The organism is Janthinobacterium sp. HH104, assembly GCF_001758715.1.
In the GTDB taxonomy this organism is placed as follows: Bacteria; Pseudomonadota; Gammaproteobacteria; order Burkholderiales; family Burkholderiaceae_D; genus Janthinobacterium; species Janthinobacterium aestuarii.
Genome location: NZ_LRIB01000013.1, coordinates 287,139 through 399,701 on the forward strand (window position 1 = coordinate 287,139; position 112,563 = coordinate 399,701).

109 protein-coding genes and 1 tRNA gene (1 of these 110 cut by a window edge) are annotated in these 112,563 nt (G+C 63.7%); 57 read left to right on the forward strand and 53 right to left on the reverse strand.

All coding sequences use genetic code 11. The features are described from left to right. Positions 1–28 precede the first annotated feature (28 nt). Both JAB6_RS02145 and JAB6_RS02150 read left to right on the forward strand, forming a co-directional pair. Positions 29–2,980: a ribonucleoside-diphosphate reductase subunit alpha gene (locus JAB6_RS02145; protein ID WP_034746597.1), complete on the forward strand. Its 2,952-nt coding sequence runs from the start codon at positions 29–31 to the stop codon at positions 2,978–2,980. Between the two features lie 118 nt (positions 2,981–3,098). Then, the gene (locus JAB6_RS02150) at positions 3,099–4,250 is read left to right on the forward strand and encodes a ribonucleotide-diphosphate reductase subunit beta (protein ID WP_034746600.1); all 1,152 of its coding nucleotides are present in this window, start codon (positions 3,099–3,101) and stop codon (positions 4,248–4,250) included. Positions 4,251–4,398: 148 nt separating this feature from the next. On the opposite strand, the gene JAB6_RS02155 is transcribed toward JAB6_RS02150, so the two are convergent. Continuing rightward, positions 4,399–4,728, reverse strand: coding sequence for a nuclear transport factor 2 family protein (locus tag JAB6_RS02155; protein WP_070301195.1), 330 nt, complete (start codon positions 4,726–4,728; stop codon positions 4,399–4,401). A gap of 121 nt (positions 4,729–4,849) precedes the next feature. Here JAB6_RS02155 and JAB6_RS02160 point away from each other — a divergent pair, with 121 nt between their 5' ends. After that, positions 4,850–5,770 carry a LysR family transcriptional regulator gene (locus JAB6_RS02160; protein ID WP_070301196.1) on the forward strand — a complete coding sequence of 307 codons (921 nt, stop codon included), beginning with the start codon at positions 4,850–4,852 and terminating at the stop codon, positions 5,768–5,770. A 762-nt stretch (positions 5,771–6,532) separates the two neighbouring features. Here JAB6_RS02160 and JAB6_RS29215 read toward each other — a convergent pair. Both JAB6_RS29215 and JAB6_RS29220 read right to left on the reverse strand, forming a co-directional pair. Beyond that, positions 6,533–7,060, reverse strand: a complete 528-nt coding sequence (locus JAB6_RS29215; protein ID WP_175444475.1) for a hypothetical protein — start codon at positions 7,058–7,060, stop codon at positions 6,533–6,535. A 32-nt stretch (positions 7,061–7,092) separates the two neighbouring features. Further along, positions 7,093–7,437 carry a hypothetical protein gene (locus JAB6_RS29220; protein ID WP_051990791.1) on the reverse strand — a complete coding sequence of 115 codons (345 nt, stop codon included), beginning with the start codon at positions 7,435–7,437 and terminating at the stop codon, positions 7,093–7,095. Between the two features lie 253 nt (positions 7,438–7,690). On the opposite strand from JAB6_RS29220, the gene JAB6_RS02175 reads away from it, so the two are divergent. Next, positions 7,691–8,224, forward strand: a complete 534-nt coding sequence (locus JAB6_RS02175; protein WP_034746613.1) for a YggT family protein — start codon at positions 7,691–7,693, stop codon at positions 8,222–8,224. Positions 8,225–8,330: 106 nt separating this feature from the next. On the opposite strand, the gene JAB6_RS02180 is transcribed toward JAB6_RS02175, so the two are convergent. The 8 genes from JAB6_RS02180 to JAB6_RS02215 form a co-directional block, all read right to left on the reverse strand. Beyond that, positions 8,331–9,269 (reverse strand): carbohydrate kinase family protein, encoded by a 939-nt coding sequence (locus tag JAB6_RS02180; protein ID WP_070301198.1) that lies wholly within the window; start codon positions 9,267–9,269, stop codon positions 8,331–8,333. An 11-nt stretch (positions 9,270–9,280) separates the two neighbouring features. After that, positions 9,281–10,513, reverse strand: a complete 1,233-nt coding sequence (locus tag JAB6_RS02185) for a DUF3426 domain-containing protein (RefSeq protein ID WP_070301199.1) — start codon at positions 10,511–10,513, stop codon at positions 9,281–9,283. A gap of 8 nt (positions 10,514–10,521) precedes the next feature. Next, positions 10,522–11,466, reverse strand: coding sequence for a 50S ribosomal protein L11 methyltransferase (prmA, locus tag JAB6_RS02190; RefSeq protein WP_034746620.1), 945 nt, complete (start codon positions 11,464–11,466; stop codon positions 10,522–10,524). Beyond that, positions 11,463–12,878 (reverse strand): acetyl-CoA carboxylase biotin carboxylase subunit, encoded by a 1,416-nt coding sequence (gene accC / locus JAB6_RS02195; protein WP_034746622.1) that lies wholly within the window; start codon positions 12,876–12,878, stop codon positions 11,463–11,465. The genes prmA and accC overlap by 4 nt, the downstream gene beginning before the upstream one ends. 101 nt (positions 12,879–12,979) lie before the next feature. Then, a complete protein-coding gene (accB, locus tag JAB6_RS02200) occupies positions 12,980–13,444 on the reverse strand; it encodes an acetyl-CoA carboxylase biotin carboxyl carrier protein (protein ID WP_046684231.1) in 465 nt (154 codons plus the stop codon). Between the two features lie 91 nt (positions 13,445–13,535). After that, entirely contained in the window at positions 13,536–13,973 is a 438-nt protein-coding gene (gene aroQ / locus JAB6_RS02205; RefSeq protein ID WP_034746628.1) for a type II 3-dehydroquinate dehydratase, read from the reverse strand. An 82-nt stretch (positions 13,974–14,055) separates the two neighbouring features. After that, a complete protein-coding gene (locus JAB6_RS02210; protein ID WP_034746631.1) occupies positions 14,056–14,610 on the reverse strand; it encodes a TlpA disulfide reductase family protein in 555 nt (184 codons plus the stop codon). A gap of 19 nt (positions 14,611–14,629) precedes the next feature. Continuing rightward, positions 14,630–15,268: a hypothetical protein gene (locus JAB6_RS02215; RefSeq protein WP_070301200.1), complete on the reverse strand. Its 639-nt coding sequence runs from the start codon at positions 15,266–15,268 to the stop codon at positions 14,630–14,632. Between the two features lie 115 nt (positions 15,269–15,383). On the opposite strand from JAB6_RS02215, the gene mpl reads away from it, so the two are divergent. The 9 genes from mpl to JAB6_RS02260 all read left to right on the forward strand — a co-directional run bounded on the left by mpl (position 15,384) and on the right by JAB6_RS02260 (position 24,777). After that, positions 15,384–16,760 carry a UDP-N-acetylmuramate:L-alanyl-gamma-D-glutamyl-meso-diaminopimelate ligase gene (mpl, locus tag JAB6_RS02220; RefSeq protein WP_083292480.1) on the forward strand — a complete coding sequence of 459 codons (1,377 nt, stop codon included), beginning with the start codon at positions 15,384–15,386 and terminating at the stop codon, positions 16,758–16,760. Continuing rightward, positions 16,757–17,341, forward strand: a complete 585-nt coding sequence (locus JAB6_RS02225) for a YqiA/YcfP family alpha/beta fold hydrolase (RefSeq protein ID WP_034746640.1) — start codon at positions 16,757–16,759, stop codon at positions 17,339–17,341. Before mpl ends, JAB6_RS02225 begins: the two co-directional genes overlap by 4 nt. Next, on the forward strand, positions 17,338–17,952 hold the full coding sequence (locus tag JAB6_RS02230) for a chorismate lyase (protein WP_070301202.1): 615 nt from the start codon (positions 17,338–17,340) through the stop codon (positions 17,950–17,952). Before JAB6_RS02225 ends, JAB6_RS02230 begins: the two co-directional genes overlap by 4 nt. Positions 17,953–17,954: 2 nt before the next feature. Further along, positions 17,955–20,042 (forward strand): ribonuclease catalytic domain-containing protein, encoded by a 2,088-nt coding sequence (locus JAB6_RS02235; RefSeq protein ID WP_070301203.1) that lies wholly within the window; start codon positions 17,955–17,957, stop codon positions 20,040–20,042. A 138-nt stretch (positions 20,043–20,180) separates the two neighbouring features. After that, positions 20,181–21,038, forward strand: a complete 858-nt coding sequence (locus JAB6_RS02240) for an energy transducer TonB (protein ID WP_034746649.1) — start codon at positions 20,181–20,183, stop codon at positions 21,036–21,038. Between the two features lie 11 nt (positions 21,039–21,049). Beyond that, positions 21,050–21,877 carry a shikimate dehydrogenase gene (aroE, locus tag JAB6_RS02245; protein WP_070301204.1) on the forward strand — a complete coding sequence of 276 codons (828 nt, stop codon included), beginning with the start codon at positions 21,050–21,052 and terminating at the stop codon, positions 21,875–21,877. Further along, on the forward strand, positions 21,874–22,599 hold the full coding sequence (gene mtgA / locus JAB6_RS02250; protein ID WP_070301205.1) for a monofunctional biosynthetic peptidoglycan transglycosylase: 726 nt from the start codon (positions 21,874–21,876) through the stop codon (positions 22,597–22,599). Before aroE ends, mtgA begins: the two co-directional genes overlap by 4 nt. Positions 22,600–22,821: 222 nt before the next feature. Then, complete coding sequence (gene corA, locus JAB6_RS02255; RefSeq protein ID WP_034746658.1) at positions 22,822–23,787, forward strand: magnesium/cobalt transporter CorA; 966 nt, start codon at positions 22,822–22,824, stop codon at positions 23,785–23,787. A gap of 273 nt (positions 23,788–24,060) precedes the next feature. Next, positions 24,061–24,777: an HAD family phosphatase gene (locus JAB6_RS02260; RefSeq protein WP_070301206.1), complete on the forward strand. Its 717-nt coding sequence runs from the start codon at positions 24,061–24,063 to the stop codon at positions 24,775–24,777. Between the two features lie 6 nt (positions 24,778–24,783). Here the strand turns inward: JAB6_RS02260 and hemL are convergent, their stop codons facing one another. Next, a complete protein-coding gene (hemL, locus tag JAB6_RS02265; RefSeq protein WP_070301207.1) occupies positions 24,784–26,073 on the reverse strand; it encodes a glutamate-1-semialdehyde 2,1-aminomutase in 1,290 nt (429 codons plus the stop codon). Between the two features lie 45 nt (positions 26,074–26,118). Then, on the reverse strand, positions 26,119–26,976 hold the full coding sequence (locus JAB6_RS02270) for a hydroxymethylpyrimidine/phosphomethylpyrimidine kinase (protein WP_034746671.1): 858 nt from the start codon (positions 26,974–26,976) through the stop codon (positions 26,119–26,121). A gap of 96 nt (positions 26,977–27,072) precedes the next feature. Between JAB6_RS02270 and JAB6_RS02275 the strand changes: the two genes are divergently transcribed. From JAB6_RS02275 to JAB6_RS02300, 6 genes are all read left to right on the forward strand, one after another. Next, positions 27,073–27,225, forward strand: a complete 153-nt coding sequence (locus tag JAB6_RS02275; protein ID WP_010401308.1) for a rubredoxin — start codon at positions 27,073–27,075, stop codon at positions 27,223–27,225. A gap of 84 nt (positions 27,226–27,309) precedes the next feature. Next, on the forward strand, positions 27,310–27,732 hold the full coding sequence (locus JAB6_RS02280; RefSeq protein WP_070301208.1) for a response regulator: 423 nt from the start codon (positions 27,310–27,312) through the stop codon (positions 27,730–27,732). Between the two features lie 34 nt (positions 27,733–27,766). After that, positions 27,767–28,132 (forward strand): response regulator transcription factor, encoded by a 366-nt coding sequence (locus tag JAB6_RS02285; protein WP_034746677.1) that lies wholly within the window; start codon positions 27,767–27,769, stop codon positions 28,130–28,132. Between the two features lie 62 nt (positions 28,133–28,194). Further along, complete coding sequence (locus JAB6_RS02290) at positions 28,195–28,776, forward strand: chemotaxis protein CheW (RefSeq protein ID WP_070301472.1); 582 nt, start codon at positions 28,195–28,197, stop codon at positions 28,774–28,776. Then, the gene (locus tag JAB6_RS02295; RefSeq protein ID WP_070301209.1) at positions 28,776–31,013 is read left to right on the forward strand and encodes a methyl-accepting chemotaxis protein; all 2,238 of its coding nucleotides are present in this window, start codon (positions 28,776–28,778) and stop codon (positions 31,011–31,013) included. The genes JAB6_RS02290 and JAB6_RS02295 overlap by 1 nt, the downstream gene beginning before the upstream one ends. 41 nt (positions 31,014–31,054) lie before the next feature. Continuing rightward, the gene (locus JAB6_RS02300; RefSeq protein ID WP_070301210.1) at positions 31,055–36,328 is read left to right on the forward strand and encodes an Hpt domain-containing protein; all 5,274 of its coding nucleotides are present in this window, start codon (positions 31,055–31,057) and stop codon (positions 36,326–36,328) included. Between the two features lie 139 nt (positions 36,329–36,467). Here JAB6_RS02300 and JAB6_RS02305 read toward each other — a convergent pair whose 3' ends face one another. After that, a complete protein-coding gene (locus JAB6_RS02305; protein WP_070301211.1) occupies positions 36,468–37,931 on the reverse strand; it encodes a deoxyribodipyrimidine photo-lyase in 1,464 nt (487 codons plus the stop codon). A 386-nt stretch (positions 37,932–38,317) separates the two neighbouring features. Here JAB6_RS02305 and JAB6_RS02310 point away from each other — a divergent pair, with 386 nt between their 5' ends. From JAB6_RS02310 to JAB6_RS02335, 6 genes are all read left to right on the forward strand, one after another. Next, entirely contained in the window at positions 38,318–38,920 is a 603-nt protein-coding gene (locus tag JAB6_RS02310) for a YqgE/AlgH family protein (RefSeq protein WP_034746689.1), read from the forward strand. Beyond that, entirely contained in the window at positions 38,917–39,315 is a 399-nt protein-coding gene (gene ruvX, locus JAB6_RS02315; RefSeq protein WP_223278885.1) for a Holliday junction resolvase RuvX, read from the forward strand. Before JAB6_RS02310 ends, ruvX begins: the two co-directional genes overlap by 4 nt. A gap of 39 nt (positions 39,316–39,354) precedes the next feature. Beyond that, positions 39,355–39,879, forward strand: a complete 525-nt coding sequence (pyrR, locus tag JAB6_RS02320) for a bifunctional pyr operon transcriptional regulator/uracil phosphoribosyltransferase PyrR (protein ID WP_034746692.1) — start codon at positions 39,355–39,357, stop codon at positions 39,877–39,879. Beyond that, positions 39,872–40,837 carry an aspartate carbamoyltransferase catalytic subunit gene (locus JAB6_RS02325; protein WP_034746695.1) on the forward strand — a complete coding sequence of 322 codons (966 nt, stop codon included), beginning with the start codon at positions 39,872–39,874 and terminating at the stop codon, positions 40,835–40,837. The genes pyrR and JAB6_RS02325 overlap by 8 nt, the downstream gene beginning before the upstream one ends. A 24-nt stretch (positions 40,838–40,861) precedes the next feature. After that, a complete protein-coding gene (locus tag JAB6_RS02330; RefSeq protein ID WP_070301212.1) occupies positions 40,862–42,163 on the forward strand; it encodes a dihydroorotase in 1,302 nt (433 codons plus the stop codon). A 139-nt stretch (positions 42,164–42,302) separates the two neighbouring features. Next, entirely contained in the window at positions 42,303–43,049 is a 747-nt protein-coding gene (locus tag JAB6_RS02335) for a 1-acyl-sn-glycerol-3-phosphate acyltransferase (protein WP_070301213.1), read from the forward strand. Here JAB6_RS02335 and JAB6_RS02340 read toward each other — a convergent pair. The 8 genes from JAB6_RS02340 to JAB6_RS29850 form a co-directional block, all read right to left on the reverse strand. Beyond that, positions 43,046–43,810: an ABC transporter permease gene (locus JAB6_RS02340; protein ID WP_070301214.1), complete on the reverse strand. Its 765-nt coding sequence runs from the start codon at positions 43,808–43,810 to the stop codon at positions 43,046–43,048. The genes JAB6_RS02335 and JAB6_RS02340 overlap by 4 nt on opposite strands. 2 nt (positions 43,811–43,812) lie before the next feature. Continuing rightward, positions 43,813–45,057 carry an ABC transporter substrate-binding protein gene (locus JAB6_RS02345; RefSeq protein ID WP_034746706.1) on the reverse strand — a complete coding sequence of 415 codons (1,245 nt, stop codon included), beginning with the start codon at positions 45,055–45,057 and terminating at the stop codon, positions 43,813–43,815. A 17-nt stretch (positions 45,058–45,074) separates the two neighbouring features. After that, entirely contained in the window at positions 45,075–45,869 is a 795-nt protein-coding gene (locus JAB6_RS02350) for an ABC transporter ATP-binding protein (protein WP_070301215.1), read from the reverse strand. Beyond that, complete coding sequence (locus JAB6_RS02355; RefSeq protein ID WP_070301216.1) at positions 45,866–46,951, reverse strand: acyl-CoA dehydrogenase family protein; 1,086 nt, start codon at positions 46,949–46,951, stop codon at positions 45,866–45,868. Before JAB6_RS02355 ends, JAB6_RS02350 begins: the two co-directional genes overlap by 4 nt. Before the next feature lies 1 nt (position 46,952). Further along, a complete protein-coding gene (locus tag JAB6_RS02360; protein WP_070301217.1) occupies positions 46,953–47,507 on the reverse strand; it encodes a carboxymuconolactone decarboxylase family protein in 555 nt (184 codons plus the stop codon). A 118-nt stretch (positions 47,508–47,625) separates the two neighbouring features. Continuing rightward, positions 47,626–48,546 (reverse strand): AraC family transcriptional regulator, encoded by a 921-nt coding sequence (locus JAB6_RS02365; protein WP_034746717.1) that lies wholly within the window; start codon positions 48,544–48,546, stop codon positions 47,626–47,628. 93 nt (positions 48,547–48,639) lie between these two features. After that, entirely contained in the window at positions 48,640–49,479 is an 840-nt protein-coding gene (locus tag JAB6_RS02370; protein ID WP_070301218.1) for a symmetrical bis(5'-nucleosyl)-tetraphosphatase, read from the reverse strand. Positions 49,480–49,603: 124 nt separating this feature from the next. Next, positions 49,604–49,738 (reverse strand): hypothetical protein, encoded by a 135-nt coding sequence (locus JAB6_RS29850; protein WP_257620212.1) that lies wholly within the window; start codon positions 49,736–49,738, stop codon positions 49,604–49,606. 181 nt (positions 49,739–49,919) lie between these two features. On the opposite strand from JAB6_RS29850, the gene JAB6_RS02375 reads away from it, so the two are divergent. From JAB6_RS02375 to waaA, 4 genes are all read left to right on the forward strand, one after another. Continuing rightward, positions 49,920–50,228, forward strand: a complete 309-nt coding sequence (locus tag JAB6_RS02375) for an H-NS family nucleoid-associated regulatory protein (protein ID WP_070301219.1) — start codon at positions 49,920–49,922, stop codon at positions 50,226–50,228. A 103-nt stretch (positions 50,229–50,331) separates the two neighbouring features. Continuing rightward, positions 50,332–51,726, forward strand: a complete 1,395-nt coding sequence (locus tag JAB6_RS02380; protein ID WP_034746728.1) for a phosphomannomutase/phosphoglucomutase — start codon at positions 50,332–50,334, stop codon at positions 51,724–51,726. A gap of 4 nt (positions 51,727–51,730) precedes the next feature. Further along, positions 51,731–52,753, forward strand: coding sequence for a lipopolysaccharide heptosyltransferase I (gene waaC, locus JAB6_RS02385; protein ID WP_070301220.1), 1,023 nt, complete (start codon positions 51,731–51,733; stop codon positions 52,751–52,753). Between the two features lie 18 nt (positions 52,754–52,771). Next, a complete protein-coding gene (gene waaA, locus JAB6_RS02390) occupies positions 52,772–54,046 on the forward strand; it encodes a lipid IV(A) 3-deoxy-D-manno-octulosonic acid transferase (RefSeq protein ID WP_070301221.1) in 1,275 nt (424 codons plus the stop codon). 102 nt (positions 54,047–54,148) lie between these two features. Here the strand turns inward: waaA and JAB6_RS02395 are convergent, their stop codons facing one another. The 11 genes from JAB6_RS02395 to miaB all read right to left on the reverse strand — a co-directional run bounded on the left by JAB6_RS02395 (position 54,149) and on the right by miaB (position 65,703). After that, the gene (locus JAB6_RS02395; protein WP_070301222.1) at positions 54,149–55,072 is read right to left on the reverse strand and encodes a M48 family metallopeptidase; all 924 of its coding nucleotides are present in this window, start codon (positions 55,070–55,072) and stop codon (positions 54,149–54,151) included. Positions 55,073–55,116: 44 nt separating this feature from the next. Then, on the reverse strand, positions 55,117–55,857 hold the full coding sequence (locus tag JAB6_RS02400; protein ID WP_034746739.1) for a 1-acyl-sn-glycerol-3-phosphate acyltransferase: 741 nt from the start codon (positions 55,855–55,857) through the stop codon (positions 55,117–55,119). A 16-nt stretch (positions 55,858–55,873) separates the two neighbouring features. After that, positions 55,874–56,461: a D-glycero-beta-D-manno-heptose 1,7-bisphosphate 7-phosphatase gene (gene gmhB / locus JAB6_RS02405; protein ID WP_070301223.1), complete on the reverse strand. Its 588-nt coding sequence runs from the start codon at positions 56,459–56,461 to the stop codon at positions 55,874–55,876. Further along, entirely contained in the window at positions 56,461–58,563 is a 2,103-nt protein-coding gene (gene glyS / locus JAB6_RS02410; RefSeq protein ID WP_070301224.1) for a glycine--tRNA ligase subunit beta, read from the reverse strand. Before glyS ends, gmhB begins: the two co-directional genes overlap by 1 nt. A gap of 39 nt (positions 58,564–58,602) precedes the next feature. After that, positions 58,603–59,520 (reverse strand): glycine--tRNA ligase subunit alpha, encoded by a 918-nt coding sequence (gene glyQ / locus JAB6_RS02415; RefSeq protein ID WP_034746745.1) that lies wholly within the window; start codon positions 59,518–59,520, stop codon positions 58,603–58,605. 147 nt (positions 59,521–59,667) lie between these two features. Continuing rightward, entirely contained in the window at positions 59,668–61,248 is a 1,581-nt protein-coding gene (gene lnt, locus JAB6_RS02420) for an apolipoprotein N-acyltransferase (protein WP_070301225.1), read from the reverse strand. Between the two features lie 16 nt (positions 61,249–61,264). Beyond that, positions 61,265–62,143: an HlyC/CorC family transporter gene (locus JAB6_RS02425; protein ID WP_034746750.1), complete on the reverse strand. Its 879-nt coding sequence runs from the start codon at positions 62,141–62,143 to the stop codon at positions 61,265–61,267. A gap of 117 nt (positions 62,144–62,260) precedes the next feature. Beyond that, positions 62,261–62,683, reverse strand: a complete 423-nt coding sequence (locus JAB6_RS02430) for a DUF4259 domain-containing protein (protein ID WP_070301226.1) — start codon at positions 62,681–62,683, stop codon at positions 62,261–62,263. A 137-nt stretch (positions 62,684–62,820) separates the two neighbouring features. Beyond that, a complete protein-coding gene (gene ybeY / locus JAB6_RS02435; protein WP_070301227.1) occupies positions 62,821–63,291 on the reverse strand; it encodes an rRNA maturation RNase YbeY in 471 nt (156 codons plus the stop codon). After that, complete coding sequence (locus tag JAB6_RS02440; protein WP_034746759.1) at positions 63,275–64,339, reverse strand: PhoH family protein; 1,065 nt, start codon at positions 64,337–64,339, stop codon at positions 63,275–63,277. The genes ybeY and JAB6_RS02440 overlap by 17 nt, the downstream gene beginning before the upstream one ends. Beyond that, positions 64,336–65,703, reverse strand: a complete 1,368-nt coding sequence (miaB, locus tag JAB6_RS02445; protein WP_070301228.1) for a tRNA (N6-isopentenyl adenosine(37)-C2)-methylthiotransferase MiaB — start codon at positions 65,701–65,703, stop codon at positions 64,336–64,338. The genes JAB6_RS02440 and miaB overlap by 4 nt, the downstream gene beginning before the upstream one ends. Positions 65,704–66,365: 662 nt before the next feature. On the opposite strand from miaB, the gene JAB6_RS02450 reads away from it, so the two are divergent. Further along, on the forward strand, positions 66,366–66,692 hold the full coding sequence (locus JAB6_RS02450) for a hypothetical protein (RefSeq protein WP_034746769.1): 327 nt from the start codon (positions 66,366–66,368) through the stop codon (positions 66,690–66,692). A gap of 152 nt (positions 66,693–66,844) precedes the next feature. Here JAB6_RS02450 and JAB6_RS02455 read toward each other — a convergent pair whose 3' ends face one another. Both JAB6_RS02455 and JAB6_RS02460 read right to left on the reverse strand, forming a co-directional pair. Then, a complete protein-coding gene (locus JAB6_RS02455) occupies positions 66,845–67,690 on the reverse strand; it encodes an HDOD domain-containing protein (RefSeq protein ID WP_070301229.1) in 846 nt (281 codons plus the stop codon). Further along, complete coding sequence (locus JAB6_RS02460) at positions 67,687–68,025, reverse strand: hypothetical protein (RefSeq protein ID WP_070301230.1); 339 nt, start codon at positions 68,023–68,025, stop codon at positions 67,687–67,689. The genes JAB6_RS02455 and JAB6_RS02460 overlap by 4 nt, the downstream gene beginning before the upstream one ends. 207 nt (positions 68,026–68,232) lie before the next feature. Between JAB6_RS02460 and JAB6_RS02465 the strand changes: the two genes are divergently transcribed. From JAB6_RS02465 to JAB6_RS02480, 4 genes are read left to right on the forward strand one after another with little or no spacing between them, the layout of a single operon-like run. Further along, positions 68,233–69,798 carry a sensor histidine kinase gene (locus JAB6_RS02465; RefSeq protein WP_070301231.1) on the forward strand — a complete coding sequence of 522 codons (1,566 nt, stop codon included), beginning with the start codon at positions 68,233–68,235 and terminating at the stop codon, positions 69,796–69,798. Positions 69,799–69,811: 13 nt separating this feature from the next. Continuing rightward, positions 69,812–70,399 (forward strand): DUF1697 domain-containing protein, encoded by a 588-nt coding sequence (locus JAB6_RS02470; protein WP_070301232.1) that lies wholly within the window; start codon positions 69,812–69,814, stop codon positions 70,397–70,399. Continuing rightward, positions 70,399–70,800 (forward strand): DUF3224 domain-containing protein, encoded by a 402-nt coding sequence (locus tag JAB6_RS02475; RefSeq protein ID WP_070301233.1) that lies wholly within the window; start codon positions 70,399–70,401, stop codon positions 70,798–70,800. The genes JAB6_RS02470 and JAB6_RS02475 overlap by 1 nt, the downstream gene beginning before the upstream one ends. Further along, complete coding sequence (locus tag JAB6_RS02480; RefSeq protein WP_034746783.1) at positions 70,797–70,976, forward strand: hypothetical protein; 180 nt, start codon at positions 70,797–70,799, stop codon at positions 70,974–70,976. The genes JAB6_RS02475 and JAB6_RS02480 overlap by 4 nt, the downstream gene beginning before the upstream one ends. 70 nt (positions 70,977–71,046) lie before the next feature. Here JAB6_RS02480 and JAB6_RS02485 read toward each other — a convergent pair whose 3' ends face one another. After that, on the reverse strand, positions 71,047–71,454 hold the full coding sequence (locus JAB6_RS02485) for a PEP-CTERM sorting domain-containing protein (protein WP_139143253.1): 408 nt from the start codon (positions 71,452–71,454) through the stop codon (positions 71,047–71,049). Between the two features lie 334 nt (positions 71,455–71,788). Here JAB6_RS02485 and JAB6_RS02490 point away from each other — a divergent pair, with 334 nt between their 5' ends. From JAB6_RS02490 to JAB6_RS02505, 4 genes are read left to right on the forward strand one after another with little or no spacing between them, the layout of a single operon-like run. Then, positions 71,789–72,142: a helix-turn-helix transcriptional regulator gene (locus JAB6_RS02490; RefSeq protein WP_034746789.1), complete on the forward strand. Its 354-nt coding sequence runs from the start codon at positions 71,789–71,791 to the stop codon at positions 72,140–72,142. 8 nt (positions 72,143–72,150) lie between these two features. Continuing rightward, on the forward strand, positions 72,151–72,576 hold the full coding sequence (locus tag JAB6_RS02495) for a YeeE/YedE family protein (protein WP_070301235.1): 426 nt from the start codon (positions 72,151–72,153) through the stop codon (positions 72,574–72,576). Then, positions 72,573–73,004, forward strand: coding sequence for a DUF6691 family protein (locus JAB6_RS02500; RefSeq protein WP_070301236.1), 432 nt, complete (start codon positions 72,573–72,575; stop codon positions 73,002–73,004). Before JAB6_RS02495 ends, JAB6_RS02500 begins: the two co-directional genes overlap by 4 nt. Before the next feature lie 42 nt (positions 73,005–73,046). Continuing rightward, positions 73,047–73,904, forward strand: coding sequence for a ChaN family lipoprotein (locus JAB6_RS02505; protein WP_083292483.1), 858 nt, complete (start codon positions 73,047–73,049; stop codon positions 73,902–73,904). Positions 73,905–73,920: 16 nt separating this feature from the next. On the opposite strand, the gene JAB6_RS02510 is transcribed toward JAB6_RS02505, so the two are convergent. After that, positions 73,921–74,748, reverse strand: a complete 828-nt coding sequence (locus tag JAB6_RS02510; protein ID WP_083292484.1) for an IclR family transcriptional regulator C-terminal domain-containing protein — start codon at positions 74,746–74,748, stop codon at positions 73,921–73,923. A 165-nt stretch (positions 74,749–74,913) separates the two neighbouring features. On the opposite strand from JAB6_RS02510, the gene JAB6_RS02515 reads away from it, so the two are divergent. The 7 genes from JAB6_RS02515 to JAB6_RS02545 all read left to right on the forward strand — a co-directional run bounded on the left by JAB6_RS02515 (position 74,914) and on the right by JAB6_RS02545 (position 81,908). Beyond that, a complete protein-coding gene (locus JAB6_RS02515) occupies positions 74,914–75,612 on the forward strand; it encodes a 3-oxoacid CoA-transferase subunit A (protein ID WP_070301237.1) in 699 nt (232 codons plus the stop codon). 10 nt (positions 75,613–75,622) lie between these two features. Then, the gene (locus JAB6_RS02520) at positions 75,623–76,264 is read left to right on the forward strand and encodes a 3-oxoacid CoA-transferase subunit B (RefSeq protein ID WP_070301238.1); all 642 of its coding nucleotides are present in this window, start codon (positions 75,623–75,625) and stop codon (positions 76,262–76,264) included. Between the two features lie 41 nt (positions 76,265–76,305). Further along, positions 76,306–77,508 carry a 3-oxoadipyl-CoA thiolase gene (pcaF, locus tag JAB6_RS02525; RefSeq protein ID WP_070301239.1) on the forward strand — a complete coding sequence of 401 codons (1,203 nt, stop codon included), beginning with the start codon at positions 76,306–76,308 and terminating at the stop codon, positions 77,506–77,508. A gap of 153 nt (positions 77,509–77,661) precedes the next feature. Next, the gene (locus tag JAB6_RS02530) at positions 77,662–78,957 is read left to right on the forward strand and encodes an MFS family transporter (RefSeq protein WP_070301475.1); all 1,296 of its coding nucleotides are present in this window, start codon (positions 77,662–77,664) and stop codon (positions 78,955–78,957) included. Between the two features lie 76 nt (positions 78,958–79,033). Continuing rightward, positions 79,034–79,729 (forward strand): fumarylacetoacetate hydrolase family protein, encoded by a 696-nt coding sequence (locus JAB6_RS02535; RefSeq protein WP_070301240.1) that lies wholly within the window; start codon positions 79,034–79,036, stop codon positions 79,727–79,729. 18 nt (positions 79,730–79,747) lie between these two features. Continuing rightward, positions 79,748–80,071, forward strand: a complete 324-nt coding sequence (locus tag JAB6_RS02540) for a thioredoxin family protein (RefSeq protein WP_139143254.1) — start codon at positions 79,748–79,750, stop codon at positions 80,069–80,071. Positions 80,072–80,621: 550 nt separating this feature from the next. Continuing rightward, positions 80,622–81,908 (forward strand): MFS transporter, encoded by a 1,287-nt coding sequence (locus JAB6_RS02545; protein WP_070301241.1) that lies wholly within the window; start codon positions 80,622–80,624, stop codon positions 81,906–81,908. Between the two features lie 60 nt (positions 81,909–81,968). On the opposite strand, the gene JAB6_RS02550 is transcribed toward JAB6_RS02545, so the two are convergent. The 8 genes from JAB6_RS02550 to JAB6_RS02585 form a co-directional block, all read right to left on the reverse strand. Next, positions 81,969–83,537 carry a histidine-type phosphatase gene (locus tag JAB6_RS02550; protein ID WP_254671417.1) on the reverse strand — a complete coding sequence of 523 codons (1,569 nt, stop codon included), beginning with the start codon at positions 83,535–83,537 and terminating at the stop codon, positions 81,969–81,971. A 119-nt stretch (positions 83,538–83,656) separates the two neighbouring features. Further along, complete coding sequence (locus JAB6_RS02555; protein ID WP_070301242.1) at positions 83,657–86,137, reverse strand: TonB-dependent receptor; 2,481 nt, start codon at positions 86,135–86,137, stop codon at positions 83,657–83,659. Positions 86,138–86,216: 79 nt separating this feature from the next. Next, positions 86,217–87,203, reverse strand: coding sequence for a FecR domain-containing protein (locus JAB6_RS02560; protein WP_070301243.1), 987 nt, complete (start codon positions 87,201–87,203; stop codon positions 86,217–86,219). Beyond that, positions 87,200–87,727, reverse strand: a complete 528-nt coding sequence (locus tag JAB6_RS02565; RefSeq protein WP_070301244.1) for a sigma-70 family RNA polymerase sigma factor — start codon at positions 87,725–87,727, stop codon at positions 87,200–87,202. Before JAB6_RS02565 ends, JAB6_RS02560 begins: the two co-directional genes overlap by 4 nt. Positions 87,728–87,909: 182 nt before the next feature. Beyond that, positions 87,910–87,986, reverse strand: a tRNA-Met gene (locus JAB6_RS02570). Between the two features lie 91 nt (positions 87,987–88,077). Further along, entirely contained in the window at positions 88,078–89,025 is a 948-nt protein-coding gene (gene miaA, locus JAB6_RS02575) for a tRNA (adenosine(37)-N6)-dimethylallyltransferase MiaA (protein WP_070301245.1), read from the reverse strand. Positions 89,026–89,104: 79 nt separating this feature from the next. Next, complete coding sequence (gene mutL, locus JAB6_RS02580) at positions 89,105–91,018, reverse strand: DNA mismatch repair endonuclease MutL (protein WP_070301246.1); 1,914 nt, start codon at positions 91,016–91,018, stop codon at positions 89,105–89,107. A gap of 69 nt (positions 91,019–91,087) precedes the next feature. After that, a complete protein-coding gene (locus JAB6_RS02585) occupies positions 91,088–92,026 on the reverse strand; it encodes a peptidylprolyl isomerase (RefSeq protein ID WP_070301247.1) in 939 nt (312 codons plus the stop codon). 248 nt (positions 92,027–92,274) lie between these two features. Between JAB6_RS02585 and JAB6_RS02590 the strand changes: the two genes are divergently transcribed. After that, a complete protein-coding gene (locus JAB6_RS02590) occupies positions 92,275–92,925 on the forward strand; it encodes a VTT domain-containing protein (protein ID WP_034746831.1) in 651 nt (216 codons plus the stop codon). Between the two features lie 157 nt (positions 92,926–93,082). After that, positions 93,083–94,114 (forward strand): carbonic anhydrase, encoded by a 1,032-nt coding sequence (locus JAB6_RS02595; protein WP_034746833.1) that lies wholly within the window; start codon positions 93,083–93,085, stop codon positions 94,112–94,114. On the opposite strand, the gene JAB6_RS02600 is transcribed toward JAB6_RS02595, so the two are convergent. The 3 genes from JAB6_RS02600 to tsaE are packed head-to-tail and all read right to left on the reverse strand — an operon-like array spanning position 94,111 to position 96,811. Next, entirely contained in the window at positions 94,111–94,947 is an 837-nt protein-coding gene (locus JAB6_RS02600) for a D-hexose-6-phosphate mutarotase (RefSeq protein ID WP_070301248.1), read from the reverse strand. The genes JAB6_RS02595 and JAB6_RS02600 overlap by 4 nt on opposite strands. Before the next feature lie 14 nt (positions 94,948–94,961). Next, on the reverse strand, positions 94,962–96,359 hold the full coding sequence (locus JAB6_RS02605) for an N-acetylmuramoyl-L-alanine amidase (protein WP_070301249.1): 1,398 nt from the start codon (positions 96,357–96,359) through the stop codon (positions 94,962–94,964). After that, on the reverse strand, positions 96,323–96,811 hold the full coding sequence (gene tsaE / locus JAB6_RS02610; RefSeq protein WP_070301250.1) for a tRNA (adenosine(37)-N6)-threonylcarbamoyltransferase complex ATPase subunit type 1 TsaE: 489 nt from the start codon (positions 96,809–96,811) through the stop codon (positions 96,323–96,325). Before tsaE ends, JAB6_RS02605 begins: the two co-directional genes overlap by 37 nt. A gap of 78 nt (positions 96,812–96,889) precedes the next feature. On the opposite strand from tsaE, the gene queG reads away from it, so the two are divergent. Then, positions 96,890–97,981: a tRNA epoxyqueuosine(34) reductase QueG gene (queG, locus tag JAB6_RS02615; protein WP_070301251.1), complete on the forward strand. Its 1,092-nt coding sequence runs from the start codon at positions 96,890–96,892 to the stop codon at positions 97,979–97,981. Positions 97,982–97,988: 7 nt separating this feature from the next. On the opposite strand, the gene JAB6_RS02620 is transcribed toward queG, so the two are convergent. Further along, the gene (locus JAB6_RS02620; RefSeq protein ID WP_070301252.1) at positions 97,989–98,366 is read right to left on the reverse strand and encodes a DUF3052 family protein; all 378 of its coding nucleotides are present in this window, start codon (positions 98,364–98,366) and stop codon (positions 97,989–97,991) included. Between the two features lie 113 nt (positions 98,367–98,479). Here JAB6_RS02620 and JAB6_RS02625 point away from each other — a divergent pair, with 113 nt between their 5' ends. The 3 genes from JAB6_RS02625 (at position 98,480) to JAB6_RS02635 (ending at position 100,647) form a co-directional block, all read left to right on the forward strand. Then, positions 98,480–99,133 (forward strand): PadR family transcriptional regulator, encoded by a 654-nt coding sequence (locus JAB6_RS02625; RefSeq protein ID WP_083292485.1) that lies wholly within the window; start codon positions 98,480–98,482, stop codon positions 99,131–99,133. A 22-nt stretch (positions 99,134–99,155) separates the two neighbouring features. After that, positions 99,156–99,983: a siderophore-interacting protein gene (locus JAB6_RS02630; RefSeq protein WP_070301254.1), complete on the forward strand. Its 828-nt coding sequence runs from the start codon at positions 99,156–99,158 to the stop codon at positions 99,981–99,983. A gap of 157 nt (positions 99,984–100,140) precedes the next feature. After that, positions 100,141–100,647, forward strand: coding sequence for a carboxypeptidase-like regulatory domain-containing protein (locus JAB6_RS02635; protein ID WP_072455108.1), 507 nt, complete (start codon positions 100,141–100,143; stop codon positions 100,645–100,647). A 169-nt stretch (positions 100,648–100,816) separates the two neighbouring features. On the opposite strand, the gene JAB6_RS02640 is transcribed toward JAB6_RS02635, so the two are convergent. Then, the gene (locus JAB6_RS02640; protein ID WP_070301256.1) at positions 100,817–101,401 is read right to left on the reverse strand and encodes a response regulator transcription factor; all 585 of its coding nucleotides are present in this window, start codon (positions 101,399–101,401) and stop codon (positions 100,817–100,819) included. A 39-nt stretch (positions 101,402–101,440) separates the two neighbouring features. Beyond that, a complete protein-coding gene (locus tag JAB6_RS02645) occupies positions 101,441–103,453 on the reverse strand; it encodes a PAS domain S-box protein (RefSeq protein WP_070301257.1) in 2,013 nt (670 codons plus the stop codon). A gap of 130 nt (positions 103,454–103,583) precedes the next feature. Here JAB6_RS02645 and JAB6_RS02650 point away from each other — a divergent pair, with 130 nt between their 5' ends. The 6 genes from JAB6_RS02650 (at position 103,584) to JAB6_RS02675 (ending at position 108,678) form a co-directional block, all read left to right on the forward strand. Next, positions 103,584–104,582 (forward strand): TRAP transporter substrate-binding protein, encoded by a 999-nt coding sequence (locus JAB6_RS02650; protein WP_034746862.1) that lies wholly within the window; start codon positions 103,584–103,586, stop codon positions 104,580–104,582. A 116-nt stretch (positions 104,583–104,698) separates the two neighbouring features. Then, entirely contained in the window at positions 104,699–105,271 is a 573-nt protein-coding gene (locus JAB6_RS02655; RefSeq protein ID WP_034746865.1) for a TRAP transporter small permease, read from the forward strand. After that, the gene (locus JAB6_RS02660) at positions 105,268–106,548 is read left to right on the forward strand and encodes a TRAP transporter large permease (RefSeq protein WP_070223052.1); all 1,281 of its coding nucleotides are present in this window, start codon (positions 105,268–105,270) and stop codon (positions 106,546–106,548) included. Before JAB6_RS02655 ends, JAB6_RS02660 begins: the two co-directional genes overlap by 4 nt. Before the next feature lie 425 nt (positions 106,549–106,973). Then, complete coding sequence (locus tag JAB6_RS02665) at positions 106,974–107,486, forward strand: methylated-DNA--[protein]-cysteine S-methyltransferase (RefSeq protein ID WP_034746871.1); 513 nt, start codon at positions 106,974–106,976, stop codon at positions 107,484–107,486. Further along, positions 107,483–108,400, forward strand: coding sequence for a site-specific tyrosine recombinase XerD (gene xerD, locus JAB6_RS02670; RefSeq protein WP_225242529.1), 918 nt, complete (start codon positions 107,483–107,485; stop codon positions 108,398–108,400). The genes JAB6_RS02665 and xerD overlap by 4 nt, the downstream gene beginning before the upstream one ends. An 80-nt stretch (positions 108,401–108,480) precedes the next feature. Continuing rightward, positions 108,481–108,678 (forward strand): hypothetical protein, encoded by a 198-nt coding sequence (locus tag JAB6_RS02675; protein ID WP_070301258.1) that lies wholly within the window; start codon positions 108,481–108,483, stop codon positions 108,676–108,678. A 69-nt stretch (positions 108,679–108,747) separates the two neighbouring features. On the opposite strand, the gene JAB6_RS02680 is transcribed toward JAB6_RS02675, so the two are convergent. Together JAB6_RS02680 and JAB6_RS02685 are read right to left on the reverse strand one after the other, a co-directional pair. Further along, on the reverse strand, positions 108,748–110,025 hold the full coding sequence (locus tag JAB6_RS02680; RefSeq protein ID WP_070301259.1) for a TolC family protein: 1,278 nt from the start codon (positions 110,023–110,025) through the stop codon (positions 108,748–108,750). Next, a protein-coding gene (locus JAB6_RS02685) for an efflux RND transporter permease subunit (protein WP_070301260.1) crosses the window boundary here: on the reverse strand, positions 110,012–112,563 show its 3' portion. It continues 553 nt past the right edge of the window; the window shows 2,552 of its 3,105 coding nt (coding positions 554–3,105); its start codon lies beyond the right edge, outside the window; the stop codon is at positions 110,012–110,014. Before JAB6_RS02685 ends, JAB6_RS02680 begins: the two co-directional genes overlap by 14 nt.

Consider the following 112,563-nt stretch of genomic DNA (forward strand, 5'->3'; position numbering starts at 1 on the left):
CTGACTTTAGCTGACAACGGGAGCTTCAATGCAATCACCACAAGATATTTCCATCCATCCAACGCCAGTATCGCCAGCGCCAGGCGCGGCCAACAGCGTGGCGAGCACGGGCGCGGCATTGGGCGACTATCGCATCATCCGCCGCAACGGTGCGGTGGTGGCATTTGAGCCTTCGAAGATCGCGATCGCCATGACCAAGGCGTTTTTGGCCGTTAACGGCGGCCAGGGCGCAGCCTCGGCACGCATCCGCGAACTGGTGGAACAACTGACGGACGGCGTCGTCGCCGCGCTGGTGCGCCGCCATCCGGGCGGCGGCACCTTCCATATCGAAGACGTGCAAGACCAGGTGGAACTGTCGCTGATGCGTTCGGGCGAGCACGACGTGGCGCGTGCCTACGTGCTGTACCGCGCCAAGCACATGGAAGAGCGCCGCCTGCAGAAGGAAGCGCAAGGCGCGTCCGCGCAAGTGACCGCGCCCCAGCTGAACGTCACCGACAACGGCGTGCGCCGCCTGCTGGACATGCAGGAAGTGCGGGACCTGATCAACGCCGCCTGCGCCGGCCTGGAAAAGCACGTCGATGCCGACGCCATCCTGGCTGAAACGGTGAAAAACCTGTACGACGGCGTGCCTGTCGAAGAGCTGCACAAGTCGGCCATCCTGGCGGCGCGCGCGCTGATGGAAAAAGATCCGGCCTACAGCCAGGTCACGGCCCGCATCCTGCTGCACACGGTGCGCAAGGAAGTGTTCGGCAAGGAAGTGCCGCAAGCGGCCGCTGCCGCCGAATACCTGACGTATTTCCCGCAATACATTGCCAAGGGTATCGCCGCTGAGCTGCTGAACCCGGTACTCGCCAGTTTCGACCTGGAGCGCCTGGCGAAAGCCATCGTCGCCGACCGCGACTTGCAATTCGGCTATATCGGTCTGCAAACCCTGTATGACCGCTACTTCCTGCACATCCAGGATGTGCGCATCGAAATGCCGCAGGCGTTCTACATGCGCGTGGCCATGGGCCTGGCGCTGAACGAAGCGGACCGCGAAGCGCGCGCCATCGAGTTCTACAGCCTGCTGTCCTCGTTCGACTTCATGAGCTCGACGCCGACCCTGTTCAACTCGGGCACCCTGCGCTCGCAGCTGTCGTCGTGCTACCTGAGCACCGTCTCCGATGACCTGGAAGGCATCTACGACGCCATCAAGGACAATGCGCTGCTGGCCAAGTTCGCCGGCGGCCTGGGCAACGACTGGACGCCAGTGCGCGCCCTGGGCGCCCACATCAAGGGCACCAACGGCAAGTCGCAAGGCGTGGTGCCGTTCCTGAAAGTGGTCAACGACACGGCCGTGGCAGTCAACCAGGGCGGCAAACGCAAGGGCGCCGTCTGCGCCTACCTGGAAACCTGGCACATGGACATCGAGGAATTCCTCGACCTGCGCAAGAACACGGGCGACGACCGCCGCCGCACGCACGACATGAACACGGCGAACTGGATTCCCGACATGTTCATGAAGCGCGTCATGGAAAAAGGCGACTGGACCCTGTTCTCGCCATCGGACACGCCAGACCTGCACGACAAGGTCGGCAAGGCCTTTGAACAGGCTTACCTGGGCTACGAAGCCAAGGCCGCCGCCGGCGAAATCCGCGTCTTCAAGAAGATCGCCGCGCTGGACCTGTGGCGCAAGATGCTGTCGATGCTGTTTGAAACGGGCCACCCATGGATCACGTTCAAGGATCCTTGCAACATCCGCAGCCCGCAGTCGCACGTCGGCGTCGTCCACAGCTCGAACCTGTGCACGGAAATCACGCTGAACACGGGTCCTGACGAAATCGCCGTCTGCAACCTCGGTTCCGTCAACATGCCGGCGCACATGAAGGAAGGCAAGCTCGATCACGTCAAGCTGGCCAAGACCATCCGCACCGCCATGCGCATGCTCGACAACGTCATCGACATCAATTACTACGCCGTCGACAAGGCGCGCAATTCGAACATGCGCCACCGTCCGGTCGGCATGGGCGTGATGGGCTTCCAGGACTGCCTGCACATGATGCGCGTGCCGTTCGCCTCGGACGCCGCCGTATCGTTTGCCGACACCTCGATGGAAGCCGTCTGCTACTACGCCTACCTGGCGTCGACGGAACTGGCCGAAGAGCGCGGCCGCTATGAGTCGTACGCCGGCTCGCTGTGGGACCGCGGCATCCTGCCGCAAGACTCGGTCAAACTGCTGGCCGAAGAGCGCGGCGGCTACCTGGAAGTCGATTCCTCGTCGGCCATGGACTGGACTCCGGTGCGCGAACGCATCGCCAAGTTCGGCATGCGCAATTCGAACTGCGTGGCGATCGCCCCGACGGCGACGATTTCGAACATCATCGGCGTGTCGGCCTGTATCGAGCCGACGTTCCAGAACCTGTACGTGAAATCGAACCTGTCTGGCGAATTCACCGAGATCAACGGCTACCTGGTGCGCGACCTGAAGGCGCGCGACCTGTGGGATGAAGTCATGATCTCGGACCTGAAGTACTTCGACGGCTCGCTGGTGAAGATCGACCGCATCCCGCAAGACCTGCGCGATATCTACGCCACCGCCTTTGAAGTGTCGCCAAGCTGGCTGGTGGAAGCGGCTTCGCGTCGCCAGAAGTGGATCGACCAGGCTCAGTCGCTGAACATCTACATGGCTGGTGCATCGGGCAAGAAACTGGACGAGACCTACAAGCTGGCATGGCTGCGTGGCCTGAAAACCACCTATTACCTGCGTACCATCGCCGCTACCCACATGGAGAAATCGACCTCCAAGACGGGCGCCCTGAACGCCGTGGCAGTCGACGGCGGCATGTCGGCCAGCGCACAAAGCGCCCAGGCAGCGGTCGTGGCGGCAGCAGCGGTGGCCGTGGCACCAGTGGTGGCAGCGGCAGCGGACGACGCCGATGGCGAAGCCTGCTACCTGCGCCCAGGTGATGACGGCTTTGAAGAGTGCGAAGCCTGCCAGTAAGATTTTAGTTGTCAGCCCAGAGCGTCTGGGCTGATTCAATGTTGTCAATATCCGCATTGTCCGATTCAACGGGCCTGTTGCGGATCGCCGGCTCGCCGGCATGGAAAGGAAGAAGAATATGTCGTTGTCCTGGGATGATGAAACCACGTCGGCAGCTGTGCCGCGTCCGGCGCAGCAAGCGCCATTGGGAAATACCGAATTGAACCTGCCGGCAGGTGCCGAGCCGTCCGAAGCGAACGCCGAGCAAGTGGCGCGCCGCGTGAATGCCGACGACAAGCGCATCATCAATGGCAAGACGGACGTCAACCAGCTGGTGCCGTTCAAGTACAAATGGGCATGGGACAAATACCTGGCCGGCTGCGCCAACCACTGGATGCCGCAGGAAGTGAACATGCAGCGCGATATCGAGCTGTGGAAGAATCCGAACGGCCTGACGGACGACGAGCGCCGCCTGGTCAAGCGCAACCTGGGCTTCTTCGTGACGGCCGACTCGCTGGCCGCCAACAATATCGTGCTGGGCACCTACCGCCACATCACGGCGCCCGAGTGCCGCCAGTACCTGCTGCGCCAGGCGTTCGAGGAAGCGATCCACACGCACGCCTACCAGTACATCGTCGAATCGCTGGGCCTGGACGAAGGCGAGATCTTCAACGCCTACAACGAAGTCAAGTCGATCCGCGACAAGGATGAATTCCTGATCCCGTTCATCAACACCCTGACCGACCCTGCGTTCGTCACCGGCACGGTGGAAAACGATCAGAAGCTGCTCAAATCCCTGATCGTGTTTGCCTGCCTGATGGAAGGCTTGTTCTTCTACGTCGGCTTCACGCAGATCCTGGCGTTGGGCCGCCAGAACAAGATGATGGGCGCGGCCGAGCAGTACCAGTACATCCTGCGCGACGAATCGATGCACTGCAACTTCGGCATCGACTTGATCAACACGATCAAGATGGAAAACCCGCAGCTGTGGACGGCCGAATTCCGCGAAGAGATTAAAGTGTTGTTCATGCAGGCCGTGGAACTGGAATACGCATACGCGGAAGACACCATGCCGCGCGGCGTGCTGGGTCTGAACGCGCCGATGTTCAAGGGCTATTTGCGCTTCATCGCCAACCGCCGCGCGCAGCAGATCGGCATCGAGCCGCTGTTCGCCCAGGAAGAAAATCCATTCCCGTGGATGAGCGAAATGATCGACATGAAGAAGGAACGCAACTTCTTCGAGACGCGCGTGACGGAATACCAGACCGGCGGCGCGCTGAACTGGGAATAAGCCAGCCGATAGCGTCACAAGTCATGTATGTAACAAAGGCCTCGCAAATGCGGGGCCTTTTGCTATCTGGAGAGCTTATTGCATCGGGCTCACACGGTCGGGATGGTGCGGCCCGTGATCAGCACGCGCTTGTCCTTGAAATCGGTATTCATGCGCCGATCTCCAGGGTCTGGATGCGATTGCTGGCTAGCGTGAAGGCAAAGCGCAGCGCCAGCGGGCTGCCGGGGAAACTGCCGCTGACGCTGCCAGTGACCACGCAGCGCACGCCCTGGGTATCGGCCGAGATGGGGCTGACGGTGGCGCCGTACTGCTGGCTGCCAGCTTCTTTCCAGGCCTGGATGGCGGCATGGCCCGCATGGGTCCGGCCTTCGTCGTGAACGACGCCATCGGCGGTGAAGCACTGCGCCACGGCCTTGCTATCGTGATGGTTGTCGGCGCTAAAGTAGTCGCCGACGATGGCCGGCATGAGGAGAGACATGGTGCTTCCTTTCAATGGAGAGTAGGGAGCGACCATCATATGGCCTTCAATTGCAGAGAAATAGTAGAGTAGGGATGATGGGCTTTACACTTCAGGTTCATTATTGGCGGCGTGATCGCGCATGAAAACTAACTCTCTCGATGGCATCCGTACCTTTCTCGCGGTCGCCGAGCGCAAAAGTTTCAGCGCCGCGGCACTGCAGCTTGGCGTGACGGTGACGGCCGTCAGCAAGGCGGTCAAGGTGATGGAGCGCCAGCATGGCGTGCTGCTCCTCAAGCGCAATACGCGCAATGTCGCCTTCACCGAAGCCGGCGCGGGCCTGTACGCCAGCCTGGCCGGCGCCACCCGGCAGATCGATGACGCCTTCGCCGCGCTGACCATGTTTCGCGACCGGCCCGCCGGCCATTTGCGGCTGACGGTGCCGCGCGCGCTGGGCGCGCTGGTGATGCGCGCATTGATACCGCGTTTTCGCGGCAGCTATCCTGACGTGACCATCGACCTGTCGCTTGACGATGGCGCCGTTGATCTGCTGGCGCACGGTTACGACGCCGGCATCCGCCTGGGACAGTCGGTGGAGCAGGAGATGGTGGCCGTACGCCTGACGGGGGACTTGCGCTGGTCCGTGGTTGGCGCGCCCGGCTACTTCGAGCGGAAAGGGCGGCCGCTGATTCCGGAAGACCTGATGCGCCACGACATGCTGGCCTACCGCTTCCACACTTCCGGTGCCTTGCACCGCTGGCGCTTCGTGCGCGATGGCGAGGAGTTTCTGGTGGAAACCGGCGCACCCCTGGTCGTCAATGACACCACGCTGATCGCCGATTTCGCGCGCTCGGGTCTGGGCCTGGCGTATATGCCCGACGTGGAAATCGAAGCTGACCTGGCCAGCGGCAGCTTGCTGCGGGTGCTGGAAAACTACGTGCCGCCGACGAGCGGATTGTTCCTGTATTTTCCCGCCCGTACCCAAAGTCAGCCCAAACTGCGCGCCTTCATCGATACGGCGCTGGCGCTTTCCCGGCCCGCGTCTTCCGGCGACACGCGCTAGCCTCGCCTGCTTTTTCCAGCCTGCCGCCATCATCCTGGAGACCGGCTGCGGCATCGCCTGCCGCGTTTTTTTTGCGCTGCTTTTTCATGAAGTGCAGTGGCGCGGCGGCGCAGAAAAGTGCGGCCATTTTTTTGCCGCATCGCGCACGCCGCGACGCATTTTTTTGATGGCGCCAATGCGCGCGGGGCGGGGTGTAAATATCGTTTCCGCACACGCTGGCGGCGGCATTTGCCGCGCGATTGTGCGATAGCACGCGTATCGTGCAAAAAAGCGGACGAAAACGTGTCGTGCCGGTTGCGCATTGACAAGGTTTTCGTGTACTTTATGAGATTGCAAATGCGAGCGTTAGAATGCGGGGTTTTTTAACCAGCGCGGTAGCGAAAAAACCTCGCAAAACAGGGATACAGATTTACACGGATATGCACAAAACCACACCGTTTTCGTCTGCCGCCGTGCCCGAATTTTTTCAGGCATGGCGGTTTTTTATTTGACGCATCGGTGTTGTGGCGAGCGCGATGCGAGGAGCGAAAAAACGCACGGCATCGAAAACGAATGACCGAATTCAGACTTTGCCACCAGCTGCGAGATAAAGCAGGGTGGCACCGACGATGGCTGAAGTGCTGCAAACGTGAGGAGTTGCAGCAGTTCAGCTGGTGCCGAATTCATTAGCGCAAACGACCGTTTGCGCCGATGAATAATTCGCCTGGCCTATCCCTGTGGTGGGTCGGACGGGTTTAAATCTTGTAGCTTAAATTTCTCATCTCAGATGAAGGAGAGACAAATGGCAACAGCCGCTAAGAAATCAGAAGTAAAGAAACCAGCCGCCAAGGCTGCTCCTGCCGCGAAGAAGCCGGCAGCCGCAGCGAAGACGGTTGCCGCTAAACCAGCTGCCAAAGCCGCAGCGAAACCAGCAGCAAAACCAGCCGCCAAAGCCGCAGCCAAGCCAGCAGTGAAAAAAGCCGCAGCAAAACCTGCCGCCAAGGCAGCAGCCAAACCGGCCGCCAAAGCGGCAGCCAAGCCAGCAGCTAAAAAAGCCGCAGCAAAACCGGCAGCCAAGCCGGCCGCCAAAGCAGCAGCGAAGCCAGCAGCAAAAGCTGCAGCCAAGCCAGCAGTGAAAAAAGCCGCAGCGAAACCTGCAGCCAAGGCAGCAGCGAAACCGGCCGCCAAAGCGGCAGCCAAGCCAGCAGCGAAAAAAGTCGTCGCCAAGGCAGCAGCGAAGCCAGCCGCAAAAGCGGCAGCCAAGCCAGCAGCAAAAGCTGCAGCGAAGCCAGCGGCCAAAGCGGCAGCCAAGCCAGCAGCCAAGGTAGCAGTCAAGCCAGCAACTAAGGCGGCAGCCAAGCCAGCGGCCAAGGTAGCAGCGAAGCCGGCAGCAAAAGCAGCAGCGAAGCCAGCGGCAAAGGCAGCAGCGAAGCCAGCAGCCAAGGTAGCAGCGAAGCCAGCAGCCAAAGCGGCAGCCAAGCCAGCAGCGAAACCTGCTGCCAAGGTCGCAGCAAAACCGGCAGCCAAGCCAGCAGCAAAAGCTGCAGCGAAGCCAGCCGCCAAGCCTGCAGCAAAGCCAGCCGCCAAGCCGGCAGCAAAAGCAGCAGCGAAACCTGCCGCCAAGCCAGCCGCAGCGCCAGTCGTGGCAGCCGCACCAGCAGCAGCGCCGGCAGCAGCTCCAGCGGCACCAGCCGCCGTGGCCGCCAAGCCAGCCGCCAAGAAGGCCGCGCCTAAAAAGGCCGCACCGAAGAAGGCAGCTCCTGTCGCGAAGCCATCGGCACCTATCGCACCTGTAGCAAAAACCGTGTTGGCACCGGCTGCAGCCTGGCCATTCCCAACCAGCACCCGCCCATCGTAATTCCAACGATACGGGTGCCTGGATGAGGCAACACGCCGCTGTGTGACTCAATCACACAGCGGTTTTTTTTTGGAGAATTAGTCGTGCTGATCGTTATCCTTACATTGATCGTTGATACCATCGCTACCTTGCTGGGCGGCGTGCTGCTGCTGCGCTTCTGGATGCAGGCGGTGCGCGTGCGGCCCCCCTCGTCGGTGGCGCAATTCACGTTTCAATTGTCCGACTGGCTGGTGCGCCCCCTGCGCCGCGTGGTGCCGGGCGTGGGCGGGTATGACTGGGCCAGCCTGATCGGCGCCTTCCTGATCGTGCTGCTGGCCAGCTCGGTGCTGTTTATTTCCGGCTATCCCGTCGAAGTGGTGCTGCTCAAGTCGCTGCAACGCTTCCTGCAATGGATACTCTACGGTTTCATGGCCTTGCTGATCATCGAAGCCATCTTCAGCTGGGTCAATCCGCATGCGCCGCTGGCGCCGTTCGTGCGGGCCCTGAACGAGCCGCTGCTGCGTCCGATCCGCAAGGTCGTGCCGTTGATCGGCAGCCTGGATCTGTCGTTGCTGGTCGCGCTGATCCTGTTGCAGATCGCGCAAGTGCTGGTGGGGATGATTATTGTGGTGCGATGATGGTGGCGTAGGTCGGGTTAGCGTAGCGTAACCGACATCAGCACTTGCCATGCCAATGATGTTGCTGGATGACGCGCGGCCGCGCCGCGCACATCCGACCTGCATATTAATAGCGGTAACCGAACGCCGCTTCGAACTGGTCGGCGATGCTCTCTGGCGTAAACACGTGGTTTTGCGCGCCCTGGGTGGCGATCTTGATAGCGCCCAGCAGGCTGGCCAGACGGCCGCTGGTTTCCCAGCCCAGGTCGTTGGTGATGCCGAACAGCAAGCCGGCACGGTAGGCATCGCCGCAGCCGGTCGGGTCCAGCACTTCCTTGGCGGTCACGACAGGAATGTCGATGCGCTTGCCGTCCGTATAGATTTCCGACCCTTTTTCGCCACGCGTGACGATCAGCGCTTCCAGGCGGCTGGCGATGTCCTGCAGGGTCAAGCCCGTGCGTTCCATCAACATTTCCATTTCATAATCGTTGGCCGACACATACGTGGCTTTGTTGATGAAGTCGATCAACTGTTCGCCATTGAAACGTGGCAACTGCTGTCCCGGGTCGAACATGAAGGGGATGCCCAGCTCGGCCAAGTCGGCGGCGTGCCTGAGCATGCCCTGGTCGCCGTCCGGCGAAATGATGGCGACCTTGGCCGGGCCCGCATTGGCGATCGGGTTTTCATGCGCAAACGACATGGCGCCCGGGTGGAAGGCGTTGATCTGGTTATTGTCCGCGTCGGCCGTGACGAAGCACTGCGCGTTGTAGCTGTCGGCCTTGATCAGGATGTTGGCGGTGGAAATGCCCAGCTTTTGCAGGCGCTCCAGGTAGGCGGCGCTGTCTTGCCCCATGACGCCGACGATGCGCGGGTCGCCGCCCAGCATTTTCAGGCTGTAGGCGATGTTGCCCGAGCAGCCGCCGAACTCCGTGCGCATGGTGGGCACGAGGAAGGACACGTTCACCTTGTGCAACTGGTCGGCCAGCAGCGATTCGCCGAAGCGGCCGGGGAATTGCATGATGGTGTCGGTGGCAAGCGAGCCGCAGATCAGCGATGTTTTGGTCATGATAGTGTCTGTTAAGGGTAAAAGATGGCGATATGGTAGCCAGACGCCGTGAGCTGGTCTAATGCAAAATACAGTTTGATGGTTTGTTCCGAGCGTGGCGCAAAGCCCTTGCTCACGTCGATATTGGCTGGCAGGTAGTCGCGCGGCGCGATCACGCGGCGCAAGACGGGCTTGTCGTTGGCGTCGTTGAGGATCAGTTCGATGCTGGGCCAGGCTTGCACGCTGCGGCTCTGGTTGCGCAGCAGCGAGATATACGAAAAGGTGTGGTCCTTCAAGGTCTGCAACTCGCCCTGTTCGATGGCCAGCGCCTCGATCTGCGCCGGCAAGTCGACCTGGCAGCCGCTGAGCTTGCACAGCGCGACCAGGGTCGGCTTCCACTGTGGAAATTGCGCCGCCAGCGGATTGCGGAAGGTGGTCATCACTTGCAGGAATAACAGCAAAAGCAGCACGGCCGAGCCGGCGGCCATGGCCATGCGCAAGGCCTTGCCGCTCTGTTCGCGGCGCCGTCCCAAGGTCACAAAGGCCGGCTCGTCGTCGGCTGGCGGCAGGACGGGTTCTTCCTGCTCTTCGGCTGGTTCCGGCGCGACGGGCAACGCTTCGAACGAGTGGTCGGCCAGCGTCGGTTCACGGCGCGCGGGCGCAGGCTTGTCCAGGCTGACTTTTTCGGCTGGGATGACTGGGGCTGCCGCTGCTTCCAGGTTCGGCTCGCGGCGGCTGTCGCGCAGATACGTGACAAAGGCGGGCGCGTCATCGACCTGGCGGCGCTTGAAAGGCGCCATCGGCTGGGGCAGGGGCTGTTCGGGCAGTTCCGCCGGTGTTTCCTCAGGTTCAGGTCTATCGAGAGGTATGTCGAGCGGTGCGGCGGCCGGTACCTCTTCGGGCAGGGCCACGTCGAGGTCCAGCTCGATGTGCTCGCCATCGTCTTCATCGTCCTTGAGCTGCGCCGTTTCCGGCAAGATACCGAACGGGTCGAACGAGGTGTCGAAGTCGAGGGAATAGATGGGTTCGTCGTCCGTGGCGGACGGCAAGCTGTTGTCGGCAGGGTAACTGTCTGGCAGCGGGGCGGCAGTGCCGGGGGCCGATGTTAAAAACGGCGATGCCGCAGCTGGATCGACCAGCGCGGCATTGCCGTCAAACACTTCTCTGCACGTGCCACAGCGTACGATGCCCCCACGTAACTTCAATTGGTCAGCAGCGACCCGAAATATCGTGTTGCAATGGGGGCATTTGGTGGCGAGGGCCATTGCTGTGCTTATGCACCTTCCGCGCGGGGCGCAGGCGCTTGCGTGCTGCCCAGGCGGCCATGCAGCGCCACCCAGCCGTCTTGCTCGGCCCACACACCGAGCTCGATGAACGGTGCGTACGCAGCGGCCACTTCTTCGGCCTGGCGTGCCAGCACGCCGGACAGGATCAGCGCGCCGCCATCGGCGACACGGCCCGACAGCATCGGCGCCATCAGCTTCAATGGGCTCGACAGGATGTTGGCGACGACGATGTCAAACTTGGCTGTGGCGTGTGCCGACGTGGCAAACGTGTCTGGCAAGAAATATTCGATGTCGCACTGGTTGCGTTCGGCATTGTCGCGCGCCGATTCGATCGCCTGCGGGTCGATGTCGACGCCGGCTACCGTTTGCGCGCCCAGTTTCTTGGCCACCATGGCCAGGATGCCGGAGCCGCAACCGTAGTCGAGCACGGTCTTGCCTGGAGCAGGATTGGCTTCCAGCCACTCCATGCACAAACGCGTGGTCGGATGGCTGCCCGTGCCGAAGGCCAGGCCAGGGTCCAGTTCCAGGATCAGGCCGTCAGGGTCCGGTGCCTCGTGCCAGCTGGGCACGACCCAGATATTCTTGCCGATGTGAATCGGTGCGAATTGCGACTGCGTCAGGCGCACCCAGTCCTGCTCTTCCACGGGGCGCATGGTAAAGGCGGGCACTTCCGTCATGCCGACAGCCTGGGCTGCGGCGGCCACGATGGCGGCCTGGTCGGCGTCGACGTCGGTCAGCGCCACCACGCGGCTGCGTTCCCACGCCGCTTCCTTCGGTTCCATGCCGGGTTCGCCAAACAGGGGCTGCTCGGCTTCCGTGCCTTCATCGGCGTCTTCCACCGACACCGACAGGGCGCCCGCTTCCATCAACGCGTCGGACATGGCCTCGGCGTTGTCACGGGCGATTTCGATGACGATTTCCGTCCAGCTCATGCGCCCGCCTTGATTTCGGACTTCTTGGCGATGCTGGGGCTGCCGCCATTCAGGTTCTTGCCCAGATCCGGCATGTCGGCCAGCTTCTGTTCCAGATAGTGAATGTTGGTGCCGCCTTCGATGAAGCGCGCGTCGATCATCAGTTCGCGGTGCAGGGCGATGTTCGTGTTGATGCCTTCGACCACCATTTCGGACAGGGCGATCTGCATGCGGCGGATCGCTTGTTCGCGCGTGGCGCCGTAAGCGATCACTTTGCCGATCATCGAGTCGTAGTGCGGCGGCACGTAGTAGCCGGCGTAGGCGTGCGAATCGACGCGGATGCCAGGGCCGCCCGGTGCATGCCACGACACGATCTTGCCTGGCGATGGCGTGAACTTGAATGGATCTTCGGCGTTGATGCGGCACTCGATGGCGTGGCCAGACAGCAAGACGTCGCGCTGGCGGAAACGCAGTTTTTCGCCGGCGGCGATGCGGATCTGCTCTTGCACGATGTCGATGCCGGTGATCATCTCGGTGACCGGATGCTCCACCTGCACGCGGGTATTCATTTCAATGAAATAGAACTCGCCGTTTTCGTACAGGAACTCAAACGTGCCGGCGCCGCGGTAGCCGATCTTGCGGCAGGCTTCGGCGCAACGGTCGCCAATTTTCTCGATCAGCTTGCGCGGGATGCCCGGCGCTGGTGCTTCTTCGATCACTTTCTGGTGGCGGCGCTGCATGGAGCAGTCGCGCTCGCCCAGCCAGACGGCGTTCTTGTGTTCGTCGGCGAGGATCTGGATTTCCACGTGGCGCGGATTTTCCAGGTACTTCTCCATATACACTTCAGGGTTGCCGAAAGCCGTGCCGGCTTCCGTCTTGGTCATCGCCACGGCGTTGATCAGGGCAGCTTCCGTGTGCACCACGCGCATGCCGCGTCCGCCACCGCCGCCGGCGGCCTTGATGATGACCGGGTAGCCGATCTTGCGGGCAATTTGCACGATCGCTTTCGGATCGTCGGGCAACGCGCCTTCCGAGCCCGGGACGCACGGTACGCCAGCCTTGATCATGGTTTGCTTGGCCGATACTTTATCGCCCATCAAACGGATCGATTCCGAGCGGGGGCCGATGAAGACGAAGCCAGATTTCTCGACGCGTTCGGCGAAGTCGGCATTTTCCGACAGGAAGCCATAGCCAGGGTGAATCGCTTGCGCATCCGTCACCTCAGCGGCGCTGATGATGGCGGGCATGTTCAGGTAGCTCAGGGACGACTGTGCCGGGCCGATACAAACGGATTCGTCGGCCAGCTTGACGTATTTCGCGTCCTTGTCGGCTTCGGAGTGGACTACAACCGTTTTAATGCCCATTTCGCGGCAGGCGCGCTGAATACGGAGGGCAATTTCACCACGGTTGGCAATCAGGATTTTTTCAAACATGGTAGGTTCGCGTATGTCTGTGAGAGCCGGCGAGCCGGCGAAACAACAAGTGTGAGGGGCTAAAACTGCAAACGGCCGTTGCCGGCCGTGTGGACTGGGTTTTAGCCGATCACAAACAAGGGTTGACCGAATTCGACCGGTTGGCCGTTTTCGACCAGGATCTGGGTCACGACACCGGCTTTGTCGGAGTCGATTTCATTCAGGAGCTTCATCGCTTCGATGATGCACAGGGTATCACCTTCCTTGACGGTCGAGCCCACTTCAACATAGGCGGCGCTGCCAGGAGCGGACGAGCGGTAGAAGGTGCCGACCATCGGCGACTTGACCACATAGCCCGTTGGCTCGGCGGCGACCACGACGGCGGCTGCCGCAGCGGGAGCGGCGGCTGGCGCGGCTGGCTGGTACTGGGCTTGCATGCCTTGCGGCTGCATCATGACCATCTGGTTTTGCGGCATGGCCGACGATTTGACGATGCGAACCTTGCTTTCGCCTTCGGTAACTTCCAGCTCTGCGATATCCGATTCGGCGACCAGGTCGATCAAGGTCTTGAGTTTTCGTAGATCCATGTAAAACCCCTAGGAATGTAGTTTGTTTTTTGAGTGATGCGGTGATGTCCAAGAACCTATCGCCGCGCTAAATGCGTGCAGATCGCGTAGATTAACGTTTTTTAAGCGCAAAGTCGATGGCAAACCGATATCCATCGATACCCAGCCCGCAGATCGTCCCCTGCGCGATCGCGCTGAGAAATGAGTGATGTCGAAACGTCTCGCGTTGATAAATATTCGAGATATGGACTTCCACGAACGGGATGGCGACCCCGGCCAGCGCATCGCGCAAGGCAACGCTGGTATGGGTCAGGCCGCCCGGATTGATGACGATGGCATCGATCCCTTCCGCTCGCGCGGCATGGATGCGGTCGATCAGCGCGCCTTCGTGGTTGCTTTGAAAGCAGACCAGGTCGGCGCCGGCCGCCATGGCTTGCGCCATTGCTGCCTGTTCGATATCGGCCAAGGTGCTGGCGCCGTAGACCTCAGGCTCGCGCGTTCCCAGCAAATTCAGGTTGGGACCGTTGAGCAGAAGGAGGTTTTTTGCCATGTATGGAAGACCGTTTTAGCGAAAGTTCCGCATTTTGCCGCCAAAGATACGCATTGGCAAGAGAAAAAAGCACGCTCCGAATTTACAATTTATCCAGATCGGCGCGCAATTGATCAAATTTCAAGCGGCCAAGATAGGTCTTTTTGACTTCGCCATCGGCGCCGATCAGCACCGTAAAGGGCAAACCGCCCGTGGCATTGCCAAAATGGCGCGACAGGTCGGTACCGCTCATGCCGGAGACATACACGGGATAGGCGATCTTGAACTTGCTGGCAAAGGTGGCAATATTGCTGGCCGAATCGATGCCGATGCCGATCACCTGCAGGTTTTTCGCCGCATAGTGGCCTTGCACTTCGGATAACTCCGGCATTTCTTCCACGCAAGGCGGGCACCATGGCGCCCAGAAATTGACCAGCACATTCTTGCCTTTCCATTGCGACAACGCTTGCGTGGCGCCGGCCGCGTCCGGCAGGGACAGCGCATACAGCTCAGTGACGGGACCCGTCGCGCCCGGCGCGATGGTGGTCGTCAGCGGCCCTGCTGCTTTGGCTTTTTCCTTGCTCAAACCGACGTAAGCGCCCATGCCGCCAAACATCAGCGCCACGATGGCGCACGCGATCCAATTCTTTTTTGTCATAACTTTATCTATATCAATGTTAGTCGGCAGCCGGCATACCATAGGCGAGGCTGGCGGCCAGCAGGCTGCGCAGCCCGGCGATGTCGGTGCGCAGCACCTTGCCATCCGCCTTGGCTTTCAGCGCGCCGCGCATATCGTCGAGCTCATACATGGCCGCGTGCACGCCTTCGTTTTTCCACAAGAAACTGGCGGTCTCGACCGCATCATAACGCGCCCCCTTGAAATGCGGGCTTTCCGACATGTCGAGCACGACATTTTTATTCAGCAGGAAGATGTGGATTTCCTTGGCGCTCTCGGCAAACAGCTGCAAATAGATCTCGTCGTGCGGGCCGGCCGTGCCATTGAGCACGGGGCCGCTGAGCAGGGGATGAAATTGTTGCAACGCTTCCATGACCTGCAGCGCGATCATGCGCAGCTGGAACAGCCGCGCCGGCTGGCTGTCGGCCAGGAACAGGGCATTGTATTGCCGCACCTGCTCCTCGATCATGTCGTTGTCAGGCAGGATGTTGGGCCGGTTCGGCGCGTCGCCCAGGACTTGCCGCGCCGCCTTGCGCTTGGCGCTGCCATAGTCGGCGCCGTCCTGCGCCACGAGGCGCGCGGCAGCGGCGGCGATTTCCAGGCGCAACTGCGCGCTATCGTCAAATGCATCGTTCGTCATGAGCGAGATGATACTCCGAAGCGGAAAAAGTCATGGCGTCAGGTAAAATCCTGCACTTGCTGTTTTTTATCTCACCGTCTTACTTACTTAAGCGTGCGCCTTTCGCACTGATCACATGCATATTCATATTCTCGGCATTTGCGGTACCTTCATGGGCGGCCTGGCTGTCCTGGCCAAGGAAGCCGGCCATAAAGTTACCGGTTGCGATGCCAACGTGTATCCGCCGATGAGCACCCAGCTGGAATCGCAGGGAATCGAACTGATCCAGGGTTTCGATCCGGAACAGACCAAGCTGAACCCGGATTTGTATGTGATTGGCAATGTGGTCTCGCGCGGCAACCCGCTGGTGGAAGAGATCCTCAACCGCAGCCTGCCGTATGTGTCCGGCCCGCAATGGATCGGCGAACATATCTTGCGCAACAAGTGGGTACTGGCCGTGGCCGGCACGCATGGCAAGACGACCACGTCGGCCATGCTGGCCTGGATACTTGAAGATGCGGGCTACGCGCCAGGCTTCCTGATCGGCGGCGTGCCGATGAACTTTGGCATTTCCGCCCGCCTCAGCGGCACAATCGACGGCAAGAGCGCCGAATCGGACTTCTTCGTCATCGAAGCGGACGAATACGACACGGCCTTCTTCGACAAGCGCAGCAAGTTCGTGCATTACCACGCGAAGACGGCCATCATGAATAACCTGGAATATGATCACGCCGACATCTTCCCCGATCTGCACGCGATCGAGACGCAATTCCACCACCTGGTGCGCACCGTGCCCGGCATTGGCCGTCTCGTGTTCAACGGCGATGAAGCATCGCTGCAGCGCGTGCTGGCGCGCGGTTGCTGGAGCGAAAAGGAAAGTTTTGGTCAAGATGCCAACTGGCAACTGCAAGAACAGGCCGATGGCAGCTTCGACGTGTTCTTCAATGGCAAGCAGGAAGGCCATGTGGCGTGGGCGCTCACGGGCAAGCACAACCGCAGCAATGCGCTGGCGGCCATCGCCGCCGCGCGCCACGTGGGCGTGCCCATTGCCCAGGCGTGCGCCTCGCTGGCCACGTTCGAGAGCGTCAAGCGCCGCATGGAAGTGCGCGGCGTCGTCAACGACATCACCGTGTACGACGATTTCGCGCACCACCCGACGGCCATTGCCACCACCGTGGGCGGCCTGCGCCAGAAGATAGGCAACAGCGCCCGCATCCTGGCCGTGCTGGAACCGCGCTCGAATACGATGAAGCTGGGCGCCATGAAAGATGCGCTGCCGGGCAGCCTCAAGGATGCGGACCTCGTCTTCGGTTTCGGCAGCCAGCAAGCGCTGGGTTGGAGCCTGGGCGACGCGCTGGCGCCGCTGGGCAAGATTGCCAGCGCCTACGAAGACATCGATACCCTGGTGGCGGCCGTGGCGGCCAGCGCGCGTCCCGGCGACCAGATCGTGGTCATGAGCAATGGCGGCTTTGGCGGCGTGCACCAGAAATTGCTGGAGGCCCTGGGCCGATGATTCTGTACCTGCATGGATTCCGCTCGTCGCCCCTGTCGATGAAGTCGCGCCTGCTGGCCGCGCAGATGCAGGCGCTGGGCCGCGAAGCACAGTGGCTGTGCCCGCAATTGCCGGCTTCGCCGAAACTGGCGATTGAGCTGGCCCTGTCGCTGGTCAAGGACGTGGCGGCGGCTGAGCTGACGATAATCGGCTCCTCGCTGGGCGGCTATTACGCCACCTGGCTGGCCGAGCAGCTCGGTTGCCGCGCCGTATTGCTCAATCCTGCCATCGTGCCCCTGATCGACTTGGAACAGCATGTGGGCGTGACGACGGAATTCCATTCGGACAAACCATTCGAGTTCAAGCGCGAGTACATCGACGAGCTGCGCACGTTTGCCGTAGAGAAAATTACTGAGCCGCAACGCTATTTCCTGATTGCCGCCACCGGCGATGAAGTGCTCGACTACCGCGACATGGTGGCGCATTATCAGGGGGCGCGGCAGTTGGTCATCGACGGCAGCGACCATGGCATCAGCGAATTTGCCGATTATGTGGCGCCCGTGCTGGCCTTTTGCGGCATCGATGCGGACGCTGCCCAGTGAGGCCGGGTTCGCTGCGGCAGGCGCAATGGCATGCGCACGTAAATGCCGTCAATGCGCCGCCGGCCTTGCGCCACTGGCTCACGGGCGGCGGTTCGCTGACGGCCAAGCTGAAAGCGCATAGCCAGGCATTTCGCGTGCAATGTTTGCATCAGGAAACGGCACGTTGCCTGAGCGACGAGGCCGCCATCATTGGTTTGCACCGCGCGGGCCGCGTGTGGGAACGTGAAGTGCTGTTGCGTTGTGATGACAGACCGGCCGTGTTTGGCCATACCGTCGTGCCCATGCAGGCGACGGCCACGGACTGGCCCTTGTTTTCCGCGCTGGGCGAGCGTTCGCTGGGCACGACCCTGTTTGGCGACCGCATGGTGCGCCGCGGCGAACTGGAATTTGCCCGCTTGCGCGCCGGGCACCCGCTGGTGCAGCGGGCGCAGGCGGCGCTGGCGCGGGAAGGGCGGCGCGCCGACGGGCAGGCGCTGTTTTTTGCCCGCCGCTGCCTGTATCAGCGTCACCAGGGATTGCTGCTGGTAACGGAAGTATTTTTGCCGGCGGTGCTGGAGTTGACGTCCGTCACTCGCACCGTTGCAACCGACACATTAATAAACAAAGCATAACAATGAATCTATTTTTTGAAGAATCCGGCGATTTCAAGGTCGGCACGGTCCTGTCGCAAGCGGGTGAAGCGTACCAGGTCGAAATGGCCAGTGGCAAGCGCACCAAGGTCAAGGTCAAGGACGTGCTGCTGCAGTATGAAAAGCCGGCCCCGGCCGAGCTGCTCGAGCAAGCCAAGGCGGTTGCCGCCGAGATCGACCTCGATTTCCTGTGGGAAGTGGCGGGCGAAGACGAGTTCGGCTTTGCCGAGCTGGGCGCCGAGTATTTCGGCCACGCACCGTTGCCGCCGGAAGCGGCCGGCCTGATCCTGGCCCTGCATTCGGCGCCCGTGTATTTCTACAAGAAGGGCCGTGGCCGCTACAAGGCGGCGCCGGAAGCGTCCTTGAAGGCGGCTCTGGCCGGTATCGAAAAGAAAAAGCAGCAGGCGCTGGTGCAGGCAGGCTATGTGGAAGAGCTGAAGCAGAACCGTCTGCCCGCCTCGATGCAGCCCATGGTGCTGCAACTGCTGTTCAAGCCGGACAAGAACACGATTGAATACAAGGCGCTGGAAGCGGCGTGCACGGAATTGCACACGACGCCGCCGCGGCTGATGCTGGCTGTCGGTGGTATTGCTTCGCCAAAAGACTTGCACCTGTCGAAATTCCTGTTCGAAAATTTCCCGAAAGGCGCCGGTTTCCCGAGCGTGCCCGTGCCGTCCGTGACGGCCAAGCTGCCGCTGGCCGACGTGGCCGCCTTCTCGATCGACGACGTGACCACGACCGAGATCGACGATGCCTTCTCCGTGCAGCCGCTGCCCGATGGCACCGTGAAAGTGGGTATACACATCGCCGCACCGGGCCTGGGCATCCGTCCGGAAGACGTGATCGACAAGATGGCGCGCCAGCGCATGTCGACCGTCTACATGCCGGGCGACAAGATCACCATGCTGCCGGACGAAATCGTCAACGCGTTTACGCTGGCGGAAGGCACGACGTGCCCGGCCCTGTCGCTGTACGCGACCCTGGACCCGAAGTCGGACTGGGCCGTGGTCAGCACGCAGACGCGCGCCGAACTGGTGCCGATTGCCAGCAACTTGCGCCATAACCAGCTCGATGATCTGGTCAACGAGGAAACCCTGGCCAGCGGCGAAGGCGAGTACCCGCACAAGGCCGATTTTGCCGTGCTGTGGCAATGGGCGCAGCAGCTGGAACAGGGCCGCATGAAGAAGCGCGAAGCGTTTGGCCTGAAGCCGGAACAGAATAACCGTGTCGATTTCAACTTCTATGTGGAAAACGACATCGTCACCGTGGCGCGCCGCAAGCGTGGCGCGCCGCTCGACAAGATCGTTGCCGAACTGATGATTTTTGCCAACAGTACCTGGGGCAAGATGCTGCACGACCATGGCGTGCCCGGCATCTACCGCAGCCAGGGCGGCGGCAGCGGCAATAGCTGGGCGGCAAAGATGCAGGTGCGCATGGTCACCCATGCGGCGCCGCACCAGGGCCTGGGCGTCGATCAATATGCGTGGAGCACTTCTCCCCTGCGCCGCTATACCGATCTGGTGAACCAGTGGCAAATCATCGCCTGCGCCGAGCATGGCGTGACGGCGCCGCTGGTGGCCCCGTTCAAGCCGCGCGATGCGAATCTGTTCGCCATCGTTTCGGCGTTTGACGCCGCGTATGCCGCGTATGGCGATTTCCAGTCGAACATGGAACGCTACTGGTGCTTGCGCTGGCTGCATCAGGAAAACGCGCGCCAGGTCGATGCCGTCGTCCTGAAAGACGAGATCCTGCGCCTGGTCGACATTCCGCTGGTCATCAAGCTGCCGGGCATGCCATCGGTGGCGCGCGGTGCCCAGGTGAAACTGGACTTGCTGCGCTGGGATGAAGTCGACCTGAGCATCGAAGCGCGCCTGCTGGAAATCGCCGCCGTGCCCGATGCGGCGGCCAATGCCGAGCTCGACTACGAAGAAGAGGCGGGCGACGATGCTGCGGACGAGGACGACGTGGCGGCCGAGCCATCGCCGGAAGCGGCGAACCAGGTCAGCGACGCCGATGCGGAAGTGGCGGAACTGGCCAGCGAAGACGTGGTCAGCGAGCCCGAGGTCAAGTAAGGCGTTCCTCACGTCATCCAGGCGGTGCTGAAAACTGTTGCCGGCACCGTCCTTTGACGTAGAATTCAGCCATCTTGTATGGTGTGCTTGTTGCGAACTGGGTTGCGTGTGAAGTCTTTCCGAGAGAATCGTTTCCTGATGATAGCCGTGGCGGTATCGCTGCTGGCGCACGGCGCCTTGCTGGCGATGCATTTTGTCGCCCCGGCGCCGCAGCGGGCCGTGGCCACCGATCCCGGCCTGGAAGTGATCCTGGTCAACGCCAAGCATGCGAACAAGCCGCTGAAGGCCGACGCCCTGGCGCAAGCCAACCTCGACGGTGGCGGACAAGCCGACAAGGGCCGCGCCAAGTCGCCCTTGCCCGACATGCGCAAGGTGGAAGAGGGCGACAGCGTCAAGGCCAGCGCCCGGCGCATCGCCGAACTGGAACAAAAACAGCAGGAACTGCTGACGCAGGCGGCCAGGCCGACGCCTTACAGCGCCGCGCCCGTCACGGAAAAGGACAAGCCCAATCCCCTGGCCACCGGCTCGGACTTGATGGAAAGCAGCAAGGCCATCGCCCGCATGGCGGCCGAGATCAGCCAGACCGTGGAAGACCAGAACAAGCGCCCGCGCAAGACCTTCATTACACCCAGTACGCAAGAGGTCGGCTATGCCATGTATTACAAGACCTTGCAAAAGCGTATCGAGGAAATCGGCACTCTGAATTTCCCGCAAAAGAATGGCCGCAAGATGTATGGCGAACTGGTCGTCTACATCCCCATCTTCCAGGACGGCACGATTTACCAGAAGGAAGGCGGCGCCCGCGTGGAAAAAAGTTCGGGCAATCCGGCCCTCGATGCGGCGGCCCTGGCCATCGTGCGCCGCGCGGCGCCGTTTGGCCGTTTCCCACCGAACATGTTGTCGAGTGACAAGGATGACCTGTGGGTGGTGATTACCCGCTTCAAATTTACGCGTGAAGAAAAAATGGAAGCTAACCTGACTGGCGGCAGCAATTGAACAAGCAAGCAATGAATCCTGATCAATATTGTGTCTTCGGCAATCCCATCGCCCACAGCAAGTCCCCCCTGATCCACGCCGCGTTTGCCCTGCAGACGGGCGAGCCCATCGTCTATGACCGCCGGCTGGCGCCGCTCGACGGCTTTGCGCTGGCGGCCCGCACGTTTGCCGCCGAGGGCGGCAAGGGCGCGAACGTGACGGTGCCCTTCAAGCTGGACGCGTGCGCGCTGGCCACCGAGCTGACGCCGCGCGCGCAAGCGGCCGGCGCCGTCAATACCCTGCGTTTCGATGGCGACACCATTCTTGGCGACAATACCGATGGCGCGGGCCTGGTGGCCGACATCGTGCGCAATGCGGGCGTGAAGGTCGCCGGCAAGCGCGTCCTGCTGCTGGGCGCGGGCGGTGCCGCGCGCGGCGTCGTGCTGCCCTTGCTGGAACAGGGACCGCAGGAAATCTTCATTGCCAACCGCACCGTGGCCACGGCCGAGGCGCTGGTGGCGCAGTTTGCCGATGCGCTGGCGCACCCCGGCCAGTTGCGCGCCGGCGGCTTCGCGCAGCCCGATGACGTCTTCGATATCGTTATCAACGCCACCTCGGCCAGCCTGGCGGGCGACTTGCCGCCCGTGCCGCCCGGTATCTTCGGTAGCCATACCCTGGCGCTGGACATGATGTACGGCGCCCAGCCCACCGTCTTCATGGATTTTGCCGTACAGCATGGCGCGCAGGTGCGCGACGGCCTGGGCATGCTCGTGGAGCAGGCGGCTGAAGCGTTTTACGTGTGGCGTGGCGTGCGGCCGCAGACGCAGGACTTGCTGGCGCAGCTGCGCACTGCCCTGTGAGCGCCGGCAAGAAGGGCGCCCGCAAAAGCGGTGGCCGCTATGGCTGGATCAAGTGGCTGTTCATCGTCCCCGTGCTGGCCTTTATCGTCGTGCAACTGTATTTCTTCCTGCAAATCTGGTGGTGGGTCGACCATAACCCGTCCAGCACGGCCTTCATGCGCGAACAGCTGTCGGTCTTGCAGGAGAAGAACCCGAACGCCACCATCAAGCAGACCTGGGTGCCGTACAACCGCATCTCGAACAATCTGAAACGGGCCATCATCGCTTCGGAAGACGCGAATTTCTCCGAGCACGAAGGCGTGGATTGGGAAGCCTTGCAAAAGGCATATGAAAAGAATAGCAAGAAGCAGAAGGTCGTGGCGGGCGGCTCCACCATCACGCAGCAGCTGGCGAAGAATCTGTTCCTGTCCGGTTCGCGCAGCTATGTGCGCAAGGGCCAGGAACTGATCATCACGTATATGCTGGAAAACCTGATGGAAAAGGAGCGCATTTTCGAGATTTATCTGAACGTCGTGGAGTTTGGCACGGGCACCTTTGGCGCCGAAGCGGCCGCGCGCCACTATTACCGGGTCAGCGCGGCGGGCCTGAGCGCGGGACAGGCGGCGAAACTGGCCGTGATGCTGCCGAATCCCCGCTTTTACGACCGTCACCGCGATACGGGCTACCTGAACCGGCGCACGGGCGTGATCCTGCGCCGCATGGGGGCGGCGGAATTGCCTTGAGGGCAGCGGGCTTTCTTTTCATAAAGTTAAAGCTGCCTGATTGGCACTATTGCGGCGCAGCATCTTAATCGGCCCCGCTTGGTGCAACGCCGCACTTTTTCCGTGAAAAAGCGGTGCCGGGGGTGGTCGTGAAAAGGCCTTTGCGGGTACACTTGCGCTGTTTTCATTTTTGGCGCCAGCGCCAGCACATCACGATAACCCCACATCCGGCTGAGAGCGCGCATGATCAATGTCTTTGTATTACAGAATGGCCGGCTCAACCAGGTGCCGATCGACAGCCGCGCAGACCTCGAAAATGCCGAACCGGTGTGGGTCGACCTGACCGACCCCACCGATGATGAACGGGCCTGGGTCAAGGCCATCTACAACGTCACCTTGCCGGGCGAAGACGAAGTCAAGGATATCGAAGCGTCGGCCCGCTATTACGAAGCGGAAAACGGCGACTTGCACCTGCGCACGGATTTCCTGCGCGAAGAAGACGACGGCCCGTCGCGCGTCATCACCGTGGCTTTCATCCTGGCCCGCAAGATTTTGTTTTCCATGCATACGGACGATCTTCCCGTGTTCCGCCTGGTGCGCATGCGCGCCCGTTCGCGGCCAGGCTCGATTGCCGACTACATGGACGTGCTGCTCGACCTGTACGCCACCGATGCCGAGTATTCGGCCGACGTGCTCGAAGGCATCTACCAGAACCTGGAAGAAGTCAGCACGCGCGTGCTGCAAAAGGAATTTACCGATGCGCACGCGGCCGAAGCGCTGAATGCGATTGCCCATGAGGAAGATTTGAATGGCCGTATCCGCCGCAACATGATGGATACGCGCCGCGCCGTGAGTTTTCTGATGCGCGGCCGCTTATTGAATTCCGAGCAGTTCGAGGAAGCGCGGCAGATTTTGCGCGACATCGAATCGCTCGATGGCCATACGTCTTTTCTGTTCGACAAGATCAACTTCCTGATGGATGCCACCGTCGGTTTCATCAACATCAACCAGAACAAGATCATCAAGATATTCTCGGTGGCCAGCGTGGCCTTCCTGCCGCCGACCCTGATCGCCAGCGTGTACGGCATGAACTTCAAGCTGATGCCGGAACTGGAATGGTCATTCGGCTATCCATGGGCCTGGGGCCTCATGATCACCAGCGCCATCGCACCCTTCCTGTACTTCCGCCACCGCGGCTGGCTGAAATAAGCCGTATCGCAGTATCGCCGGGGTGCTCCGCGCCCCGGTTTCAGGACGAGCGCAGCAATTTCAAAAATCGGCGATAATCACTGGTATTGCGTGGTATTGAATTGGTATTGTGTATTTGCCGATTGATGCCTGCCGTTTGCTGTGCAGAAAAGTATCGTCATTCAGACATTTTCTGCGTGGTAGCGTCCGCCAGTTCCACCTATGATCGTTACGATGCCGGCCTTGGCCGGCTGGCCGCCGCATTTCCCGTCACTATTGATTTCTGGAGAGTTCATGCCTGATACCGCCACCACCCCACCGCGCTTTACCCATCTGATCAGCGACTGCGATGGCGTGCTGATCGACAGTGAAGCCGTGGCCCTGCAAGCGCTGCTGGAGTTGCTGGGGCCGCGCCTGCCAAACCTGCCCGAGGGCGTCACCCTGCAAGGCTTGATCGAGCCGCGCCTGGGCCAGCGCCTTGTGCCGCTGATGCAGGATATCTACAAGGAACTGGGCTTGCCGCAATTGCCGGCCGACGAGATTATGGCCATCGGCAACGCCGTCGATGCGGCTTGCGACGCGCAATTGCGCGCCGTGCCCGGCGTGGCGCAGGCGCTGGCCGCCATTCCGCTGCCCAAGGCCGTCGCTTCGAACAGCGTCAGCGCGCGTGTGCTGTCGGCGCTCGAGCGCACTGGCATGGCGCCGCTGTTCGACAAGCGCGTGTTCACACCGGACCTGGTCGGCCACGCCAAGCCGCATCCGGGCGTCTACCTGGCGGCGGCAGCCGCCTTTGGCGTGCCGCCAAGCCAGTGCCTGGTGCTGGAAGACAGCGTCACGGGCGTGACGGCCGCCGTAGCGGCGGGCATGACGGTATTGGGATTCATCGGCGGCGGGCATATCGCGCCCGGCCAGGAAGCGCGCCTGAAGGCGGCCGGTGCGCATGTCGTGTTCAGCGACATGGCCAGTTTGCCGGCGCTGGTGGCCGCGGTGATGGACACCGCGACTGTCTGACTGCGTTTAGGCTAACTTAGCAAACACCTTGCGCGCGGCGGCGATGGTGGCGTCGATGACGGCATCGTCGTGCTGCGCCGAGACGAAACCCGCTTCGAAGGCGGCGGGCGCGAAGTACACGCCTTCGTCGAGCATGGCGTGGAAGAAGGCGTTGAACTTGCTGCGGTCGCCGGCCATCATTTCCGCGTAGCTGGTCGGTGGCGTTTCGCTGAAATAAATGCCGAACATGCCGCCGATGTAGTCGGCGCAGAAGACCACGCCCGCTTCTTTGGCGGCGGCGGTCAGGCCTTCGGCCAGGCGCTTGGCCGTGGCGCCCAGCTGCTCGTAGAAGCCAGGCTGCTGGATCAGTTTCAAGGTGGCCATGCCGGCCGCCACGGCGACCGGGTTGCCCGACAAGGTACCGGCCTGGTAGACGGCGCCCAGCGGCGCCATGTTGTGCATCAGCGCCGCGCTTCCGCCGAAGGCCGCCACCGGCATGCCGCCGCCGATCACCTTGCCCAGCGCCGTCAGGTCCGGCTTGATGCTGTACAGCGCCTGCGCGCCGCCCAGGGCCACGCGCAAGCCGCACATGACTTCATCGAAAATGAGCAGGGCGCCGTGCTGCGTGCACAGCTCGCGCATCGCCTGCAGGAATTCCGGCGTCGCTTTCACTAGGTTCATGTTGCCGGCCACCGGTTCGACGATGACGCAGGCGATGTCCGCGCCGAAGCTGTCGAAGGCGTCTTTCAGCTGCTCGACGTTGTTATAGTCGAGCACCAGCGTGTGTTTCACAAAATCTTCCGGCACGCCGGCCGACGTCGGGTTGCCGAAGGTGAGCAGGCCGCTGCCCGCTTTCACCAGCAGCGAATCGGCGTGACCGTGGTAGCAGCCTTCGAACTTGACGATCTTGTCGCGTCCCGTGGCGCCGCGCGCCAGGCGCAGGGCGCTCATGGTCGCTTCCGTGCCCGACGACACCAGGCGCACCTGCTCGATCGACGGTACCAAACGCGTGATTTCCTCGGCCATCAGCACTTCGCCTTCCGTCGGCGCGCCGAACGACAGGCCCAGCGCGGCCGCATCCTGCACCGCTTTCACCACTTCCGGATGGGCGTGGCCGACGATGGCCGGACCCCAGGAGCCGATGTAGTCGATATAGCGCTTGCCGTCCGCGTCCCAGAAGTACGGGCCTTCGGCGCGCGTGATGAAGCGCGGCGTGCCGCCCACGGAGCGGAAGGCGCGCACAGGCGAATTGACGCCGCCTGGCGTGGTTTTTTGTGCGCGGGCAAACAGGATGTCGTTCTGTGAAGTCGTCGTCATGATAATCGTGCCTTGAAAGTGGATCGTTGTCTGTGTCGTCTGGTCTTATTGTGCGCCGCGCTGGCGCTGCTGCCGGAACAGCCGGTTCGGCACCAGCTTGCCCATGCCGTGGCGCTGCGCGTGGGCCAGCGCACCGGCCGTGAATTCCTGCGCCGCCACGACCACCTGCGGCACATCGTCTTCGTTTTCCGCCAGGGCCAGCAGGGCGGTGGCGGCCGCCGACAGGGTGCTGCCGGCGCCGTTGAAGATGCCGGGCAGATGCTGCCATTCGTCGTGGCGCACCACGCCGTCTTCGCCGAACAGGGTATTGGCGCGCAACTTGCCTTCGGCCGTGCCGGACTTGCTGGCGTCGGCCGGCATGCCGGTGACGAGCACGTATTCGCAGCCCAGGGCTACCAGGTAGTCGACGTCGTTTTGCAGGGTGTCGTCCGGATCGGCGTCGCGCCAGGTCTCGGCCAGGCGCTCCAGTTCCACCGGCGAGAGCACCAGCAGGGTCGTTTGCGGAATCAGGAGCTGGCGCACGGCCGTCAGGATGTCTTCGTCGTCCATGCCCTGTTCCGGCAGCGCCGAAATGAAGGGATCGAGGATCAGCGGCACGTCCGGATAGTCGGAGACGATTTCGGCGATGGCCGTGACGTTTTCCACGCTGCCCAGCGCGCCGATCTTGATGGCGGCCACGGACATGTCTTCCAGCAGCACGCGCGCCTGGTCTGAAACCCAGTCCGGGTCGACCGCCTGCACGTCTTCCACGCGGGCCGTATCGCTGATCAACAGGCCCGTGGTGACGGACAGGCCGTGGCAGCCGAAGGCTGAAAAGGTGGCCAGGTCGGCCTGGATACCGATCGCGCCGACCGGATCGGACACGCCGAAGCTTAATATGAGGGGAGAAGTTTGGTTTTGCACGGCGGGTAGATTAAGATACCTAATTCAGCATTTTACTTGATTGAAGGGTGGCAGAACGTGAGTAGCAACGAAACAACGCAGCAATTCCAAACGTGGATGTGTCTTATTTGCGGCTGGGTTTATGATGAAGCGGCCGGCTTGCCTGACGAAGACATCGCTCCCGGCACGCGTTGGGCCGATGTTCCGATGAACTGGACCTGCCCTGAATGCGGCGCGCGCAAGGACGATTTCGAGATGGTCGCGCTGTAATCAATCAGGCCCACGGGATGCCGCTGCCGCACACAGGTATCGCGGCTGCCTGTGCTATGGTATGAAAAATTGTCGAATAATCACATGACGCGTCCTTTTTTGCCCGAGACGCCGTCCGATGCCGTGTGCGTGAGCGTCACGATACTCGTCATCGACGACAGCGCGACGATACGCAGCGCGGCCGCGAAGATACTCGGCGAGGCCGGCTATCGCGTGGTGGTGGCGGAAAACGGCTTCGAGGCCCTGGCCAAGATCGCCGACTGCCAGCCGGCGCTGATCGTGTGCGACATCGTGATGCCGCGCCTGGACGGCTACCGCACCTGCGCGCTGATCAAGGCCAGCGCCGCGTATCACGCCACGCCGGTGCTGATGCTGTCGTCGAAGGAAGGTTTGTTCGACCGCGCGCGCGGCGCCATGGCAGGCGCCAGCGCCTGCCTGGTCAAGCCGCTGGCGCGCGAGGCGCTGCTGGAGGCCGTGCGGCTGCACCTGGCCGGGCATTTTGAGTAAGTGGTTTATTGATTACAACGCAGCAAGGAAGCAGATGGCCATACACACAATTCTGATCGTCGATGACTCGCCGACAGAACGCTACTACCTGAGCGAGATGCTGGTGCGTGCCGGTTATGCCGTCCTCACGGCGCAGGACGGCGCCGACGCGCTGGCGCAGCTGAAGCAGGCCAGGCCCGACCTGATCCTGATGGACGTGGTGATGCCCGGTGCGAATGGCTTCCAGATCACGCGCGCCATCGCCCGCGATCCGGAACTGCAGGACGTGCCGGTGATCATCTGCTCGAGCAAGAGCCAGGAAACGGACCGCATCTGGGGCTTGCGCCAGGGCGCGCGCGATTACCTGGTCAAGCCGGTGGTGGAAGCCGAGCTGCTGGCCAAGATCGCCGCGCTTTCCTGAGCATGCACACGATGCCAGGTCACGGCGTGTCCACAGCGGCCTTTCCTCCTGCCGCTGCTGCCATGCCATCTTTCGAGACGGGCGCGCGGCAGGGGCGCTTGCGCCAGTATCAGCTGCAATTGATCGAGCGCATACAGGCCGCGCGCAGCGGTGCGCTGGCGGCGCGCAAGGAACTGGGCGTGATGCTCGGTGGCCGGCCTTGCCTGCTCGACCTGACGCAGCTCGGTGAAATCGTCATTGCCGCCGGTGTGCAGATCCAGGGCGTGCCGCTGGCGCAGGACTGGTACCTGGGCCTGGCGGCCATGCGCGGGCGCCTGACGGGGGTCGTCGACCTGGCCCGCTACATGGGCGAACCGGCTTGCACGCCCGGCAATCACTGCCGCATCATCACGTTTTCTCCGCGTCTGGGCCTCAATTGCGCACTGCTGGTAGAGCGCGTACTGGGCTTGCGCCAGCTGCGCGCGATGCAATCGGTGCCCGTTCAGGATGCGGCGCAGGGTGTGCTCCCATCGTGGGCCGCGCAGGCGCTGCGCGACAGCGAAGGGCAGCAGTGGCTGCGCCTGGACCTGGCGCAGCTGGCGCAATCGGAACGCTTCCTCGATGCCGGCTTTGGCGGCCTTGCCGTCCACAAGGATATTGGCTGATGGGCGCCAATTCTCCCATCCTGGCCGCTGGCATGCCCGAAGCGGAGCACGCGCCCGGCGAGCCGGCGTCGGCGGCCGACCTGCCGCTGCGCCTGCGCGATGCGCTGGGACGGCGCAAGTCGCTGGCCAGCGCGCCGGTCAGCGACTTGCGGCTGCCGCTGATCGGCCATTTCCCGCTGCAAAAACAATTGAGCATCCTGTCGACGGTGATGGCCCTGAGCCTGGCCGCCAGCCTGCTGTTCGTCGGTCTCAATACACGCAGCGGCAATATCGCCTCGGCGCAGACCCAGCTGGCCAGCGATGCGCTGATGCATTCGCAGCGCATCGGCAAGGCCGCGCCGAACGCCGTGCAGGGCAATCCGGAAGCGTTCCGCCAGCTCGAGGAAAGCCGCAATGAACTGAACCAGGATTTCCGCCTGATGCTGCGCGGCGGAACGTATCACGGCCGCGATATCGGCGAGTCGCGTGCCGCCCTGCTGGCGGCGGTGGCCGACGCGCGTAAAAAATGGGCCAGCAGCGACCGCGCGGCCAGCACCATCTTGCGCCTGAAGCCGGAGCTGGGCGAATTCGACAAGACCTTGCAGCAATTGAACGCGCTGTCGCCGGCGCTGCTGGCGCAGACCGAGGAAATCGCGGCCCTGAAGGTGCAGCGCGGCGGCAATGCGCGCGACCTGGCCGTCATCGGCCGCCTGATGATGCTGAGCCAGCGCATGAGCCGCAGCGCCAGCGAGTTCCTCTCGTCGGGCAGCATCAGCTCGGAAACGGCGTTTTCGCTGGGGCGCGACACGACGTATTTCCGCACCGCCGTCGAAGGCCTGCTCAATGGCAGCGTGTCGCTGCAGCTGGCGCCCACGCGCGACGCCGAACTGCGCGACCGGATGGTGGCGCTGAAAGCCAGTTTCGACACGTACCAGAAGCTGGTCTCCTCGATACTCGACCGCCTGGATAAATTCAGTTCGGCGAAAAGCGCCGAACAGCTGATCTTCAACGAGAACGAAGACCTGCGCCAGCGTTTGACCCTGCTGCAGCAGATGTACCACGCGAACCAGGAAACCCTGGGCATCGCCTTCTGGATGATGGTTGGCGGCGTGTTGCTGACCCTGATCGCGGCGGCCGGCATCGGCAGGGTGCTGCTGCAGGACTCCGTCAACCGCACGCGCGACGCCGAGCGGCGGCGCCAGGAAGCGGAAATCCGGCGCCTGCAGTCGCAGGAGAAAGAGGAAGTGGCGAAGGCCAGGAATGAGCAGAACCAGGCGGCCATCCTGCGCCTGATGAACGAATTGCAGAAGGTCGCCGACGGCGACCTGACGGTGCAGGCCACCGTGTCGGAAGACATCACGGGCGCCATCGCCGATTCCGTCAACTACACGGTCGAGGAATTGCGCGGCCTGGTGGGGCGGGTGACGGCGACGGCCGAACAGGTCAACCGCGCTTCGACGCAGGCGCAAAGCATCTCGAGCAAGCTGCTGATCGCGTCGCAGCAGCAGTCGCGCGAAATCCAGGGCGTCAGCGCCACCGTCGTCAAGATGGCCAATGCGATTACCGACGTGTCGAAGTCGGCCAGCGTCTCGGCCGACGTGGCGCGCCAGTCGGTGGCGGCGGCGCAGCAGGGTTCGACGGCCGTGGAAAACGCCATCAAGGGCATGCATGAAATCCGCGAGCAGATACAGGATACGTCCAAGCGCATCAAACGCCTGGGCGAATCGTCGCAGGAGATCGGCGAAATCACCGAACTCATTTCCGACATCACCGAGCAGACCAACGTGCTGGCGCTGAACGCCGCCATCCAGGCCGCATCGGCGGGCGAGGCGGGGCGCGGCTTTTCCGTCGTGGCCGAGGAAGTGCAGCGCCTGGCAGAACGCTCGGCAGCCGCCGCCAAGCAGATCGGCGCGCTGGTGCGCACCATCCAGGCCGATACCCAGGATGCGACGCGGGCGATGGAAACGTCCACGCAGGGCGTGGTCGAGGGCGCGCGCCTGTCCGACGCGGCCGGCGCGGCCTTGAACGACATCAGCCAGGTGTCGAAACACCTGGCGGAACTGATCCAGGGCATTTCGTTCGCCACGGGCACGCAGGCCGGTTCGGCCAGCGGCGTGGCCTTGAATATCCAGCATATCCTGAGCGTGACGGAGCAGACCCAGGACGGCACGCAGCAAACGGCGCAGTCGATCCACAAGTTGTCGATGCTGGCGCAGGAATTGAAAAATTCGGTGTCGCGTTTCCGCGTCGCCGCCTGAACGCCGCGCCAGTCCAGGGCGAATTCTTTACCGAGGCATGCATGAGCACACCAGATAGTCCACAGCAGTCCAAGCCGTTCGACAGCGAGCCTTTGTCGTGGGTGATGGTGGAAATCCGCGAAGCGCTGGGCCGCTCGAAAACAGCCCTGTTCGAAGCGGGTGGCCGCGAGCGCGAGGAACGCGCCACGGCGCTGCAGCATGCGCGCTCGCACTTGCACCAGGCGCATGGCGCGCTGGTGATGGTGGACGTGGCCGGCGCCAGCCTGCTGACGGACGCGGCGGAACAGGCACTGGCGCGCTTTCGCGACGGCAGCCTCGAATACACGCTGGACCATGCGCAAGTCGTCGCCGAACTGTATCAAGCCTTGAGCGAATACCTGGAAGACCTGGTGGCCGGCACGCCGCCGCAGCCGGCGCGCTTGTTCCCCTATTACCGCGACCTGCAAACCATGCTGGGCGCCGAGCGCATCCACCCGGCCGACCTGTTTTTCCCGCCAGCGTCGACGCTGGAAGGGCACGCCATCGCGCTGGCGGAATCGCCCCCGGTGCCCGATTACCCGGCCTGGCGCGGGCGCTTTGAAAAGTCTTTGCTGCCCTTCCTGAAGGCGCAGGATGACGCGGCGCGGCGCCAGCATGCGGGCGACTTGCACGCCACCTTGACCCTGGTGGCCGACGCGCAGCAGGAAGCACCGGCGCGCACTTTCTGGTTCGCCATGCAGGCGTTTGCGGGACTGGCGGCCAGCGGCGAGGGCATGGGCACGCTCAACGTCAAGCAGCTGTTCGGCCTGATCAACCTGCAATTGCGCCGCCTGGCGCAGGGCACGGCCAGCCTGCCTGAATTAATGCTGCGCGACGCGCTGTTCTTCATCGCCGCCGCACGCGAGCCGACGCCAGAAGCCCGCCAGTTGCGCGCCGCTTTCGCCCTGGAAGGCATGCTGCCCGTCGACGTGGAAACGCGGCGCTACGGCCAGGTCGACCAGGACACCTTGCAAGGCGCCCGCGCGGCCCTGGCGCAGGCGCGCGCCAGCTGGAGCCGGCTGGCGCAAGCCGACCTCGATCCAGCCCTGGCCACGGATTTCGACGCGTCGCTGCAACAGGTGGCCGTATATGTGGATACGCTGAAGCAGCCGGCCCTGGCCAGCCTGCTGCGCGAATGCGCGGCCGTGGCGCGGCAAGCCGTGGCCAGCGGGCGCAGCGCGGCCCTGGAAAATGAAATCGGCATGGCGCTGCTGTTTGCCGACACGGGCCTGGAGCAGCTGCGCCGCCTGCCCGACGATTTCGCGGGCAACGCGGAAACCATCGCCGCGCGCCTGCAGGCGCTGCTGGCTGGCGAAGCGCCGCCGCCTGTCACGGCGGGCGAGCTGTCGCGTCAGATCGAACAGGGCCAGACGGTGGCCGCGCTGGCCGAGGAAATGAAGACGGGCTTGCGCCAGGTGGAAAAGGTGCTCAACGCATATTACGCGGATGCAGCGGGTGCGGGGACGGGAGCCCTCAATGGCGTCGCGCCCGTGCTGGAGCAGTTGCAGCAGCAGTTGGCCGGGCTGGAACAGGAAGATGCGCGCGCCGCCGTGCTGCAGGTCGATGCGGCCGTGCGGCAGCTGGCCGGTGCCGACGCCAAGGCGGATGCCAATGCCGAGGCGCGCGCCGAGGCGCTCGACGAGATCGCGCAAAATGTCAGCGCGCTGGGCTTTTTTGCCGATATGCTGGGCCGCAACGCGCAGGCGGCCAGCGGGCGTTTCCATTTCGATGCGGCCGCCGGCACCTTCCGCGCGCTGCCATTTGAAAAAGTCGCCGCCGCCGGCCCCGTGCCCTTGCTCGACCAGGCACTGGCGCCCGCCGCGCCCGCCGGCATGGATGCTGTGCCGGCGGTGACCGATGTCGACGCGGAGATGCTCGACATCTTCATCGCCGAAGCGCGCGAAGTGCTGGCCTTCATCGACACCACCCTGGCCTTGCCGCGCGAGCAGGCCGCCAGCGGCGACCACCTGGCCATGTTGCGCCGCTCATTCCACACCCTGAAAGGCAGCAGCCGCATGATCGGCCTGGCGCAGTTTGCCGAAGCGGCCGGCGCCATCGAACGCGTCATGAATACCTGGCTGGCCGAATCGCGCCCCGTCAGCGACGACTTGTTTACCTTGCTCAATTACGGCTGGTACCAGCTCAGCGAATGGGTGGCCGAACTGGAAGGCGGCGCGGGGCGCGAGCGCGAGGCCGGCATGCTGCTGCTGGCGGCCGAGCGCGTGCGCGAAGGCGGCCCGTTCGAACTGCGCAAGCCTCGCCCGGCATCGGCCGCGCCCGTGGCCAGCAATGGCAATGTGATCGGACTTCCCTTGGCCACGGCGCCGACGCTCCACGAAGCGCCGGACGATCACCTCAAGCACGTGGGCGAACTGCGCATCAGTCTTCCCTTGTACAACATCTACCTGGCCGAGACGGATGAATTGCTGCGCGTGCTCACGCGCGACTTCGGCGAATGGCGCCATGAACAGCGCGCCGTCAGCGCGGAGGCGCTGCAAGCCGTGCATACCCTGGCGGGGACGTCGGGCACGGTGGGCTTTCAGTCCCTGCGCGACCTGGCGCACGCGCTTGAAACGGTGATTGAAACGGTGGTGCCGCCGCTGGCGGGCCTGCGCGCCGAACAGCACGACGTGCTGGAACAGGCCACGCAGCGCATCGGGCAAATGCTGCAGGCCTTCGCGCTGGGCGACCTGGCGCCAACGCAGCCGGACATGATCGAAGCGCTCAACACCTTGTGGCGTGCCTTGACGGCGCCGCCCGGCGAGAGCAAGGAAGACCGGCTCGACGCCCTGTTCGCGGAAGCTTACGCCAGCATCGTCGGCGCGCCGGCGCAGCCCGCCGAGCCGGTCGCTGAAGTCCCGCTGCCGCAGCTCGAGACGCTGTTCGAGGCGACGTATGCGAGCATCGTCGCCGATGCGCTGCAGCCGGAGGTTATCGACGCGCCGGCGCAGAACAGCGGCGCCAGCGACGACCTGTTCGACGCCGGTTTTGAACACGCACCGCCGTTGGAGCATGCGGCGCCGGAAGCGCCGGCGCCCGCCATCATGCCGGCCGATGCGGCCGCGCTGCTGGCGGCCAGCGCCGGCATCAGCGATGAACTCGACCTCGATCTCTTGTCCGTCTTCCTGGAAGAGGGCGCCGACTTACTGCCGCAGATCGGCGAGGCGCTGCGCAGCTGGCAGCAGCAGCCGCACGACAGCGGCCAGGCGCAGATGCTGCTGCGTACCCTGCATACGGTCAAGGGCAGCGCGCGCATGGCCGGCGCCATGCGCCTGGGCCAGCATGCGCATGAAATCGAGACGCATATCGAAAACATGCTGCACGCGGGCACCGCCACACCGCAGGCCTTCGAGGAATTGCTGGCCCATTACGACCATGCGCTGCACCTGTTCGAGCAATTGCAGCAACCGTTGCTGCCCTTGCCTGGCATGGAAGACACGCCGGCCGCCGAACCGAAGGCGGCGCTGGTGCGCGTGCGCGCCGATATCCTTGACCGCCTGGTGAACCAGGCTGGCGAAGTGTCGATCACGCGCTCCAAAATGGAAAATGAAGTGGGCGTGCTCGGTGCTTCGCTGTCCGAGTTTTCCGATAACCTGGCGCGCTTGCGGCGTCAGCTGCGCGAAGTGGAAATGCAGGCCGAATCGCAGATCGCCTCGCGCATGGCCGTCGGCAGCGAGCGCGAATTCGACCCGCTCGAATTCGACCGCTTTACGCGCCTGCAGGAACTCACGCGCATGATGGCCGAAAGCGTCAACGACGTGGCGTCGTTCCATGAAAATCTCAGCCACAGCGTCGATGCGGTGACGGACGACCTAGTGCTGCAGGCTCGCCTGACGCGCGAGCTGCAGCGCGACCTGATGCAGATACGGATGGTGCCGTTTGCCAGCATCGCCGAACGCCTGTTCCGCGTGGCGCGGCAAAGCGCCAAGGAAGTCGACAAGCGCGTCAACCTCGACATCCGTGGCGGCGGCGTGGAAATCGACCGCAGCGTGCTCGAACGCATGGCCGCGCCCTTCGAGCATTTGCTGCGCAACGCCATCGTGCATGGCGTCGAGCCGCGCGACGCGCGCCTGGCCGCGGGCAAGAGCGAGACGGGCGAGCTGCTGGTGCAGGTCAGCCAGCAGGGCAATGAAGTGGCGATCGCCTTTTCCGACGATGGCGCGGGGCTGGACCTAGAACGCATCCGCGCCAAGGCGCACGGCGCCGGCCTGGTGGCGACGGATGCGCCATTGACCGACGCGCAGGCGGCCGAACTGATTTTCACGCCCGGGTTTTCCACGGCCGACAGCCTGACGGAACTGGCCGGGCGCGGTTTTGGCATGGATATCGTGCGCTCCGAAGCGCTGGCCCTGGGCGGGCGCGTGGAAACGCTGACGCAGGCAGGCCTGGGCATGCGCTTCACCATCCACCTGCCGCTGACCCTGGCCGTCACCCAGGTGGTGCTGCTGGCGGCGAACGGCAAGACGTATGCCTTGCCATCGGTGCTGGTGGAGCAGGTGCTGCACCTGAAAGGCGAACAGCTGGAGCAGGTGCGGGCGGCCGGACGCATCGAGTCGCACGGACAGTCGCTCGCGCTGCACCACCTGTCGGCCATGCTGGGCGAGATGCCGGCGGCGCAGGCCACGCAGCGTTATGCGCCCGTGCTGTTGCTGAGGAATGGCAATGACAGGCTGGCCTTGCAGGTCGATGACGTGGTGGGCAACCGCGAAGTCGTGGTCAAGCACGTGGGCCCGCAGCTGGCGCGCATGCCGGGCATCGCCGGCGCCACGGTGCTGGGCACGGGCGATATCGTGCTGATCCTGAACCCGGTGGCGCTGGCGCAGCACTTGGAACACCATCCGGAACTGCTGTCGCAGTATGCGCTGGCCAGCAGCGAGCAGCATGCCGCCTCCAGCGCGCTGGCCACGCCGGCCGTGCGCGTGATGGTGGTCGACGATTCGCTGACGGTGCGCCGCGTGATGCAGCGCCTGTTCGAGCGTGAAGGCTACCAGGTGCTGCTGGCCAAGGATGGCCTCGATGCGCTGGAACAGCTGCATGCGCTGGAACCGGCCGCCATGCCGGCCCTGCTGCTGGTCGACGTGGAAATGCCGCGCATGGATGGTTTCGATTTGACGCGCAATGTGCGCAGCGACGACAAGACGCGCGCCATCCCCGTCATCATGATCACCTCGCGCAGCGCCGACAAGCACCGCGCGCACGCGTTCGAGCTAGGCGTGAATGCGTATTTCGGCAAGCCGTTCCAGGAGGAGGAATTGCTGGCGGAGGTGGGGCGGTTGTTGGGCGACGGCGTGGCGTAACCGGCGCCAATGCCAACAATGTTGTCGGATTACGCGGGGCTTTGCCCCGCTAATCCGACCTACGTCTGTTGACCGACGGTGTATGTCGTGTAGGTCGGGTTAGCGCGCAGCGCGTAACCCGACGCCACCAGCGGCCCGATTACGCCACCACCTTCACCACGGCATAACGTTCCAGCGTCTCCTTGCGGGCCTCGTCGTGCTGCACCAGCGGTTCCGGATAATCGCGTCCCAGCACGATGTTTTTTTGATCGAGCAGCATGCGCGGCACCAGCCAGGGCGCGTGGATTTCCTTGTCGCCCAGCGCCTTCAACTGCGGCAGGTAGCGGCGGATGAAGCGCCCGCTGGCATCGAATTTTTCCGACTGTGTAATGGGGTTGAAGATGCGGAAGTAGGGCTGCGCGTCGCAGCCCGACGACGAAGCCCATTGCCAGCCGCCGTTGTTCGAGGCCAGGTCGAAGTCGTTCAGGTGCAGCGCGAAATACGCTTCGCCGCGGCGCCAGTCGATACCCAGGTCCTTGATCAAAAAACAGGCCGTGACCATGCGCAGGCGGTTGTGCATATAGCCCGTCTGGTTCAGCTGCGCCATGGCCGCGTCCACCAGCGGATAGCCGGTGCGCCCTTCGCACCAGGCGGCAAACGCGGCATCGGCGTCAGGCCCCGTTTCCCAGGCGATGGCATCGTAGGCCGGTTTGAAGGCGCCGCCTTCCACGTGCGGGTTCTGGTACAAAATCATGGCGTAGAAATCGCGCCAGATCAGTTCGGCCAGCCACACGGGCGCGCCATCGCCGCCACCGCCCCGGTCCATCAGGTCGACGATGGTGCGGACCAGGTAGCGCAGCGAGACGGTGCCGAAGCGCAGATGCATGGACAAATACGACGGTCCCTTCAGGGCGGGAAAATCGCGCGCCACGTCATAGCGGTCCACGCGCGGCAGGAAATCCTCGAACAGTTGGCTGGCGCCCGACATGCCGGTGGGGATGGCCAGTTCGGCCAGGTTGCTGGCCTCGAAACCTAGTTCGTCCAAGGTGGGCAGGGGCGCGGGCGTGCCGGCGCGCGGCGGCGCCAGGCTGGCCGCATGCGGCTCGATATCGAACGGCGCCAGGCAGGCGGGTTCCGCACGCATTTTCTTCAGCCAGGCATTCTTGTACGGCGTGTAGACGGTGTACGGCTTGGCCGACAAGGTCAGCACCTCGTCCTTTTCAAAGATCACCTGGTCCTTGAAGCTGAACCACAGGCGTGCGTCATGCGTGAGCGCTGCGGCCACGGTGGCGTCGCGGGCGATCGCTTGCGGCTCGTAGTCGTGGTTGGCAAAGACGGCGTCGGCGTTCAATTCGGCGGCCAGGCGCGGGATGGCTTCGGCCGCGTCCGCATGCAGCACGATCAGGTCGCCGCCGAGCTGGCGCAGCTCGGCGGCCAGCTCGGCCACGCTGGCATGGATGAAATCGACCCGCCGGTCGCGGCGCGGCAGCGCAGCCAGGATGGCGGTGTCGTAGACGAAGACGCAATGCACGGCCTGACTCTGGCGCAGGGCGTGATGCAGTGCAGCATGGTCAAACGCGCGCAGATCGCGCCGGAACCACACCAGGGAAGTCTTGATTGTCATTATTTCGCGTGTTCAGGGTCAAAGATAGGCGATTTTTTGCCGCCAACAGGGCTTTATGGCCGCTCGCGTCGCGCCTTTGGCGTCGCTGCGGCGGCAATTCAGTGTAAACTACCGGGTATGTTCGCGGTACTTTATGTGCGACAGCGATTTTGCAATCAATTTTACAATTGGCATTGAAATGCGCCGGCAGGCAAAGCGAATTGATCATTAATTTATAAGATAACAAGAATAACGCCTGGCACCACGGTGCGCGCCGCCCAAGATTCGCGGCAGCTTGCGCCAGGCGTACGATAGCGGGGTAAGCGAGACTTGCCAGCAAGCCCACAGAGAGAGCATCGCGTATGAAAAAGAGTAAAATCGACCAGACTCTACCAGGACATCGTCTGATGCAGGGTGTGGGAGAACCGGCCGCGACCGGTTCCTCCACCCTGAATCTGGCCAACCATTTCCTCATTGCGATGCCGGCCATGCAAGATCCGATCTTCGGCGGCACGGTCGTGTACGTGTGTGAACACAATGAAAACGGCGTGCTCGGCGTCGTCATCAACAAGCCCACCGACATGACCATGGAAGTGCTGTTCGACCGCATCGACCTGAAACTGGCGGCCGGCAGCGACACGCCCATCATCAATGAACCGATCATGTTCGGCGGCCCCGTGCAGGACGACCGCGGCTTCGTGCTGCATACGCCGGGCGCACGCTATTCCTCGTCGCTGACGGTGACCGATGAAGTGGCGTTTACCACCTCGATCGACGTGCTCGAAGCCGTCGCCAAGGGCGATGGTCCCGAGCGCATGCTCGTCTCGATCGGCTACTCGGGCTGGAGCCCGGGCCAGCTGGAAGACGAGATCGGCCGCAACGGCTGGCTGACGGTGGGCGCCTCGGCCGATATCCTGTTCGATTTCCCCATCGAGCAGCGCTACGTGGCGGCCATCAAGCTGCTCGGTATCGATCCTCTCATGCTGGCATCGGAAGCCGGACACGCATGAGCGGTGACGCCATCGACACCATCCTCGCCTTCGATTTCGGCTTGAAACGCATCGGCGTTGCCATCGGCAATACCATGATTTGCCAAGCCAAGCCGCTCAGCGTGATCACGGCCACGGCAAACGAGCCGAAGTTTGCCGCCATCGATAGCCTGATCAAGGAGTGGGGCGCCAGCCGCATCGTGGTGGGCTTGCCCAGCCATCCCGATGGCACGGAACACGAGATGAGCGCGCGCTGCCGCCGTTTCGCCAACCAGGTGCATGGCCGCTTCAACCTGCCCGTGGAACTGGTCGACGAGCGCTATTCCTCGGCCGTCATCGCCGCCAAGCGCGGCGAAGTCATCGACGACCGCGCCGCCGCCATCATCCTGCAACAGTATTTCGACGCGAATTATTAATCTGACCCTAGACTCCCTCCCTGAATGATTAAGAACTCTATGCCGCATCCTACGAATCCATCCCAACTCGACGCCGAGGCCCTGTACGGGGTCTTGCTGCAGCAAGTGCAAAGCGGCCTGGCGGGCATCCCCAACGTGGCCATTGTCGGCATCCATTCGGGCGGCGCCTGGCTGGCCGAACGCCTGGCGCGCGACCTGAATCTGCTCGACCGGCTGGGCGTGCTCGACGTCTCGTTCTACCGCGACGACTTCGCCCAGAAGGGCCTGCATGCGGACGTCAAGCCGACGCAGATCAGCTTTGACGTGGCCGGCGCCACTATCCTGCTGGTCGACGACGTGCTGTACACGGGCCGCACGACGCGCGCGGCCATCAATGAACTGTTCGACTATGGCCGCCCGGCGAAGATCATGCTGGCCGCCCTGGTCGACCGCGGCGAACGCCAGTTGCCGGTGGCTGCCGATTTCGTGGCCGCCTTCACTGCCGTGCCGCCGGGCCAGGCCCTGGTCCTGAAGCAAGCCGACGATGGAAAATTCACGCTCACCATAGATACCCACCATGCTTAATCCGCAACTGAATAAACACGGCGAACTGCAACATCTGCTGACGATTGAAGGCTTGCCGAAGTCTATCGTCAACCACATTCTCGACACGGCTTCCTCGTTCGTCGGCATTTCCGACCGCGACGTGAAAAAGGTGCCGCTGATGCGCGGCAAGAGCGTTTTCAACCTGTTCTTTGAAAACTCCACGCGCACCCGCACCACCTTCGAGATCGCCTCGAAGCGCCTGTCGGCCGATGTCATCAACCTGAACATCCAGGCTTCGTCGGCCAGCAAGGGCGAGTCCCTGCTCGACACCATCGACAACCTGTCGGCCATGCATGCCGATATGTTCGTCGTGCGCCACGCGCAGTCGGGCGCGCCTTACCTCATCGCCAAGCACCTGATCGACACCAAGCAGCCGCACGTCCACGTCGTCAACGCGGGCGACGGACGCCATGCGCACCCGACCCAGGGCTTGCTCGACATGTACACGATCCGCCACTACAAGAAGGATTTCACCAACCTGACGGTGGCCATCGTGGGCGACATCCTGCACAGCCGCGTGGCCCGTTCCGACATCCATGCGCTGACCACCCTGGGCGTGCCCGAAGTGCGCGCCATCGGCCCGCACACCTTGCTGCCGGGCGGCCTGGAACAGATGGGCGTGCGCACCTTCACCAACATGGATGAAGGCTTGAAAGGCGTCGACGTGATCATCATGCTGCGCCTGCAAAATGAACGCATGAGCGGCGCGCTGCTGCCGTCGGCGCAGGAATATTTCAAGAGCTACGGCTTGACGCCCGAGCGCCTGGCGCTGGCGAAACCGGACGCCATCGTCATGCATCCGGGCCCGATGAACCGCGGCGTGGAAATCGATTCGGCCGTGGCCGACGGTCCGCAGGCGGTGATCCTGCCGCAGGTGACGTTCGGTATCGCCGTGCGCATGGCGGTGATGAGTATTTTGGCTGGTAATCAGGGCTGATAGCCCAAGGACGAGTAAGCGAGCATGACGACACTACATATCAAGAACGGCCACCTGATCGACCCTGCCAATGGCATCGACGGCTTGCAAGACCTGTTTATCGCCGATGGCAAGGTACTGGCCGTGGGCAGCGCCCCGGCCGGCTTCAAGGCCGACACCACGTTTGACGCGGCCGGCCTGGTGGTTTCCCCCGGCCTGGTCGACCTGTCCGCGCGCCTGCGCGAGCCGGGCTACGAATACAAGGCGACCCTGGAATCGGAACTGCAGGCGGCGCTGCAAGGCGGCGTCACGAGCCTGGTCTGCCCGCCCGACACCGATCCCGTGCTGGACGAGCCGGGCCTGGTGGAGATGCTGAAATACCGCGCCAAGACGCAGAACAAGGCCCACGTGCACCCGCTGGGCGCACTGACCATGGGCTTGAAAGGCAAGTCGCTGACGGAAATGGCGGAACTGACGGAAGCGGGCTGCATCGGCTTCGCGCAGGCGGAAGAGCCGATCGAAGACACGACCGTGCTGCTGCGCGCCATGCAGTACGCGAACACCTTCGGCTACACGGTCTGGCTGCGCCCGCAAGACCCGCACATCGGCCGCGGCGGCATCGCCCACAGCGGCCCGCTGGCGTCGCGTCTGGGCTTGTCCGGCGTGCCCGTGATGTCCGAAACCATCGCGCTGCACACCATTTTCGAATTGATGCGTGCCAGCCGCGCGCGCGTGCACCTGTGCCGCATCTCGTCGGCGGCGGGCCTGGAACTGATCCGCGCTGCCAAAGCCGAAGGTCTCCCCGTCACCTGCGACGTGGGCGTGCACCATGTGCACCTGACGGATGCCGACATCGGCTTCTTCGACCCGAACGCCAGGGTCACGCCGCCATTCCGCAGCCAGCGCGACCGCGATGCGATCCGCGCCGGCCTGCTTGACGGCACGGTCGACGCCATGTGCTCGGACCATACGCCCGTCGATGACGATGAAAAACTGCTGCCGTTCGGCGAAGCGTCGCCCGGTGCCACGGGCCTGGAACTGCTGCTGTCGCTGGCCCTGAAATGGGCCGACGACTACGCACTGGAGCAGCCGCAAGCGGGCGCACGTCCGCTGGCGCGCGCCGTGGCCAAGGTCACGTCCGACGCGGCCCGTGTCGCCGGCATCCCGGCCGGCAGCCTGGCCGTGGGCGAAGCGGCCGACATCTGCGTCTTCGATCCCGCCGCGCGCTGGACCGTGTCGTCGGCATCGCTGGCCAGCCAGGGCAAGCACACGCCTTTCCTCGGCTATGAGCTGAGCGGCATCGTCAAGGCGACCATCGTTGCCGGACAGGTGGCGTTTCAGCGTTAATTTTTTGTACTGGAGTGAAACTCCAGCATACTGCCGGGGTCAGTCCTTTCAGGAGCGGAATTCGCCCCATTGGGGCGGATTCCCCCGCCGGGTCTGACCCCAGAATTTGCTGTGGGTTTGCTTCTTTATCTGGTGTCATTTGAAACTTCTGCTTACCTACCGCCTCGCGCGCATTGCCATTCACCTGGGCTGCGGCATGGCCAAGAGCGCCGTGCTCTTTCCCTGGCTGGACCTGGAGGGACGCAACCGGCGCATCCGCCGCTGGTCGACGCAGCTGCTCGACATTTGCGGCGTGCACGTGGCGCAGCCGGCCGACAGCGTGCCGGCCCTCGACCATGCGATGGTGGTGGCGAACCACGTTTCGTGGCTCGACATCTTCGTCATCAATGCCGTCCACCCGTGCCGTTTCGTCGCCAAGGCGGAAATCCGCGCCTGGCCGATCCTGGGCTGGCTGGCGGGACGTGCGGGCACCATCTTCATTTCGCGCGGCAGCAAGCGCGATCTGCGCTTGATCTTCCAGGGTCTGGTGGATAAATTGACGGCGGGCGAGCGCATTGCGTTCTTCCCCGAAGGGACGACCGCCGCGCAAGGTCAGATCCTGCCGTTCCACGCCAACCTGTTCGAGGCGGCCATCGACGCGCAAGTGCCGGTGCAGCCGTTTGCGCTCGTGTATGTGGATGACAAGGGGGCCTTGCATCACGCCGTCGATTTCATCGGCGACATGAGCTTTGCGCAAAGCATGGTGGCGATCTTGAGTGGCCCGCCCATCACGGCGTGCCTGACCTGCCTGGCGCCAGTGGCGACGCTGGACGCGCACCGCCGCGAACTGGCGGCGGCAACGCAGGCGGCCGTGGCCGCTACGCTGCCGCTGGAGACGGCCGCTTAATTCTTCACATGCAGCCAGCGCGCATGCGCGGCGCGGGCCAGGTAGTCGAGGATAAAGCCTAAAATCCCGATCAGCACGATGGCGGCCATCAGCTCCGAATACGCGAGGCGGTCGCGCGTATCGAGGATGAAGTAGCCGAGGCCCGCCGATACGCCCAGCATTTCCGCCGGCACCAGCACGATCCAGATGATGCCGATGGCCAGGCGCACGCCCGTCAAAATGTCGGCCGTGATGCCCGGCAAAATCACCTTGAAGACGATTTCGCTGCGCGTGGCCGACAGGCTGCGCGCCAGCAGCAGCCAGTTCGGATCGAGCCGCGCCACGCCGGCCGCCGTATTGAGCAAAATCGGCCAGACGGCCGCAAACGCCAGCAGGAAGTATACGGGCGCGTCACCGACGCCGAGCACCATCACGGCAATCGGCATCCACGACAGCGGCGAAATCATGCGCAGCAGCTGGAACAGCGGCATGGCCGCGCCGGAAAAGCTCTTCGACATGGCCACCAGCACACCGAGCGGCACGCCGATGACGATGGCCAGTCCCAGGCCCACGGCCACCCGTTGCAGGCTCAATACCACGTGCAGCCAGATATCCGTACCGCCCACCATCTCCTGGAACGCCAACGCCGTGGGCAAGGGCGCAAAAGCGGTGGCGATGGGCGTGGATTTCTCCAGCGCCGTCACGCCCATCGACCACAGCAGCAAGGCACAGGCCAGCCCCACGAGGGGCAGGCCGAACTTCGTGAACAACTTGCTCGCCATTGTCAGACCGCCACGGTTTCGCTGCGCAGCAGGTTGGCCGGCAAGCCGAAGGCGGCAGGGCCGCCGACCGCCGTGATGGCCTTGCGCACGAAGCGGTCATCGACCAGGTCGCGCGCGGCGAACTTCGGATCGAGGTTGGCCAGGAAGCGCGTATCGCCTTCGACCTTGGTACGGCCGATGGCGCGCACCAGTTCTTCCGTGTACGAGGCAAACGGATACGGCTGGAAGTCGATGCGGCGCTGCTGCCAGTTCTTGTGCACGATCAGGCCCTGCTTTTCGTAGCCGGCGTAATCGGTGGTGGCCAGCACCTTGGTCAGCACCTGCAGCGGATGCGGCGTGTAGCGGTGCTCGCCCACGTTCGACAGCAGCTTGGCCGTGTCGACCTGGTTCGTGCGCGTCCACAGCTGCGCCTTGACGATGGCATTGGTGACCTTTTGCGCCCATTCCGGACGCGTGTTGATGTCGCGCTCGGACAGGAAGGTGACGCAGCACGCGTGGTTCTTCCACACGTCGCCAGAGAAGCGCAGGATCTTGCCGATGCCGGCGTTTTCCGCCGCCGCATTGAACGGCTCTGCCACGATGTAGCCGGCGATCGACTTGCTGGCCAGGGCCGAGACCATTTCGGCCGGCGCCAGCACGATCAGGTTGACTTCATTCGGCTTGATGGCGGCGTTGCGCGCGCGCGTGACCGGCGTCAAGCCATTCGAGGACAGAATCTGCTGCAGCAGGATGTTGTGGATCGAGTACCAGAACGGGATCGCGACCGTGCGTCCGCCCAGGTCGGAAACCTTGTTGATCTCGTTGGCCACCGTCAGCGCGGACCCGTTGACGTGGTTCCAGGCGACGACTTTTGCGGGGAACTTGGCGCCGTAGCGCACCCACAGGGTGGCCGGCGACAGCAGGTGAATCACGTTGACCTGGCCGGCGACGAAGGCTTCGATGATTTGCGCCCAGCTGCGGAACAAGCGCGGCGTTTCCGCCTGCAAGCCTTCCGCTTCGAACAGCTTGCGGGCGTGGGCGACGAGCAGCGGGGTGGCGTCGGTGATTGGCAGGTAGCCGATCTTTACGGGCTGGTCGTCGCCTTTCGGGCCCTGCTGGGCCATGGCGTCGCCGGCGAACAGTAGCGGCGAAGCAACGCTGGCCGTGGCCAGCGCCGACATGCGCAGGAAGTCGCGCCGCGTCAGGCCGCAGTCGCAATCGGACGAGGCGCAGATGTGCAGGGGTTTGTTGTGGTCTTCGAATGTCATGGGAATGTTCCGGTCGATTAATTGGGAGCAAAGGCGGGCGCTTGATCCTGCTTTTGCAGCGCCTGCAGGGCGTCGAGGATGTCCATCTTGAGGGCGATGACGTCGGCGCTGTGGCCGATGCGTGGTTGGCTGATGGCGACGGGCCATTCGCGCACGATGTTGCCCGGCTTGCCGCCCATCAGCAAGATGCGGTCGGCCACGAGGATCGCTTCGTCGATATCGTGCGTGACGAGCAGCACGGCCGTGTGCCAGCGGTGTACCACGTCGACCAGTAGCGACTGCATCTCGGCGCGCGTGATGGCGTCGAGCGCGGAAAACGGTTCGTCGGCGAACAGCAGTTCCGGCTCGCGCGCCAGCGCACGGGCTAAGGCCACGCGCTGCGCCATGCCGCCCGACAGGGCGGACGGATACAGCTTTTCGCGGCCCTTCAAGCCCACCGCTTCGATGGCTTGCGCCACGCGCGCCTGGTGCGCCTCGCGCGTGAGCTTGGGCTGGTGCTTGAAGTCCAGGCCGAAGCCGGCGTTGCCCGTGACGTTCAGCCAGGGCAGCAAACTGGCTTGCTGGAAGACGAGGGCGCTGCGCGGGTTCGGTTCGCGCATGGGAGCATCGAGGAACTGAATCTCGCCCGTGGATGGCGGCTGCAAGCCGGCCAGCACGCGCAGCAGGCTCGATTTTCCGCAGCCGCTGCCGCCCAGCAGGCAGACGATTTCGCGCTTGCGCACACCGAGCGAGACGTGCTGGAACACGGGCGCCGTGCCGGGGTAAGCGTAGCTCAGATCCTGCGCCTGCAAGGCCCAATCGGCAACGCTCATGCCTGCGCTCCCGCCGCCTTGGCCGCCTGCTGGCTGTCGAACAGCTGCAAGGCCGCCTGCAATTGCGTCAGGCTGGGCGTGACGATGGGGATGAACGACGATTCGCGCCAGCGGCGGGCAAAGCCCTGCTGTTCGGCGTTCAGGTAGGCGCGTCCGCCCATCGCTTGCAGTTCCAGCATCAGGGCCTGCTGCAGCACATCGGCCAGCTGTATGCGCAGGCGGAACATGGCTGGCGCCTGCGTCTTGAAGCGGCCATCATGCACGCCGGCCAGCAGGGTGGCGACGGCACTTTCCAGTGTCGCTTGCAGCGCTTCGATGCGTGGCGTGAGCTGGTTGCGCGAGCCGGCGGAAATCTGCGCCGCTTTGGCCAGGCTGGCGCGCGCCAGGCCGATCGACAGGCCGCACTGCATGCCCAGAAAAGCCGGGCGCACCTGCGGCAGCCAGGCTGGCGCATTGTCGCTGATGATGTCCGCGGCGGGGATGTGCACCTGCGCCAGCTTGACGGAGGCCGTATTGCTGCCGCGCAGGGCGATCAGGTCCAGGTCGTCGCTGCGCGTGACACCCGCCGTGCCGCTGTCGAAGGCGATGATGACGGGCGGTGCGCCGTCGTCCGGCGCCACGGCTGCCGCCGCGACAAAGCCCGCCTTGCGCAAGTTCGTCACCCAGGCCAGGCCGCCGTCGACGAGCAAGCCGTCGCCGTGACGCGCGCCCGTGATTTGCAGCTGCTCGATGCCGGACAAGAATTTCATGGCGTTCGACAAACCGCTGGCGCCTGCCTGCGTGCCGGCCAGCAGACCGGGCAAGCGGCGCTCGGCCAGCGCGCGGTTTTCACTTTGCAGCAGGAATTCGATAAAGCAGCGCTGGCCCCAGAAGACAAAGGCGGCCGTCACCGATTGCTCGGCCACTTTGGCGATAGCGTCGATGGCGTCGCGCACATCGCCGCCCGCGCCGCCGTGTTCCTGCGGCACGCCGATGCGCAGCAGCTGGTCGCCGGCGAGGGCAGGTAAAACGGTTTCAGCCAGTTCCGGTGATTGGTCGAGCTGGTCGGCGTGCATGTGCAGCCAGTGAGTGAGGTTCGCCATGTCAGACGGCGCCAGGCAGGTAGGGCGTCAATTGCGGATTGACGGGCGTGCCGGCCAGGCTGTTGGAGAAATTGCACAGGGTGGCCAGGCTGATGCCCAGCACGACTTCAAGCGCCTGCTGCTCGTTGTAGCCGGCGGCCAGGAAGGCTTGATATTCGCTGTCGGCCACGGCGCCGCGCGTGGCGATGACGGCCGTGGCGAAGGCGGCGACGGCGTCCAGCTTGGCGTCGTTCGTCGGCTGGCCGTGCTGCAGGGCGCGCACCGTGTCTGGCGTCTGGCCCGCTTTTTTCAGCGAGATGGCGCTATGGCCGGCGATGCAGAAATCGCAGCCATGGATGCGCGCGGCCGTGATCTGCACCACTTCGCGTTCCATTAACGTCAGGCTGGCGCGCGCATTGATGCCGGAGACGGTCAGATAGGTTTCCAGTGCCAGCGGGGCATTGGCCAGAACGCCGATCAGGTTGGGCAGGAAGCCATTGTTGGCGACGGCCTTTTCCACGAAGGGGCGGCTATCGGCCGGGGCGGTATCGAGAGTGTGCAGCGTAAGACGGGACATGGGGTACCTTGCTAAGTTAGTAAGTCACCCGGCCATTATATCGGCCATGCCGTGCACGCAACAGACGTCAGCGTCGTCCTTTTGTGCTCGTTCGTCTTTGATTTTGCAACCCTTGATCTCAGTTTGCCAGCTGCCGCAATCTCTGGTCGCGCCGGTAGGCGCCCGGCTGCTCGCCCGTGACCCGTTTGAAGGCGCGCGTAAAGGCGGCGTGCGAGCGGTAGCCCACCAGTTCGGCCGCGCGTTCGACGGAGACGCCGTCGTGCAGCCGGCGCGCGGCGATCTTCATGCGCAGCAGGAGCAGGAACTGGGCGGGCGAGTGGCCGCTGGCGCTGGCGAAATGCTTGCAGAAGCTGGCGCGCGACATGCACGCCGCCTTGGCCATGTTCTCGATCGACCAGTCGTCGGCGGGCGCGTCGAGCATGCGTTCGAGCAGCGGCGAGAATGCGGGCTGGTGCAGCAGCGACAGCAGGCCGGCAGCCACCTGTTCGCCCTGCGCCACATGGCGGATCAGGTAAAAGAACAGCAGTTCGACCAGGCGCGCGATCAGCGGCGACGGCTGCTCCGGATCGCCGCCGGCCTCCGCCAGGATCAGGTCGAACAGGGCGGCGGCCGCGCTGAAGGCGGGCGCGTCGCCGCGTATCAGCAGATACGGCGGAAACGAGTCGACGATCAGCGCGGAGAGGGCGCCGCGAAATTGAAAGAAGCCGCAGGCCAGCGCCGTCGCCGGCTGCTCCGTGGGCGTTTGCAGCGGCAGCATCGCTTGCGCGCGGACCGCTTGCAGCGGGTCGCTGTGGGGGCTGAGAAAGTGCGGCAAGTCGCGCAGCAGGAAGACGCCGTCGCGCGGGCCGAGCGCGATCGGCGCCGCGCCATCGAGGTGCAGATAGCAGTGGCCATCGAGCACCAGGTGAAAGCTGCCCAGTTCCCGGCCCGCCGTGGAGGCGCGCCAGCGGCCGCAGTACTGGCCCACATGCAGGACGGCGGTGTCGAGTTCCAGGCTGCCGAGCAGCCAGCGCGCCAGTCTGTCGGTATCAGGATGCATGGGATGGCAAAGGCAAAAGCTCCATCATACGGGCCAGGCGCGGCATGGCCAACGACCGATTTCGACTAAGCATATGCGCGCCGCGCTTGCCACTTAGCGTTTGCCGCTGTGCTGCTGGAACGTGGGGCAGTCGACCTGCAGCAGCGAGCGGTCTTGCAGACACACGGCCGACAGTTTTCCGCCCCACACGCAGCCGCTGTCGAGGCCGATCAGGTGCGGCCGCAATTGCAGTCCCAGCGCCGACCAGTGGCCGAAGACGATGGTGTCGCCGGCGCTGCGCCGGTCCGGCACGTCGAACCAGGGCAGCAGACCGGAGCCGGGCGGCGGGCTGCCGCTTTCCTTCATCTTGAAGTCCATCACGCCGTCCGGCGTGCAAAAGCGCAGCCGTGTCATGGCGTTGACGATGCAGCGCAGCCGGTCGGCGCCCTGCAGGTCGTCGCGCCAGGCGGCCGGCTCGTTGCCGTACATGGTGCGCAGGAAGGCCACCCAATCATCGCTGCGCAGCATGCTGGACACTTCCCCGCTCAGGGACAGGGCCTGGGCCGCGCTCCATTGCGGCAGCAAACCCGCATGCACGAGCACATGGCCGTCGTGTTCCAGTGCCAGTGGCCGCTGGCGCAGCCAGTCGATCAACTCGTCGCGGTCGGGCGCATCAAGGATTTCGGCGAGGGTGTCGGACGCATGCTCGGGGCGGATGCCGTTGGCCACGGCCAGCAGGTGCAAGTCATGGTTGCCCAGGACGCTGTTGGCCAGGCCCTGCCGCGCCAGCGCATGAATGTGGCGCAGGGTGGCCAGCGAGGCCGGGCCGCGATTGATCAAATCGCCCGCGAACAGCAGGCGGTACGGGCCATCCGCCGCCGTTTGGATCCGTTCGATCAGTGCGACGGTTTGGTCATGGCAGCCTTGCAGATCGCCGATAAAGTAAGTTTTCATATGTGCCGGGGTGAAGTGGACTACGCGCCTGCATTATAAGCATGCCTGCCCTTTGATGTTGGGACATTGCCGGCAGATGACTGATTGCGCGCATGGCAGAGGGAAGAAAAAAATCCGGTGCCGATTATGCCGGATGGGGATTTGATTTGGCCGCATTCCCTGCGGTCATATACTGCTCATAATCCGCCGGCACGGCTGCCGGAATGAATCGCCGCGCCACGCCAGCCTTGCCGGCATGCCGGAATGCCATTTCATTCATGTTTATTCACCTCCATGCGCGCTTCCGTTATATTCTTCATTTAATCTTAATGTTGGGCCGCTAAATAAACCGGGAGCCGTGATTCAATTGACGACGGATTATGCAATGGTGCGCAAATGTTTATGCAATGTAGTATATTCCAGGTGATTTTATTATTTAAATTAATATAAAGGATGTACGAATGGATCTGTCTACGATGACGATGCTGGAATTGCGCAAACTGGAAGATAATGTCAAACAGGAATTGAACAGCCGCGAGCGCGAAGACTTGAACAAGGCGCGCGAACAGATCATGGCCATCGCGCAGCAGGCGGGCATTCCGCTGAAACAGCTGATACTCGATGGTTTGCACCCGCGCACGGGCAAAGTCGCGGTACGTTATCGCCATCCTGACAATACCGCTGAACAATGGACAGGCCGCGGCCGCCAGCCGTTGTGGGTCAGGCAGTGGGTGGAATCGGGCAAGTCGATCGATCTGCTGCGCGTATAATTCGGTATACTCTTGGCGCAGTAGCAAGCTGGCAGCCGTACGCTGCACCTTGCCAGGCTCCCTATTTATTCCTTATTCGCCCCTTACTTATACCGCCCACACCATGCTTCCATTGTCCAGAACGATCTTCAAGGCCTACGATATTCGCGGCATCATCGCTAAAACCCTCGATGCCAGCGTGGCGCACAAGATCGGCCAGGCATTTGGCCAGGCCGCCCTGGCCAAGGGCGAGCAGCGGGTCGTGATCGGCCGCGATGGCCGTTTGTCGGGACCGGAATTGACGGCGGCGCTGGCGCAGGGCTTGCAAGCGGCAGGCGTCGACGTGATCGACCTGGGCGTGGTGGCCACGCCGATGGTCTACTTCGGCACGAATGTGCTCGATACGCGCTCCGGCATCATGGTCACGGGCAGCCACAATCCACCCGACTACAACGGCTTCAAGATGGTGCTGGCCGGCGAAGCGATCCACGGCGAAGCGATTCAGGCGCTGTACCACAGCATCGTCGCGCACGACGGCAGCGCCAGCGCCAGGGACGTTGCCAATCCGGGCACCTATGCCACGCACGATATCCGCGCCGCCTACATCGAGCGCATCCTGGGCGACGTCAAGCTGGCGCGCCCGATCAAGATCGCCGTCGACTGCGGCAATGGCGTGGCCGGCGCATTCGCGGGCGACCTGTTCCGCGGCATGGGCTGCGAAGTCATCGAACTGTTCTGCGAAGTCGATGGCAATTTCCCGAACCACCATCCGGACCCGGCGCATCCGGAAAACCTGCAAGACCTGATCCGCTGCCTGGCCGAGACGGATGCGGAAATCGGCATCGCCTTCGACGGCGACGGCGATCGCCTGGGCGTGGTCACCAAGGATGGCCAGATCATCTACCCTGACCGCCAGATGATGCTGTTCGCCGCCGACGTGCTGACCCGCCACCCTGGCGCGCAGATTTTGTACGACGTCAAATGCACGCGCCACCTGGCGCCGTGGATCAGCAAGCATGGCGGCGTGCCGCTGATGTACAAGACGGGCCACTCGCTGGTGAAAGCCAAGCTGCGCGAAACGGGTGCACCGCTGGGCGGCGAAATGAGCGGCCATATCTTCTTCAAGGACCGCTGGTACGGTTTCGACGACGGCCTGTATTCGGCCGCGCGCCTGCTGGAAATCCTCACGCGCGAAGCGGATCCCTCAAGTTTGCTGAACTCCCTGCCGCAGTCCGACAGCACGCCGGAACTGCACCTGGAACTGAAGGAAGGCGAGAACGTCGCGCTGATGGACATGCTGCGCCGCGACGCCGTCTTCCCCGGCAATGAACAGATCATCACCATCGACGGCTTGCGCGTGGAATACGCGGACGGCTTCGGCCTGGCCCGTTCGTCGAACACCACGCCGGTGATCGTCATGCGCTTCGAAGCGGAAACGCCGGCAGCGCTGGCGCGCATCCAGGGCCAGTTCAAGAGCGTGATCCTGGCCGCCAAGCCTGACGCCGTCCTGCCGTTCTGACAGCATGGCCGGTCAACCTGGCGCACAGGCGCCCTTGAAACTCCTGCTGGTGCGGGTGTCTTCGCTGGGCGATGTGCTGCATAACCTGCCGATGGTGGCGGATATCGCCCGCCATTTCCCGAACGCGACCATCGATTGGGTGGTCGAAGAGGGCTACACCAGCCTGGTGCGCCTGAACCCGCGTGTGAATACCATCTTCCCGTTCGCGCTGCGGCGCTGGCGCAAGAGCCTGGGCAAGAAAGAGACGCGCGCGGAAATCGCCGCCTTCTTCCGCAGCCTGCGCCAGACGCACTACGATTATGTGTTCGATACCCAGGGCTTGCTCAAGACGGGCATCATCATGGGCGCCGCGCGCCTGGCGCCGGGCGGACAGAAGGTCGGTCTGGCCAATGGCAGCGAAGGCTCGGGCTACGAAGGCATCTCGCGCATTTTTCACACGAAAAGCATTCCGCTCGACCCGCGCACACATGCGGTAGCGCGCGGCCGCCTGGTGGCCGCCGCGGCGCTCGGCTACACGGTCGACACGCCGGCCGATTTCGGCTTGCCGGAAGTGTCGCGTAGCGAGCCGCGCCCGGACTGGATGGGCGAAGCGCCCTACTGCGTGTATTTCCACGGCACGGCGCGCGACGCCAAGAAATGGGCACCGGAAAACTGGATCGCCCTGGGCCAGGCACTGGCACCGATGCCGATTTTGCTGCCCTGGGGTTCGCCCAAGGAAAAGGCGGAAGCGGAAGTGCTGGCGGCCGGCCTGCCGAACGCGCGCCTGCTGCCGAAACTATCGATGGGCGACGCCACCCTGCTGGCGCGCCATGCGGCGCTGGTGGTCGGCGTCGACACGGGCTTGACGCACATTGCGGCCGCCTTCGTGCGCCCGACGGTGGAAATCTATGCCGATTCGCCGCTGTGGAAAACGGAAGGCAACTGGTCGCCGAAAATCATCAACCTGGGCGACAAGGGCGCGCCGCCCGGCGTGCCGGACGTGCTGGCCGCGGCACGGCGCCTGCTGGCAGACTATCCTCCCGCCTGACTTTAACATTCAATAAACATGCGACTTCTTTATACCCTCGCCTGGTGGCTGGCCTTGCCCCTGGTGCTGGCGCGGCTGTGGCTGCGCGGACGCCAGGAACCCGGCTACCGCCAGCACTGGGGCGAGCGCCTGGGCTTTTACGGGCGCCAGCCGGCGTCTGCTACAAACACCATCTGGCTGCACGCCGTCTCCGTCGGCGAGACGCGCGCGGCCGAGCCGCTGATCGATGCGCTGCTGGCCGCCTGGCCCGCGTGCCGCATCGTCCTCACGCACATGACGCCGACGGGGCGCGCCACGGGTAAATCCCTGTTCGCCAAACACGGCGCGCGCCTCGTGCAAAGCTATCTGCCCTACGACACGGGCGCCATGCCGGCCCGTTTCATCCGCCATTTCGCGCCGCGCATCTGCATCCTGATGGAGACGGAAGTGTGGCCGAATCTGATCCACCAATGCAATCGCTACAAAGTGCCCGTGGTGCTGGCCAATGCGCGCCTGTCGCAGCGCTCGCTGGGCAAGGCGCAGCGACTGGGCAAACTCATTGCCGACGCGGCGCGCGGCATCACCCTGGTGGCGGCGCAGACGCAGGACGACGCCGATCGCGTGCGCCAGCTGGGCGTGCGGGACGTCGTCGTCACGGGCAGCATCAAGTTCGACGTCGTCGTGCCCGAGGCTGCCCTGGCGACGGGGGCGGCGCTGCGCGCAGCCATCGGCCAGCGTCCCGTGCTGCTGTGCGCCAGCACGCGCGAAGGGGAAGAGCAGCTGATCCTCGATGCGTATATCCGCTCGGGCCTGCCCGCGCATGCGCTGCTGCTGATCGTGCCGCGCCATCCGCAGCGCTTCGACGAGGTGGAAAAATTGATCTCGGCGCAGGGCCTGACAGTGCAGCGCAGGTCCGGCCTGGCGCGGGACGATGCCGTTGCTGCCGACACGCAAGTGCTGCTGGGCGATTCGATGGGCGAGATGTTTGCGTATTACGCGGCCTGCGATTGCGCCTTCGTCGGTGGCAGTCTGCTGCCGCTGGGCGGGCAAAACCTGATCGAGCCGGCGGCCCTGGGCAAGCCCGTGCTGATCGGTCCCCACACCTTCAATTTCGCGCTGGTCACCGAGCAGGCGATTACGTCCGGCGGCGCCGCGCTGGTGGCCGATGCCGATGCGCTGATGGCGCAGGCGTCGGCCTTGCTGCAGGATCGCGCGCGCTTATCGTTGATGGGAGAAAAAGCACTGGCGTTTGCCAACCAGCACCGGGGGGCCACGCCGCGTACCATCGCGGCCATCAAGCCTTTGCTGCCGTGATGGGCGCGCGGCCAACAATGGCGTCGGATTACGCGCGCTGCGCTAATCCGACCTACGTGACTGTAGGTCGGATTAGCTCGTAGAGCGTAATCCGACAGGCGCCTACGTAAACAGCACAGGCAACTCCTGCGAGCGCTTTCTGAGCGCCTGCTTGGCGCCATCGTAATCGGGATAAATCGATTCCACGGTGGCCCAGAAGCGGGGGCTGTGGTTCATTTCCAGCAGGTGCGACAGCTCGTGCGCCACCACGTAGTCGATCAGCGGCAAAGCGAAGTGGATCAAACGCCAGTTCAGGCGGATCTTGCGCTCGATGGTGCAACTGCCCCAGCGCGTGCCGGCCGACGATAGCGACAGCGAATCGTAGCGCACGCCCAGCTTGTCCGCATATACGTCCAGGCGCGCCTCGAACAGCTGGCGCGCTTCGTGCTGGAACCAGCCTTTCACTTTTTCCTTCAGTTGCTGCTCGCTGCCCGTGGGCGTGACCCATACGTGCAGCTCATTCGTCTCGCGCTGGAAGCTGGCGCGGTGGCGCGGCGCCTGGTGCAATCGCAAGGTGATCTCGCCACCGAGGTAGGGCAGCACGGCGCCATCGACCCAGGCCACGGGCGGGCGCTGCTGGCGCTGCACCTTGCGCTCGCCCCGTTCCAGCAGCTTCGAGACGATCCAGCCTTGCTTGGCGCGGATGGCGTTGTCGATTTCGGCCAGGGTGACGCGCTTGGGGGCCGTCACGCGCAAGCCGTTGTCGTCGATCATGAAGCCGATGGAACGGCGCGTGGAGCGGCGCAGGGCAAATTCGACGAGGTGGCTGCCCAGCTGCAGCTGGCGCAATGGCGGGCCATCGGCGGTGCGTGGCGGGGACGGCAGGGGAGGTGGGGCGGGACGAACGATGGGCGGCGCGGGCGCTACTACCGGTGGCGCCACGGGCGGCGCTGGCGGTGCCGTGGGGCGCACCGCCGGGGGCGTGCTGGTCGAGACGTCATGCGCGAACAAATCCAGTTGCTGGTCGCCGACCTTGATGGTCTTCATCTGCTGGCGCAGTGTCGGCTCCTGGATGACCGCGCTGATGCCGTCTAGCCAGCGTTGTAGGCGTGAGGCGAAATGACGCGCATTTCTGATTCTATCCAATTTTCCACCTGTTGCATCATGCTGTCCGGGGTTTGCCCTTCCGGCGAAATCGGTTTGCCTATCGAGACGGTGATCAGTCCCGGGCGTTTGAGGAATGACTGCTTGGGCCAGCACTCGCCTGAATTGTGCGCAATCGGCACCACCACGGCGCCCGTGGCAATGGCCAAACGCGTGCCACCGCTCTTGTACTTGCCCGCCTGGCCCACGGGAATGCGGGTCCCTTCAGGGAACATGATAATCCATTGGCCATCGGCCAGCCGGCGCTTGCCATGCGCGACGACGCTCTTGAACGCATGCTTGCCCTGTTTGCGGTCGATGGGGATCATGCGCAGCAGCGCCATGGCCCAGCCGAAGAAGGGGATGTACAGGATTTCCTTCTTGAACACATACACGAGCGGGCGTGGCAGGCTGGGAAGCAAGAAGATGGTTTCCCATGCCGACTGGTGTTTCGACAGCACGATGGCCGGCGCGTCGGGGAAGTTCTCGGCGCCCTTGACTTCATAGCGGATGCCGCAAATGACCTTGGCGCACCACAGGATAAACACGTTCCAGCGCGAGGTGACCCAATAGCGCTTGTTGTAGCTCAATGGCGCGGCAAAAAAGCACACGCAGGCCCAGACGATGGTGGCCACGATCATGATGATCATGAACAGCAGTGATCGCAGGAACAGGGAAATATTACGCAATGCGGTTCTCCGAAGATTAGATACTGAATGCTACGGTGGGCGCCGGTGTGGCTGGCGCCTTGAGCAGGTGGTTGACCACGGCCGCCAGGTCGGGGAAGACCTGGGTGCCAGGCGGCAGGCCACCCGTCTCGTTGGTTTTGTCGCCCTTGCCCGTCAATACCAGGTAGGGCACGCAGCCGCTGATGAAACCGGCCTGCAGGTCGCGCAGCGAATCGCCGACCGTGGGCACGCCTTTCAGGCTGGTGTTGTAGCGCTGCGAGATTTCATGGAACATGCCCGGTTTCGGCTTGCGGCAGTCGCAATTGTCCGCGCCCGCGTGCGGGCAAAAGAAGATGGCGTCGATATCGGCGCCCACCTGCTGCGCCAGCGTGTGCATCTTCTGGTGGATCGCGTTCAGGACCGTCATGTCGAAGTATTCGCGCGCGATGCCCGACTGGTTCGAGGCGATCACCACGCGATAGCCAGCCTGGTTCAGGCGGGCGATCGCTTCGAGCGAGCCTGGGATCGGCAGCCATTCGGCCGGCGACTTGATGAAGTCCGGCGAGTCATGATTAATGACGCCGTCGCGGTCGAGAATAATCAGTTTCAGCGCCGGAGTACCCATTATGCCGCCAGCTTGGAAATGTCGGCCACGCGGTTCATCATGCCGTGCAGGGACGAGAGCAAGGCCAGGCGGTTGTTGCGCAGGGCGACATCCTCGGCCATCACCATCACGTCATTGAAGAAGCCATCGACGTCGTCGCGCAGCTGCGCCAGCGTTTGCAGGGTGCTGGTGAAGTCGCCCTTGGCAAAGGCCGCGTCGACTTCCGGCTGCACGCGAGAGACGGCGGCGGCCAGTTTTTTCTCCGCTTCGTCCTGCAGCAGCGCCACGTTGACGCCGCCGGCGGCGACCTGGCTCAGGGCTTCCTCGTTCTTTTTCAGGATGTTCGTGATACGCTTGTTGGCAGCTGCCAGCGAGGAGCTTTCCGGCAGGGCGGCAAACGCCTGCACGGCTTCCAGGCGCTGCACGATGTCGTCCAGGCGGTCCGGATTCTGTGCCACGACGGCTTCGATTTCATTCGGCGAGAAGCCACGCTCGCGCAGGATGCCGCGCAGGCGGTCCAGCATGAAGGTGGTGACGTCCGCGACCGGGTCCTTGAAGCCGGGCACCGCTGCGAACTGCGCTGCCGCATCCGCCAGCAAGCCCTGGATCGACAATGGCAAACGTTTTTCCAACAGCATGCGCAGCACGCCCAGCGCATGGCGGCGCAGCGCGAACGGATCCTTGTCGCCCGTCGGCGCCAGGCCGATGGCCCAGATGCCGACCAGGGTTTCCAGCTTGTCGGCCAGGGCCACGGCGGTGCCGGTGGCGGTCGACGGCAGGGCGTCGCCGGCAAAGCGCGGCTGGTAGTGTTCGGAGGCGGCCAAGGCCACTTCTTCCGGCTCGCCGTCATGGCGCGCGTAGTACGTACCCATGATGCCTTGCAGTTCGGGGAATTCGCCCACCATGTCGGTCAGCAGATCGGCCTTGGCCAGCAGGGCGCCCCGTTCGGCCAGTGCCACGTCGTACTGCAGCTTGGCGGCGATGGCGCCGGCCAGCGACTTGACGCGCTCTGTGCGTGCCGCTTGCGTGCCCAGCTTGTTGTGGTAGACGACGTTAGCCAGCAGCGGCAGGCGCGATGCCAGGGTTTTCTTCTTGTCCTGCTCGAAGAAGAACTTGGCGTCGGACAGGCGCGGACGCACGACGCGCTCGTTGCCGCCGATGATGTGCTCGGGCGTGTCCGTCTCGATGTTCGAGACGATCAGGAAGCGCGAGCGCAGCTTGCCTTCGCTGTCGGTCAGCGCGAAATACTTCTGGTTCGTCTGCATGGTGAGGATCAGGCATTCCTGCGGCACGGCCAGGAATTCTTCCTCGAAGTGGCATTCATACACGACCGGCCATTCGACCAGGGCGGTGACTTCGTCGAGCAGCGCTTCGGGCATCAGCACCTGGTCGGCGCCGGCCTTGTCCAGCAGCTGGGCGCGGATGCGTTCCTTGCGTTCTTCGTTGCTGGCGATGACGCTGGCGTTGAGGATCAGCGATGGCGCGTAGTTTTCCGCGTGCGCGATGGCGATCGGCTCGCCGTCGGTCAGGAAGCGGTGGCCCAGTGTGGTGCGGCCGGCCGTGAGGCCCAGCAGGGTCAGGGGCAGGATATTGATGCCGTGCAGGGCGATCAGGCTGTGGGCAGGGCGCACGAATTGCACGGTGGTGCCGTCCGGGCGCTGATAGCTCATCAGTTTTGGAATCGGCAGCTTGGCGGCCGATTCGGTCAACGCAGCTTGCGCGCCGGCGGCGAGCTGGCTGCCTGGCGCCGTGTACGTGTAGAAGAAGCTTTCAGCCTTGCCGTCGGCGGCGCGTTCCAGCTCGGCTACCGTCAGGTCGGGGAAGCCCAGCGCGGCCAGTTTCTTGGCCAGCGGCGGCGTGCCGTTGCCGTTCGCGTCCAGCGCCACGGAGACGGGCAAGACTTTTTCGCGGATCGATTTATCGGGCGAGACTTCGCGCACATTGGTGATGGAGACGGCCAGGCGGCGCGGCGAGGCGTAGCTGGTGGCGACGCTGTCGGCTTCGAGGAAGTCGCGCGCTTTCAGGCCGTTGACGATGCCGGCCGTGAAGGCGGCGCCCAGTTTGGCCAGCGCTTTCGGCGGCAGTTCTTCGGTCAGCAGTTCGATGAGCAGTGTTTGGTTCATGGTGTTCTTGTCTGGTACGGCGGTGTATGAGCTAGGCGATCAAGCGGCGGCGGGTTGGTCTGCGGCGGGCAGCATCGGGAAACCGAGGCGTTCGCGCGAGTCGTAATACGCTTGCGCCACCAGGCGCGACAGGGTGCGCACGCGGCCGATGTAGGCGGCGCGTTCCGTCACCGAGATGGCACCGCGCGCATCGAGCATATTGAAGCTGTGCGACGCTTTCATGATTTTCTCGTAGGCGGGCAGGGTCAGTTGCAGCTCGATCAAACGCTTCGCTTCCGCTTCGTAGTTGCCGAACTGTTCGAACAGCAGGTCCGTATTCGCGTGCTCGAAGTTGTAGGTCGATTGCTCCACTTCGTTCTGGTGGAAGACGTCGCCGTAGGTCAGTTTTTTCGTAGTGCCGTTCTCTTCCCACTCGGTCCACACCAGGTCATACACGTTTTCCACGCCTTGCAGATACATGGCCAGGCGTTCGATGCCGTAGGTGATCTCGCCCAGCACGGGCTTGCAATCGAGGCCGCCCACTTGCTGGAAGTAGGTGAATTGGGTCACTTCCATGCCGTTCAGCCAGACTTCCCAGCCCAGGCCCCAGGCGCCCAGGGTCGGGCTTTCCCAGTCGTCTTCGACGAAGCGCACGTCATTCTGCTTCAAGTCCAGGCCCAGCGCGGCCAGCGAACCCAGATACAGGTCGAGGATGTTTTCCGGCGCCGGCTTCAACACCACCTGGTACTGGTAGTAATGCTGCATGCGGTTCGGGTTTTCGCCATAGCGGCCATCTTTCGGGCGGCGCGACGGCTGCACATACGCTGCGCGCCAAGGTTCCGGGCCGATCGCGCGCAGGAAGGTGCCGGTGTGGAAGGTGCCGGCGCCGACTTCCATGTCGTAAGGCTGGAGCAGGGCGCAACCTTGCTTGTCCCAATAGGTTTGCAAGGTCAGGATAATTTGTTGAAATGTGAGCATCGTATGAGTTCGCCGCGCGGGAGGCTGCGCTTTGTTAAGGTTTGCTTGAAGCCCGGACGCATGCTTGGCAGCGCGTCCGGGCCGGGGTTTTGCTAATTTTAGCGGTTTTTACGGACCCACTGTGACTCTTCGGGCAATATCGGCCGCTTATTGCTGCGCGGCGCGGCCGCGGCGGGCGGCGCGCGACAGCAGGAAGGCCGTCAGCAGGGCCAGCGCGGCCAGGGCCAGCACCAGTTTATTGCCGTACAGAATGTATGGCGTCATGCCGCCCATGCCTTGCACCTTGGCCGCCAGCGTGGCTTGCTGCTCCGGCGGCAGCAGGCTTTGCACGACGCCCTTGCCGTCGATGACGGCGGTGGCGCCCGTGTTCGTCGAGCGCAGCATGGGGCGGCCCGTTTCCAGGCTGCGCATCTGCGAAATCTGCAGATGCTGCGGGATGGCGATCGAGTCGCCAAACCAGGCCAGGTTCGAGATATTGAGCAGCACGGACGCCGACTGCTTGCCATGGCGGTGAGCGCTGGCCAGCTGGCCGGCGATTTCTTCGCCAAACAAGTCTTCGTAGCAGATATTCGGCAGCACCAGCTGGTCGCGCACGAGCAAAGGCGCTTGTACTTCCGCGCCGCGGCCCATGTCGCCCAGCGGGATAGCCATCATGGCGACAAACCAGTGCAGGCCGGGCGGCACGAATTCGCCGAACGGCACCAGATGGTGCTTGCGGTACTGGTAGTACGGTCCCGGCGCGCCGTTGGGCGTGATCCCCACGGCCGCATTGTAGAAGCGCTGCTGTTCGTCGAGCACGGGCATGCCGACCAGGATCGTGCTGCCCGTCTGCTGTGCATAGGTGCCCAGGCTATCCAGATAACCTGGCGGCAGCTGGTGCGGCAGCACGGTGACGGCCGTTTCCGGCGTGGCGATCAGGTCGGCCGGCGCGCTGGTGATGGCGCTCTGGTACATCTGCAGGGCGCCCAGCACGAAGCCGGGATCGAATTTCTGCTGCTGCGGCACGTTCCCTTGCAGCAGGCGCACGGTGATCGGGCGTCCGACAGGGTGGGTCCACGCCACGTACTGCAAGCCGATGCCGGCCGCGTACAGCGCGATGACGCCGCCCAGCGCAAACCAGCGCGTGCGGTGCGTCAGCAAGAGCAGGGCGCCGGCCGACAGCGCCACCAGCCAGCCCAGGCCATACGCGCCGAGGATGGGGGCAAAGCCGCCCAGCGGGCTGGTATTGTGGGCGTAGCCGGTGGCCAGCCACGGGAAACCCGTAAACAGCCAGCCGCGCGTCCATTCGAACAGGGTCCACGTGGCGGGCAGCACTAGCAAGGTCATGGCGGGCAGGGACAGCACCCAGCGCTGGCGCAGCCAGGCGGCCGCGCCCATGGCCATGGCCACGTAAATGGCCATCAGGAGGGCCAGCAGGGCCACGGCGATGGCGGCGATCGGCGCTGCCATGTCGCCATAGCGGTGCATGGAAATATACAGCCAGTGCGTGCCGGCCGCGCACCAGCCGAAGCCGTAGGCCCAGCCGATCAGCGCGCCGGCCTTGACGTTCGATGCGCGCAGCACCTGGTAGAACAGCACGCCCAGGCTGAGGATTTGCAGGGGCCAGTAGCCGAAAGGGGCGAACGCCAGCACCGCGACGGCGCCGGCGATGGCGGCCGTCAGCATGCGCGCCCACGTGCTGCGCGGCGGTTTGGCGGGGGCGTTGGGATCGACGCGTCTGAAACGCATTTACAGCACGCGCATGTCAGAGTTCCAGTTCCGGCACGTTGGGCAGGCGCTCGACGAGCAGCACGTGCACCTGGCGCGCATCGGCGCGCAGTACCTCGAAACGCAGATTGCCGAGGTCGAAAATATCGCCCTTGTGCGCCATGCGGCCCAGGTACTTCGACACGAGGCCGCCGATGGTGTCGACGTCGTCGTCGACCAGATGGCTGCCCACTTCTTCGTTGAACTGTTCTATCTCGGTCAGCGCCTTGACACGCCAGCGGGGGCCGAACTGGCCTTCCTTGAGCGAGAGGATATTGTCTTCGGCTTCGTCGAAGTCGTATTCATCCTCGATGTCGCCGACAATCTGTTCCAGCACGTCTTCGATGGTGATCAGGCCGGCGACGCCGCTGTATTCATCGACGACGATGGCCATGTGATTGTGGTTGGCGCGGAAATCGCGCAGCAGCACATTCAGGCGTTTCGATTCGGGGATGAAGATGGCGGGGCGCAGCATGTCGCGCACGTCGAAAGTTTCTTCTGCGTAATAACGCAGCAAGTCTTTCGCCAGCAGGATGCCGATGACCTTGTCGCGCTCGCCTTCGATCGCGGGGAAGCGCGAGTGGGCGGTCGACAGGACTTCCGGCATCCACTCCTCGATCGGCTTGCTGATGTCGATGACATCCATTTGCGAACGGGGAATCATGATGTCGCGCGCGCAGAGATCCGATACCTGGAACACGCCTTCGATCATCGACAGGGCGTCGGCGTCGATCAGCTTGCGTTCATGCGCATCGTGTAGAACTTCGAGCAATTCTGCACGGTTCTCTGGCTCGGGGGAAATGAGTGCGGTCAGGCGTTCAAACAGTGACCGGTGGGGCTTGACGTCAGTTCTGACGCCACTAGGGTGCTCGGGCATAGGAGGCGTGAGCCGTTGTTGCGAAGGGATATAGGATACACCAAAAGTGGGGCAATACCGGATTTCCCCGCTTTTGATGTAAATTTAATACGTTGAAGTGCGCCGTTGCGCGATGTTTTACGCCGCTTCCGGGCCCAGCACGCGCGCGCGCAAGGCCGCCACGTCGGCCTGCCAGTCGGCGAAATGCTCGCTGTCTTGCCACAGCTGGCGCAGTTCCGACGCTTCGGCCGTGATGCGCTCGAAGGCCAGGCGCGCTTTTTCCAGCAGCGGCGGCGTGACTTTCTTCTTGCAGGCGGCCACCCATTCGTCTACTTCCGCGGTGGCCGGGTCGTTTTCTCCCGGCTTGCCCAGCAGGCGCGCGATCACGTCCAGCGCGGCCAGCGCTTCGGCGGCGAACGGCGCCTCGAGTTCCGCTTCCTGGCTGTCGATGACGTTGTCGAGCGTCGTCTCGACCAGTTCCAGGGTTTTATATTCGTGCAAGTCCTGCGCCCAATCCATGGCGTAGTCGTTGCCGAAGGCGTCGGTGGCCCAAGTGCCCATAGTGTGTCCTTGTTGCGTGTGTGGTTGATGGTGCTATTGTGGCACGCAGGTCAGACGTCGCGGTGCTCCGGTTACGTTGTTGGGTGTTGTCGGGTTACGCCCTGTGGGCTAACCCGACCTACCCCGACCTACTCGGCTTATTTTTGGTCCGCGTAGGGATCGCTGATGCCGAGTTTTGCGAGGATTTCCGTTTCCAGCCCCTCCATCTCGGTGGCTTCCTCGTCATCCATGTGGTCGTAGCCTTGCGCATGCAGCACGCCGTGGACGATCAAATGGGCCGTGTGCTCTTCCACGCTTTTCTTTTGTTCCGCCGCTTCCTTTTCCAGCACGTCCGTGCACAGGATGATGTCGGCGCGCGTCGGCTCGTCGTCGCCCAGTTCTTCGCCTTCGTTGTAGGCGAACGTCAGCACGTTGGTGGCGTAGTCCTTTTCGCGGTAGTCGCGGTTCAGGGTGCGGCCTTCTTCCGCGTCGACGAAGCGGATCGTGAATTCGGCCGGCGCAAACAGGGCCGCCTTGACCCAGCGGCGTACTTTCGGGCGCGTGATCAGGGTTTCCAGGCGGGTGTCCGGGTATTGCACGGACAAGGACAGTTTATTTTTTTCGGACATTTTTGGCGGCAGCTGGTTTCAATAAGGAGGGCAGGTGGGCGGCGTCGGCATTGGCCGCCTGCGCCGTTTCATAGGCATCGACGATGCGTGCGACGAGCGGATGGCGCACCACGTCGGTGCTGTTAAATTGCGTGAAGCCGATGCCGCGCACGTCTTTCAACACGTGCACTGCGTCGATCAAGCCGCTCGTCTGGCTCTTGTGCAGGTCGACTTGCGTTACGTCGCCCGTCACCACGGCCTTGCTGCCAAAGCCGATGCGCGTCAAGAACATCTTCATCTGTTCGACGGTGGTGTTCTGCGCTTCATCGAGGATGACGAAGGCATGATTCAGGGTGCGTCCGCGCATATAGGCCAGCGGGGCGATCTCGATCACCTGTTTTTCAAATAGCTTCTGCGTGCGGTCGAAGCCCAGCAAATCGTACAGCGCGTCGTACAGGGGACGCAGATACGGGTCGACCTTTTGCGCCAGGTCGCCCGGCAAGAAGCCCAGGCGCTCGCCCGCTTCGACGGCGGGGCGCGTCAAAATGATGCGCTTGACGGCGTCGCGTTCGAGCGCGTCGACGGCGCAGGCGACGGCCAGATAGGTTTTACCCGTGCCGGCAGGACCGACGCCGAAGCTGATGTCGTGTTCGAGGATGTCGCGCAGGTAGGCGATCTGGTGCGGCGTGCGCCCGCGAAGGTCGGAGCGCCGCGTTTTCAGCACGGGGCTGGCGATGTCCGGTTCGACGAAGGTGCTGGCGGGCGCGTTGGCATGGTGTTCCGAGGCGGCGGACAGGCCCGCGCGCTGTTCCACCAGGGCCAGCTGCACTTCTTCCAGCGGCACGACCTTGTTGGCGATGGCGTAGAACTGTTCGAGGATTTCCACGGCGCGTTCGGCATTGCTGCCGCCGACGATGAATTTCTCGCCGCGGCGGAAGATCGTCACGTCGAGGGCGGCGGAAATCTGGCGCAGGTTTTCATCGAGCGGTCCGCACAGGTGCGCCAGGCGCGTGTTATCGAGCGGCTCGGGGATGAAGTAATGCGGCTGTATCGGGGCTTTGGTTTTCAACTGGCTCTTTTCAATGCGGGTGCGCTGGCGACCAATTCGCCGCGCAGGGTGTAGGAATGGCTTTCGGTGATGCGCACGTCGACCAGTTGGCCGACCAGGTGCAAACCGTCCGGGCCGGCGTCGAAATTGACGACGCGGTTGTTCTCGGTGCGGCCTTGCAGTTCACTGTCATCGGTGTCCTTTTTGGAACGGCCATCGACGAGGATGGTTTGCACCGTGCCCACCATGGCCAGGCTGTACTTGCGGGTGTTGGCGTCGATGGCCGCCTGCAGCTGCTGCAAACGGGCCAGTTTCACTTCATGCGGCGTGTCGTCTTCCAGGCTGGCGGCCGGCGTGCCGGGGCGCTTGCTGAAGATGAAGCTGTAGCTGTTGTCGAAGCCGACATCCGCGATCAGCTTCATCATGGCGTCGAAGTCGGCCTGGGTCTCGCCGGGGAAACCGACGATGAAGTCGGACGAAATGGCCATGTTCGGGCGCACGGCGCGGATGCGGCGGATGATGGACTTGTATTCGAGGCCCGTGTAGCCGCGCTTCATGGCGCCGAGGATCTTGTCGGAGCCGTGCTGCGCCGGCAGATATAAATGGTCGACCAGCTGCGGGATTTTTGCGTAGGCGTCGATCAGGCGCTGCGTGAATTCCTTCGGGTGGCTGGTGACGAAGCGCATGCGTGCTATGCCGGGGATATCGGCCACGTATTCGAGCAGCAGGGCGAAGTCGGCGATCTCGCCGCCTTCCATCGCGCCCCGATAGGCGTTCACGTTTTGCCCCAGCAGGGTGATTTCCTTGACGCCCTGGGCGGCCAGGCCCGCCACTTCCGTCAGTACGTCCTCGAAGCGGCGCGACACTTCCTCGCCGCGCGTGTAGGGCACGACGCAGTAGCTGCAGTATTTGCTGCAGCCTTCCATGATGGAGACGAAGGCCGAAGCCCCTTCCACCTTGGCCGGCGGCATGTGGTCGAACTTTTCGATTTCCGGGAAGCTGATGTCCACTTGCGCATCGCCGCTGGAGCGGCGCAGTTCGATCATCTGCGGCAGGCGGTGCAGGGTTTGCGGGCCGAAGACCATGTCGACATACGGCGCGCGCTTGACGATGGCGTCGCCTTCCTGCGACGCCACGCAGCCGCCCACGCCGATCAACAGGTGCGGCTTGGCCAGTTTCAGCTCGCGCAAGCGACCCAGGTCGGAAAACACTTTTTCCTGCGCCTTTTCGCGCACGGAGCAGGTATTGAGCAGGATCACATCGGCGTCTTCCGGCGTGTCGGTGCGCACCAGGCCATCGGAGGCGCCCAGCACGTCGGCCATCTTGTCCGAGTCGTACTCGTTCATCTGGCAGCCGAAGGTTTTAATGAATACTTTTTTCTGCATGGAGTCAGGCGCTTATCGGTAAATGTGGCTGCAAATAAGTGTGGCGGAAAATAAGCTGGGCAGGCGGCTTGCGCCGTGCGCCGCTCGGGGCGGGAGGCGGTGGATGACCGGCCGGGCGCCTCTGGCTGCCCGGTGGCAGGCTCGCTGCAAGTTCAGGCCATAGTTTAGCGTAAATCGCGGGCACGGGCCATGTCGTGCTGACCTTGCCGACAAGGTTGCCGCTTGTATATGCCGCCATGTTTCGTGATGCTCAAAAGCATTTATTGCCGTACGTCACCATTGATTTGTAACAAGTTGCTGCAAAGCCTTGTGTGCGCCCGCTGGCATCCTAATGTGTTGAAATAGCATCGTTGCCAAGCCAACCAGCAGCTTGATTGATATTTAACAATCAGGAAGTTTGCGCGAGGCGCAGATGCCGCGTGTTTGGGCTAGTATATTGTCTTATATGCAATTCATTTTGGTGGGTTGCAGTGCTGTTTACTCACGCGGCAAGTTGCGTACGTTGGCTGGGCGTGGCTGTGCGAGTCCTGTGCGGGCAGTGCGATAAGGAGGAAGGGCGGGGGAAGGCTGAATCAGTGGGCAAGACGTTTATTTAAACACTCTAAGCCAGCCTTAAGTTCGTATCGGCATTATTTTCTACATTCACCAGACGAGGAAAAATCATGGCACATCATGCATTAGCATCGCAAGAGAGTTACAACCCGAACCACCTGCTGGATATTCTGCTGAGCAAGATGCAGCTGAAGAACGATGCAGCCCTGTCGCGTCTGCTTGAAGTGGCGCCACCGGTCATCAGCAAGATCCGCCACCACCGCTTGCCGGTTGGCGCCTCGCTGCTGATCCGCATGCACGAAGTAACGGGCATGAGCATCCGCGACCTGCGCGACTTGATGGGCGACCGCCGCACCAAGTACCGTCTGTCCGACGCCCAGGGCCGTCCAAAAGCGGAAGACCGCGGCGATGCGCAAGAATCGAATTACGCGCACTGATGTGGCGGTTGTACGCTGACTGTGCCGCTTGCGTAGCTACTGGCGGCAACAGGCTGGCGTGGACCGGGCAGCATGGACGTACCGTCATACCCCTAACGGCTTTCGCTTCCCAGCGAGGGCCGTTTGCGTTTGCGGCATTGTGAGGATATTGCTTAGCTCAGCAGTGCCGAGGTGATTTCGTCGTAGCGCAGCTCCGTTTCGCGGAACAGCTGCAGATACGCGTCTTCGCCCAGGCCCAGCGCATCCCAGGCCACCGGCGAGACGCGCGGCACCATATCGTCGCCCGCCTGCGCCAGGTCGAGCGCGCAAACAACCGCATTGGCCACGTGGATCAGCGACGCGAGAAAGCCTGCCCCCGGCGTTTCCGGCTGCAGGTAGTTGCCCAGCGCCAGGCGCATGGTGTCGGAAAAATTCCAGTGTTCGGCCAGGGCCACGCCCGCCTGCACGTGGTCCACGCCCAGCACGGCCTGCTCCGCTTCGAGCAGGCTGCAATCGTGCGCGGCCTGGTGCGCGATGGCTTGCGCGTAGTGCGCGGGAAAGCTGCTGACCAGCACCAGGCGGCCGATGTTGTGCAGCAAGCCGGCCGTGAACGCGTAATCCTGGTTGAAACGGATCTGCCGCGCCAGCACCTTGGCGCAGGCGGCCGTCGCCACCGAATGACGCCAGAAGGCCTTGTCGTCGAAACCGGGGCAGCGTCCTTCCGGGAAGCAACCGGTGATGGCGGCCGACGTGATCAGGCTGCGCGTCGTCTGGAAGCCCAGGTAGGTGATCGCCTGCTGGATGGTGGTGGCCTTCACTTGCAAGCCATAGTGGGACGAGTTGGCCAGGCGCAGGGTTTTTGCCGTCAATGCCTGGTCGTACGACACTTTTTTGGCCAGCACGGAAATATCGACGTCTTCCTGGTCGATGCTGTTGAGCAGTTCCATGACGACGGCGGGCAGCGAAGGCAGGTCATCGAGGTGGGCGACGATATCGTCGAGCGTCAGCTGCGTGCTCATGCGGCCTCTCCCGTGCCCAGGCGGTACGCCGTGACATAGCTGCGCAGCAAGGTGGTGGCCGCGTCCAGGGGATCGTCGGGATCATGCTTGCGGAACAGGTAGGCCAGCCGTTCGCTGTCGGCCGCCTGCTGCGCGGCGATGGCTTCCGGAGTAGGGGGCGGCGCCAGGATCGGCAGCATGTCGATGTTGTGGCGGGGCATCAGGGCCAGCATGTTTTCCGTCAATACGGCGCCTTGCGGCAACAGCACTTGTCCATGCGCATCGAGCAAGACATCCGACAAGATCATGCCGGGACGAACTTGTTCCAGGGGTAGATGTTGATGCGTGACCGCCATGACGACTCCTTAGATGATTGCGGGATATTACCATTGCCATGCCGCAATGTCTCAACCTGCATCAAAGTCCCTATCGAAAGTGGAAATACTGTAAATCTTGCCAATAAGCATGTCATACCGTACATTTGATTCAGGCCCTTGTATTGCCGACGTATCTGCGCCCGCGCCGCGGGCCGGCGGCAGGCCTGGCCCGGGGAGTGTTGATTGATGGCGAGTATCCAAGTCCGGCTGACCCTGCTTTTTGTCGTGATCGTCACCTTGGTGCTGGGCATTTCCGGCAGCTATACCCAATATACACTGAGCCAAGAACTCGAATCGGGCAGCGCGCGCCTGCGCAGCGGCGTGCTCACGCGCTTGCAGACGAGCTTGCCCTCCGCCCTGTGGGACCTCGATAAATCCAAGGTCGACAGCATCGTCGCGGCTGAAATGCTGCCGCCGGAACTGGTTGGCATCCGCGTCTACGACGCTTCGGTCGGCCTGTTCGCGGGCGAGGTGCGCGACGCGGGCGGCACCCTGGTACCTTTGAGCGCCGACATGGCCATGGGCGGCACGCCCGTCGAGGCGCCGCTGGTGTTCCGCGATGCCGTGGCGGCGGCCACGGGCGGCAAGCCGGTGATCGTCGGCAAGGTCATCGTCAATTTCAGCCGCGCGCAGATCGATGCGGCCCTGCATGCCGAAGTGCGGCGCAAGGTGCTGGAAGTGTTGCTGCTTGACATCATCCTCGTGGGCGCCCTGGCGCTGAGCCTGCGTATCGTCTTCGAACCGCTGAAACAGTTGCGCGACGGCTTGTTCGACCTGGCCACGCGCGGCAGCGACGAGGTCGAAGAGCTGCCGGAAAATCGGCGCGACGAACTGGGCGACGTGATCCGCGGCTTCAATGCCGTGCAGCGCAAGCTCAAGTCCATCATCGAAGGCAGCCGCGAGGCGGAAGACATGGCGCGCCGTTCGCAGCAGGCAACGGCGCAGGCCATGGACGAGCTGCGCCGCGCGCAGGAATCGTTGCTGCAATCGGAACGCCTGGCTTCGCTGGGCAGCCTGGTGGCCGGCGTGGCGCATGAAATCAACACCCCGGTCGGCATCGCCCTGACCAGCGCCTCGGTGCTGAAGGAAGCCACCGATGACATCAGCGCGGCCGTGGCCGGCGGCAGCGTGAAGAAGACCGACATCGTGCGCTACCTGGAAACGGCCGGCGAAAGCGCGCGGCTGATCATGAACAATGCCTACCGCGCCGCCCATCTGATCCACAGCTTCAAGCAGATCGCCGTCGACCAGGTCAGCGAGGCGCGCCGTTTGTTCGAATTGCGCGACTATATCGGCGAGGTGATCTCGAGCCTGCAGCCGACCCTGAAAAAGACGCGCATCAGCATCGATATCGACTGCCCGCCCGACATCATGCTCGACAGCTATCCGGGCGCATTGGCGCAGGTGCTGACCAACCTGGTGTTGAACTGCGTCGAGCATGCGTTTGATGCGGACATGGCCGGCAACATCCATATCGGCGTGCGCCGCGATGGCGACGCGATCGCCATGCAGGTGCGCGACAACGGCCGTGGCATCGCGCCCGACATGCTCGACCGCGTGTTCGATCCGTTTGTCACCACGCGGCGCGGGCAGGGCGGCACGGGACTGGGTTTGAATATCGTGTTCAACTTGATTGCCAAGCAATTTGGCGGCACCATCACGGTCAGCAGCACCTTGGGGCAGGGTGCGACGTTCCTGCTGCGCCTGCCCACGGTGACGCCGTTGCCGGAAAGCACCAACAGCCAGGCATAGGCAAGGAGACAGCATGGCACAGATAGAAAACAGTCAGCAAGTGGCGCTGTTGCGCGGGATTAATGTGGGCCGCGCCAAGCGCGTGGCCATGGCCGACCTGCGCAAGCTGCTGGGCGACCTGGGGTTTGCGCAAGTGCGCACGGTACTCAACAGTGGCAACGTCGTGTATGACGGCGGCAAGGTAGCGCTGGCCGAGGCCGCTTCCCGCATCGAGGAAGCACTGGTGCTGAAACTGGGCGTGGCGGCCAGGGTGACGGTGCTGTCGGCCAGCCAGTTTGCCGAGCTGGTCGAACAAAACACCCTGGCGCCGGCGGCCGATGCGGCCCGCTTGCTGACCCTGGTGCTGAACAATCCGGACGACGTCAAGCGCCTGGCGCCCCTTTTGCAGCAGTCGTGGCAGCCCGAAGCGCTGGCGTTGGGGCGCTGGGCCGCATATGCGTGGTGTCCCGATGGCGTGCTGGCCAGCAAGGTGGTGGCGGCGCTGGGCGTGCTGCTGGGCGACGGCGTCACGTCGCGCAACTGGGCCACCATGCAAAAACTGCATGCGCTGCTGAGCGGACCCGATGCGGCAGCCACCTCTTCATTTTCCAAGGAGCACTGATGCCTTCCATTACCGGTACCTTCGACGTCACCATCACCCCGGAAACCTTGTCGGACACGGCCGCGCAATCGGGGCTGGGGCGCTTGTCGCTCGACAAGCGCTACCACGGCGCGCTCGAGGCCAGCGCGCAGGGCGAGATGCTGAGCGCGCGCGCCAGCGTGAGCGGCTCGGCAGGCTATGTGGCATTGGAACGGGTGGAGGGTACTCTGGACGGACGCCGCGGCAGTTTTTATTTGCAGCACAGCGGCACGATGACGCGCGGCGCGCCCGCCTTGTCGGTGACGGTGGTGCCCGACACGGGGACGGAGCAGTTGCAAGGACTCAGGGGCAGCCTGGCCATCCGCATCGACGACGGCAAGCATTATTATGATTTTACGTATGACATTGTTGAGACGCAATGAACTGGGATATCGTCAAGGGTGTCCTGATTGTCCTCGTCGCCATCAGCGTGGTGGTGACGGCCTTCGTGCTCATTTCCGCCTCGGGCCCGGACAAGGCGGGCTGCATCGCGCGCGCCCTGAAGTCGGGTATTCCCGTGGGAAATATCGAACGGGTCTGCCGCCTGCTCGACAAATGATGGCGCCATAACAAAACATTCCGCACCAGGCGGAATGTTCTTCAGCAGCGCCTTGCCAGTGCAGGCGCCGTCAGTTATCGAATTTTTCCTGTTTTTCGCCGTGCAGGCTCAAGGCCACCAGGCCCAATCCCACCAGCAACATCGAGTACATGCTCGCTTCAGGCACGGGGGCTGGCACGTTGGCTTGCTGTGCGGGTGCGGCCGTCATGGGCCTCGGTGGCGCCAGGGCAACATGGCGCGCGCCACTGGTGCTCCAGTGCGGTGCCGCCGTCGCGCTGCTGCTGGCCAGCAGGCGTGCATACGGCAAGTCCGGCGTTTCCCAGCCGGGATTATTATTCAAGCTGATGCTTTCATCGATCGTCACGCGTTCGCCAGCTTCGTGCAGCTTGCCAGCTGTCGTGTCGCTGACTGCCGCCATGCTCCATGTGCTGGCCGACAGCGCCAGCAAGGCCATGCATAGCGACTGATAGATTCTCATCGTGCTCTCCCTGTTGTTCACCGCGCGGCGCAGCCGAAACCGGCTAGCGCATGGACGGACAATTCGCCTGTACGGGGGCGTATCATGGTTTTTCTGCTGTTCTCCCATTACAGCATAGATCGTGACAATTTTGATACGCTTATTTCCTCTTTATTACGAATATTTGTCATTTTGATAGCGTAAACGTGATCGCTGCCGCACACTTTGCATAAGCACGCTATCGGCGAAAAAACACTGTTGTTTTTTTGTGCGAATCGCCAGCACGAAAACAATATATTGATTAGTATATTGTTTATCGCACGCTATTCAACATGACCGCCTGTGGGAGGGCAAGATGGAGACAGTCGCAACACAACACGCCGAATACAACCTCGACGCCATGCGTGGCTCGGCCTACAAGGCCAGCTCGCTGCTCAAGGCCATGGGCAATGCCGACCGTTTGATGCTGCTGTGCCAGCTGTCGCAGGGTGAACATTGCGTCAGCGACCTCGAGCAAAAAGTGGGTATCGGCCAGCCGACCCTGTCGCAGCAACTGGGCGTGCTGCGCGAAGAGATGCTGGTGGCCACGCGGCGCGACGGCAAGCAGATTTATTACCGCGTCGCCAGCGCGCCCGTGCTGGCCGTGCTGCAAGTGCTGTACGCGCAATTTTGCGCGCCGCGCGCCCCGTTCAACGACGAAGCGGACTGAACCCTGCCATGACGATAGACTGGCAGCACTTCACGCCGTGGGCCTCGCTGGCCGGCGGCATGCTGATCGGCCTGGCGGCTGCGCTATTGATCCTGTTCAATGGCCGCATCGCCGGCATCAGCGGCATTGTCGGCGGCTTGCTGCGCCCGCGCAGCGGCGACCTGGGCTGGCGTATCGCCTTTCTTGCCGGCCTGATCGGCACGCCCTTGCTGTACCAGCTGTGGCAAGCCTTGCCGCCCGTACAGATCGACGCGGGCACGCCGGCCCTGATCGTGGCGGGCCTGCTGGTGGGCGTCGGTGTGCGCTATGGCGCCGGCTGCACCAGCGGCCACGGCGTGTGCGGCCTGTCGCGCCTGTCACCGCGTTCGCTGGCGGCCACGTGTGTCTTCATGGCGGCCGGTTTCCTCACCGTCTATCTGTTGCGCCACCTATGAATAAACTGATTCTTTCCCTGTTAAGCGGCCTCGTCTTTGGCCTGGGCCTGATCGTCTCCGGCATGTCCAATCCGGCCAAGGTGCTCGCTTTCCTCGACCTGGCCGGCGCCTGGGATCCGTCGCTGGCGCTGGTGATGGGCGGCGCCATCGGCGTGGCCTTGCCGGCCTTCTGGCTGGCGCGGCGGCGCACCAGGTCGCTGCTGGGCGAAGCCATGCAATTGCCGGCATCGCGGCGCATCGACCGGCGCTTGCTGCTGGGCAGCCTGGCCTTTGGCGCGGGCTGGGGCATCGCCGGTTTCTGCCCCGGTCCCGCCCTCGTGTCGCTGCTGGCGGGCCCGCCGAAGGCGTGGCTGTTTGCCGGCGCCATGCTGGTAGGCATGGCCGTGTTTGAAGTGCTGGAGCGCCGCAAGCTGCCCGCGCCGGCCTGAGACGGTACAATCTGGCGCATCGCCACTTTGGATACCGCTTACATGACCACCGTGATTTTCCGTGCCGGCGCGCGCGCCGCCCTGCTGTGCAGCATGCTGGCGCTGGCCGCCTGCGGCAGCCTGCTGAAGAAGGAAGCGCCGCCCGCTCCCATGCCTGTGGCTGACGCCTTGCCCAATCCGCAAGTGCTGCTGCTTGGTGAAGTCCCTGACAATGCGCAAGGCCAGCGCCTGCGGGTCGAGGAATTGCGCCGCCGCCTGGCGGCCGGCTGGCGTCCCGTGATCGTCATGGAGCAGTTCGACCGCGAAAATCAGGACTTGCTGACGCGCGCCGCGCGCGAATGCGCCGACCCCGATTGCATCATCCGCGTGATGGAACAGCCGCGCTGGGACTGGAGCGTGTACCGTCCCGTGCTGGACCTCGTCATCAGCTACCAGCTGACCCTGGTCGCCGGCAATTTGTCGCCGGCCGATGCCTCGCGCATCGTGCGCGACGGCATCCAGTGGTCGATGCCGCCCGCCATGGTGGCCACGTACCTGGCCGCGCCCGTGCCGGCCGATATTCTGGAAGGGCAAAAGAAGGAAGTCCAGGCGGCCCGCTGCAATATGCTGCCCGACATGATGGTGGGTGGCGTCGTCAACGCCCAGGTGGCGCGCGATATCTGGATGGCCAAGCTGATCCGCGACCAGGCGCCGCGCGACGTGGTGCTGATCGCCGGCAATGAGCATGTGCGCAAGGATATCGGCGTGCCCCGCTGGCTGAAGCTGGCCGACCCGCAACTGAACGTGCGCAGCATCGGCTACCTGGAGCAGGGGACCACCGGCTACAAGGGCACGTTCGACCTGACGCAAACAATGCCGGCGCAGCCGCGCCCGGACCCTTGCGCCAAGTTCAAGAAATAAGGTTCAAGAAATAAGCCTACTGCTGCACCCGCACCAGGGCGCTGACCCGGCTTGCCGTATCGAGCAGTTTCGGCAAGCTGTGTTCCAGCAGATGCGCCACGGACGGCCCCGCCGTCTGGCCGCTCACGTTGATCGCCGCCACCACCTTGCCGGCCCGGTCGAACACGGGCGCGGCCAAGGCGATCAAGCCCTGTTCCAGCTCTTCCTGCACCAGGCACCAGCCCTGGCGCTGCACTTGCGCAATCTCTTCCATCAAGACGTCGATATCGACCTTGGTCGCCGGCGTGATTTTCAGCAGCGCCATCTTCGACAGCCGTTCGCGCAGCACGTCGGGCGTGAGGCCCGATAGCAACACTCTGCCCATCGAGGTGCAGTAGGCGGGCAGGCGGCTGCCGATGCCCAGGTTGATCGACATGGTGCGGTGCGCGGACAGGCGCACGACATAGACGATGTCGTCGCCGTCGAGCACGGTAGCCGAGCACGACTGGCGCAAGGTCTGCATCAATTCTTCCAGCAGCGGCTGCGCCTGCGTCCACACGGGCAAGGATGACAGATAGGCGTAACCGAGGTCGAGCACCTTGGGCGTCAAACGGAACAGCCGCCCATCCGCTTCCACGTAACCGAGATGCAGCAAGGTGTGCAGGATGCGCCGCGCGCCGGCGCGCGTCAGCTGCGCCCGTTCCGCCACTTCGCTCAGGGTCTGCTGCGGCGCGTCCGCGCCAAAGCTGCGCAGCACGGCCAGACCTCGCGCGAACGATTGCACATAGCTGTCGCCGGGACGCGGCGCGCCGTCGGCATCGACGGTTTCTTCGGCGGGAACGGAGGTGCTGCTGCGTGCGGTCATGGCAATTCCAATTGGTCAAGGTGGCAATTATAGCCATGGCGCTGGCGAAAACGGCAAATTGACAAGTGCCCCGATCAGGCATATTCTCACGAATAAGTTCTAAATACGAATATTTGTTCGTTATACGAACAAATGGCCGATGGGTTTGATTGGGAGGAGACCGCAATGATCGACAAACTGCGTTCCAGCGTGCTTGATGCGCTGGCCGATATCCACGATGGCGCCACCGTCATGATTGGCGGCTTTGGCGGCGCGGGCCAGCCGGCCGAGCTGATCGACGGCTTGATCGCCCAAGGCGCGCGCGACCTCGTCATCGTCAACAACAATGCGGGCAATGGCGACACGGGCCTGGCCGCCCTGCTGAAAAACGGGCAAGTGCGCAAGATCATCTGCTCGTTCCCCCGCCAGGCCGATTCCCACGTCTTCGACGCCCTGTACCGCGCGGGCAAGCTGGAGCTGGAGCTGGTGCCGCAGGGGAACCTGGCCGAGCGCATCCGCGCCGCCGGCGCCGGCATCGGCGGCTTTTTCACGCCCACGGGCTATGGCACGGACTTGGCCAAGGGCAAGGAAACGCGCGAGATCGACGGCCGCATGTATGTGTTCGAGTCGCCGATCCACGCCGATTTCGCGCTGATCAAGGCGGAGCAGGGCGACCGCTGGGGCAACCTGACTTACCGCAAGACGGCGCGCAACTTCGGCCCGATCATGGCCATGGCCGCCAAGGTCAGCATTGCTTCCGTGCATGAAGTTGCTGAACTGGGCAGCATCGACCCCGAGCACGTCGTCACGCCGGGCCTGTTCGTGCAGCGCATCGTGCAAGTGCCGCGCACTGCCACCGGCCCCGCCGGCTTCAAAGCTGCCTGAGGAGTATCAAATGAACAAATGGAATCGAGACCAGATGGCGGCCCGTGTGGCGGCCGACATCCATGAAGGCAGTGTCGTCAACCTCGGTATCGGCTTGCCGACCCTGGTGGCGAACCACTTGCCGGCTGGTGCGGACATCATCCTGCACAGCGAAAACGGCGTGATCGGCATGGGCCCCGCACCGGCGCCCGGCGAGGAAGACTACGACCTGATCAACGCGGGCAAGCAGCCCGTCACCCTGCTGCCCGGTGGCAGCTATTTTCACCATGCCGACAGCTTCGCCATGATGCGTGGCGGCCACCTCGACATCTGCGTGCTGGGCGCGTTTCAAGTGTCCGCCACGGGCGACCTGGCCAACTGGCACACGGGCGCGCCGGACGCCATCCCCGCCGTGGGCGGGGCCATGGACCTGGCCATCGGCGCGAAAAAAACCTGGGTCATGATGGAATTGCTAACCAAGACCGGTGAAAGCAAGCTGGTGCAGGCCTGCACCTATCCGCTCACGGGTATCGGCTGCGTCAGCCGCATCTATAGCGACCTGGCCGTGCTCGATTTGTCGCCCAACGGGGCCGTGGTGGTCGAACTGGTCGATGGCCTGAGTTTTGAACAGCTGCAAGCGTTGACGGCCGTGCCGCTGACGGACGGACGTTAATTCAGTATCAATACGCAAACCACTTTCTTGGAGGAAAGAACATGACCCACGCTTATATCTGCGACGCCCAGCGCACGCCGTTTGGCCGCTACGGCGGCGGCCTGTCCGGCGTGCGCGCCGACGACCTGGGCGCCGTGCCCATCCGTGCCTTGATGGCGCGCAATCCCGACGTGGACTGGACTGCCGTTACCGACGTGCTGTACGGCTGCGCCAACCAGGCGGGCGAGGACAACCGCAACGTGGCGCGCATGGCCGCCCTGCTGGCCGGCTTGCCCGACAGTGTGCCGGGCGCCACCCTGAACCGCCTGTGCGGCTCGGGCCTGGACGCCATCGGCAGCGCCGCGCGCTTCATCAAGAGCGGCGAAACGGGTTTGCTGATCGCCGGCGGCGTGGAAAGCATGAGCCGCGCACCATTCGTCATGGGCAAGGCCGACAGCGCTTTTTCGCGCGGCATGAAAATGGAAGACACGACCATCGGCTGGCGCTTCATCAATCCGTTGATGAAGGCGCAGTACGGTGTCGATTCGATGCCGGAAACGGCGGAAAACGTGGCGTCCGAATTCGGTATCAGCCGCGCGGACCAGGATGCGTTCGCGTTGGCCAGCCAGGTCAAGGCCCTGGCGGCGCAGCAGGCGGGCGTGTTCGACAGTGAAATCTGTCCCGTCAGCATCGCGCAAAAGAAGGGCGATCCCATCGTCGTTGCCCGCGACGAGCACCCGCGCGCCACCACGCTGGACACCCTGGCCAAATTGAAGCCTGTCGTGCGCGCGGACGGCACGATTACCGCCGGCAACGCCTCGGGCGTCAACGATGGCGCGGCGGCGCTGCTGCTGGCCGACGAGGCGAACGCGGCCCGTTTTGGCCTGACACCGCGGGCCCGTGTCGTGGCCATGGCGACGGCCGGCGTGGCGCCGCGCATCATGGGCATCGGCCCCGCGCCCGCCACCCTGAAAGTGCTGGCCATGACGGGTTTGACCCTGGCCGACTTCGACGTCATCGAACTGAACGAAGCGTTTGCCGCCCAGGGCCTGGCCGTGCTGCGCCAGCTGGGTTTACCCGACGACGATGCGCGCGTCAATCCGAACGGCGGCGCCATCGCCCTCGGCCACCCGCTGGGCGCCTCGGGCGCGCGCCTGGCCATGACGGCCGTCAATCAGCTGCACCGCACGGGCGGCCGCTATGCGCTCTGCACCATGTGCATCGGCGTGGGGCAGGGTATTGCATTGGTGCTGGAACGGGTCTGATTCCACACGCCCGCAGGCGAAAAATAGTTGCCGGCGATACGTATTAACCCGTATGCCGGGCGGCTTTTTGACCCCGATCAAGGGCGTATGATGCAAAACCAGCCCGGGCAACCGGGCTGGCGCTGGCTTTTTCACACGAACAAGAAGACTGATATGACATCCCACGATACTCCGCATGACGTTGCGCAGCTGACTTCCCAGCAGCGCATCAAGGCCATCATTGGCGCTTCCTCCGGTAACCTGGTCGAATGGTTCGACTTCTACATTTACTCATTCTGCGCGCTGTACTTCTCGCACGCCTTCTTCCCTTCCGGTAACCCGACGACGCAGCTGCTGCAGACGGCCGGCATCTTTGCCGCCGGCTTCCTCATGCGCCCCGTGGGCGGCTGGCTGTTCGGCCGCATCGCCGACAAATACGGCCGCCGCCAGTCGATGATGATTTCCGTGCTGATGATGTGCGGCGGTTCCCTGATGATCGCCGTCCTGCCGACCTATGAAACCATCGGCGCCTTCGCGCCGTTCCTGCTGCTTGTGGCACGATTGTTCCAGGGCTTGTCCGTGGGCGGCGAATACGGTACCAGCGCCACCTACATGAGCGAAGTGTCGGAATCGGGCAAGCGCGGCTTCTTCGCCTCGTTCCAGTACGTGACCCTGATCGGCGGCCAGCTGCTGGCCTTGCTGGTGCTGGTGGTCCTGCAGCAACTGCTGACCCTGGAAGAGCTGCGTGCCTGGGGCTGGCGCATTCCGTTCGTCTTTGGCGCCCTGGCGGCTCTGGTGTCGCTGAACCTGCGTAAATCCCTGACGGAAACGACCACCGCCAGCGAGCGCAAGGACAAGGATGCGGGCAGCTTGCGCGGCTTGCTCAAGCACAAGCGCGCCTTCATCACGGTGCTGGGCTTTACGGCCGGCGGCTCGCTCGTGTTCTACACGTTTACCACCTACATGCAGAAATACCTGGTCAACACGGCCGGCATGGATACCAAGACGGCCAGCGCCGTCATGACGTGCGCTCTGCTCGTCTACATGATTCTGCAACCGGTATTCGGCGCCCTGTCCGACCGCATCGGCCGCCGTACCTCGATGCTGTTCTTCGGCGGCCTGGCCACCCTGTGCGTGCTGCCGATCATGCATGCCCTGAAAGACATCACCAGCCCGTACGCGGCGTTTGGCCTGATCGTCATCGCCTTGGCCATCATCAGCTTCTACACGTCGATCAGCGGCTTGATCAAGGCGGAAATGTTCCCCGTCGAAGTGCGCGCGCTGGGTGTTGGCCTGTCGTATGCGGTCGCCAACGCCATGTTCGGCGGTTCGGCCGAGTACGTGGCGCTGCAGTTCAAGGCCTGGCACGTGGAAGAGTATTTCTATTGGTACGTGACCGTCATGTGCCTGATTTCCTTCATCGTCGCCATCCGCATGCCGGACCCGAGCCGCTCGGGCCTGCTGAAGTAAGCTTGCCGTAAAATGGGGGACACTGCGGTGTCCCTTTTTCATCACCGCTTTTTTATCGTGCCGATCAGGAGTTTTCATGTCGTATGTCATTCCCGCACCGATCCAGCCCAGCGTTCCCGTCACGGGCAGCGCCGACAGCTTTCCCGTCCACCGCATCTATTGCGTGGGCCGCAACTACGTCGACCACGCCAAGGAAATGGGCCACACGGGCCGCGAGGCGCCGTTTTTCTTCATGAAACCAAACGATGCCGTGCTGCCCGTGCCTGCCGGCACGACGGGCGAACTGCCGTATCCGGCGCAGACGCAGGATTTCCAGCACGAGATGGAACTGGTGGTGGCCATCGGCAAGGGCGGCAGCGACATCGGCGTGGCCGATGCGCTGAGCCACGTGTGGGGCTATGCGATCGGCCTGGATATGACGCGCCGCGACGTGCAGGGCGCGGCGAAAAAACTGGGCCGTCCATGGGACACGGGCAAGGCTTTCGAGCACTCGGCGCCCATCGGCCCCATCACCCCGGCCGCGCAGGCGGGCGACGTCAACCATGCCGCCATCACCCTGCACGTGAACGGCGAGCTGCGCCAGGCAAGCACCATCGACATGCTGATCTGGAACGTGGCTGAAACCATCGCCGACCTGTCGACCTATTTCACTTTGCAGCCGGGCGATCTGATCTACACGGGTACGCCGGCCGGCGTGGCGGCCGTGCAGCGCGGCGACGAGCTGGTGGGCGCCATCGATGGCCTGGGCACCTTGCGCGTGAAAGTGGTCTAAGTTCTCAAGGAGACTGACATGATGAACGACACGTATTCCGTAACACAACCGACGCGCGCCGAGATCGACGCCTTGACCGGGCCGGCCCTGCTGGAATTCGGCACGGGCTGGTGCGGTCACTGCCGCGCCACCCAGGCGCCGCTGGCCGCCGCGTTTGCGCAGCACCCCGGGGTGCCGCATATCCGCGTGGAAGACGGCCCCGGCCGCGCGCTGGGACGCGCGTTCCGGGTGAAGCTGTGGCCGACCCTGGTTTTTTTGAAGGATGGCCAGGAAGTGGCGCGCCTCGTGCGCCCGCTCGACAGCACAGAGATCGGCAAGGCGTTTGCACTGATTGAGGCATAACTTGGGGTCAGACCCGCCGGGTCTGACCCCGGCAGTTGTCCACAACTTCTTGCCGCACCGCACCACTGCGCGTATCATAAGCCGCTTACAGCAAGATCAACCGCATCCTGAGTGATGCAGCGCGATGATCGCCGGCCCGCTCCACCCGGAGGGGCCGCAGGCAAGGACTCACCACAAATGACCGATGCCGCGATGCCGACGCGCGGGTCTGGTACGGAATGCCTGGCGATACGCCGGGCCTGATACACGTCGCCCACCCCCTGACGCCTTTCCTGCCGTGCCCCGGGTAACCGGATGGCGCACGACCGTTGTTTCTCTAAATCAGCACTGATCGCGGCGCGATAGCGCGCGTTGGTACACCGTTGTCTGCCGTTAACAACGGCGTGTTGCGGTGTGGAATTTGTTTGCGAATTTAATAGCAAATTCGCAGCAATTACGCCCGAGCACAGCTATGATATGTGAACCGCGCGCCTAGACAACGTGCTGTGCTGCTGCCTGAAAAAACATCCAGAGAATGGCCTTTAGACACCCTCCCCAAGGAGCGCAGTAAATGAGCACCCCCCCCAAGAAAAATTCCCCCGGCACGGTGCTGTTCGCCAGCCTGATCGGCACCACCATCGAGTTCTTCGACTTTTATATCTACGCCACCGCCGCCGTGCTGGTGTTCCCGAAACTGTTCTTCCCCGCCGGCGACCCGTCGGCCGCCGTGCTGCAGTCGCTGGCCACGTTCGCCATCGCCTTCTTCGCCCGCCCCATCGGTTCGGCCGTGTTCGGCCACTTCGGCGACCGCATCGGCCGCAAGGCCACTCTCGTGGCGGCCTTGCTGACCATGGGTATCTCGACCGTCATCATCGGCTTGCTGCCGACGTATGCCGCCATCGGCACCCTGGCGCCGCTGCTGCTGGCGCTGTGCCGTTTCGGCCAGGGCCTGGGCCTGGGCGGCGAGTGGGGCGGCGCGGTGCTGCTGGCCACGGAAAACGCGCCACCGGGCAAACGCGCCTGGTACGGCATGTTCCCGCAGCTGGGTGCGCCGATCGGCTTCTTCCTGTCGGGCGGTATCTTCCTGCTGCTGAGCGAAACCATGACCGATGAACAGTTCTTCAGCTACGGCTGGCGCATCCCGTTCCTGGCCAGCGCGCTGCTGGTCATCGTCGGCCTGTACGTGCGTCTGAAGATCACGGAAACGCCGGACTTCCAGAAAGTCATCGACAAGAACGAAGTCGTCAAACTGCCAGTCGCCACCGTGTTCCGCCAGCATGGCCGCATGCTGTTCCTGGGCACCATCATCGCCCTGGCCACCTTCGTGCTGTTCTACCTGATGACGGTGTTCGCACTGAGCTGGGGCACGACCAAGCTGGGCTTTACGCGCAAGGAATTCCTCATCGTGCAGCTGTTTGCCGTGCTGTTCTTCGCCCTGACGATTCCATTCTCGGCCGTGCTGGCCGACCGCCGTGGCCGCCGTGCCACCCTGATCTGGGTCTCCGTCGCCATCGCCATCTTCGGCCTGGTGCTCGCGCCGATGTTCGGTTCGGGCGTGACCTGGGAAGTGACCGTCTTCATGGCCGTCGGCCTGGGCCTGATGGGCATGACCTACGGACCGCTGGGTACGATGTTGTCCGAGCTCTTCCCGCCCGAAGTGCGCTATACGGGCGCTTCGCTGACGTTCAACCTGGCCGGCATCCTCGGTGCCTCGCTGGCGCCGTACATCGCCACCTGGCTGGCCACCAACTACGGTTTGCAATACGTGGGCTACTACCTGTCGCTGGCGGCCGTGCTGACCCTGGGCGCGCTGCTGATGGTGGGCAAGCCGCGCGAGGGCAAGGAAGCCTGGCAGTAACTGCTTGCTACACGATGGTCGAAAGCCGCCAGTTGCATAAGCTGGCGGCTTTTTTTGTGCCTACGGCGTTGCCACGTGGCCGTAGCAGGCTTTCAGTCCCGCATAGTCGTAGAAGACGCTGCCGGGCGCGATGCGCGCGCCGTCGCAAGCGGCCTGGAAATCGGTTTCCTTTTCGTTGTACAGCAGGCGCACGATCAGCTGTCCTGTACCGTTGCGGTACACATCCCACTGCATGTTGGCCGCCAGCGGCGAGATACTCTGGCCGCGCCATCGAGGGCCGTCATGGCTGTCGCTGGCCGGTGCCGGCAGCGGTGCCAGCGCCTCTTTCAAGCCCAAGGCCGAAGCGAGCGGGATGATCATCTCGGCGTGCGTGAAGCGCAGCTTGGCCGCGTGGCGCACATCGCCGCTGGCCAGCGCATCGACTTCCTTGAAAAAATCGTCGCGCAAGGCCAGCGCGAAGCGCCAGGTCACGCCTGCGCTGGCCGTGCTGCCCGGTCCTTTCTGGTAAAAATCCTCGTGGTCGGCGATATCGGCATAGTAGCGCGCATCCTCGGCGGGCATGTAGCGGCTGAAATCGGCCGGCACTTCATGGCGCATGCCGGCGGCGATCGCATACAGTTCATATAGTTTTGTCGCGGCCGCATTCAGGCTGCGGATGGCGGTCTTGCCGCTGCCCGTCATGGTGCGCGTGAGCTGGCCGTCCGCGCTGGTGAAGGTGTAGCTGCCCGTGTCCGCATAGCTGGCGGCGCCGCGCTCGAGCTGGTCGAGGAAGGCGGGCGCAAACAGCCGCTCGAGCACGTGGCGCGCATGCGCGGCCGCCGCAGGCAGCCTGGCGGGGGCATCCATCAGCGCATGCAGCTGTTTGGTTCTTTCGTAGTACTGGTAGGCCTGGCTGGCGGCATAGGTGGCGTAATACGGGCTGGCGCGATCGGCGACAAGATCCGTCCGCGGCGCCAGCTTGTGCGCGTACAGCAGGAAACGGTTGACGCCATCCGCTTGCGGTACCGCCTTGCGTCCCTGCGGATACGGCGCCGGCGCGGGCGGCAGGTAGAGCAAGGGCGCCAGCGCGGGCGCGTGCTCGAGCAGCGACTGCGTGAAAAAACGGGCGCTGTCGCGCGCGCGGTCCACGCCGGAATCGATGGTGACGAGCTGGCGCGGCGCCGTCGCCGCATCCTGCCCCACTTGCGCAAACAGGGAGGGCAGGCGCGCCAGCATGCGCACGGCCAGTTGCCGGTGTTCCTCGATGCCCGTCTGCGACAGATTGCCGTAGCCGGGTTTCTCGATGCCGGCCACGCCATAACCAAGCAGCGCGTTGGCCTTCATCAGGGCCAGGATGTCGGGACCCAGTTCGCGCCCCAACGGCGTGAGCGCATCCTGCGCGGCGGCCTGCTGCCACATCGCATACAGGGCCGCATCGCTCTTCATGCCGGTCAATCCGCGCGATCCGTGGCGCGCCACCAGTTGCGTGTAGATGGGCTGGAAGCCGGCCGGTGGCGCGGCATAGGTGGCCGGGTCCTGCTGCGGCGCATATGGCGTCTTGGTCTGGTAATGGCCTTCGGTGGCCAGGGAGGGGCTGGCGTGCAGGGCAAGGGCCAGCGCAATGCTGGACAGGGGGAGCAGTAAGGGCATGGTTTTTTCGTGGTGAATATTTCTCGTACGCCAGCCTAGCACTGAACGAAAAAAAGCGGAAAAAAAGGCGGGCACGGCTGAATGCCGGCCCGCCTGTGCCGTCAGCGCAGCGCGTCAGCCTACCACTTCGGCGTGTACTTCAGGGTCAGCTGCACGTTGCGCGGGTCGCCGAAGTGGTTATTGCCGCCCGTGTCGTTGTACGACGGGATCACGTAGCGCTTGTCGAACAGGTTGTTGACGTTGACGGCCAGCGACAGCTGCGGCGTGGCTTGCCAGGCCAGGCGCGCGTTCCACAGCGAGAAGCCGGCCACGTCGAACGAGCGGCCGAAGTCCAGCGTGTGGCTTTGCATGTTCACGCCGGCGCCGACGCTGAACTTGCTCCACTCGCCGGGCAGGGTATAGCCGGACCACAGACGCAGCATGTGCTTCGGCGTCCACGTCGAGAAGACCTCGCCCTTGTTGTCCGGGTCGTCGAGGTAGGTCGTTGTCGTGTAGGCATAGCCGGCCGACAGCTGCAGGCCGCGCGCCACTTCGCCGGACACTTCCGCTTCCAGGCCCTGGCTGCGCACCTTGCCCGAGGCGCGCGAGCAGTACCAGCCGTCGCAGGCGAAACCGGCGGCGTAGTCGTTGACGGCGCGGTCCTTGTGCTCGTAGCGGAAGACGGCCAGCGAGGTGTTGACTTTGCCGTCCAGCAGCTCGCCCTTGACACCGGCTTCATAGCTGTCGCCCGTGACCGGTTTCAGGACCTGGCCCGCCGCGTTGCGGTTCGTCTGCGGCTGGAACACGCCCGCATAGCTGGCGTAGGTGGACCATTGCGGCGTCAGCGCATACATCAGGGCCGCCGATGGCGTGAACTTGGCCGTGACCCTGGTGCTGTCCGCCGTGCCGCCCTTGGGCGCATACTCGAAGTCATACCAGCTGAAACGCCCGCCCAGCAGCGCTTTCAGGTTGCTGGTCAGCTGGCCGTTCCAGGTGCCGTACAGGCCTTTCTGGCGCATGTCGTAGGTGCTGCTGGAGCTCACGCCGCGCGCGGCGATGGTGTCGAAGTCCTGCCATGGACGGTGGTGGTTGATATTGAAGATCTGCGCGCCTTGCGTCCAGGCGCGCGCATAGCGGTCGTCGGAGTGGAACTTCACATAGCTGGCGCCCATGACGACTTCCTGCGCGATGCCCAGGCCATCGAATTTGCCGCGCACGAAGGCGTCGATGCCGCGCTTCTGGTTCTTGAAATCGGTGGAGAAGTCGCCGTACATGGAACCGCTGCCATCGGCCTTGATGGTGCCGGCCATGCGCTGGTGGGTCGAATTGGTGCGTTCATTGACGCCCAGCGCGGCCGTCTTGAAGGTCCACCGGCTGTTGAAGTGGTGCTCGAGGTCCAGGTTGACGGTGGTTTGTTCCACCTTGCTGCGGTTCCAGTCGGCGCCCGTATAGGTCGAGCGGGGCAATCCCAGTTCGCTGCCGTCGGCGTAGCGCGCCAGGCCGATGAACATCGGACGGCCGCGCCCATTGACGTTGCTCACGGCCAGGCCCACGGTGGTGGCGGGACCGAGGTCGTAGTCGAGCGCCGCATACACGGTGCGGTTCTTGCTCCAGACCTGGTCGATGAAGGAGTGGCTGTCGTCTTCATCGATGATGGCGCGCCCACGCAAAGTGCCTTGCGCATTCAGCGGCGTGCTGACGTCGAGCTGCGCGCCGTAATGGTCCCACGAACCGGCGCGGCTCGTGAGTGCGACCTGGCGCGTCGCCAGCGGGCGCTTGCGCACCAGGTTGACGGAGCCGCCCGGGCTGCCCGTGCCTTCGAGCAGGCTCGATGCGCCGCGCAGCACTTCCAGGCGATCGTAGATGACCATGTTTTCCTGGCCCCAGTTACCCAGCGCATAGGTGTTGCGGTCGATCGGCACGCCATCGTACTGCCACTGGTCGATCTGGAAGCCGCGCGAGGTGATCACCACGCCCGCGCCCACGCCATGCACGCCGACCACGCCGGTGACGTTGTTGACGGCTTCGCGCAAGTCCGTGATGCCCTGGTCGTCCAGGCGCTGGCGCGTCAGCACGCTGACCGATTGCGGCATGTCCTTCATCGACTGCTCGCCCTTGCCGAGGGTGATCTTGCGCGCCGTGTAGGAGCCGCTGCCTTCCGTGGTGGCGCCTTGCTCGGCCTGGCCGACGATGGTAATCGACGGCATGGTGCGCTCGGCCGCCGAGGCGGCGCTTGCCGCTGCCGTGGGCGCGGATGCCGGCGCGGCCACCAGCACATAGCCGGTCGCCGTCTTGCCGATGGCGTAGCCGCTGCCGCGCAGCAGCACGGCAAAGCCGTCGTCGATGGCGTAGCTGCCCTGCAGGCCGGCCGTCTGCAGTCCCTGTACCTTGGCTGCGTCGATGACGATGGATACGCCCGCCTGCTGCGCATAGCGGTTCAGGGCGGCGGCCAGCGGACCGGCGGGGATGGCGTAGCTGGCGGTGGCAAGGCTGGCCTGCGCCTGGGCGGCTGCCTGGACGTGCATGCCGGCGCCAGCGAGCAGCAGGGCGGCCAGGGCCAGGGGATGGAGCCGCGTGCGCAGCGCGCGCGGCGAGGAAACGGTAAGGATACGAGCGGACATGGTGACAGCCTTTTTTGATTGATCTCAGCTGCCTTGACGCACGAGATGCGCAAAGTGGAACCGCGAACGCAAAAAATATTTACTTTTTGGCGGGGGCGTCCACCATCACCAGGTAGCGCGTCAGCATGCGGATGCGCAGCTGGGGGAAATTGTCGATCAGCAGCTGCAGCGCCTTGTCCGTGTCGTCCAGCGGCAGTACGGCCGCCACGCGGATGCCGGCGATCTGCGCGCGGTCGTAATGCAGCTGGCCGTGACGGTGGCGGGCCAGCTCGTCGAGCACGTCGGCCAGCGGCAAGTCGTCGACCACCAGCTGGTGCGCGCGCCACGCTTGCTGCACGCTGGTCGCATCGATGCTGGTCAGTGGCCCGACGCCATCGTCGGTGATGCGCGTGCGCTGGCCCGCCTGCACCACGACGGCCCGATGCTGCGGCACCTGCGCCAGCACCTTGGATTCCAGCATGCTCAGGATGGTGGCGTCGTCTTCCCTGCGCACGGCAAAGCGCGTGCCCAGCGCACGGATCGCCGCCTGCTTGCTGTCGACGATGAAGGGGCGTTGCGCATCCTTGGCCACGTCGACGAGGATGTCGCCAAGCACCAGCTCCACATGCCGTTCGCCCGCATTGAAGCGTACGTTGACGGCGCTGCCGCCGGCCAGGGTCAGGCGGCTGCCATCGGCCAGGGTGTGCGTCTGCCATTGTCCCGTGGGGCTGCGTAGGTCGGCCAGCAGGTAGGCGGGGCGCTCGCCGAGGACCAGCGCGCCGGTCAGCACCAGCACGGCCACGGCGCTGGCGGCGGCCAGCTGGCGCAGACGCTGGCGCTTGGGCGCGATGGCGGCCAGGGCGGCGCGCGCGGGGCGATGGTCGCCGCCGGCCGGCTCGCGCACGGCATGCAATTGGCGCAGCAGGTTTTCCATGCCGGCGGCCACTGTCGCGTGCAGCGGATCGGCCGCCTTCCACGCGGCGAAACCGGCCCGCGCCGTGTCGCGCTCGGCCGGGTCGTCGGCGCTCAACCGCACGATCCAGCGGGCGGCCTGCTCGGCGGCGATATCGGTGCGCGTGCCGCTCATGCCGCCATGGCCGGGCAGGCGTGGCGGCAGGCCAGCAAGGCTTGCACCAGGTATTTTTGCACCATGCGCGTGGAGACGTTCAGCTGCGCGGCGACAGCGGCCTGCGGCTGCTCTTCCAGGTAGTGCAGCAAAAAGGCCTCGCGCGCCTTGGCGGATATTCCGTCCAGCGCTGTGGCGATCTGCCCGAGCGCCTGTACGGCCATCAGGATCTCGTCCGGCGAGGGCGCACCGGGCAGGCTGTCGGCCAGCAGGACCAGTTCCGCCAGGTAGCTGCGTTCGAGTACTTGCCGGCGCGCGCGGTCGAGCAGCAAGCGCTTGGCCGTCGTCGACAGATAGGCGCGCGGCTCGCGCATGCCGAACAGGGCGTCGCGCGAGGCGATGATGCGTAAAAAGGTGTCTTGCGCCACGTCGGCCGCGCCATGCGGGCAGCTGAGTTTCTTGCGCAGCCAGCCCACCAGCCAGCCGTGATGCTCGCTGTAGAGCGTGTGCACTTGCTGTTGCAGGCTGGGCTGGATGGCGGACATGGGGGATGAATAATATAAATGAGAATTATTCTCATTGTAAGCGGCAGAGGCGACTTGTCACAATCCCCGATTGCATGTGGATGGGGCTGGTGTTGCGCGCAGGCCGCATGCGTGGTGCTGCCGGAAATGAAAAAACCCGCCGCTGCACGGGGCAGGGGCGGGTTCTTCATACTGCAAATTCTTGGTGGTGATAGGTGGACTTGAACCACCGACCCCAGCATTATGAATGCTGTGCTCTAACCAACTGAGCTATATCACCCAACAGCCGAGCATTATCCAGTCTTCCCATTTCCTTGTCAATGCCGGCGCAAAAAAATGTGCGGTTTTTTCTGCGTGCGCATCGGTGGTGGTTACTTTAGCAATGGCTGGATTTGTGCCAGCATGGACGAGGCCGGATCAGGGCCCAGGCAGTCGATGACGATGCGTTCCGGCATCGAGCGTAACCAGGTCAGCTGTCGTTTGGCCAGCTGGCGCGTGGCGATGATGCCCGTCTCGCGCAAGGCGGCGCGGTCGATGCGGCCATCGAGGTAGTCCCATGCCTGGCGGTAGCCCACGCAGCGCATCGACGGCAGGCCCGGGTGCAGGTCGCCGCGCCGGCGCAACCCATCCACTTCATCGAGCAGGGCGTCGTTTTTCAGCATCAGGTCGAAACGCGCGGCAATGCGCGCGTGCAGCACGGCGCGGTCCGACGGTTCCAGCGCGAACGATTGCAATTGAAACGGCAGCACGGTCTTTTCGCGGCGGTCCAGCAGGGCTGACATGGGCTGGCCGGACAGGGCGATGATTTCCAGCGCGCGGCCGATGCGCTGCGCGTCCTGCGGCGCCAGGCGCGCGGCCGTGACGGGATCTTGCTGCGCCAGGCGCGCATGCATGGCGGGCCAGCCGATGGCGGCCGCGTCCTCTTCCAGCTGGGCGCGCAGCACGGGGTCGGCGCCGGGCAAGTCGTCGAGGCCATCGGCCAGGCCCTTGAAGTACAGCATGGTGCCGCCGACGAGCAGCGGCAGCTTGCCGCGTGCGGAAATTTCGCTTACCAGGCGCAGGGTGTCGTTGCGGAACTGCGCCACGGAATAGGCGTCGAGCGGGTCGATGATGTCGATCAGATGATGCGGTACCTGGGCCAGTTCTTCCTTCGACGGCTTGGCCGTGCCGATGTCCATGCCGCGGTAGACGAGGGCGGAATCGACGGAGATGATCTCGGACGGAATCGCTTGCGCGATGGCCAGCGCACTGGCCGTCTTGCCGCTGGCCGTGGGGCCCATGATGGCGACGGCCAGGGGGAGGGTATGGGTATTTGTCATGATGCTTTTTTGATGTGCTTGCGATGGGGGCCCCAAGGCAAAGGCCGGGGTCAGACCCGGCGGGTCTGACCCCGGAATTTTATTGGCCGCGCAGGAACAGTTTATCGAGCGCGTTGATCTCGACCTGCACCCACGTCGGTCGGCCGTGGTTGCACTGGTCGGCGCGTTCCGTGCTCTCCATCTGGCGCAGCAGGGCGTTCATTTCCTGCACCGACAAGATCCGGTTGGCGCGCACGGCCGTGTGGCAGGCCAGGGTGCCCAGCAATTCGTTCTGGCGCTCGATCAGCACGCGCGAGCCGCCGTATTCGCGCACGTCGCGCAGCACGTCGCGCGCCAGGGTTTGCACGTCCGCGTTTTTCAGCAGTGTCGGCACGCTGCGCACGGCCAGCGTGGTGGGCGACAGGGCGGCGATGTCGAAGCCCAGCGCTTTCAATGTGTCCTGGTTTTCATTCGCCGTCGACACTTCGATGGCGTCCGCGTAGAACGTCACGGGGATCAGCAAGGATTGCACCTGCATGTCCTGACCGGACACTTGCGCCTGCAGCGCGTTTTTCAGCTGCTCGTACAGGATGCGCTCGTGCGCCGCGTGCATGTCGACCAGCACCAGGCCCTTGGTGTTTTGCGCCAGGATGTAGATGCCATGCAGCTGGGCCAGGGCAAAGCCCAGCGGATATTCTTCGCGCGCCATCGCTTCGGGCGAGGCGATGTACGGCTCCACCTGCGTGATCGGCGAGTTGGCGGCGCCTGCGCCGTCGCCGAACAGGGCACCGTAGGCCGCCGTATTCTGGGCCACGCCTGGCGCGTCGGCAAAGAAGGGACGGTTCGCGCCGGGCGAGGCGGGCGCGAAGGTGTTCGTGAATTGCGCGCCGAACGAGGTCTGCGTCTGCTCGCGGCGCCAGATGCCGGGTCCGCCCAAGCCCGCGCTGGCGGTATCGCCGCTCAGGGTGGCAGCGGCCGGCAGGGGCGCCGGTACGCTGCCAAACGCCGTGGCCGACGTCTGCGCCAGCGCGCGCTGCACGGCGTGGAAGACGAACTGGTGCACGGAACGGCTGTCGCGGAAGCGCACTTCGATCTTCGACGGGTGCACGTTGACGTCGACCAGGGCCGGATCGAGGTCGAGCGCCAGCACGTACGATGGAAAACGGTCGCCATGCAGCACGTCCTGGTAGGCCATGCGCACGGCGTGCACCAGCAGCTTGTCGCGCACGAAGCGCCCGTTGACATAAAAGAACTGGCCATCGGCGCGCGCCTTCGATGCCGTCGGCAAGCCGGCAAAACCGTGGATGCGCAGGCTGCCGGCCGATTCGTCCAGTGCCAGGCGCGCTTCGGCGAAGTCGTTGCCGAGGATGTGCGCGCTGCGCTTGGCCAGTTCGCTGATATTCCACTGGTCGATGGTGCGCCCGTTGTGCGACAGCGAGAACGATACGTCCGGCCGCGCCAGCGCGATGCGGCGCACGACTTCGGCGCAGTGGCCGTATTCCGTCTGCTCGGATTTGAGGAATTTGCGCCGCGCGGGCGTGTTGAAATACAGGTCTTGCACGTCGACCGTGGTGCCGTGCGCGCCCGATGATGGCGAGACGCTGCCATTGTGCGAGCCGACGATTTCCCACGCATGGGCCGCATCCATCGTGCGCGAGGTCACGGTGACGGCGGCCACCGAGGCGATCGAGGCCAGCGCCTCGCCGCGAAAGCCCAGGGTGCCCACGTTTTCCAGGTCGTGCAGCGAGGCGATCTTCGACGTGGCGTGGCGCGCCAGGGCCAGCGGCAGCTGATCCTTGTCGATGCCGCGGCCGTTATCGGTAATCGCGATGCGTTTCACGCCCCCTTCTTCCAGCCGCACCGTGATCTGCGTGGCGCCCGAGTCGAGCGCGTTTTCCAGCAGTTCCTTGACGACGGCCGATGGCCGCTCGACCACCTCGCCGGCGGCGATTTGCGAAATCAACTGGTCAGGCAAGGCCTGGATCGGGCGGTGGGGCGTAATGTGAGCGTTCATGCGGTAATTATACCGGGGTCAGACCCGTCGGGTCTGACCCCAGCCCTTGCTCTTGGGCTAAAAGTTGGCCTATTTCCCCACCTCCCGCACCGGTATCGGCGCATTGCACACGTCGACGTGGCCGGCCGTGACCTTGCTCCACGGGCCGCCGCGGTGGCGCTGGGCTTCCAGTACGGCCTGGTAGGCGGCGCTGTCGGTGCGCATCACTTCCAGCTTGCTGCGCTGCTCGGGCGGCACGCTGGCGGCCAGGCGGATGGCCTTGATCGGCACGTTTTTCTCGGGGCTGTCATAAAAGCCCATGGGCCCCGTGCCGCGCGGCAGGGTGGACAGCAATGGCATGCCGGAGACGACCCTGCCGACGACGGTGATGTCGCGGTCCAAGTGGCGCGGCGACTGGCCGATGACGGCGTACAGTTCCGTGCCGCCGCCGCTGTCGCTGGCGCTGTCGCGGCCCACGCCCACGGTGGCATAGCAATGCGTGAGCCAGGCCGTGCCCGTTTTCGGATCGCGCGCCGATGGGAAACCGTTTGAATGGCCCACTTGCGGCGCATAGCCGTCGGCGTCCGGCAGGCGCGTGAAGCTCTTGATGTTTTTTAGCGGTACCGTGAATTCGCCGGGCAGGGTGCGCTGGGCATGCTGGATCGGCTTGGGATTCTTCTCGTTCGGATCGCCCCACTGCGCCACCCAGTTGTCCTGCGCGCGCGTGATGGCCAGGCCGTCGTAATACTGTTCCGCCACCAGGGCCTTGATATTGGCCACGTGCTTGGGCGCGAAGTCGGGCGCCAGCTCGATCACCACGCGGCCGGTGGGAATGTCGAGGTACAGGGTGTTGTCCGGGTCCAGTGGACGCCAGTCGGACGGCTTCGAGGCCTTGATCACATCGGCCAAGGTCGCCTTGGCGGGCAGTTCGGCGGGCGCCTTGATCTGGACGGGCGCCGCGTGGGCAGCCAGCTGTGCAAGGCCCAGTACGGTGGCCATGGTCAGGCCGCTCAGTGGGTGTCGATACATGTTTTCTCCTGGTCGGCGCGGGTTGCGTTGTGCAGAAAGTGTATACCGGAATGGCAATATTTCGTCGTAAAAACATTGCATACCGTAATCCTGAGAGTTGCCTGCCGATATGGTGTTTCCTTAACCTTTACTTAAATTGTCACACGCGCAAGGGCGCCGCAGAATTAATCCAGAAATATCGGCCCGGGGACTGCCGTTGCGCGGGCCGGGTGGTGTATGATTCCGCCGCTACCTTTAGGGAAAAATATATGGATTTTGTGCAATTCCTCGACATGATCGTGCATGTCGACAAGACGTTGGGTATCTTGATCGAGCAGTACGGCACCCTCGTGTATGCGGTGCTGTTCGCCATTATTTTTTGCGAGACAGGCCTCGTGGTGCTGTTTTTCTTCCCTGGAGATACCTTGTTGTTTATCGCCGGCGCGTTTTGCGCGACGGGACAGATGCACCTGGGCTTGCTGATCTTCCTGCTCGTCACGGCGGCCATCACGGGCAATACGCTCAATTACTGGATAGGCGAGGCCATCGGGCAAAGGGTGTTTACCCACGATTACCGCTGGATCAACAAGGACGCCATGCGCCGCACGCATGAATTCTTTGAAAAGCACGGTGGCAAGACCATCATCCTGGCCCGTTTCGTGCCGGTGGTGCGTACCTTCGCCCCGTTCGTGGCCGGCATTTCCGACATGACGCATGTGCGCTTCCAGATGTACAACATCACGGGCGCCCTGTTGTGGGTGGTCGGTCTGGTCACGGCGGGCTACTTCTTCGGCAATATCCCGTGGATCCGCGACCATCTGACCTTGATCGTGCTGATCGGTGTCGGCGCCGCCGTCGTGCCGGTGGTACTGGGCGGCATGTGGAAACTCTACAAGCGCATGGTCGGCAAGTCGGCGTAATTGCTGCAAAGATCCAGGGCAAGCATGCTGCGGCGCCGTCCACAGCTGGCCCTGGATCCCGTTTTCTCTTCGGTACTTCTGTTTTGCTCCTGCCCTGATTCAAGTTTTGTTGCTTTACAGCCGTAAACCAGAAGGTATTCTCACTTTCTGGATTTCCATGCGACATTTGAGCGCCCTGTTAGCTTGCAGCCTTGCCGTGATGACGGCCATGGCAAGCGCCAAAGATGCCCCCGCCCCGGCGAGCGCCACCGCATCCGCGCCCATGTCGGCGTCGGCGCGCGCGGCCGCCATGAAAACCCTGACCGAATCGGTGAAGGGCAAGGAGGCCAAGGCGCCTGTCGTCGTCGCGCCCACGGCGCGCGAAAAGGAGGAAGCGGCCGAAGTCGACCTGTCCGAACGCATCGCTGCGCGCCTGGCGGAAATGCGCGCCACCCAGGCGGCCCGCGCCGCCGCCCGCGCCAAGCGCGCCGCCGTGGTGAAGGCCGCGCCGCCGCCACCGCCACCCGTGCCGCGCGGCACGCACTGGTCGTACGAGGGCGACAGCGGTCCGGCCAACTGGAGCAAGATCAATGTCGACTGGGGCAAGTGCGGCAATGGCAGCCGCCAGTCGCCGATCGATATCCGCGACGGCATGAAGGTGGAGCTCGAGCAGATCAGCTTTGACTACCGCCCGTCGTCGTTCAACGTGGTCGACAATGGCCACACGGTGCAGGTGGGCGTGAGCGGCGGCAATTACATCACGGTGCAGAACCGCATGTTCGAGCTGCAGCAATTCCATTTCCACCGCCCGTCCGAAGAGCGTATCAATGGCAAGGCCTTCGAGATGGTGGTGCACCTGGTGCACCGCGACGCGGAAGGCCGGCAAGCCGTGCTGGCGCTGCTGCTCGAACGCGGTGCGCCGCAAGCGACCATCCAGACCGTGTGGAACAACCTGCCGCTGGAAAAATTCGAGACCATGCAGCCGACCATCCTGCTCGACCCGGCCGAAATGCTGCCGGCGCGGCGCGATTACTACACGTACATGGGATCGATGACGGAGCCGCCTTGCAGCGAAGGCGTGCTGTGGATGGTGATGAAGCAGCCGGTGCAGGCATCGCCGGCGCAGATGGCGCTGTTCAGCCGCCTGTATCCCTTGAATGCGCGCCCGGTTCAGCCGACCAATGGCCGCATCATCAAGGAATCGAATTAAATAAACTCAAGGCGCTGGCGGCCCGTCCAGTCGGCGCCGGCGGCCAGCGTATCGGGCTGGATCAGGGCAGGTTCGATGCAGATGAAGCGCGGCTGCTCGTCGTCGGCCAGGTCGGGCAGGGCGGCCGCGTCTTGCGCGCCCGGGTTCCACACGACGGCGTCCGTAAAGCCCTGCTGCTCCAGGCGCAGGGTATGGCGGCCAGACTGCAGGCTCAAGGCGCCCGGCAGCTGGTAGTAGATGCGGTCGAGCTTGTCCGAAAATTGCAGCACTTCTTCCGCCTGCAGGGCATCTTGCGGCGTCTCGTCCGAATAGCGCACGCGCTGCAAGCCTTTGATGCGCGCTTCGCTCAAATCATCAATCGAAAAATACGTATGCAGGGCGGCCGAAAACGGAAACGCCTGCTCGCCCGTGTTGTGCACGGACAGGTCCAGTTCCAGCGCCTGCGCCTTGACGGCCACGCGCAGGCGCAGGGTGAAGGCCCAGGGCCAGCTGGCGGCGATCGCTTCGGGCAAGTCGGCCTGGGTCAGGACAAACTGCGCCCACGCGGCGCCATCGGTGTCGCCGCTCGATTCCAGCTGCCACGTCGCCACGCGCGCAAAGCCGTGGCGCATGCCCGTGCCGCGCGCGCCGAACTGGGGAAAGATCACGGGTACGCCACCGCGGATGGCGCGGCTGCCGTCGAGGGCGGAATCGCGGCTGCAGAACAGGCGCTCCTGGCCATCGCTGGTCTGCCACGAGACCAGGTGGCCGCCGTACAGGGTGACGGTCGCCTGCGCACCATCGGCCGCGCGGATGGTCACGGCCGGCAGCTCGCCAAAGATACTCTCGCTCATGCTAGGCTTTCATGTCAGGTCAGGCGGCTTTTCGCCAGCGGCGGATTCTTCGCAAAGTAATTCTTGATGCCCGTGACGATGGCGTCGGCCATCTGGTCCTGATAGCCGTTGTCGGTCAGCTTGGCTTCCTCTTCCGGATTCGAAATAAAAGCCGTCTCGATCAGGATGGAAGGGATGTCCGGCGCTTTGAGCACGGCGAAGCCGGCCTGTTCGACGGAACCCTTGTGCAGGCGGTTGATGCCGCCGATTTCACGCAGCACGGCCTTGCCCAGCTTCATGCTGTCATTGATCTGCGCCGTCGTCGACAGGTCGAGCAGCACGCTGGCCAGCTGCTTGTCGTGGTTTTTCACGTTCACGCCGCCGATCAGGTCGGCCTGGTTTTCCTTGTTGGCCAGCCACCGCGCGGCCGTCGAGGTAGCGCCCTTTTCGGACAGCACGAAGACGGACGAACCGCGCGCCGTCGGCTGGATGAAGGCGTCGGCGTGGATGGAGACGAACAGGTCGGCCTGCACCTTGCGCGCTTTTTCCACGCGCATGCCCAGCGGGACGAAGAAGTCGGCGTCGCGTGTGAGCATGACGCGCATGTTCGGCTGCAGTTCCAGCTTGGTCTTGAGGCGCTTGGCGATGGCCAGTACCACGTCTTTTTCGCGGCTGCCCCGGCTGCCCATGGCGCCCGGGTCTTCGCCGCCGTGGCCGGGATCGAGGGCGATGGTAATCATGCGCACCACTTTCTGGCCAGGCAGGGGGCGCGCTTCGGGGCGCTGTTCCGGACGCACGTCGGGCACGGGCGGCACGATCGGCGTTGCCGGCGTGACGGTGGCCACGGGCGGCTTGCCGCTTTCGGGCAGGGGCAGCGCGGGCGGCGGCGTGTGCGTGTCGGCCATCGGCGGCTTGGCCGGGTCGCTCGACCAGTCGCCCTTTTCGATCATCTGCGCGATCAGGTCCGGCTCGCGCACGGGATACAGGTCGAAGATCAAACGGTGGTTATAGGAGCCGGCCGGCGGCAGGGTAAACAGCTGCGGCGTGACTTCCTCTTTCAGGTCGAACACCAGGCGCACGACGTTGGGCCGATTCTGGCCCACGCGCACCTGCTTGATGTACGGGTCGTTCGACTGGATCTTCGCCACCAGGCCCTTCAAGGTGGGATTGAGTTCCAGCCCCTCGATGTCGACCACCAGCCGTTCCGGGTCCTTGACGATGAAGTGGGTCGCCTTGAGGATGCTGTCGTTTTCCAGGGTGACGCGTGTGTAGTCCTCGGCCGGCCAGACGCGCACGGCGAGAATTTGCGCCGCCATCGCCGACATGGGCGCGAACACGGACAACAGCAGGGTGCCGCCGGCCTTGAGGACCGTGCGCCGGGTGATGGGCGAGGAGATCAAAGGTTCGGGGCGAATTTGAGACGGTGAAGGCATGACAGACCCAATTCAGAAGACGCTTGCAATTCTACATCACGTCCTGTACCCGCAACGTTCAAATAAATATTCAGGTCGGCCGGCGGCAGCACCGGTTCGGCTTTCTCCGGCCATTCGACGATGCAGATATTGCGGCCGTCGAAGTCTTCGCGAAAGCCCGCATCGAGGAATTCCTCGGCACTGCCCATGCGGTACAGGTCGAAATGGATGACGTTGACGCTCTGGCCATCGAGCTGCACCGTGTACGGTTCGGACAGGGTGTAGGTGGGGCTTTTCACGTGGCCCGCATGGCCGACCGCGTGCAGCAGGGCGCGCGTGAGGGCCGTCTTGCCGGCACCGAGGTCGCCGTGCAGGTAGATCGCCAGGCCCGGCGCCAGCGCGCGCGCCAGTGCGGCGCCCAGCGCGGCGGTGCCGGCTTCGTCGTGGAGGTGGGCTTTGAAGTGTTCGGTCATTATCTTCGGTATCGCATAAAATGGAGGCTGCTGTCATTGTAACCGCCCGCGCGCCTGCCGTTTTCCGTAAAGTCCCCTATGTCCGCCACCGTCACCGATCTCGCCGTCCTGGCGCGCACCATCAAGGAATGGGGGCGCGAGCTGGGTTTTGCCGAGGTGCGCATCGCGGACGTCGACCTGTCGCACATGGAAGCGCCCTTGCAAGCCTGGCTCGATGCAGGGTATCACGGCGAAATGGATTACATGGCCAGCCACGGCATGAAGCGCGCGCGCCCGGCCGAACTGGTGCCGGGCACGGTGCGCGCCATCAGCGCCCGCATGAATTATCTGCCGCCGGCGCTGGGACCGGACTGGCGCGAACGCGAGGCGGCGCGCGACGCCGACCCTGAAGCGGCCGTGATCTCCGTGTATGCGCGGGGCCGCGATTATCACAAGGTGATGCGTTCGCGCCTGCAGCAGCTGGCCGACCGCATCAAGGGCGAGATCGGCGACTTCGGCTACCGCGTCTTCAGCGATTCGGCGCCCGTGATGGAAGTCGAGCTGGCGCAAAAAGGGGGATTGGGCTGGCGCGGCAAGCACACCTTGCTGATCAACCGCCAGGGCGGCTCCTTCTTTTTCCTTGGCGAGATCCTCATCGACGTGCCGCTGCCCGTCGACCCGCCGGAAACGCCGCGCTGCGGCCAGTGCTCGGCGTGCATCACGGTGTGCCCGACCCAAGCCATCCTGGGGCCGTACCAGCTCGACGCGCGCCGCTGCATCTCCTACTTGACCATCGAATTGAAAGGCGCCATTCCCGTCGAGATGCGCCCCCTGATCGGCAACAAGGTGTATGGCTGCGACGATTGCCAGACCGTCTGCCCGTGGAACAAGTTCGCCCAGCGCGCCGTCGTGCCTGACTTCGACGAGCGCCACAGCCTGGGCAGTGCCGGCATGGTGGAGCTCTTCGCCTGGACGGAAGAGGAATTCAACCGCCGCATGGAAGGCAGCGCGATTCGCCGCATCGGCCACGAACGCTGGCTGCGCAACCTGGCCGTCGGCATGGGCAACGCGGCCGCCAAGGCCAAGGGCCAGGCCGACATCGTCGCGGCCTTGCTGTCGCGCCGCGAGCACCCGTCGGCCATCGTGCGCGAACACGTCGAATGGGCGCTGGCGCTGCACGGCATCGCTTGATCTGCGTTTAAACCTGCTTCAGACGCAGCACCGACCAGTCCGCGTCGATGGCGACCATCGCCACGCTGTCGAGCCCTGATTCCTGCGCATACAGGCGAATATCGTCGCGGTGGATGTCGCTGCCCGCTTTGATTCCTCCCTTGCGGTACGCCACCCACAGTGCGCCACCGGGCGCCAGGCGCGCCTGCGCCGCTGGCAGGAATTGCTCCAGTTCCGCGCGGCTGCGCGCGAACAGCAGTATCCAGTCCGCATTTTGACCTTCCCGTACCACCCGCTCGGCCGGCAACTGTGCCAGCAATTGCCCATGCTCGCCGCCGTCATTGAGCACGGCCAGGGTCGTGGCATTTTTCACATACATTTTGTCAACGGCGGTTTTGTCAGGCATGGCATCGGCGTGTGGAGTGGGAAAAGACGAGCATAACAAATTTCTCCTTGACTTATCGATATATCGTTATAAAATAACGATACCTACTAACGATATATCTTTAAAGAGAAAACATGAGAAAATCACACCATACAGAACACGGCCACGGCGGTCATCATCATCACGGCCATTGCGGCCAGCATCACCACCATCATGGCGAGCATCGCCACGAATACTCCATGCATGGCCGCGGCCCGCGCGGCTTCGACGAGCGCGGTGACGGCATGGGCGGTGGTCCTGGCGGGCGCGGCGGACGTGGCGAACGGGCCGAGCGCGTCTTCGGCCGCGGCGACCTGCCGCTGATCGTGCTGGCGCTGATTGAAATCAGCCCCCGCCATGGCTATGAAATCATCAAGGCCATCGAAGAGCGTTGCGGCGGCGCGTACGCCCCCAGCCCGGGCGCCGTCTATCCCACCTTGACCCTGCTGGAAGAGCAGGACCACGTGACGTCGTCCGAAAGCGCCAGCGGCAAGAAGCTCTACACGATCACGGACCTGGGCCGCGCGTATCTCGACGAGAACCGCGCCCAGATCGACGGCATCCTGGCCCGCCTCGACATGTTTGCCCGCGTCCAGGCGCGCAAGGCCTTGCCCGAGCGCGTGCACCAGGCCATGCACACCTTGAAGCATGCGCTGCTGCTGAACAAGACCAATTGGAGCGACGCGGAAGCCGAGCGCGTCTCCGCCGTGCTGGAACAGGCGGCGAACGCCATCGTCGACGGCCACTGAGCCCACTTTACAAGGATACCCAATGACTACTGTATCAACTACAGCGCCACGCCCGCACGCCATCGAGCGCGTGCGGCACGACTTGAAACTGCGCGTGCTCACCGTCGTGCGCACCGAGCAGCTGACGCCGCACATGCGCCGCATCACCTTGGCGGGAGGCGACCTCGATGGCTTTGTCTCGCCCGCGCACGACGACCACGTGAAACTGTTCTTCCCCGCACCCGGCGAGACCGCGCCCGTGTTCCCCGTGCTGGGCAATGGCCCGAATCCCATCCAGTACGCGCAAGGCGAGCGTCCCATCGCCCGCAACTACACGCCACGCCGCTACGACGCCGCGCGGCGCGAGCTGGAAATCGACTTCGTGCTGCATGGCGACGGCCCCGCGGCCAGCTGGGCGGCGCAAGCGCAGCCGGGCCAGACCCTGGGCGTGGGCGGTCCGCGCGGCTCGATGCTGGTGCCGCTCGACTTCGACTGGTATGTGCTGGTGGGCGACCAGACGGCCTTGCCGGCCATCGCCCGCCGCCTGGAGCAGCTGCCGGCCACGGCACGGGCCATTGCCGTGATCGAGATCGTCGAAGATGGCGAACAGATCGCCTTCGATTGTGCGGCGCAGCTGGACGTGCGCTGGGTCGCGCGCAATGGCCGCAAGGGGCCGCTGCTGCTGGACGCGCTGCGTCAGGTCAAGCTGCCGTCAGAGGGCGACGGCTATGTGTGGGTGGCGTGCGAGCATGCGCAGGTGCAGGGCTTGCGCGGGCATTTTATCGACGCCGGGGTGCCGAAGCAGCATCTGCATGTGGCCAGTTACTGGAAGCATGGGGCGGCCGAGCATCATGAACATCACGATGAGTGATGGTGGTGGTGTCGGCTTACGCGCTGCGCGCTAAGCCGACCTACGCCTGATGTGCCGCGCCAGCCGGAGGCCCGCTTCGCGCATGAGACGATTGCCTGGTTTTTAACTTTCCAATTGCATATAATATTTTTTTATAGAAATAATATTCAAGGGGAAAATGTTGAAATTACTGTCTTTGAGCGTGCTGGCCGCAGTGCTGATGGGATGCTCGACGCCGCGTCCACCCGTTGTCATGCCGGAATTCCAGCAGGCGGAATATGACGCCTTGCAAAAAACCGGTACTGGCGGTGTCAAGGGCCAGGCCTTCATGAAGACCAAGGGCGGCGAATTCAAGAAGGCCGGTGGCGAGAAGGTCACTTTGCGTCCGAAGACGGAGTATGCCCGCAAGCTGGCCATGCTGCCTGCCTCGCTGTACAAGCGTCAGGTGGTTGGCACCGTCAGCCCGAAGATCCGCGACTATGACCGCACGACCATGGCCGACAGCGACGGCCGGTTCGAATTCACGGAAGTCCCCGATGGTACCTATTACGTCACCACCAACGTGACGTGGTCGGTGTTCTATCCGGGCGCCTTCACGCCCGTCGAAAGCAAGCAGGGCGGCACGCTGACCTCCGAAGTGACGGTGGCGGATGGCAAGGTCTCGACGGTCATGCTGACGCGGTAAGCCCCGTTTCCGTTGTCGCCAACAACCGCGCCAGCTTTACCTTCGTCTTGAGTGGTGGTGTCGGCTTACGCGCGGAGCGCTAAGCCGACCTACGCCTACGCCGACCTGCATTGCAATGTAGGTTGGATTAGCGGCGCGAGAGCGCCGCGTAATCCAACATCAGCGTCTATTACTTCAACAACCCAGCCAGCTCCACCGCCGTCTTGACCTGCATCTTGTCGAAGATATGCGCGCGGTGGACTTCCACGGTGCGCATGCTGATGCCCAGCTTGTCGGCCACCACCTTGTTCATCTTGCCCGCCAAAATCAGGTCCAGCACTTCGCGTTCGCGTGTCGACAAGGTGGCCAGGCGCGCGTGCACGGCGGCCAGTTCGCCGGCCTGGCGCGAGTTGGCCAGGCCTTGCTGCACGCGGTCCATCAGGTCGTTGTCGTTGAACGGCTTTTCAAAGAAATCGAAGGCGCCCCGTTTCAGGCTGTCGACGGCCATCGGCACGTCGCCGTGGCCGGTGAGGAAGATCACGGGCAGGCGCGCCGTCAGGTCGCGCTTGACCAGCTGGTCGAACATGGCGATGCCGTTCATGTCGGGCATGCGCACGTCGAGCAGCACGCAGTCGCCGGCGGCGTCGAAGTTGCCGTCCAGGCTATCGAGAAATTGCTGGGCACTGGCGTAGCTGCGCGCCTCGATGCTGCGCGAGGCGGCCAGCCAGGACAGGGAGTCGCGTACGACCTCTTCGTCGTCGATGATGTGTAGCATGGGGTCTCCGGCTTGTCGTTATGCGTTATTAGTTATTCGTTAGTGCGGCGTGCTTGGCGCGGCCGGCACGCTGAAGGTAAAGATCGTTCCTCCGGCGGGGTTGGCGCCGAAGGTCAGCGCGCCGCCGTGAAATTCGATGGCGGTGCGGCAGATGTTCAGGCCCATGCCCATGCCTTCGGACTTGGTCGAGAAAAACGGCGAAAACAGCCGCTCGGCCACGTCCTGGGGAATGCCATGGCCATGGTCGATCACGTCCACCGTCACCATGCCCTGCTGCGCGTCGTGGCTGGCCCGCAGGCGCATGATACGCCGTCCCGGCGCCGCATCCTGCATGGCCTCGATGGCGTTGCGCGTCAGGTTCAGCAGCACTTGTTCGATCATCACGGGATCGGCGCGCAGCAGCGGCAGGTCCGGCGGCAGCTCTTCCTGGATGGTGACATAGTATTTGCGCGCCTGCAGGTCGATCAGCGCGCGGATGCCGTCGATCAGGGTGCGGATGGCGATATCCTGGCGCTGCGGCTCGCTCTTGCGCACGAAATCGTGCACGCTGCGGATGATCTGGCCGGCCCGCTGCGCCTGCGCGCTGGCCTGTTCCAGCGCCGGCTTCAAGGTGCCCGGATCGACGGGGGCGTCATGGTCGATGGCGCGGCGGATCAAATTCAAGGCGCCCGTCGTGTAGCTGGAAATGGCCGCCAGCGGCTGGTTCAATTCGTGCGCCAGCATCGACGCCAGCTCGCCCATGGTGGCCAGGCGCGAGCTCGTTTGCAGCTTTTCCTGCTGCTGACGATTGAGTTCCTCGACCCGCTTGCGATCCGAGATGTCGAGCACGGAACCCATCCAGCCCGTCTGCTGGCCGTTCTTGTCCACCAAGGGCGCCTCGAAGATCAGCACGGGCACGCGCGTGCCGTCCGGACGCTGGAAATAGGTTTCGAACTGCGGCGTGGGATTGCCGGCCAGGGCCTTGACGAAGCGCTGCTGGTATTCCTCCAGCGCTTCGGGCACCCAATAAGGCATGGGCGGCAAACGGCCCAGGATTTCCTCGGGCGGATAGCCGACGATCTGGCAAAACGCGGGATTCACGTAGGTGACCCTGCCTTCCAGGTCGCGCGCGCGCATGCCCGTCACCAGCGAGTTTTCCATCGCTGTGCGAAACAGCATCTGCTGGCGCAGCGCGCCTTCGGCCACCAGGCGGCGTGAAATATGCCGCCACAGGGCCAACAAGCTCCACAGCAAACCCAGCGACAGGGCGATGACGGAGCCGACCAGCAGATTGGGCAGCAGCTTGGGCTGGCTTTTCACGCTGTCGGTAAACAGGGTGATGCTGGCGCCGGGCACGTCGAGCGCGCGCTTGTGCGTGTACACGCCGTGACCGGGGCCGGCGGCGGCGCGCCGCGCCAGCACCTTGTCGTCGCGGTCGATCAGCGAAATCTGGTTATCCTGGGCGAACCACCACGGCACCATTTCATCGAGCAGGCTGCTGATCTGGTAGGTGGCGACCAGGCTGCCCACGTAGCGCTGGCCATCGAACAGGGGCTGGTGGTAGTCCATCAGCATGGCGCCCGGCGGCGCGTCGGGAAAGCCCGTCTGCTGCGAAGGCTGGGCGTACTGGCCCCGGTGCAAACGGCGCGCATTGTCGGCCGCCGTCAGCGAGGCCGGAGAAAACGACAGCGCGTGCGGCAAGCTGTTGTCGCTGGTGGCCAGCACCTTGCCGCTGGTGTCGAGCCACAGCACGCGCTGCAATTCGCGGCCATTGCGCAACATCTGCTGCAGCCGTTCGTGCACTTTTTCCGCGCCCAGCGAGCCGCTGGCGATGTCCACGCCAAGATTGAACAGGCTTTCCTCGTTGCGCGCCAGCTGGAAGCGGATGGTCTGCTCCACCCACAGCGTGTCGGCGATCAGCTGCTCCTGGCGTTCGTTGCTCTCCATCTGGCGCGCCTGCCAGGGCAGCCAGAACAGGATGGACAGGAACAGCAGCAGCAGGATGACGGGCAGCAGCCAGCGCATCGGGCTCGATAGCTTGAAGCGGCGCGCAAGGGTGGGGGGAGTCGGCATGGCTGGCAGGGTAGCGGCTTATCGGGAACCGGCTATTGTGGTTAACCACAATAGCCGAAGCAGTTTCTTTGGCACAATATTCAAGTAGACAAATAATAAAGTTTTTTTAAAAACCACTCAGGAGACAAAAATGCAGATGAAAACCATGTTCGTCGCGCTGTGCGCGGCCATCGGCGCCACCGCCGGCGTCCACGCTTACGCGCAAGCCCCCATCGTCATCAAATTCAGCCACGTCGTGGCCACCGACACGCCGAAAGGCCAGGCCGCCGAGCGCTTCAAGCAGCTGGCCGAAAAAGCCACGAACGGCAAGGTCAAGATCGAACTGTACCCGAACAGCCAGCTGTACAAGGACAAGGAAGAACTCGAAGCGTTGCAGCTGGGCGCCGTGCAGATGCTGGCGCCGTCGCTGGCCAAGTTCGGCCCGCTGGGCGTGAAGGAATTCGAAGCGTTCGACCTGCCCTACATCTTCCCCACCAAGACGGCGCTGTACAACGTCACCGAAGGCGAAATCGGCAAGAGCCTGCTGAAAAAACTGGAACCCAAGGGTATCACGGGCCTGGCCTACTGGGACAACGGCTTCAAGGTGATGTCGGCCAACAAGCCGCTGCACATGCCGGCCGACTTCAAGGGCCTGAAAATGCGCATCCAGTCGTCGAAGGTACTCGACGCGCAGATGCGCGCGCTGGGCGCCAATCCGCAAGTGCTGGCCTTCTCGGAAGTGTATCAGGCGCTGCAGACGGGCGTCGTCGACGGCACGGAAAATCCGCCATCGAATATGTACACGCAAAAGATGCATGAAGTGCAAAAGCACGTGACCGTGTCGAACCATGGCTACCTGGGCTATGCCGTCATCGTCAACAAGAAATTCTGGGATGGCTTGCCGCCCGATATCCGCGGCCAGCTGGAAAAAGCCATGCGCGAGGCGACCACGTTTGAAAAAGCCATCGCCCAGCGCGACAACGACCAGGCCCTCGACGCCATCAAGAAAGCGGGCAAGACGCAGATCTATACGCTGACGGTGCAGGAACAGGCCGAGTGGCGCAAGGCGCTGGCGCCCGTGCAAAAGGCCATGGAAGCGCGCATCGGCAAGGATCTGATCTCGGCCATCAACAAGGAAAGCGCGAAGTAAGCGCGCTGGCCGCGCCACCCGGCGCGGCTGTCAGGGATATTCCTGTCTTTCTGCAGCAACGGCACCTGCGCGTCCTGCGCGGGTGCCAGCGTACCCGCATTCTTTGAAAGTCCACCATGAAATTTCTGGATCACCTGGAAGAGTGGCTGATCGCGACCCTGATGGGCGCGGCCACCTTCATCATCTTCGTTGCGGTCGTGCACCGCTACCTGGCGGGCCTGCCGATACCGGGCCTGCAAGACTTCCTGATTCAAATCAATACCAGCTGGGCCCAGGAACTGTGTATCTACATGTTCGTCTGGATGGCCAAGTTCGGCGCCGCATATGGCGTGCGCACGGGCATCCACGTGGGTGTCGATGTGCTGATCAACCGTATGAACCCGCGCTGGCGCGACCGCTTCATCGTCTTCGGCCTCGGTGCCGGCGCCCTGTTTACGGGCATCGTGGGGACCCTGGGTGCCAGCTTCGTGTGGTCGATTGGCCACACGGACCAGACCTCTGCCGACATGGAAATCCCCATGTGGCTGGTGTACCTGGCCGTGCCGCTCGGTTCCTATCTGATGTGCTTCCGCTTCCTGCAAGTGATGGTGCATTTCATCAAGACGGGCGCCTTGCCGAAACACGACCACTCGCATGTCGAGGGGCTGGAAGACGAACTGACGGCTGAAGAAAAAGGAGCCAAGGCATGAACGCGCTGATCATTTTTGTGTTGCTGCTGGCGCTGATGCTGACCGGCATGCCGATTTCCATTTCGCTGGGCCTGACGGTACTGACGTTCCTGTTTACCATGACCAGCGTGCCCATCGAATCGGTGGCCCTGAAGATTTTCACGGGCATCGAGAAATTCGAGATCATGGCCATCCCGTTCTTCATTTTGGCCGGTAACTTCCTCACGCATGGCGGGGTGGCGCGGCGCATGATCAACTTCGCCAGCTCCATGGTCGGCCACTGGCATGGCGGCCTGGCGCTGGCCGGCGTGATGGCGTGCGCGCTGTTTGCGGCCGTGTCCGGTTCCAGCCCCGCCACCGTGGTGGCGATCGGCTCCATCATCCTGCCGGCCATGGTCAAGCAGGGCTATCCGCGCGGTTTCGGCGCCGGCGTCATCACCACTTCGGGTGCGCTGGGTATTTTGATTCCACCGTCGATCGTGATGGTGATGTATTCCGTCAGCACGAATACCTCGGTCGGTAAGCTGTTCATGGCGGGCGTGATTCCCGGCATGATGCTGGCCATGCTGCTGGGCCTGACCACGTGGTTTTTGGCGCGCAAGCACAACTATCCGCGCATGCAGAAGGCCAGCTGGGGCGAGCGTTTCGTCACGTTCAAGAAGAGCGCCTGGGGCCTGCTGCTGATCGTCATCGTCATGGGCGGCATCTATTCCGGCGCCTTCACGCCGACGGAAGCGGCCGCCATGGCTGCCGTGTACGCCTTCATCATCGCCGTCTTCGTCTACAAGGACTTGAAGATCAAGCAAGTGGGCAAGGTCTTGCTCGATTCGGCCGCCATGTCGGCGATGCTGTTGTACATCATCACCAATGCCGTGCTGTTCTCGTTCCTGATGACCAGTGAAAACATCCCGCAAGCGATGGCCGAATGGATCACGGGCAAGGGCCTGGGCGTGATCAGCTTCCTGCTGGTGGTCAACGTGCTGCTGTTGTTGGCTGGTAACGTCATGGAACCGTCGTCCATCGTGCTGATCATGGCGCCTATCCTGTTCCCCGTCGCCATGAAGCTGGGCATCGATCCCGTGCATTTCGGCATCCTGATCGTGGTCAACATGGAAGTGGGCATGTGCCATCCGCCCGTGGGCTTGAACCTCTATGTGGCGTCAGGCATCACGAAGATGGGCATTTCGGAGCTGACCGTGGCCGTGATGCCATGGCTGCTGACGATGCTGGCCTTCCTGGGCCTGATCACCTACGTACCACAAATCTCGCTGTGGCTGCCAAATTTAATTTACAACTAAAACAGTTGTCCCCGTCATGGTGCAAAAAAAGTCGATACGGCCGAATAAATGCGCTATGATGGGCAGCCTTAAGGGGAAACACGTATATGCATATGCGCCCCGGTAGCAAGGCTGAAATACAGAATTGGCAACAAGGTTAGTGGGGGAGTGGTCTATAAAAACGGTATTGATACCGGGGATATATTGAGGAGACACACGTTTCACAGAAGTTGTTGAGTCATAGCTGTCTGCGGCCACAAGCCGGCACCGGCGGACCCAAATGACCGGGAACGTGAAGCAATATTTGAAGCGCACCGACTGGTGCGCTTTTTTTTCGTGCGCAGGAAACGTCCGCCGGCACGCCCAAAGTCGGTGCATAATTCCCGTGGCGCCGCTTCCCGCGCCGGCAGGTTGCATATATGCCACACTTGAATAATGATCAGCAGATGAAAAAACAACAGGGCAGTGAACTGTTCAGCGCCATCGTGGCCGCGCCATTCGGCGCCATGGGCGTGCGCGCGCAGGATGGCCAGATATGCGAACTGGTCTATCTGCCGCCGCACTTTGACGAGAAAGACGCGCAGGATGCCGTCTCCGAGCGGGCCTGCCAGCAACTGGCGCGCTATTTCCGCGATCCCGATCATGTCTTCGACCTGCCGCTGGCCGCTGCGGGCAGCGCCTATCAGCAACGGGTGTGGGCGGCGATCAGCGGCATTGCGCGCGGCCAGGTGCGCACGTATGGCGACGTGGCGCGCCTGATCGGCTCGGCGCCGCGCGCCGTGGGCCAGGCTTGCGGCGCCAACTGGTTTCCCGTGGTGATCCCCTGCCACCGGGTTACGGCCGCTGGCGGCCTGGGCGGCTTTGCCCACCACGACGATGCGACGGGTTTCCACCTGGGCGTCAAGCGCTGGCTGCTGGCGCACGAAGGCGTGGCGGGCATGGGGTGGTCAACACGATGATGAACAGCCTGCTGGCGCCCGACAACGCTACCCTGATCGATGAATTCTGCGACAGCCTGTGGCTGGAAGACGGCCTGTCGAAAAACTCGCTGGATGCCTACCGGCGCGACATGCGGCTGTTTGCGCGCTGGCTGGAAGTGGCGCGGCCCGGGCGCGAGGGCCTGTACGAGGTGTCCACGGCCGACATCGAGGCGTATTTCGCTGCCCGCCACGACGAGAGCAAGGCGACGTCGTCGAACCGGCGCCTGTCCGTGCTCAAGCGGTTTTACCAGCTGGCCCTGCGGCACAAGCATATCGCCGCCGACCCGTGCCTGAAGATGGTCTCGGCCAAACAGCCCGCGCGCTTCGTGCATACCCTGAGCGAAGCGCAGGTGGAAGCGCTGCTGGCGGCGCCCGACGTGAGCACGCCGCTGGGCCTGCGCGAGCGTACCATGCTCGAACTCATGTATGCGAGCGGCTTGCGCGTGTCGGAACTGGTGGACTTGAAATCCGTGGAACTGAGCCTCAACGATGGCGTGCTGCGTATCACGGGCAAGGGCAGCAAGACGCGGCTGGTGCCGTTCGGTGAACAGGCGCGGCTGTGGATCGAGCGCTACCTGAAGGAGGCGCGCGGCATCATCCTCGACGGGCAAATGGACGACGCGCTGTTCGTCACGCGGCGCGGGGGCGCCATGACGCGGCAAATGTTCTGGGTCATCATCAAGAAACATGCGCTGAGCGCCGGCATCACGGCGCCGCTGTCGCCGCACACGCTGCGCCATGCGTTCGCCACCCATTTGCTCAACCATGGGGCGGACTTGCGTGTTGTGCAATTGTTACTGGGACACTCCGATATTTCCACCACGCAGATTTACACGCATGTGGCCCGCGAACGGCTGAAACTGCTGCATGCGCAGCATCATCCGCGCGGCTAAACATTTGGTGTTTGCTCCAACTACGTCATAATGTGCCTTATATGCTTATCTGTAACATCTAAAAACTAAAGAGGTAGTAAATGGCCAAGACAAATTTCCAATACGAAAAACGGCAAAAAGAGCTGGAAAAGAAGAAGAAAGCCGAGGAAAAAGCCAGGCGCAAGCTGGAAGCGAAGAACAATCCGAAGCCGGCCGAAGGTGAAGAGGGTGCCGAGGGTGAAGAGCCCGAAGCGGACGATGCGGACGACGCTACCGACGCGCCTGCCCAGCCCCAGTAATTCCCCATGCTTGACGACCGGTGCGGCACCATCGCCGCGCCGGTATCTCCTCGTTCTACTTTCTCCCCGCTACAAGCTCGGCCGCTGGCCGATCGCCAGTTGCAGCTGCGTGCTGGCGATGGCCGCATCGGCGCGCGCCTGCACATAGCCCTGGTAGGCCTCATCGGCCGAACGCTGCGCCGCCAGCCATTCCAGCAGCGACGCATTGCCTTTGACGTAAGACAGGCGCATGCCATCGACCACCTTTTGCGCATCGACCAGCACGCCGTCGCGGTAGCGCGCCAGCCTGTCCTGCGCCGAACGCAATTGCCGCTGCGCCGTGCGCACCTGCGTTTCCACCGTCAGTTCGGCCTGGCGCAAGGCCAGCATCGCCTGCGTGACACTTGCTTCCGCCTGCACGATATCGCCCGTGTCGCGCCGCGACAGGGGGATGGGAATGGCCAGCGAGATGGACAGGGCGCGCGAGCGGGCCGCGCCTTCGACGGGATTGCCGCTGCCATCGATGCCGTCATGGTAGCCGCGCGCGGCGGCAAGGCCCACGGTGACGGTCGGGTCGACGGCGCGGTTGGCGCGCACGAGGGCCGCGCCATCGCGCAGATTGTCGACGGTGGCGCGGGCGATGCGCACGTCGCTGCGGGCCTCGAGCGCCTGCGGCAGTAGCACCTTTGCATCCTTGTCGGCATGCGCGGTGAAGTCGCACGCCAGCTGCGCGTCCGGAAACAGCGCATCGAGCTGGCGCCCCAAGGGCGGCGACAAATTCAACATGGCGCTGTCCGCCTCGCTGCGCGCCTGCGTCAGTTCGGCCTGGAACTGGTCGCGTTCCACGCGCGACTGCAGCAGCTCGATGCCGCCCACGTCGCCTGCCTTGCGCCGCACCACGTTCGCTTCCACCACTGTCGACAGGGCCGCCATGGTGTGCTCCTTGCGCGTCACGACGTCGCGCGTGCGGCACGCTTCCGTGTAGGCCGCCGCCGCCGTGGCGTACAGTTCGCTTTTGAAGCCGGCCACCGTTTCCTCGGCCAGCGTGACGTTGCTGTGCGCCGCCTTGATGCGCGCGGCGCGCTTGCCGCCCGTCTCGATGGCCATGCTGATGGCCGGGTTCCACGTGATGGGACGGTGCTCGACGCTGCGCACGGTCTCGCGCGTGGCGCCCAGCGTGAACTCGGGGTCGGGGCGCAAGCCGGCGATGCCGATGCCGGCCCTGGCCGAGCCGATGCTCTCGTTCTGCGCTTGCAGCTCCAGGCTGTGCGTTTCCACGGCGGATAGATAGCTGTCAAAGCTCAAGGGCGTGGCAAAGGCGCCGGGCGCGATCAGCCAGGCCGCCAGCAGTACATTAAAACGTGTCATGGGTCTCTCCTTCGGTATGCGTCTGGCGTTTTTGCAGGTGCGCCTCGATCAGGTAATACAGGGCCGGCAACAGCAGCAGGGTGAGGGCGGTGGCCGTCACCAGGCCGCCCACGACGACGGTGGCCAGCGGGCGCTGCACATCGCTGCCCAGGCCCGTCGCCAGCATGGCCGGCGTCAGGCCCAGGGCGGCCACGGTGGCCGTCATCAGCACGGGGCGCATGCGGTCGCGCGCGCCTTCGAGCACGGCGTCGCGCAAGCTCTTGCCCTCCTCACTGCGCAAGCGGTTGATCTGCGCCAGCATCAGCACGGCATTCAGGACGGCCACGCCGAACAGGGCGATGAAGCCGACGGCGCTCGACACATTCAAGGTCATGCCGCGCAGGTGCAGCGCGGCCAGGCCGCCCAGCATGGCCAGCGGCACGGCCAGCAAGACCAGCGCGGGCTGGCGCAGGTTGCGGAACTGGCCAAACAGCAGCAGGAACATGGCGCCCAGGGTCATCGGCAGGATTAGCGCCAAACGGCTTTGCGCGCGCTGCAGGTTTTCGAACTGGCCGCCCCATTCGACGCTGATGCGCTGGTGCTCGCCTGCCACGGTTTGCGCCACCAGCGGGCGCGCTTCGGCCAGGAAGCCGGCCAGGTCGCGCCCGCGGGCGTTGAGGCGCACGATGATGTGGCGCCGTCCCATTTCACGCACGATCACGCTTTCGCCCGAGGTGGTGCTGATGGTGGCTACCTGCGCCAGCGGCACCTTCGCACCGTTGGCGGCCGTGAGCTTCAGGCTGGCGATGGCGTCCGGGCTGGAGCGCGTGGCGGGCGGGAAGCGTACGGCGATGTCGTAGCTTTTCTCGCCCACATACACCTGGCCGATGGGCGCGCCGCCGATGCCGGTGGAAATCAGGTCGGCCACGTCGGCCGCGTTGATGCCGTAGCGGGCCGCCTTCGCGCGGTCCAGCTCCACCTTCAGGTTGGGCAAGGGCGGCTCGACGTCCACGGCCACGTCGGAGGCGCCGTGGACGGTTTTCAAAACATTGGCCACCTTGCCGGCGATGGCGCGCACTTCATCGAGATCGTTGCCGAAGATTTTCACCGTCAGGTCGCTGTGCGCGCCCGACAATTTATCCTGCACGCCATCGATCATCGGCTGCATGAAGGCCACGGTGATACCCGGCATGCGTGCGAAGCGTGCATTCATTTTCGCGATCAGCTGCTGCTTGCTCATGCCGGACTTCCAGCTTTTGTACGGATGCAGCCCCACGCTCGCCTCGATGTGCGACGGCGTCCAGTAATCGGTGCCGTCGTCGTTGCGCCCCGTCTGCGTGACGATGGTCGATACTTCCGGGAATTCCAGCGCGGCGCGCCGCAGTTCGCTGGCCATTTCGGACGCCTTGTCCAAGGTGATCCCGGGTGGCATCTGCACCTGCAGCCACAAGGAGCCCTCATCGAGGTACGGTAAAAAGTCGCGTCCGATGCTGCCGCCCAGGATGGCAAGCGCTGCGAGCGATCCTGCGCACACCATCGCCACCCAGCGCTTGCTGCCCACCATGCGCTCGAGGAAGCGGCCATACGCGCCCGCCAGCGTGCCCAGCGCGCGGTTGTGGAAGGTGCGGCGCGGCTTGCGCAAGGCCAGCCAGGCCAGGCCCGGGATCAGCACCAGCGCCACGACCAGCGCGCCCACGAGCGCGGCGCCCACCGCATACGCCATCGGCGAAAACAGCTTGTATTCGATGCGCTGGAAAGCGAACAGGGGCAGATAGGCGGCGATGATGACGGCCATGCCGAACATGATGGGGCGCGCCACTTGCAGGGTCGCGTCGATGGCGTCCTGCAGGGTGAGGGGCCGCTCCTGATCCCGTTCGCGGCGGCGCAGCATGTTTTCCAGCACCACCACGGAACCATCGACGAGGATGCCGAAGTCGATCGCGCCCAAGGACAGCAAATTGGCGGGAATCCTAAAATGGTGCATGAAGATGAAGGCGATCAGCAGGGCCAGCGGAATCGTCAGCGCGACGATGGCGGCCGCGCGGGGGCTGCCCAGGTACAGCAGCAGCACGAGGGCGACGAGCAGCATGCCTTCGCCCAGGGTAAATCCCACCGTGTGCAGGGTGGCGTCGATCAGCGAGCTGCGGTCCAGGTAGGGCACGATCTTGACGTCCTTCGGCAGCACGTTGGCGTTCAAGTCGTCGACGGCCGCATGGATGCCGGCCAGCGCTTCGGACGGATTGAAATCCTTGAGCAGCAGGGTGATGCCTTCGATGGTGTCGGGGTTGTCGTCTTTGCCCAGGATGCCGCGCCGCTCCACGTTGCCGTAAGCGAGCTTGCCCAGGTCTTTCACCAGCACGGGCACGCCATCCTTGCTGCTGACGACGACGTTGCCCATGTCGTCCAGCGTATGCAGCAAGCCCACGCCGCGCACCACGTACGATTGCTGGCCGCGGTCGATCACGCTGCCGCCGCCGCTGATGTTGTTGGCATTGATGGCGTCCTTGACCTGCGCCAGCGAGAAGCCGTAGCTGTCCAGCTTTGCGGGATCGAGTTCCA

Bases quoted from the DNA above. Each gene is read 5' to 3' on its own strand.
- JAB6_RS02540 (WP_139143254.1), top strand. From the start codon at position 79,748: ATGATGAACGACACGTATTCCGTAACACAACCGACGCGCGCCGAGATC.
- JAB6_RS02145 (WP_034746597.1), top strand. From the start codon at position 29: ATGCAATCACCACAAGATATTTCCATCCATCCAACGCCAGTATCGCCA.
- JAB6_RS02545 (WP_070301241.1), top strand. From the start codon at position 80,622: ATGAGCACCCCCCCCAAGAAAAATTCCCCCGGCACGGTGCTGTTCGCC.
- JAB6_RS02215 (WP_070301200.1), bottom strand. From the start codon at position 15,268: ATGACGAACGATGCATTTGACGATAGCGCGCAGTTGCGCCTGGAAATC.
- JAB6_RS02505 (WP_083292483.1), top strand. From the start codon at position 73,047: ATGACCACCGTGATTTTCCGTGCCGGCGCGCGCGCCGCCCTGCTGTGC.
- aroQ (WP_034746628.1), bottom strand. From the start codon at position 13,973: ATGGCAAAAAACCTCCTTCTGCTCAACGGTCCCAACCTGAATTTGCTG.
- JAB6_RS02595 (WP_034746833.1), top strand. From the start codon at position 93,083: ATGCGACATTTGAGCGCCCTGTTAGCTTGCAGCCTTGCCGTGATGACG.
- JAB6_RS02585 (WP_070301247.1), bottom strand. From the start codon at position 92,026: ATGTATCGACACCCACTGAGCGGCCTGACCATGGCCACCGTACTGGGC.
- JAB6_RS02290 (WP_070301472.1), top strand. From the start codon at position 28,195: ATGCCATCTTTCGAGACGGGCGCGCGGCAGGGGCGCTTGCGCCAGTAT.
- JAB6_RS02665 (WP_034746871.1), top strand. From the start codon at position 106,974: ATGAAAAAACAACAGGGCAGTGAACTGTTCAGCGCCATCGTGGCCGCG.
- JAB6_RS02365 (WP_034746717.1), bottom strand. From the start codon at position 48,546: ATGCATCCTGATACCGACAGACTGGCGCGCTGGCTGCTCGGCAGCCTG.
- JAB6_RS02485 (WP_139143253.1), bottom strand. From the start codon at position 71,454: ATGAGAATCTATCAGTCGCTATGCATGGCCTTGCTGGCGCTGTCGGCC.
- JAB6_RS02520 (WP_070301238.1), top strand. From the start codon at position 75,623: ATGAACAAATGGAATCGAGACCAGATGGCGGCCCGTGTGGCGGCCGAC.
- JAB6_RS02605 (WP_070301249.1), bottom strand. From the start codon at position 96,359: ATGCCTTCACCGTCTCAAATTCGCCCCGAACCTTTGATCTCCTCGCCC.
- lnt (WP_070301225.1), bottom strand. From the start codon at position 61,248: ATGCGTTTCAGACGCGTCGATCCCAACGCCCCCGCCAAACCGCCGCGC.
- JAB6_RS02650 (WP_034746862.1), top strand. From the start codon at position 103,584: ATGCAGATGAAAACCATGTTCGTCGCGCTGTGCGCGGCCATCGGCGCC.
- prmA (WP_034746620.1), bottom strand. From the start codon at position 11,466: ATGAGCTGGACGGAAATCGTCATCGAAATCGCCCGTGACAACGCCGAG.
- JAB6_RS02555 (WP_070301242.1), bottom strand. From the start codon at position 86,137: ATGTCCGCTCGTATCCTTACCGTTTCCTCGCCGCGCGCGCTGCGCACG.
- JAB6_RS02645 (WP_070301257.1), bottom strand. From the start codon at position 103,453: ATGCCGACTCCCCCCACCCTTGCGCGCCGCTTCAAGCTATCGAGCCCG.
- queG (WP_070301251.1), top strand. From the start codon at position 96,890: ATGTCCGCCACCGTCACCGATCTCGCCGTCCTGGCGCGCACCATCAAG.
- JAB6_RS02450 (WP_034746769.1), top strand. From the start codon at position 66,366: ATGGCACATCATGCATTAGCATCGCAAGAGAGTTACAACCCGAACCAC.
- pyrR (WP_034746692.1), top strand. From the start codon at position 39,355: ATGCCGCATCCTACGAATCCATCCCAACTCGACGCCGAGGCCCTGTAC.
- JAB6_RS02470 (WP_070301232.1), top strand. From the start codon at position 69,812: ATGGCACAGATAGAAAACAGTCAGCAAGTGGCGCTGTTGCGCGGGATT.
- JAB6_RS02495 (WP_070301235.1), top strand. From the start codon at position 72,151: ATGACGATAGACTGGCAGCACTTCACGCCGTGGGCCTCGCTGGCCGGC.
- JAB6_RS02630 (WP_070301254.1), top strand. From the start codon at position 99,156: ATGACTACTGTATCAACTACAGCGCCACGCCCGCACGCCATCGAGCGC.
- JAB6_RS02235 (WP_070301203.1), top strand. From the start codon at position 17,955: ATGAATCTATTTTTTGAAGAATCCGGCGATTTCAAGGTCGGCACGGTC.
- JAB6_RS02680 (WP_070301259.1), bottom strand. From the start codon at position 110,025: ATGACACGTTTTAATGTACTGCTGGCGGCCTGGCTGATCGCGCCCGGC.
- JAB6_RS02675 (WP_070301258.1), top strand. From the start codon at position 108,481: ATGGCCAAGACAAATTTCCAATACGAAAAACGGCAAAAAGAGCTGGAA.
- glyQ (WP_034746745.1), bottom strand. From the start codon at position 59,520: ATGCTCACATTTCAACAAATTATCCTGACCTTGCAAACCTATTGGGAC.
- JAB6_RS02360 (WP_070301217.1), bottom strand. From the start codon at position 47,507: ATGTCCCGTCTTACGCTGCACACTCTCGATACCGCCCCGGCCGATAGC.
- JAB6_RS02550 (WP_254671417.1), bottom strand. From the start codon at position 83,537: ATGCCCTTACTGCTCCCCCTGTCCAGCATTGCGCTGGCCCTTGCCCTG.
- accC (WP_034746622.1), bottom strand. From the start codon at position 12,878: ATGTTTGAAAAAATCCTGATTGCCAACCGTGGTGAAATTGCCCTCCGT.
- JAB6_RS02160 (WP_070301196.1), top strand. From the start codon at position 4,850: ATGAAAACTAACTCTCTCGATGGCATCCGTACCTTTCTCGCGGTCGCC.
- pcaF (WP_070301239.1), top strand. From the start codon at position 76,306: ATGACCCACGCTTATATCTGCGACGCCCAGCGCACGCCGTTTGGCCGC.
- JAB6_RS02625 (WP_083292485.1), top strand. From the start codon at position 98,480: ATGAGAAAATCACACCATACAGAACACGGCCACGGCGGTCATCATCAT.
- JAB6_RS02370 (WP_070301218.1), bottom strand. From the start codon at position 49,479: ATGAAAACTTACTTTATCGGCGATCTGCAAGGCTGCCATGACCAAACC.
- JAB6_RS02620 (WP_070301252.1), bottom strand. From the start codon at position 98,366: ATGCCTGACAAAACCGCCGTTGACAAAATGTATGTGAAAAATGCCACG.
- JAB6_RS02330 (WP_070301212.1), top strand. From the start codon at position 40,862: ATGACGACACTACATATCAAGAACGGCCACCTGATCGACCCTGCCAAT.
- hemL (WP_070301207.1), bottom strand. From the start codon at position 26,073: ATGACGACGACTTCACAGAACGACATCCTGTTTGCCCGCGCACAAAAA.
- JAB6_RS02350 (WP_070301215.1), bottom strand. From the start codon at position 45,869: ATGAGCGTTGCCGATTGGGCCTTGCAGGCGCAGGATCTGAGCTACGCT.
- JAB6_RS02515 (WP_070301237.1), top strand. From the start codon at position 74,914: ATGATCGACAAACTGCGTTCCAGCGTGCTTGATGCGCTGGCCGATATC.
- JAB6_RS02185 (WP_070301199.1), bottom strand. From the start codon at position 10,513: ATGGCCCTCGCCACCAAATGCCCCCATTGCAACACGATATTTCGGGTC.
- JAB6_RS02530 (WP_070301475.1), top strand. From the start codon at position 77,662: ATGACATCCCACGATACTCCGCATGACGTTGCGCAGCTGACTTCCCAG.
- waaC (WP_070301220.1), top strand. From the start codon at position 51,731: ATGGCCGGTCAACCTGGCGCACAGGCGCCCTTGAAACTCCTGCTGGTG.
- JAB6_RS02210 (WP_034746631.1), bottom strand. From the start codon at position 14,610: ATGACAAAAAAGAATTGGATCGCGTGCGCCATCGTGGCGCTGATGTTT.
- JAB6_RS02490 (WP_034746789.1), top strand. From the start codon at position 71,789: ATGGAGACAGTCGCAACACAACACGCCGAATACAACCTCGACGCCATG.
- gmhB (WP_070301223.1), bottom strand. From the start codon at position 56,461: ATGGGTACTCCGGCGCTGAAACTGATTATTCTCGACCGCGACGGCGTC.
- JAB6_RS02375 (WP_070301219.1), top strand. From the start codon at position 49,920: ATGGATCTGTCTACGATGACGATGCTGGAATTGCGCAAACTGGAAGAT.
- JAB6_RS02295 (WP_070301209.1), top strand. From the start codon at position 28,776: ATGGGCGCCAATTCTCCCATCCTGGCCGCTGGCATGCCCGAAGCGGAG.
- mutL (WP_070301246.1), bottom strand. From the start codon at position 91,018: ATGAACGCTCACATTACGCCCCACCGCCCGATCCAGGCCTTGCCTGAC.
- JAB6_RS02560 (WP_070301243.1), bottom strand. From the start codon at position 87,203: ATGAGCGGCACGCGCACCGATATCGCCGCCGAGCAGGCCGCCCGCTGG.
- JAB6_RS02380 (WP_034746728.1), top strand. From the start codon at position 50,332: ATGCTTCCATTGTCCAGAACGATCTTCAAGGCCTACGATATTCGCGGC.
- JAB6_RS02395 (WP_070301222.1), bottom strand. From the start codon at position 55,072: ATGAAGACCATCAAGGTCGGCGACCAGCAACTGGATTTGTTCGCGCAT.
- JAB6_RS02565 (WP_070301244.1), bottom strand. From the start codon at position 87,727: ATGTCCGCCATCCAGCCCAGCCTGCAACAGCAAGTGCACACGCTCTAC.
- JAB6_RS02280 (WP_070301208.1), top strand. From the start codon at position 27,310: ATGACGCGTCCTTTTTTGCCCGAGACGCCGTCCGATGCCGTGTGCGTG.
- JAB6_RS02345 (WP_034746706.1), bottom strand. From the start codon at position 45,057: ATGACATTCGAAGACCACAACAAACCCCTGCACATCTGCGCCTCGTCC.
- JAB6_RS02460 (WP_070301230.1), bottom strand. From the start codon at position 68,025: ATGGCGGTCACGCATCAACATCTACCCCTGGAACAAGTTCGTCCCGGC.
- JAB6_RS02225 (WP_034746640.1), top strand. From the start codon at position 16,757: ATGATTCTGTACCTGCATGGATTCCGCTCGTCGCCCCTGTCGATGAAG.
- accB (WP_046684231.1), bottom strand. From the start codon at position 13,444: ATGGATCTACGAAAACTCAAGACCTTGATCGACCTGGTCGCCGAATCG.
- JAB6_RS02600 (WP_070301248.1), bottom strand. From the start codon at position 94,947: ATGAGCGAGAGTATCTTTGGCGAGCTGCCGGCCGTGACCATCCGCGCG.
- JAB6_RS02430 (WP_070301226.1), bottom strand. From the start codon at position 62,683: ATGGGCACTTGGGCCACCGACGCCTTCGGCAACGACTACGCCATGGAT.
- JAB6_RS02500 (WP_070301236.1), top strand. From the start codon at position 72,573: ATGAATAAACTGATTCTTTCCCTGTTAAGCGGCCTCGTCTTTGGCCTG.
- JAB6_RS02275 (WP_010401308.1), top strand. From the start codon at position 27,073: ATGTGTCTTATTTGCGGCTGGGTTTATGATGAAGCGGCCGGCTTGCCT.
- miaB (WP_070301228.1), bottom strand. From the start codon at position 65,703: ATGCAGAAAAAAGTATTCATTAAAACCTTCGGCTGCCAGATGAACGAG.
- tsaE (WP_070301250.1), bottom strand. From the start codon at position 96,811: ATGACCGAACACTTCAAAGCCCACCTCCACGACGAAGCCGGCACCGCC.
- JAB6_RS02590 (WP_034746831.1), top strand. From the start codon at position 92,275: ATGGATTTTGTGCAATTCCTCGACATGATCGTGCATGTCGACAAGACG.
- xerD (WP_225242529.1), top strand. From the start codon at position 107,483: ATGATGAACAGCCTGCTGGCGCCCGACAACGCTACCCTGATCGATGAA.
- JAB6_RS02425 (WP_034746750.1), bottom strand. From the start codon at position 62,143: ATGCCCGAGCACCCTAGTGGCGTCAGAACTGACGTCAAGCCCCACCGG.
- JAB6_RS02535 (WP_070301240.1), top strand. From the start codon at position 79,034: ATGTCGTATGTCATTCCCGCACCGATCCAGCCCAGCGTTCCCGTCACG.
- JAB6_RS02325 (WP_034746695.1), top strand. From the start codon at position 39,872: ATGCTTAATCCGCAACTGAATAAACACGGCGAACTGCAACATCTGCTG.
- JAB6_RS02240 (WP_034746649.1), top strand. From the start codon at position 20,181: ATGATAGCCGTGGCGGTATCGCTGCTGGCGCACGGCGCCTTGCTGGCG.
- JAB6_RS02635 (WP_072455108.1), top strand. From the start codon at position 100,141: ATGTTGAAATTACTGTCTTTGAGCGTGCTGGCCGCAGTGCTGATGGGA.
- waaA (WP_070301221.1), top strand. From the start codon at position 52,772: ATGCGACTTCTTTATACCCTCGCCTGGTGGCTGGCCTTGCCCCTGGTG.
- JAB6_RS02300 (WP_070301210.1), top strand. From the start codon at position 31,055: ATGAGCACACCAGATAGTCCACAGCAGTCCAAGCCGTTCGACAGCGAG.
- JAB6_RS02260 (WP_070301206.1), top strand. From the start codon at position 24,061: ATGCCTGATACCGCCACCACCCCACCGCGCTTTACCCATCTGATCAGC.
- ybeY (WP_070301227.1), bottom strand. From the start codon at position 63,291: ATGTCCGAAAAAAATAAACTGTCCTTGTCCGTGCAATACCCGGACACC.
- mpl (WP_083292480.1), top strand. From the start codon at position 15,384: ATGCATATTCATATTCTCGGCATTTGCGGTACCTTCATGGGCGGCCTG.
- corA (WP_034746658.1), top strand. From the start codon at position 22,822: ATGATCAATGTCTTTGTATTACAGAATGGCCGGCTCAACCAGGTGCCG.
- JAB6_RS02640 (WP_070301256.1), bottom strand. From the start codon at position 101,401: ATGCTACACATCATCGACGACGAAGAGGTCGTACGCGACTCCCTGTCC.
- JAB6_RS02180 (WP_070301198.1), bottom strand. From the start codon at position 9,269: ATGACCAAAACATCGCTGATCTGCGGCTCGCTTGCCACCGACACCATC.
- JAB6_RS02355 (WP_070301216.1), bottom strand. From the start codon at position 46,951: ATGGCGAACCTCACTCACTGGCTGCACATGCACGCCGACCAGCTCGAC.
- JAB6_RS02475 (WP_070301233.1), top strand. From the start codon at position 70,399: ATGCCTTCCATTACCGGTACCTTCGACGTCACCATCACCCCGGAAACC.
- glyS (WP_070301224.1), bottom strand. From the start codon at position 58,563: ATGAACCAAACACTGCTCATCGAACTGCTGACCGAAGAACTGCCGCCG.
- miaA (WP_070301245.1), bottom strand. From the start codon at position 89,025: ATGACAAATACCCATACCCTCCCCCTGGCCGTCGCCATCATGGGCCCC.
- JAB6_RS02660 (WP_070223052.1), top strand. From the start codon at position 105,268: ATGAACGCGCTGATCATTTTTGTGTTGCTGCTGGCGCTGATGCTGACC.
- JAB6_RS02155 (WP_070301195.1), bottom strand. From the start codon at position 4,728: ATGTCTCTCCTCATGCCGGCCATCGTCGGCGACTACTTTAGCGCCGAC.
- JAB6_RS02455 (WP_070301229.1), bottom strand. From the start codon at position 67,690: ATGAGCACGCAGCTGACGCTCGACGATATCGTCGCCCACCTCGATGAC.
- JAB6_RS02285 (WP_034746677.1), top strand. From the start codon at position 27,767: ATGGCCATACACACAATTCTGATCGTCGATGACTCGCCGACAGAACGC.
- JAB6_RS02150 (WP_034746600.1), top strand. From the start codon at position 3,099: ATGTCGTTGTCCTGGGATGATGAAACCACGTCGGCAGCTGTGCCGCGT.
- JAB6_RS02480 (WP_034746783.1), top strand. From the start codon at position 70,797: ATGAACTGGGATATCGTCAAGGGTGTCCTGATTGTCCTCGTCGCCATC.
- JAB6_RS02655 (WP_034746865.1), top strand. From the start codon at position 104,699: ATGAAATTTCTGGATCACCTGGAAGAGTGGCTGATCGCGACCCTGATG.
- aroE (WP_070301204.1), top strand. From the start codon at position 21,050: ATGAATCCTGATCAATATTGTGTCTTCGGCAATCCCATCGCCCACAGC.
- JAB6_RS02340 (WP_070301214.1), bottom strand. From the start codon at position 43,810: ATGGCGAGCAAGTTGTTCACGAAGTTCGGCCTGCCCCTCGTGGGGCTG.
- JAB6_RS02310 (WP_034746689.1), top strand. From the start codon at position 38,318: ATGCAGGGTGTGGGAGAACCGGCCGCGACCGGTTCCTCCACCCTGAAT.
- JAB6_RS02510 (WP_083292484.1), bottom strand. From the start codon at position 74,748: ATGACCGCACGCAGCAGCACCTCCGTTCCCGCCGAAGAAACCGTCGAT.
- JAB6_RS29850 (WP_257620212.1), bottom strand. From the start codon at position 49,738: ATGAATGAAATGGCATTCCGGCATGCCGGCAAGGCTGGCGTGGCGCGG.
- JAB6_RS02465 (WP_070301231.1), top strand. From the start codon at position 68,233: ATGGCGAGTATCCAAGTCCGGCTGACCCTGCTTTTTGTCGTGATCGTC.
- ruvX (WP_223278885.1), top strand. From the start codon at position 38,917: ATGAGCGGTGACGCCATCGACACCATCCTCGCCTTCGATTTCGGCTTG.
- JAB6_RS02305 (WP_070301211.1), bottom strand. From the start codon at position 37,931: ATGACAATCAAGACTTCCCTGGTGTGGTTCCGGCGCGATCTGCGCGCG.